The sequence below is a fragment of the Erwinia sp. 198 genome (assembly GCF_003937915.1).
Lineage (GTDB): Bacteria > Pseudomonadota > Gammaproteobacteria > Enterobacterales > Enterobacteriaceae > Erwinia > Erwinia aeris.
The window spans coordinates 112751-215427 of the sequence record NZ_RHUM01000009.1 but is presented as its reverse complement, the minus strand read 5'-3'; the positions used below and the strand labels follow the sequence as shown (position 1 = coordinate 215427).

Annotated in this window: 96 protein-coding genes, 4 tRNA genes, 2 pseudogenes and 1 other annotated feature (1 of these 103 cut by a window edge); of the genes and pseudogenes, 48 read left to right on the top strand and 54 right to left on the bottom strand. The window is 55.6% G+C overall.

Features of this window, described 5'->3' with window-relative positions; translation table 11 throughout:
- Positions 1 to 101 precede the first annotated feature (101 nt).
- The 4 genes from EGK14_RS14590 to EGK14_RS14575 all read right to left on the bottom strand — a co-directional run bounded on the left by EGK14_RS14590 (position 102) and on the right by EGK14_RS14575 (position 3540).
- Complete coding sequence (locus EGK14_RS14590; RefSeq protein ID WP_125289813.1) at positions 102 to 539, bottom strand: VOC family protein; 438 nt, start codon at positions 537 to 539, stop codon at positions 102 to 104.
- Between the two features lie 211 nt (positions 540 to 750).
- Positions 751 to 1503 (bottom strand): NAD(P)-dependent oxidoreductase, encoded by a 753-nt coding sequence (locus EGK14_RS14585; RefSeq protein WP_125289812.1) that lies wholly within the window; start codon positions 1501 to 1503, stop codon positions 751 to 753.
- 669 nt (positions 1504 to 2172) lie between these two features.
- On the bottom strand, positions 2173 to 2775 hold the full coding sequence (locus EGK14_RS14580; protein WP_125289811.1) for a LysE family translocator: 603 nt from the start codon (positions 2773 to 2775) through the stop codon (positions 2173 to 2175).
- A gap of 258 nt (positions 2776 to 3033) precedes the next feature.
- A complete protein-coding gene (locus tag EGK14_RS14575) occupies positions 3034 to 3540 on the bottom strand; it encodes an ATP-binding protein (RefSeq protein WP_125289810.1) in 507 nt (168 codons plus the stop codon).
- Positions 3541 to 3983: 443 nt separating this feature from the next.
- On the opposite strand from EGK14_RS14575, the gene EGK14_RS14570 reads away from it, so the two are divergent.
- A complete protein-coding gene (locus EGK14_RS14570) occupies positions 3984 to 4835 on the top strand; it encodes a LysR family transcriptional regulator (protein WP_125289809.1) in 852 nt (283 codons plus the stop codon).
- Positions 4836 to 4991: 156 nt separating this feature from the next.
- Positions 4992 to 5732: an SDR family oxidoreductase gene (locus EGK14_RS14565; protein WP_125289808.1), complete on the top strand. Its 741-nt coding sequence runs from the start codon at positions 4992 to 4994 to the stop codon at positions 5730 to 5732.
- A gap of 199 nt (positions 5733 to 5931) precedes the next feature.
- Here EGK14_RS14565 and EGK14_RS14560 read toward each other — a convergent pair.
- Both EGK14_RS14560 and EGK14_RS14555 read right to left on the bottom strand, forming a co-directional pair.
- Positions 5932 to 6375 (bottom strand): annotated as a pseudogene (locus EGK14_RS14560) (SDR family oxidoreductase); the annotation flags it as partial.
- Between the two features lie 105 nt (positions 6376 to 6480).
- Positions 6481 to 7932, bottom strand: coding sequence for a flagellin (locus EGK14_RS14555; RefSeq protein ID WP_125289807.1), 1452 nt, complete (start codon positions 7930 to 7932; stop codon positions 6481 to 6483).
- Between the two features lie 606 nt (positions 7933 to 8538).
- Between EGK14_RS14555 and dtpA the strand changes: the two genes are divergently transcribed.
- Positions 8539 to 10002 carry a dipeptide/tripeptide permease DtpA gene (dtpA, locus tag EGK14_RS14550; RefSeq protein ID WP_125289806.1) on the top strand — a complete coding sequence of 488 codons (1464 nt, stop codon included), beginning with the start codon at positions 8539 to 8541 and terminating at the stop codon, positions 10000 to 10002.
- A 234-nt stretch (positions 10003 to 10236) separates the two neighbouring features.
- On the opposite strand, the gene EGK14_RS14545 is transcribed toward dtpA, so the two are convergent.
- Positions 10237 to 10854, bottom strand: a complete 618-nt coding sequence (locus EGK14_RS14545; protein ID WP_125289805.1) for a glutathione S-transferase family protein — start codon at positions 10852 to 10854, stop codon at positions 10237 to 10239.
- A gap of 425 nt (positions 10855 to 11279) precedes the next feature.
- Here EGK14_RS14545 and gstA point away from each other — a divergent pair, with 425 nt between their 5' ends.
- The gene (gstA, locus tag EGK14_RS14540) at positions 11280 to 11885 is read left to right on the top strand and encodes a glutathione transferase GstA (protein ID WP_125289804.1); all 606 of its coding nucleotides are present in this window, start codon (positions 11280 to 11282) and stop codon (positions 11883 to 11885) included.
- Between the two features lie 86 nt (positions 11886 to 11971).
- Positions 11972 to 12712 (top strand): NADPH-dependent oxidoreductase, encoded by a 741-nt coding sequence (locus tag EGK14_RS14535; protein WP_125289803.1) that lies wholly within the window; start codon positions 11972 to 11974, stop codon positions 12710 to 12712.
- Between the two features lie 32 nt (positions 12713 to 12744).
- Here the strand turns inward: EGK14_RS14535 and pdxY are convergent, their stop codons facing one another.
- The 5 genes from pdxY to anmK form a co-directional block, all read right to left on the bottom strand.
- A complete protein-coding gene (gene pdxY, locus EGK14_RS14530) occupies positions 12745 to 13605 on the bottom strand; it encodes a pyridoxal kinase PdxY (protein WP_125289802.1) in 861 nt (286 codons plus the stop codon).
- A gap of 93 nt (positions 13606 to 13698) precedes the next feature.
- Entirely contained in the window at positions 13699 to 14973 is a 1275-nt protein-coding gene (gene tyrS / locus EGK14_RS14525) for a tyrosine--tRNA ligase (protein ID WP_125289801.1), read from the bottom strand.
- A gap of 134 nt (positions 14974 to 15107) precedes the next feature.
- On the bottom strand, positions 15108 to 15761 hold the full coding sequence (gene pdxH, locus EGK14_RS14520) for a pyridoxamine 5'-phosphate oxidase (protein WP_125289800.1): 654 nt from the start codon (positions 15759 to 15761) through the stop codon (positions 15108 to 15110).
- A gap of 60 nt (positions 15762 to 15821) precedes the next feature.
- On the bottom strand, positions 15822 to 16127 hold the full coding sequence (locus EGK14_RS14515) for an MliC family protein (protein WP_125289799.1): 306 nt from the start codon (positions 16125 to 16127) through the stop codon (positions 15822 to 15824).
- 20 nt (positions 16128 to 16147) lie between these two features.
- Positions 16148 to 17269: an anhydro-N-acetylmuramic acid kinase gene (gene anmK, locus EGK14_RS14510; protein WP_125289798.1), complete on the bottom strand. Its 1122-nt coding sequence runs from the start codon at positions 17267 to 17269 to the stop codon at positions 16148 to 16150.
- A gap of 273 nt (positions 17270 to 17542) precedes the next feature.
- Here anmK and slyB point away from each other — a divergent pair, with 273 nt between their 5' ends.
- Positions 17543 to 18010 carry an outer membrane lipoprotein SlyB gene (gene slyB / locus EGK14_RS14505; protein ID WP_125289827.1) on the top strand — a complete coding sequence of 156 codons (468 nt, stop codon included), beginning with the start codon at positions 17543 to 17545 and terminating at the stop codon, positions 18008 to 18010.
- 27 nt (positions 18011 to 18037) lie between these two features.
- Here the strand turns inward: slyB and slyA are convergent, their stop codons facing one another.
- Entirely contained in the window at positions 18038 to 18472 is a 435-nt protein-coding gene (slyA, locus tag EGK14_RS14500; RefSeq protein WP_125289797.1) for a transcriptional regulator SlyA, read from the bottom strand.
- A gap of 149 nt (positions 18473 to 18621) precedes the next feature.
- Between slyA and EGK14_RS14495 the strand changes: the two genes are divergently transcribed.
- From EGK14_RS14495 to EGK14_RS14480, 4 genes are read left to right on the top strand one after another with little or no spacing between them, the layout of a single operon-like run.
- Positions 18622 to 18861: a DUF1656 domain-containing protein gene (locus EGK14_RS14495; protein WP_125289796.1), complete on the top strand. Its 240-nt coding sequence runs from the start codon at positions 18622 to 18624 to the stop codon at positions 18859 to 18861.
- Positions 18858 to 19715, top strand: a complete 858-nt coding sequence (locus EGK14_RS14490) for an HlyD family secretion protein (RefSeq protein ID WP_125289795.1) — start codon at positions 18858 to 18860, stop codon at positions 19713 to 19715. The genes EGK14_RS14495 and EGK14_RS14490 overlap by 4 nt, the downstream gene beginning before the upstream one ends.
- Positions 19712 to 21715: an FUSC family protein gene (locus EGK14_RS14485; RefSeq protein WP_125289794.1), complete on the top strand. Its 2004-nt coding sequence runs from the start codon at positions 19712 to 19714 to the stop codon at positions 21713 to 21715. Before EGK14_RS14490 ends, EGK14_RS14485 begins: the two co-directional genes overlap by 4 nt.
- A 59-nt stretch (positions 21716 to 21774) precedes the next feature.
- Positions 21775 to 22104: a NirD/YgiW/YdeI family stress tolerance protein gene (locus tag EGK14_RS14480; RefSeq protein WP_233598505.1), complete on the top strand. Its 330-nt coding sequence runs from the start codon at positions 21775 to 21777 to the stop codon at positions 22102 to 22104.
- A gap of 39 nt (positions 22105 to 22143) precedes the next feature.
- Here EGK14_RS14480 and sodC read toward each other — a convergent pair whose 3' ends face one another.
- Positions 22144 to 22662 carry a superoxide dismutase family protein gene (gene sodC / locus EGK14_RS14475; protein ID WP_125289793.1) on the bottom strand — a complete coding sequence of 173 codons (519 nt, stop codon included), beginning with the start codon at positions 22660 to 22662 and terminating at the stop codon, positions 22144 to 22146.
- A gap of 74 nt (positions 22663 to 22736) precedes the next feature.
- Entirely contained in the window at positions 22737 to 22976 is a 240-nt protein-coding gene (locus EGK14_RS14470; protein ID WP_125289792.1) for a DUF1289 domain-containing protein, read from the bottom strand.
- Between the two features lie 131 nt (positions 22977 to 23107).
- On the opposite strand from EGK14_RS14470, the gene eptA reads away from it, so the two are divergent.
- The 4 genes from eptA to rnt all read left to right on the top strand — a co-directional run bounded on the left by eptA (position 23108) and on the right by rnt (position 27304).
- Entirely contained in the window at positions 23108 to 24775 is a 1668-nt protein-coding gene (gene eptA, locus EGK14_RS14465; RefSeq protein WP_125289791.1) for a phosphoethanolamine transferase EptA, read from the top strand.
- Between the two features lie 60 nt (positions 24776 to 24835).
- Positions 24836 to 25933 carry an alkene reductase gene (locus EGK14_RS14460; protein WP_125289790.1) on the top strand — a complete coding sequence of 366 codons (1098 nt, stop codon included), beginning with the start codon at positions 24836 to 24838 and terminating at the stop codon, positions 25931 to 25933.
- 209 nt (positions 25934 to 26142) lie between these two features.
- Positions 26143 to 26550 (top strand): lactoylglutathione lyase, encoded by a 408-nt coding sequence (gloA, locus tag EGK14_RS14455; protein ID WP_125289789.1) that lies wholly within the window; start codon positions 26143 to 26145, stop codon positions 26548 to 26550.
- A 103-nt stretch (positions 26551 to 26653) separates the two neighbouring features.
- A complete protein-coding gene (gene rnt, locus EGK14_RS14450) occupies positions 26654 to 27304 on the top strand; it encodes a ribonuclease T (RefSeq protein ID WP_125289788.1) in 651 nt (216 codons plus the stop codon).
- A gap of 57 nt (positions 27305 to 27361) precedes the next feature.
- On the opposite strand, the gene EGK14_RS14445 is transcribed toward rnt, so the two are convergent.
- Positions 27362 to 27700, bottom strand: a complete 339-nt coding sequence (locus EGK14_RS14445) for a Grx4 family monothiol glutaredoxin (protein WP_125289787.1) — start codon at positions 27698 to 27700, stop codon at positions 27362 to 27364.
- Positions 27701 to 28060: 360 nt separating this feature from the next.
- Between EGK14_RS14445 and EGK14_RS14440 the strand changes: the two genes are divergently transcribed.
- The gene (locus EGK14_RS14440; protein WP_125289825.1) at positions 28061 to 28843 is read left to right on the top strand and encodes a C40 family peptidase; all 783 of its coding nucleotides are present in this window, start codon (positions 28061 to 28063) and stop codon (positions 28841 to 28843) included.
- A 319-nt stretch (positions 28844 to 29162) separates the two neighbouring features.
- On the top strand, positions 29163 to 30188 hold the full coding sequence (gene purR / locus EGK14_RS14435; RefSeq protein ID WP_125289786.1) for an HTH-type transcriptional repressor PurR: 1026 nt from the start codon (positions 29163 to 29165) through the stop codon (positions 30186 to 30188).
- 30 nt (positions 30189 to 30218) lie between these two features.
- Here purR and punR read toward each other — a convergent pair whose 3' ends face one another.
- Positions 30219 to 31127: a DNA-binding transcriptional activator PunR gene (gene punR, locus EGK14_RS14430; protein WP_125289785.1), complete on the bottom strand. Its 909-nt coding sequence runs from the start codon at positions 31125 to 31127 to the stop codon at positions 30219 to 30221.
- Between the two features lie 114 nt (positions 31128 to 31241).
- On the opposite strand from punR, the gene punC reads away from it, so the two are divergent.
- Both punC and cfa read left to right on the top strand, forming a co-directional pair.
- Positions 31242 to 32429 (top strand): purine nucleoside transporter PunC, encoded by a 1188-nt coding sequence (gene punC / locus EGK14_RS14425; RefSeq protein ID WP_125289784.1) that lies wholly within the window; start codon positions 31242 to 31244, stop codon positions 32427 to 32429.
- A gap of 297 nt (positions 32430 to 32726) precedes the next feature.
- Complete coding sequence (cfa, locus tag EGK14_RS14420; RefSeq protein WP_125289783.1) at positions 32727 to 33875, top strand: cyclopropane fatty acyl phospholipid synthase; 1149 nt, start codon at positions 32727 to 32729, stop codon at positions 33873 to 33875.
- 34 nt (positions 33876 to 33909) lie between these two features.
- Here the strand turns inward: cfa and EGK14_RS14415 are convergent, their stop codons facing one another.
- Complete coding sequence (locus EGK14_RS14415; RefSeq protein WP_125289782.1) at positions 33910 to 34566, bottom strand: riboflavin synthase subunit alpha; 657 nt, start codon at positions 34564 to 34566, stop codon at positions 33910 to 33912.
- Between the two features lie 94 nt (positions 34567 to 34660).
- Between EGK14_RS14415 and EGK14_RS14410 the strand changes: the two genes are divergently transcribed.
- From EGK14_RS14410 to EGK14_RS14385, 6 genes are all read left to right on the top strand, one after another.
- A complete protein-coding gene (locus tag EGK14_RS14410) occupies positions 34661 to 36034 on the top strand; it encodes an MATE family efflux transporter (RefSeq protein ID WP_125289781.1) in 1374 nt (457 codons plus the stop codon).
- Positions 36035 to 36175: 141 nt separating this feature from the next.
- Positions 36176 to 36252 (top strand) — tRNA-Val (locus EGK14_RS14405).
- A gap of 4 nt (positions 36253 to 36256) precedes the next feature.
- A tRNA-Val gene (locus EGK14_RS14400) sits at positions 36257 to 36333 on the top strand.
- Between the two features lie 4 nt (positions 36334 to 36337).
- A tRNA-Val gene (locus EGK14_RS14395) sits at positions 36338 to 36414 on the top strand.
- A 524-nt stretch (positions 36415 to 36938) separates the two neighbouring features.
- Positions 36939 to 38351: a pyruvate kinase PykF gene (pykF, locus tag EGK14_RS14390; protein ID WP_125289780.1), complete on the top strand. Its 1413-nt coding sequence runs from the start codon at positions 36939 to 36941 to the stop codon at positions 38349 to 38351.
- 305 nt (positions 38352 to 38656) lie between these two features.
- The gene (locus EGK14_RS14385; protein WP_016169824.1) at positions 38657 to 38893 is read left to right on the top strand and encodes a major outer membrane lipoprotein; all 237 of its coding nucleotides are present in this window, start codon (positions 38657 to 38659) and stop codon (positions 38891 to 38893) included.
- A 131-nt stretch (positions 38894 to 39024) separates the two neighbouring features.
- Here EGK14_RS14385 and EGK14_RS14380 read toward each other — a convergent pair whose 3' ends face one another.
- From EGK14_RS14380 to sufA, 7 genes are all read right to left on the bottom strand, one after another.
- Positions 39025 to 39966 (bottom strand): L,D-transpeptidase family protein, encoded by a 942-nt coding sequence (locus EGK14_RS14380; RefSeq protein ID WP_125289779.1) that lies wholly within the window; start codon positions 39964 to 39966, stop codon positions 39025 to 39027.
- Between the two features lie 70 nt (positions 39967 to 40036).
- Positions 40037 to 40459, bottom strand: coding sequence for a cysteine desulfuration protein SufE (gene sufE, locus EGK14_RS14375; RefSeq protein WP_125289778.1), 423 nt, complete (start codon positions 40457 to 40459; stop codon positions 40037 to 40039).
- 24 nt (positions 40460 to 40483) lie between these two features.
- A complete protein-coding gene (gene sufS, locus EGK14_RS14370; RefSeq protein WP_125289777.1) occupies positions 40484 to 41704 on the bottom strand; it encodes a cysteine desulfurase SufS in 1221 nt (406 codons plus the stop codon).
- Entirely contained in the window at positions 41701 to 42978 is a 1278-nt protein-coding gene (sufD, locus tag EGK14_RS14365) for a Fe-S cluster assembly protein SufD (protein WP_125289776.1), read from the bottom strand. The genes sufS and sufD overlap by 4 nt, the downstream gene beginning before the upstream one ends.
- On the bottom strand, positions 42953 to 43699 hold the full coding sequence (gene sufC / locus EGK14_RS14360) for a Fe-S cluster assembly ATPase SufC (RefSeq protein ID WP_125289775.1): 747 nt from the start codon (positions 43697 to 43699) through the stop codon (positions 42953 to 42955). Before sufC ends, sufD begins: the two co-directional genes overlap by 26 nt.
- A 55-nt stretch (positions 43700 to 43754) precedes the next feature.
- Positions 43755 to 45248 (bottom strand): Fe-S cluster assembly protein SufB, encoded by a 1494-nt coding sequence (sufB, locus tag EGK14_RS14355; RefSeq protein ID WP_125289774.1) that lies wholly within the window; start codon positions 45246 to 45248, stop codon positions 43755 to 43757.
- Between the two features lie 5 nt (positions 45249 to 45253).
- Positions 45254 to 45628, bottom strand: coding sequence for a Fe-S cluster assembly scaffold SufA (gene sufA / locus EGK14_RS14350; RefSeq protein WP_125289773.1), 375 nt, complete (start codon positions 45626 to 45628; stop codon positions 45254 to 45256).
- Between the two features lie 392 nt (positions 45629 to 46020).
- Here sufA and EGK14_RS14345 point away from each other — a divergent pair, with 392 nt between their 5' ends.
- Positions 46021 to 46425: a hypothetical protein gene (locus EGK14_RS14345; protein ID WP_125289772.1), complete on the top strand. Its 405-nt coding sequence runs from the start codon at positions 46021 to 46023 to the stop codon at positions 46423 to 46425.
- Between the two features lie 70 nt (positions 46426 to 46495).
- On the opposite strand, the gene EGK14_RS14340 is transcribed toward EGK14_RS14345, so the two are convergent.
- Positions 46496 to 49549 (bottom strand): FAD-binding and (Fe-S)-binding domain-containing protein, encoded by a 3054-nt coding sequence (locus EGK14_RS14340; protein WP_125289771.1) that lies wholly within the window; start codon positions 49547 to 49549, stop codon positions 46496 to 46498.
- Positions 49550 to 49762: 213 nt separating this feature from the next.
- Here EGK14_RS14340 and ydiK point away from each other — a divergent pair, with 213 nt between their 5' ends.
- Complete coding sequence (gene ydiK, locus EGK14_RS14335) at positions 49763 to 50884, top strand: AI-2E family transporter YdiK (protein ID WP_125289770.1); 1122 nt, start codon at positions 49763 to 49765, stop codon at positions 50882 to 50884.
- 422 nt (positions 50885 to 51306) lie between these two features.
- Here ydiK and ppsA read toward each other — a convergent pair whose 3' ends face one another.
- Positions 51307 to 53688: a phosphoenolpyruvate synthase gene (ppsA, locus tag EGK14_RS14330; RefSeq protein ID WP_125289769.1), complete on the bottom strand. Its 2382-nt coding sequence runs from the start codon at positions 53686 to 53688 to the stop codon at positions 51307 to 51309.
- 467 nt (positions 53689 to 54155) lie between these two features.
- On the opposite strand from ppsA, the gene EGK14_RS14325 reads away from it, so the two are divergent.
- Positions 54156 to 54986, top strand: a complete 831-nt coding sequence (locus tag EGK14_RS14325; RefSeq protein ID WP_125289768.1) for a pyruvate, water dikinase regulatory protein — start codon at positions 54156 to 54158, stop codon at positions 54984 to 54986.
- 164 nt (positions 54987 to 55150) lie between these two features.
- Complete coding sequence (locus EGK14_RS14320; protein WP_125289767.1) at positions 55151 to 56197, top strand: 3-deoxy-7-phosphoheptulonate synthase; 1047 nt, start codon at positions 55151 to 55153, stop codon at positions 56195 to 56197.
- Positions 56198 to 56320: 123 nt separating this feature from the next.
- Here the strand turns inward: EGK14_RS14320 and EGK14_RS14315 are convergent, their stop codons facing one another.
- The 13 genes from EGK14_RS14315 to thrS form a co-directional block, all read right to left on the bottom strand.
- Positions 56321 to 57760, bottom strand: a complete 1440-nt coding sequence (locus tag EGK14_RS14315) for a protein adenylyltransferase SelO (protein ID WP_125289766.1) — start codon at positions 57758 to 57760, stop codon at positions 56321 to 56323.
- A 101-nt stretch (positions 57761 to 57861) separates the two neighbouring features.
- Complete coding sequence (locus tag EGK14_RS14310) at positions 57862 to 58602, bottom strand: EAL domain-containing protein (RefSeq protein WP_125289765.1); 741 nt, start codon at positions 58600 to 58602, stop codon at positions 57862 to 57864.
- A 328-nt stretch (positions 58603 to 58930) separates the two neighbouring features.
- Positions 58931 to 59389 (bottom strand): C40 family peptidase, encoded by a 459-nt coding sequence (locus tag EGK14_RS14305; RefSeq protein ID WP_125289764.1) that lies wholly within the window; start codon positions 59387 to 59389, stop codon positions 58931 to 58933.
- Positions 59390 to 59419: 30 nt separating this feature from the next.
- Positions 59420 to 60154, bottom strand: a complete 735-nt coding sequence (gene btuD, locus EGK14_RS14300) for a vitamin B12 ABC transporter ATP-binding protein BtuD (RefSeq protein ID WP_125289763.1) — start codon at positions 60152 to 60154, stop codon at positions 59420 to 59422.
- A complete protein-coding gene (locus tag EGK14_RS14295; protein ID WP_125289762.1) occupies positions 60155 to 60700 on the bottom strand; it encodes a glutathione peroxidase in 546 nt (181 codons plus the stop codon).
- Positions 60701 to 60740: 40 nt separating this feature from the next.
- Complete coding sequence (gene btuC / locus EGK14_RS14290; protein WP_125289761.1) at positions 60741 to 61724, bottom strand: vitamin B12 ABC transporter permease BtuC; 984 nt, start codon at positions 61722 to 61724, stop codon at positions 60741 to 60743.
- A gap of 90 nt (positions 61725 to 61814) precedes the next feature.
- Entirely contained in the window at positions 61815 to 62114 is a 300-nt protein-coding gene (gene ihfA / locus EGK14_RS14285) for an integration host factor subunit alpha (protein WP_004157378.1), read from the bottom strand.
- A 4-nt stretch (positions 62115 to 62118) separates the two neighbouring features.
- Positions 62119 to 64506 (bottom strand): phenylalanine--tRNA ligase subunit beta, encoded by a 2388-nt coding sequence (gene pheT, locus EGK14_RS14280; protein ID WP_125289760.1) that lies wholly within the window; start codon positions 64504 to 64506, stop codon positions 62119 to 62121.
- A 15-nt stretch (positions 64507 to 64521) separates the two neighbouring features.
- Positions 64522 to 65505, bottom strand: coding sequence for a phenylalanine--tRNA ligase subunit alpha (gene pheS / locus EGK14_RS14275; protein WP_125289759.1), 984 nt, complete (start codon positions 65503 to 65505; stop codon positions 64522 to 64524).
- Positions 65506 to 65585: 80 nt separating this feature from the next.
- Positions 65586 to 65710: a sequence feature (Phe leader region), on the bottom strand.
- A gap of 107 nt (positions 65711 to 65817) precedes the next feature.
- On the bottom strand, positions 65818 to 66174 hold the full coding sequence (gene rplT / locus EGK14_RS14265; protein ID WP_016169860.1) for a 50S ribosomal protein L20: 357 nt from the start codon (positions 66172 to 66174) through the stop codon (positions 65818 to 65820).
- A 41-nt stretch (positions 66175 to 66215) separates the two neighbouring features.
- Complete coding sequence (gene rpmI, locus EGK14_RS14260) at positions 66216 to 66413, bottom strand: 50S ribosomal protein L35 (protein WP_010275699.1); 198 nt, start codon at positions 66411 to 66413, stop codon at positions 66216 to 66218.
- Positions 66414 to 66505: 92 nt separating this feature from the next.
- A complete protein-coding gene (gene infC, locus EGK14_RS14255; RefSeq protein ID WP_125289758.1) occupies positions 66506 to 67057 on the bottom strand; it encodes a translation initiation factor IF-3 in 552 nt (183 codons plus the stop codon).
- Between the two features lie 3 nt (positions 67058 to 67060).
- Positions 67061 to 68989, bottom strand: a complete 1929-nt coding sequence (gene thrS, locus EGK14_RS14250; protein ID WP_125289757.1) for a threonine--tRNA ligase — start codon at positions 68987 to 68989, stop codon at positions 67061 to 67063.
- Between the two features lie 687 nt (positions 68990 to 69676).
- On the opposite strand from thrS, the gene EGK14_RS14245 reads away from it, so the two are divergent.
- The gene (locus tag EGK14_RS14245; protein ID WP_125289756.1) at positions 69677 to 70042 is read left to right on the top strand and encodes a DUF6404 family protein; all 366 of its coding nucleotides are present in this window, start codon (positions 69677 to 69679) and stop codon (positions 70040 to 70042) included.
- Positions 70043 to 70094: 52 nt separating this feature from the next.
- Here EGK14_RS14245 and EGK14_RS14240 read toward each other — a convergent pair whose 3' ends face one another.
- Positions 70095 to 70295 carry a hypothetical protein gene (locus tag EGK14_RS14240; protein ID WP_125289755.1) on the bottom strand — a complete coding sequence of 67 codons (201 nt, stop codon included), beginning with the start codon at positions 70293 to 70295 and terminating at the stop codon, positions 70095 to 70097.
- Positions 70296 to 71292: 997 nt separating this feature from the next.
- On the opposite strand from EGK14_RS14240, the gene ycgZ reads away from it, so the two are divergent.
- From ycgZ to EGK14_RS14225, 3 genes are all read left to right on the top strand, one after another.
- Positions 71293 to 71532, top strand: a complete 240-nt coding sequence (gene ycgZ / locus EGK14_RS14235) for a regulatory protein YcgZ (RefSeq protein ID WP_125289754.1) — start codon at positions 71293 to 71295, stop codon at positions 71530 to 71532.
- A 79-nt stretch (positions 71533 to 71611) separates the two neighbouring features.
- A complete protein-coding gene (locus EGK14_RS14230; protein ID WP_125289753.1) occupies positions 71612 to 71884 on the top strand; it encodes a hypothetical protein in 273 nt (90 codons plus the stop codon).
- A gap of 12 nt (positions 71885 to 71896) precedes the next feature.
- Entirely contained in the window at positions 71897 to 72151 is a 255-nt protein-coding gene (locus EGK14_RS14225) for a biofilm development regulator YmgB/AriR family protein (RefSeq protein WP_125289752.1), read from the top strand.
- A 182-nt stretch (positions 72152 to 72333) separates the two neighbouring features.
- Here EGK14_RS14225 and EGK14_RS21610 read toward each other — a convergent pair.
- From EGK14_RS21610 to EGK14_RS14205, 4 genes and pseudogenes are all read right to left on the bottom strand, one after another.
- A pseudogene (locus EGK14_RS21610) lies at positions 72334 to 72812 on the bottom strand (transposase); the annotation flags it as partial.
- Between the two features lie 326 nt (positions 72813 to 73138).
- Complete coding sequence (iraP, locus tag EGK14_RS14215) at positions 73139 to 73480, bottom strand: anti-adapter protein IraP (protein WP_125289750.1); 342 nt, start codon at positions 73478 to 73480, stop codon at positions 73139 to 73141.
- Between the two features lie 83 nt (positions 73481 to 73563).
- Positions 73564 to 73636: transfer RNA gene (locus EGK14_RS14210), tRNA-OTHER, on the bottom strand.
- A 588-nt stretch (positions 73637 to 74224) separates the two neighbouring features.
- Positions 74225 to 74980, bottom strand: coding sequence for a YdiY family protein (locus EGK14_RS14205; RefSeq protein ID WP_125289749.1), 756 nt, complete (start codon positions 74978 to 74980; stop codon positions 74225 to 74227).
- A gap of 430 nt (positions 74981 to 75410) precedes the next feature.
- Between EGK14_RS14205 and ghoS the strand changes: the two genes are divergently transcribed.
- Together ghoS and EGK14_RS14195 are read left to right on the top strand one after the other, a co-directional pair.
- Positions 75411 to 75704 carry a type V toxin-antitoxin system endoribonuclease antitoxin GhoS gene (gene ghoS, locus EGK14_RS14200; protein ID WP_125289748.1) on the top strand — a complete coding sequence of 98 codons (294 nt, stop codon included), beginning with the start codon at positions 75411 to 75413 and terminating at the stop codon, positions 75702 to 75704.
- A 110-nt stretch (positions 75705 to 75814) separates the two neighbouring features.
- Positions 75815 to 76708, top strand: a complete 894-nt coding sequence (locus tag EGK14_RS14195; protein WP_125289747.1) for a fructosamine kinase family protein — start codon at positions 75815 to 75817, stop codon at positions 76706 to 76708.
- A gap of 5 nt (positions 76709 to 76713) precedes the next feature.
- Here EGK14_RS14195 and EGK14_RS14190 read toward each other — a convergent pair whose 3' ends face one another.
- A complete protein-coding gene (locus EGK14_RS14190) occupies positions 76714 to 77253 on the bottom strand; it encodes a YniB family protein (protein WP_125289746.1) in 540 nt (179 codons plus the stop codon).
- A 165-nt stretch (positions 77254 to 77418) separates the two neighbouring features.
- Between EGK14_RS14190 and hxpB the strand changes: the two genes are divergently transcribed.
- From hxpB to EGK14_RS14160, 6 genes are all read left to right on the top strand, one after another.
- Positions 77419 to 78090, top strand: coding sequence for a hexitol phosphatase HxpB (gene hxpB / locus EGK14_RS14185; RefSeq protein ID WP_125289745.1), 672 nt, complete (start codon positions 77419 to 77421; stop codon positions 78088 to 78090).
- A gap of 364 nt (positions 78091 to 78454) precedes the next feature.
- A complete protein-coding gene (locus EGK14_RS14180; protein ID WP_125289744.1) occupies positions 78455 to 79045 on the top strand; it encodes a metal-dependent hydrolase in 591 nt (196 codons plus the stop codon).
- A gap of 157 nt (positions 79046 to 79202) precedes the next feature.
- Entirely contained in the window at positions 79203 to 80600 is a 1398-nt protein-coding gene (locus EGK14_RS14175) for an L-cystine transporter (protein WP_125289743.1), read from the top strand.
- A 147-nt stretch (positions 80601 to 80747) separates the two neighbouring features.
- On the top strand, positions 80748 to 83012 hold the full coding sequence (katE, locus tag EGK14_RS14170; RefSeq protein WP_125289742.1) for a catalase HPII: 2265 nt from the start codon (positions 80748 to 80750) through the stop codon (positions 83010 to 83012).
- Positions 83013 to 83187: 175 nt separating this feature from the next.
- A complete protein-coding gene (locus EGK14_RS14165) occupies positions 83188 to 84531 on the top strand; it encodes an MFS transporter (RefSeq protein WP_125289741.1) in 1344 nt (447 codons plus the stop codon).
- A gap of 93 nt (positions 84532 to 84624) precedes the next feature.
- Positions 84625 to 85044: a DUF6515 family protein gene (locus EGK14_RS14160; RefSeq protein WP_125289740.1), complete on the top strand. Its 420-nt coding sequence runs from the start codon at positions 84625 to 84627 to the stop codon at positions 85042 to 85044.
- 55 nt (positions 85045 to 85099) lie between these two features.
- Here the strand turns inward: EGK14_RS14160 and osmE are convergent, their stop codons facing one another.
- The gene (gene osmE / locus EGK14_RS14155) at positions 85100 to 85435 is read right to left on the bottom strand and encodes an osmotically-inducible lipoprotein OsmE (protein ID WP_125289739.1); all 336 of its coding nucleotides are present in this window, start codon (positions 85433 to 85435) and stop codon (positions 85100 to 85102) included.
- A 189-nt stretch (positions 85436 to 85624) separates the two neighbouring features.
- Here osmE and EGK14_RS14150 point away from each other — a divergent pair, with 189 nt between their 5' ends.
- The 4 genes from EGK14_RS14150 to cho all read left to right on the top strand — a co-directional run bounded on the left by EGK14_RS14150 (position 85625) and on the right by cho (position 89361).
- Entirely contained in the window at positions 85625 to 86206 is a 582-nt protein-coding gene (locus EGK14_RS14150; protein ID WP_125289738.1) for a TetR/AcrR family transcriptional regulator, read from the top strand.
- Positions 86203 to 87396, top strand: coding sequence for a multidrug effflux MFS transporter (locus EGK14_RS14145; RefSeq protein WP_125289737.1), 1194 nt, complete (start codon positions 86203 to 86205; stop codon positions 87394 to 87396). Before EGK14_RS14150 ends, EGK14_RS14145 begins: the two co-directional genes overlap by 4 nt.
- Positions 87397 to 87510: 114 nt before the next feature.
- Positions 87511 to 88338: an ammonia-dependent NAD(+) synthetase gene (nadE, locus tag EGK14_RS14140; RefSeq protein WP_125289736.1), complete on the top strand. Its 828-nt coding sequence runs from the start codon at positions 87511 to 87513 to the stop codon at positions 88336 to 88338.
- Positions 88339 to 88497: 159 nt separating this feature from the next.
- Entirely contained in the window at positions 88498 to 89361 is an 864-nt protein-coding gene (gene cho, locus EGK14_RS14135) for an excinuclease Cho (protein WP_125289735.1), read from the top strand.
- A gap of 110 nt (positions 89362 to 89471) precedes the next feature.
- On the opposite strand, the gene spy is transcribed toward cho, so the two are convergent.
- From spy to EGK14_RS14100, 7 genes are all read right to left on the bottom strand, one after another.
- Positions 89472 to 89957 (bottom strand): ATP-independent periplasmic protein-refolding chaperone Spy, encoded by a 486-nt coding sequence (gene spy / locus EGK14_RS14130; protein WP_125289734.1) that lies wholly within the window; start codon positions 89955 to 89957, stop codon positions 89472 to 89474.
- Between the two features lie 320 nt (positions 89958 to 90277).
- Positions 90278 to 91276 carry a succinylglutamate desuccinylase gene (astE, locus tag EGK14_RS14125; protein ID WP_125289733.1) on the bottom strand — a complete coding sequence of 333 codons (999 nt, stop codon included), beginning with the start codon at positions 91274 to 91276 and terminating at the stop codon, positions 90278 to 90280.
- A 78-nt stretch (positions 91277 to 91354) separates the two neighbouring features.
- Positions 91355 to 92680, bottom strand: a complete 1326-nt coding sequence (astB, locus tag EGK14_RS14120) for an N-succinylarginine dihydrolase (protein ID WP_125289732.1) — start codon at positions 92678 to 92680, stop codon at positions 91355 to 91357.
- Positions 92677 to 94140, bottom strand: a complete 1464-nt coding sequence (gene astD / locus EGK14_RS14115) for a succinylglutamate-semialdehyde dehydrogenase (protein ID WP_125289731.1) — start codon at positions 94138 to 94140, stop codon at positions 92677 to 92679. Before astD ends, astB begins: the two co-directional genes overlap by 4 nt.
- Positions 94137 to 95171 carry an arginine N-succinyltransferase gene (gene astA / locus EGK14_RS14110; protein ID WP_125289730.1) on the bottom strand — a complete coding sequence of 345 codons (1035 nt, stop codon included), beginning with the start codon at positions 95169 to 95171 and terminating at the stop codon, positions 94137 to 94139. Before astA ends, astD begins: the two co-directional genes overlap by 4 nt.
- A 437-nt stretch (positions 95172 to 95608) precedes the next feature.
- The gene (locus EGK14_RS14105; protein ID WP_125289729.1) at positions 95609 to 96514 is read right to left on the bottom strand and encodes a bestrophin family protein; all 906 of its coding nucleotides are present in this window, start codon (positions 96512 to 96514) and stop codon (positions 95609 to 95611) included.
- A 91-nt stretch (positions 96515 to 96605) separates the two neighbouring features.
- Complete coding sequence (locus EGK14_RS14100; protein WP_199746440.1) at positions 96606 to 98039, bottom strand: YchO/YchP family invasin; 1434 nt, start codon at positions 98037 to 98039, stop codon at positions 96606 to 96608.
- A gap of 168 nt (positions 98040 to 98207) precedes the next feature.
- On the opposite strand from EGK14_RS14100, the gene EGK14_RS14095 reads away from it, so the two are divergent.
- From EGK14_RS14095 to tssM, 4 genes are all read left to right on the top strand, one after another.
- Positions 98208 to 98753 carry a YbhB/YbcL family Raf kinase inhibitor-like protein gene (locus EGK14_RS14095; protein ID WP_125289728.1) on the top strand — a complete coding sequence of 182 codons (546 nt, stop codon included), beginning with the start codon at positions 98208 to 98210 and terminating at the stop codon, positions 98751 to 98753.
- Between the two features lie 508 nt (positions 98754 to 99261).
- Positions 99262 to 99750 (top strand): SH3 domain-containing protein, encoded by a 489-nt coding sequence (locus EGK14_RS14090; protein ID WP_125289727.1) that lies wholly within the window; start codon positions 99262 to 99264, stop codon positions 99748 to 99750.
- A gap of 78 nt (positions 99751 to 99828) precedes the next feature.
- Positions 99829 to 101046, top strand: a complete 1218-nt coding sequence (gene icmH / locus EGK14_RS14085; protein WP_125289726.1) for a type IVB secretion system protein IcmH/DotU — start codon at positions 99829 to 99831, stop codon at positions 101044 to 101046.
- A protein-coding gene (gene tssM / locus EGK14_RS14080) for a type VI secretion system membrane subunit TssM (RefSeq protein WP_125289725.1) crosses the window boundary here: on the top strand, positions 101046 to 102677 show its 5' portion. 474 nt of this gene lie beyond the right edge of the window; only the first 1632 of its 2106 coding nucleotides appear in the window; the start codon lies at positions 101046 to 101048; the stop codon falls past the right edge of the window. Before icmH ends, tssM begins: the two co-directional genes overlap by 1 nt.

Genomic DNA, 102677 nt, shown 5'->3' with positions numbered 1-102677 from the left:
ATCGACCTTTGAATGGGTTCATGTGCTTGCTCCTTCCACTAAACAATGGCATCAGTTTACCATCGCCAGATCTTTGCGACAGTGCCTATCTGAGAACACTGTTAGTCAGAAGCACGACTTCGGATTGCTTCGAGCCCAACCTGCTGTCCATAAGAAAGCTCCAGAGTATTGCCATCAGGGTCTGCGAAGAAAACGTAATAACCCACAGGTTCTCCGGCATCTTCAGGCTCTTTGCGTAACACGCCCTCAGCTCGGGCCATACCTGTTTTGCTGTCAATTTCTTCGCGGTCGGCACAGGCAACGCCCAGATGACCGAAATGACCCAACGGGGTATCAGTCACTTTGTCTGCCTGAACTAAAACCAGCGCAAATGGGCGGGTATGATCGCTTAGCCATGCAACTTTACGGGCATCTGGAACATCAGGTTCGCGCCGGTGGACAACAGACATACCGGCATAGCGCTCATAAAACGCAATACTTTTATCTAATTCTCTTACGACAAAAGCGACGTGCGTAAAACCAACGTCTATCTCTTTCATATCTCTGACTTACCTATTCAGAACCAAAAGCTTTATTCTAAAACCTGAAGTAAACTTCAGGTCAGGATATTAAACTTCCCGCTATCTACCAGATGTGAATGTCCGCTTTTCGCTCATAGCAGACATCCCCTTCATGCCAGAAGCTGATATGTTAATGTATATTGTACAAGCCAAATCAGATTATTGTTTATAAGTGACTTATTTGCGTACGCTATCTAAACAATGAGTCGTCCGGTTTAAACTCCCGGAAAGCATCATCGGCTGGCTGATAACCCAGCATTTCCCGTGTTTGAGATAGATCAAATCTCTTGAACCGGTTATTGGAAATTCCATAGCCGATAAAAAAGGTAATCTTTTCAGCTTCTATGGCACAGGTTATTAGATTTACCGCATCCTCAGGACTTAGCCAGGCGCTGTAGTCACGGGCGGTTTTAAGCGCATCCGCATTTTTATGTTCAAAAGCACCTATTCTGAGAGCTACACATGAGAGTCCGTGTTGAGTGGCATAAAAAGAGCACAGCGCCTCACCGTAACATTTAGTCACGCCATAAATATTTGCCGGGGATACCGCCATACCTGGATGTATCTGGACATCAACAGGATAACCTTCAATCGTCTGTGCACTGCTTGCAAACACAAAGCGTCTACAGGTTGTAGCTGCCGCAGCTTCCAAAAGCCATGTAACTGACAAAATGTTAGCGGGCAGTAATTTATCGAACGAAGAATCTGCATCGGGAATGCCTGCCAGATGTACTATTACATCCGGCTTTGATTCGGCTAACAGCTTTTTTGCCGCTCCTGGTATCGAGAGGTCTGTCTGAATGAACGTGTGCGGGGAACCGATCGTATAATCCGGCCTGTTCAGGTCTGTCAGGATAAAGTCATAGCTGTCGCACATTGCCCTGAAATAAGTACGTCCAATACGACCGCTGGCACCTGTAAGGAGTATCTTTGTTACTGCCATTGCATTGTGCTCCTGATTGACACTTCCAGAATAAGGTATGACGTATTGCCACTGTCTTGCATATAAAAAAGCATACTCTGCACTTCAGGCTCCCAGGTCTGGTGCCAGATGTGAGCATTTTAGATGGTTGCACGGAAGCTAATATCTGAAATCTTATGATACTTTTACGGGGAAATTCGCTTTTCCTCTTCAGCTTGTGACTCTGATCTCATGACTAAAATACTGCATCCGCCCCATTTCATCGCCTTTGTACCAGCATCAGAGGATACCCCATCAAAGAGACCATTTTCCTATATGCTGATTCCAGCCATTCCGCGGCTACGAAGAATGGCAGGCTGAACGCTGGTTAAAATGCGGAGGGAATATGAAAATATGTCTGCTTCTCGCTCATAGCAGACTATATGCCCGTACTATGTCTGCAAGTACCAGAAGTTGAGTTAGCAAATCTCGCGTCAACTAATGTGTGACCGGATTATGCTTAGGCTTTAAATGTATGTCTTGACCGGCCATCATTCACCTTAGTGCATAGCCATGCAGCCGTGCACAAATCATCAGGGGCGTTTTCAGTGTCTTGGACAGGGATCAGGCCCGCATACGCCAGAATCGTGCTGAGGACCTTTCAAAGGGGGGCAAAACTCTTATGTTAAAGCGATGCAGTGAGCCGCTTTATCAATGGACAAAAGCGTGTACGGAAAAGGCAATAAGCAGTATCCCGCCAGCAATGTTGACGTATTTTTTAAGCAATAAGGGAGCGGTTTTTTTTACTGAAACGACCAGCGTTCGGCTGACAACTAAAAGCCACACGCACATGACCACTATGTGTACTGATGCCAGCGTCAGATAGTTGCTGATGCCCCCCTCTTTTCCTGCGAACTGTGAAACAACTGTCAGGTAAAAAATGATGGCCTTAGGGTTTAAGACGTTAGCTATCCACGCCTCTCTCAGCGTTACCGAATGCTTTGTATCAGTAAGACCTCCATGGCTTGCCCTTATGCCGCTGCGAATGAGCATGGTTCCTAACCAGAGAAGATAAACGTTCCCTGAAATTTTCAACACAGCAAACGTTGCCGGAGAGGATATGATCACTGCGGTTATACCAAGCCCGATAAGAACGGCATGGGTGTATATGCCCAAAGCTGTCCCGGCAAGAGTTCTGAGCAGTCCCTTACGACCGCCAGCAATAGCACTGCTCATAACAAGAGTGAAGCTTGCTCCTGGTGACAGTGCTACAGGGAGAAGCGCTGGCATAAAGCCATGAAGGTTTATATCCATAGATTTAAGATAGTAAGTGACGCCTTGCTATGTTGCCAGTCGAAGCACTGCATAACAGGGATGTTAGGTCTAATGTGGCATAACATCTCCATCGCCATTATTTTGACGTCCGCTTTTCGCTCATAGCGGACATAGGTCTTGCGTTAGTCCGCTATGTGCCAGGAACGGACGTTAAGTTCGCTTAGGTATCCTGTATAACCGTAAGAGATGGACGATTATTAAAGCCGCCAACTGGCGGCTTTTGTGCAAAAAGGTAATTTAGCTGTATTCAATAATATCAAAACCTTCATCAGCTGTTGGCTCTTCGAAATAGCGCGTTATGGTTTCAAATTGTTGATCTGAGGCAGCAAATTCATGTCCTCCTTCTGCATTACGGGCGCGCAAGCGGGATTTACATACTTCATCAGATACTTTCAGATAATGCAGCCTGTTACTGGCACCTGACTCTTTAATGATGCTCATCATCCATTCACGATTTGTTTGTGTGTTTGCCGGAAAATCCAGAACTACGGATAAACCAGCTTTGAGTAGTGACACCAGATGAGGCTTCATAGCGTTTCTGAGTCTTGAGGAATACTGCACATAATCAGATATGGACAACATTTCATTGGCAAAGAGGGCGGCCAGCCAATGATCTTCACTGACAATTATGGTGCCGGGTAATGATCCCAACTTTGCTGACAATGTGGATTTGCCTGATGCAATTTTCCCACATAACAAGTGCAAAGAGGGTTTTTCTGACGTTGTTACTGTAGCGGTGTCCATTATTTACCTCACTGGATTGTTACCGGTAAGGCCCGCCTTACCGGCGGGAAAATGGCGAACGTTATCCCACCTGAGTCAGACAGGTGATAATAATCATTGAATGGAATTGGACAGAGTGTGCTTTCATTGTCATTCAAGTTAACAGGGCCTGAATGCAAAAACAGCAATTTTTTCACTTATACACCGAATGCCGCTCCTCGCTCATAGCGGATGTTACGCCCAAACCGGTCTGCTTTGTGCCAAAAGCGGACCTTCGTTAAGTAGAAACGGCGACTTTACGAGTTTATTGCAGACCGGTTTTTATTGTGATTGCGTGTTAAACCCGCCTGTAAGAAAAGATGCTTCAACCGCAAAAGAATGATTTGCAGGGTTGTTTGTATGTCGCGCTGCATCAGGTGTAATGTTAAAAGCTGGTAGCATCCTTACGCTGATTTAGAGGCCCTATGTTCGACTGGGAAGACCTACGCTATTTTTCAACTTTTGCGCAAACGGGTTCGCTTGCGTCAGCGGCAAAAAAACTGGGTGTGGATCATGCCACCGTTGCCAGGCGAATAGCTTCCCTTGAAGCCTCTGTGAATCTCCGTCTGGTAGACCGGAGGCCGCGCTCTTATATTCTGACCGAAGATGGCCGGCAGGTGGCCCGCTACGGTGAGAAGATGAGTGACTCTGCATACTCATTAGAGCGGTTTTCCGGGGCGGGACAGGGCGTAGTGGAAGGTGATGTAATTATCGCTGCACCTCATGTCTTCATGGGCAATCTTATTGCCCCGCACATTGGCAGCTTTTACAAACGGTATCCGCGTATTCGTTTAAGCCTGACGGGAACCAAAGAACGTCTCTCTCTTGCCCGTCGTGAAGCGGACATAACCCTTGGCCTGGTTCGTCCCGTCGAGTCAGCAGTAGTAACCAGACGGCTCGGCCAGGTAAATTTTACGCTTTACAGCAGTGCAGAGTATCTTGCATCAGAGCAGGAATTACGCGTTATCGCTTATGATGATTCAGTGGCAGATACGCCACAGCAGGCGTGGCTGAAAAAACATTGTGCAGGGTGCCCCGTCGTATTCTTCAGCAATGATCTGCGTATACAGGCTATAACAGCAGCCGGTCATGCTGGCATAGCCCTGCTGCCCGATTATCTCGCAAAAGAATATCATCTCGTTCCTGCCCGGCCCGACGGCCCCGTTCTTACTCAGGATATCTGGATGAGCGTACACAGGGATGTGCGCCATGCCAGTCACGTCTCACCCGTAATCGATTTTTTGAGCAGTTGTATTGAACCCGCCTATGGCTTGTGAATTTTTGCATAGCTGAGATGAAGCTATACTGAATATCGCACAAGCAGGCCTCAGACTATACTCGCCCCCGACTTCATATCGGATGGGCCTTAAACCCTTTTTTACCTAGCCTCATCCTTTATTTTTTTATTTTTAAGCCCATAAAGGAAATCCTCCATGACCAGTAATATCAGTGGAAAAGTGGTTGTCATCACGGGTGCCAGCAGCGGTATTGGCGAAGCCACAGCCCGCCAGTTAAGCGCAGCCGGGGCCAGTGTCGTGCTGGGCGCACGTCGCCTGGAAAAACTTAATGCCCTGGCTGAGGAAATCACCGCGACAGGAGGAAAGGTTGAGGTAGCGCAGACGGATGTGGCAAATCTTCATGACGTCGAAGCGTTGGTAAAAAAAGCGGTTGAGGTGTTTGGCCGGGTCGACGTACTTATTAATAACGCGGGCATCATGCCAAACTCGCGTCTTGATGAGCTGCAGGTTGATGACTGGAACCGGGCGATTGATATCAACCTGAAAGGGACGCTTTACGGTATCGCTGCTGCCCTTCCTTTTATGAAAGTGCAAAAAAGCGGACACATAATCAACGTGTCCTCGCTCTCTGGCCATCGCGTCCGTCCGACTACGGCGGTCTATTCCGCCACCAAGTTTGCTGTGAGGGCCCTGTCTGAAGGTCTGCGTATGGAAATGACGCCTTATAATATTCGCAGCACGATTATTTCTCCCGGGCCGGTCGATACCGACTTACCGTCCAGCGTGACGAATGCAGCGGTAGCAGAACAGGTCAGGATGATACATGAAATAGCGATCCCTGTAGAAACGCTTGCCAATACTATCGTATTTGCGATCGGCCAGCCGGAAACGGTCGACATTAATGAAATCGTTGTTCGGCCGACAGCCATGGAATAGCCCCACAGGCACACCGCAGCTCAAAAATGCCTGGTTTATTTTCCGGACCGGACAGTTAGGATTCAGAATAACCAGCCAGGCCGCAATCAGCCGTTAACGTCAGCGCCTGGCTAAGCACAAAATCGCAGTATTACCGGGCGTTAGCCCGGTTCATCCTTTATTCAGCCCTGCCCGGCATGGTGAGACTTAAACCACCTCGTCAAACTTGTGTCAGCCCACCATCCACACAAATTTCTGCTCCGGCTATATAGCTACTTTCATCACTCGCGAGAAATAATGCTACATTGGCAACTTCTTCAGGCCTGCCCATTCTTGCTAATGGAATGGCGCTGATTATCCCGTTGCGTAGCTCTTCAGAGGCTGCCTGCATCATCTCCGGATCAACAGGGCCGGAGGCAACAACATTAATTCGAATGCCCCGGTCGGAGAGTTCACGTGTCCATGTGCGGGCAAAAGAACGAAGCGCCGCTTTACTGGCGCCGTATACGCCATATCCCTGGGTGCCAGGGACATCGGCGACAGAACCTGTCAATACCACGCTGGCGCCTGTTTTCATCAGGGGAAGCGCGGCCTGGAGAGCAAACAACGGTACGCGCACGTTCAAACCGAAAGCAGTATCAAAATGCGCAGGGGTGGCTTCATCAAGGGGCGAGCAGCGTTGGCTAACCTTGCGATGGGCCGCCCGGTCTTGCGGGTTGTTGAAGGCTTTAAGGAGGTGAAAGCATCCGCTGCTTTCCGTTAAAGAGGATTAATCGCGCAGCAGCGTCAGCACGTTTTGCGCCTGCTGGTTGGCCATTTTCGTGACCGCGTTTTGCCCCTGATCTTTGATCTGCGCCATAGCCAGCTTGCTGGCTTCCTGCGCGTAGTCGGCGTCCTGAATGCGGCTCTGTGCCGCCTGCGTCGCGATACTCTGCTGTGACAGCACCGATTTATTTGACTCGTAGCGGTTGATCTTTGAGCCATAATCGGAACGGTAGCTGCTGACTTTATTCAATGCCGCATCCAGCGCGCCCATCGCCGTACGAATTGCACCATCGGTCAGCAGGCTGGTGTTGTCCAGACCCAGCGTTTTGGTATCGGACGGCGTCGGCCCCAGGGTATCCGACTGGATCGGCTGACCATAGTTGGCGCTGGTGATTACCTCTAAAGGCTGGCTCTGTTTCGGCGGCACCGCTGGCGTGGCGGTCGGCTGCGGCAACGAGCCCCACGTCAGGTTGCTGTTAAACGAGCCGTTGCCAACCACCACCACAATAAGATCTTCGCTGACGTTATCAATGCTGACCCGTTCCAGGGTGTTGCTGGTTACCGTGCCGTCGTTCGCCGCGCCCGTGGCCGCATCTTCATAGCGATCGCCGTCACCGCTATAGGTGATGCTCATCCCGTTGTAGCTGGAGGTTTCGCTGCCGTTCAACGCCCAGGCCGGGCCGCCTTCATTCAGATCTGAAGCGTCGTAGCTGGCGCCGCTGCTGAAACCGTTACCGACGCTCATCAGCTTGCTGGTCGCGGAGGCGGCATCGGTAACGCCTTTACTGGCCCAGGTAAAGTCGGGCGTGCCGCCTTCGATCGGCGTGCCGGCCAGATGCTTGCCGTCGCGCGTGAACAGCTGCACATCGTCATCCATGCTCAAGGAATCGACGGTAATGGAAATATTCGTTGTGCCGGCCGGAATATACGCCAGCGAGATCACTCCGGAGTTAAAGGAGTAGTTTTGTCCGGCTATCGGGAATTTAGTGCCGATAGGCGCAACGTTGCCCAACAGCACCGGCGGCAGCTCCGGCTTATCGGTCGCCAAAGGAAACTGTCCAAAAATTTCCGTGCCGCTGGCGATGCCGTTGATGCTTGCCAGCAGCTGCTGGTATTCCGCGTTATAGCTCTGGCGGTCGGACACTGACATAGTGCCGTTGGCCGCTCGTACCGCAAGGCTTTTTGCCTTGATCAGCATATCGCCGATATTGCCCAGCGCGCTTTCCGCCGTCTGTGCATAGCTGATAGCATCGTTAAGGCCGCGCGTTACCACGCTGTCGGCGTTGACGTTCGCCTGCATACGGTTGGCGATAGCCTGCCCCGCCGCGTCGTCGCGCGCGCCATTAATGCGTAAACCAGAGGAAAGCCGCTCAATAGATTGCGCCAGCAGCGAGCTGTTCGCCGCTCGGGCATTGCCCGTGGCCAGCGCAGTTTCATTGTTGTAAATCGTTAACATTATCACTCTGCACAATTATTGAGGTAGTGAAGTTATCGGCTGCGGCCAGAACGGCTTTAGACGGCGCGATTAATCTTTACACAACCCAAATAAATCTCGCCCTTCCCCACCACAGGCCAACATGATGCACGATCGGATAAGTTATTTTTCACTCATTAATAACTTATGACGCGCTCAACCGCGCCGTTTTAGCTCGTCGGGTCGCGTCAGGCGACGGCAGAAACGTGATAATCCTCTGTTTTTGGTAAATTAGCGTGCATAAACCACGCATAATATTGCTTAACTTTGCTGCGGTAAGAGAAGTATCCGGCTGTTACGTAGAGGTTATTAATAGGGCTTATTGCGCAACTCTTAATCTTAATACAGAGCAATATGTTTAACATTTATGTAAAAAAAGCAGTTTATAGCAGGCGCGGGCTTTTCAAATGTAATAAACACTAATAAAACTGCACTTAACCTTATTTGAAAAAAGGCTTGCCTGACAGCACGCAATCGGCGAAATTAACCGCCGATTTTCCGAATTTATAACTATGCGGCTAAAGCCCGTCCTGATGAAAACCGACTTAATTTTCGCTTCAAATCAGGCGATTGACTCCAGAGGTATCCGTGTCAACTGCAAACAAACATCCTGAGAACACCAGCCTCAACGCGTTTAAACAGCCCCGCTCCTTTTATTTAATTTTTTCGATTGAGCTTTGGGAACGCTTTGGTTACTACGGCCTACAGGGCATCATGGCGGTTTATCTCGTCAAGATGCTGGGCATGTCCGAAGAGCAGTCTATTACGCTGTTCGCCTCTTTCAGCGCGCTGGTCTACGGCCTGATCGCCGTTGGCGGCTGGCTGGGCGATAAGGTACTCGGCACCAAACGCGTTATCGTGCTGGGCACGCTGGTACTGGCGCTGGGCTACGCGCTGGTGGCCTGGTCAGGCCATGACGTCAGCATGGTCTATATCGGCATGGCAACGATTGCCGTCGGTAACGGCCTGTTTAAAGCGAACCCCTCTTCGCTGCTCTCTACCTGTTATGAAAAAGACGATCCCCGCCTGGACGGCGCCTTCACCATGTATTACATGGCGATCAATATCGGCTCCTTTTTCTCCATGCTGGCCACGCCCTGGCTGGCCGCGCACTATGGCTGGAACGTCGCCTTCTCGCTCTCTTTTGTCGGGATGCTGATAACCCTGGTGAACTTTATGATTTGCCGCCGCTGGGTTAAAGATCACGGCTCCCGGCCTGACTTCCAGCCGTTGCAGACAGGCAAGCTGCTGGCGACGATAGTGGGTATCGCGGTGCTAATCGTCATTGCGACCTGGATGCTGCACAATCAGGGCGTCGCGCGTCTGCTGCTGGCGGTGGTCGCTATCGGCATCGCGCTGCTGTTCGCTAAAGAAACTTTTGCCTTACAGGGCGCGCCACGCCGTAAGATGATCGTCGCGTTTCTGCTGATGGTGGAAGCCATCGTGTTTTTCGTGCTCTATATGCAGATGCCAACCTCGCTGAACTTCTTTGCCATCCGCAACGTCGAGCACAGCATCCTGGGCCTGACCTTCCAGCCCGAGCAGTATCAGGCGCTGAATCCTTTCTGGATCATGATTTTCAGCCCGCTGCTGGCGGCAATCTATAACAAAATGGGCGATCGCCTGCCGATGCCGCACAAGTTTGCGCTGGGCATGGTGCTTTGCTCCATCGCTTTCCTCGTGCTGCCGCTGGGCGCGAAATTCGCCAGCGATCTGGGTATTGTGTCGGTGGGCTGGCTGATCCTGAGCTATGCGCTGCAAAGCGTGGGCGAGCTGATGATCTCCGGGCTGGGCCTGGCGATGGTCGCCCAGCTGGTGCCGCAGCGCCTGATGGGCTTTATTATGGGCTCCTGGTTCCTGACCACGGCGGGCGCCGCTATGGTAGCCGGTAAAGTTGCTAACATGATGGCGGTGCCGGAAAACATCACCGATCCGCTGCAGTCGCTGCACGTTTATGGCGACGTCTTTTTGCAGATCGGCATCGTAACCGGCGTTATTGCTGTTCTGATGCTGCTGACCGCGCCTAAACTGAACCGTATGACGCAGAACTGATATTAACTTAGTGCTGAAAAGGGTGACGTAGCGTCACCCTTTTTTATTGACCGCCAACGTTGAGGCGGCAACCTCCACTGCCAGTCCGGCGGCGGGCAGCAGCTGGCGAAAGCGAACTATTTTTTCTGACGCGTTCGCCAGGCAACGTCTCCTTCCTCCTTTTATGGCCAGACAAGTTCCGCCGTTCCCTGAATATGCAGCGCCGCGCCAGAGGTTCGCCGGAGTGCAACAGGGTTACGCTTCTTGTGGATGCGGCAGCGGCGGCAGCGCAATAAATCCCGGCAGCGCCTCGACGTTTTGCAGCCATTGACGAATAGCTGGATAGTCGCGCAGTGAAATGCCGCCTTCCGGCGCGCAGGCCACATAGGCATAGCAGGCCAAATCGGCAAGCGTCGCGCTGTCGCCCACCAGCCAGCTTTTGCCGCCTAAATGTGCCTCCATCTGCGGTAAAAATTTACGCGCTGTCGCGACCGCCGAGTCATAATTTTCCGGCGTGCCGAACTGTTTAATCAGCCGCGCCGAGGCAACCCCGTAGCGAATTTCGCCTGCGGCTTTGCCCAGCCATTGCTGCACCTGAGCTTGCTGATGCAGATCCTGCGGCAGCCACTGGCTGTGCGGCGCATAGCGTTTTACCAACCAGATCAGTATCGCGTTGCTGTCGGTAATGACGTGCTCGCCATCCACCAGCACCGGCACCTGTCCCAGCGGGTTCAGTGCCAGAAAAGCGGCGCTTTTTCTGACATCGGCACCAGCCTCTTTCAGGGTGGCCGGCAGGTTCAGCATAGCCAGCAGCAGCCGGACGCGATGCGCGTGCCCCGAAAGTTCCGTTCCATAAAGCGTTAAGGCAGTCATGACGTTTCTCCTTTGTTTATTCCAGCATACTCTTGCTGAAAACGGCGTAAACCAGCAAAGATAGCAATTCATAATTTCATAAAATGAAACAGCGATGGATAAACTTGATGAGCTGTCAGTCTTTGCCGCCGTGTCTGGACGCCTGACAACAGGCGCTTTACCGCCGCTGGCTTGCAGGAGCGCGTCCGTATCATGCCCAGGCTAACCGTTAAAGAGGTGGAAACGCAGTCGATCGCCGCCCGCGTGCGGGCACTCCGGGAGCTGGCTCGCGCCGCGCTGCCCGGGCTTGCCTGATTTCAGACCAATTAGCCGCGCCACCCTGAAAAAGAGATCGATTAAGCCAGCCGCGTACGCAAAGCCGCTGACTTTTTAAGCAGACGGCACTAAGCTAAGAACATCTTTTCCTCTGAGTCAGGGAGTACGCCATGAAACTGTTCTTTAAGCCCGGTGCCTGTTCGCTTTCGCCGCATATCGTGATGCTGGAAACGGGCCTGGATTTCACGCTGGTCAGGGTCGATACCGCTGCCGGGATCACCGAGCAACAGGAAGATTACCGTCGCATAAACCCGAAAGGAAAAGTCCCCGCGCTGCAGTTTGACGACGGCACCGTACTGACCGAAGGCGTAGCGATTGTCCAGTATCTGGCGGATCTGAAGCCCGACCGGCAGCTGCTGGCGCCGACCGGCACGCTGGCGCGCTACCAGACGCTGGAATGGCTGAGCTTTATCTCATCGGAGCTGCATAAAGGCTTTTCGCCGCTGTTCAGCGACGCCGCGCCGGACGACTACAAGGCCGTATTGCGCCAGCAGCTGGAGGAAAAGTTCGCCTGGATCGACGGCGAGCTGAAAGACAAACAGTGGCTGTCGGGCCTGCATTTCAGCGCCGCTGATGCCTATCTGTTTACCGTAATGCGCTGGGCGAAATTGCTGAAGCTGAATATAGCCAGCCTGTCGGCGCTGGAAGGCTGGTTTCAGCGCGTTGCGGCACGACCATCGGTAATTGAGGCTTTAGAGGCGGAAGGACTGAGCTGAGGGCCTGCGGATGAGCCAGCGCATAAGGTGTTAAACCGCGTAGCGGCAATGCCTTATACTCTGCGGCTATTACATCTGGAGGTACTATGAGTTCCGTAATTGATATCCTTACCGCCCATAAAAGCGAGCGCAGCTTTACCGATCGTCCGATTGATGACGCTATCCTCGATCGTCTTGTTGCGTCCGCCTACCGTGCGCCAACCTCGGTGAACTCACAGCAGGTGTCGCTGGTTATTACGCGCAATCCTGAAGCTCGCGGCAAGATTTCCGCTATTGCCGGCGGCCAGCCGTGGATTGCCAAAGCGCCGCTGTTTATCACCTTTGTGCTGGATATGCATAAAAGCCAGCAGGCGATGGCGGCCATCGATAAAGAGCAGATTGCCCAGCAGAGTATTGAAAGCGTGGTGTCCGGCGCGACCGACGTCGGCATTGCGCTGGGCGCCGTGATGACGGCAGCGCGGGCTGAAGGCCTGGGCATTGTGCCGATTGGCGGCATCCGTCGCGATCCGCAGGCGATGATTGAGCTGCTGCATCTTCCCGATCTGACTTTCCCTGTAGTCGGGCTGGCGCTTGGCTATGTGGACGAGCCGGCGCATCAGAAACCCCGCCTGCCGCTGAGCACTTTCCGTCACGAAGAGCGCTACAGTACCGAAGGCCTGCAGGAAAACATCGCGGCGTATAACCAGGAAATGGTGCAGCACTGGCAGAATATCGGCCGCCAGGACGGCGAAAGCTGGAGCGAGAGCGTTTCCGGCTACTATCAAAATATCTATTTCCCGGACGTGCTGTCCGCGCTGCTTAAGCAGGGCTTCGGCAACGAGAAATAATGAGGTGCCGGGCTGCTTTCAGCCCGGCAATATCAAAGTTTTACCGCATCAAAATGCTGCTGGGGATTGGCAATACTGTCCTGAGCCGCCACCAGCTGAAGCTCGTACTCACCCATCTCATGGGTTTTCAGCATCACTTCATAGACCGCCGCCGTAATGTGCTCCAACGCCTCCTTTAGCCCCAGACCATGCAGCAGATCCACCAGCAGCAGCCCGCTGGTCAGATCGCCGACGCCTACCGGCTGACGCACGCCAAAATCCACCAGCGGACGGCTGATATGCCAGGCCTCATCCGCCGTAACCAGCAGCATTTCAAAGCGATCGCTGCGCTGGCCTGCCCGCGCCAGATGCTTCACCAGCACGATTTTCGGCCCTTTGGCGATCAGCTCGCGCGCGGTGGCGATAGCCTGCTCCACGCTGTTGACCTCATGACCGCTGAGCAGCTCCAGCTCCAGCAGGTTCGGCGCAATAATATCGCTGGCGGGCAGCGCGCTACGGGCATGAAACTCCGCGACGCCGGGCGCGACGATGCAGCCCTTTTCAGGATGACCCATCACCGGATCGCAGAAGTACCAGGCGTCGGGATTAGCCGCTTTCACCTGACGAACGATTTCGAGGATCTGCTCGCCCTGCTCTGCGGAGCCAAGATAGCCGCTGAGCACGGCATCACAGGTTTTCAGCCGGTCAATAGCCGCAATGCCGCTGACGATATCGGTCAGGTGGCTGGCAGGCATGACCACGCCGGTCCACTGGCCGTACTGGGTATGATTAGAAAACTGTACGGTATTCAGGGGCCAAACGTTTGCGCCCATGCGGCGCATGGGGAATTCCGAGGCGCTGTTGCCGGCATGGCCGAAAACGGTGTGCGACTGAACGGAAAGAATGTTTTTCATGGAAACCTTGCCGGAAAAAAGGGACGGATGCTTAAAAGCGGGCTGGCGCGCCCGAGCTTCAGGACGCGCCTTTGTCTGTTCACGCCTGAAGCATTATTTCCAGACGATCAGACAGTAGTTCTTTTTACCACGGCGCAGCAGCGTAAAGCGATTAAACAGGCGATCTGCCGGTACAAAGGCGTATTCCGCGCTGAGCTGTACGTCACCGTTGATACTTACCGCTTTCGATTCGATCAGCTTACGCGCCTGGCCGCGAGACGGCGCCAGATCGCCATCGACCATTGCCTGCTGCAGATCCTGACCCGACTCCAGCTCGACAAACGGCATCCCGTCCTGCGCCAGCTGCTCAAAGTCCGCTTCGGTCATTTCCGCCAGGCTGCCGGAAAAGAGGCTTTTGGTAATACGCTGTGCGGCGGTCAGACCTTCTTCGCCGTGCACCAGCTTCGTGACCTGCTCCGCCAGCACATACTGGGCGCGAGGCGCTTTGCCGCTGTTTTTGTCCTCTTCTTCCAGCGCATTGATTTCTTCAATGCTCATAAAGGTAAAGAACTTCAGGAAGCGGTATACGTCGGCGTCCGCGGTATTGATCCAGAACTGGTAGAATTTGTACGGGCTGGTTTTCTTCGCGTCCAGCCAGACCGCGCCACCTTCGGTTTTACCGAACTTAGTGCCGTCGGACTTGGTGATCAGCGGGACGGTCAGGCCAAACACCTGATTCTGATGCAGACGACGAGTCAGATCGATACCGGAGGTGATGTTGCCCCACTGGTCGGAGCCGCCAATCTGCAACGCCACGCCGTAGCGCTCGTTCAGGCAGGCGAAGTCGTAGCCCTGCAGCAGATTGTAGGAAAACTCGGTAAAGGAGATGCCCTGGTCGTCACGGTTCAGGCGCTGCTTCACCGCTTCTTTATTAATCATCTGATTAACGGAGAAGTGCTTGCCGATATCGCGCAGAAAAGTCAGCACGTTCATGCTGCCGAACCAGTCGTAGTTATTGGCCGCTACGGCGCTGTTGTCGCCGCAGTCGAAGTTCAGGAAAGGCGCGACCTGACCGCGGATCTTTTCCACCCATTCGTTAACGGTATCCGCGGTGTTCAGCTTGCGCTCGGCCGCCTTAAAGCTCGGATCGCCGATCAGGCCGGTCGCGCCGCCCACCAGCGCCACCGGGCGGTGGCCGGCATCCTGGAAGCGCTTCAGGCAGAGAAGCGGGACCAGATGGCCCAAATGCAAGCTGTCCGCGGTCGGATCGAAGCCGCAATAGAGCGCGATTGGCCCTTGCGCCAGCCGCTCTGCTAACGCTTCCTCATCCGTTACCTGGGCGACCAGGCCACGCTCTTGCAATTGTTTAATCAGGTTACTGCTGCCCATCTGTGACTCCGTGTAAAAAAAGTCTGCACCTTTGCTGGTACACAGCTTTCCGCTGGCTAGCGGATGAAAAAAAGGGGTATAGAATAAAGCGCCGACGGGCTCTGTGCCAGCGCTTAACGGATTATTTCGCGCAATCAGGGCGCCAGGCGATCGATTTTCCACGCCTCGCTGTCGCGCTGGTAGAAAAAGCGGTCATGCAGACGATGTTCGCCGCCCTGCCAGAACTCCATTGAGTCTATGGTAATACGGTAGCCGCCCCAAAAGCTCGGCAGCGGCACCTCGCCCTGCTGGAATTTTTGCTTCAGTTCCAGGAACTTGCCTTCCAGCACGCCGCGCGCGGAAATACGGCTCGACTGTTTCGATACCCATGCGCCTATCTGGCTTTCGCGCGGGCGGCTGTGGAAATACTTTATCACGTCGATCGTTGACAGTTTTTCAACACGGCCCAGCACCATCACCTGACGCTCCAGCATATGCCACGGAAACAGCAGGCTGATGCGCGGGTTTTTTTCCAGATGCTGTGCTTTGCGGCTGCCCAGATTGGTATAAAACACCATGCCACGCGTATCAAAATGTTTCAGCAGCACGATGCGCTGGTAAGGCTGCCCGTGCTCGTCCACGGTCGCCACGCTCATGGCAGTAGGATCCGGCAGCTGCGCGGCAACCGCCTGGCTTAGCCACTGTTCAAACAGCACCAGCGGGTCGTCAGGCAGATCCTTGCGGCGCAGGCCGCCACGAGTATATTCACGGCGCAGATGAGCAATCTGCTGTAGGCTGTCATCATTCATGGGATTTTCCGCTATCAGAGTCGAGGCATTGTGCGCCTCATCACAATCAATTTCAACGAGTTAACGGTTTTCGAGCCGGCAGTCGTCGATGATGATTTTGCCGTTGCGCTCCACAAAAGCGCCGTCGCCTTTTGACCAAAAAACGTAGTGTTCATCGGCATAGCGCGTGCCGGAAGCCGCGGGCTGCTGCTTCAGCGTCAGCGGGTTGCCATCCAGAATAAGGTTTACTTCCTCACGATCGTTATCCAGCAGCACCGACAGCGGCAGCGTGCCGCAGCGATAGTGCAGCCTGCTGATTTTTTCAGGCGGCTGATGTAGACATCCGCTCAGCAGCAGCGCGGCCATCAGCAATAAACATTTTTTCATCTTTGCTCCATTCAGATAACTCAGCGGCAGCGCTGAACATTAGCAGGAAAGATTGCACCGATCACGGAGGCTTCGCGCGCGCCGGTCACGGAAGGCAGATTGCCCGGCTGCGATGAGAGCGTACGGCAGGCCAGCCATGCGAAAGCCAGCGCTTCCATATCGTCACCGCGAATGCCGACCTCATCGGTGGCGTTGACTTCAATGCCCGGCAGCAGCGCTTTCAGCCGCGCCATCAGCAGCGGATTTTTTCCGCCGCCGCCGCACACCAGCAGCCGCTCGCAGCCGCCGCTCAGCATCACCTGCTGCGCAATAGTGGAGGCAGTCAGCTCGACCAGCGTGGTCTGCACGTCCTGCGGCAACAGACCAGGGAAGTTAACCAGCTGCCGGTCGATCCAGGCCGGATTGAAATATTCTCTGCCGGTGGACTTGGGCGCGGCCAGCGCAAACCAGGGATCCGCCAGCATTTGCTGCAATAAAGGATACACTACCTGGCCGCTGCTGCCCCAGGCGCCGTCCCGATCGTAAGGCTGCCCCTGGTGACGCCAGATCCACGCGTCCAGCAGCATATTGCCCGGCCCGGTATCGTAGCCGCCCACCGGCTGGCCGGGGAGCAGCAGCGAGAGATTGGCAATGCCGCCGATGTTCAGCACCATCCGCCGCTCTTCAGGATGCATCAACACCGCCTGATGAAAAGCGGGCACCAGCGGCGCGCCCTGGCCGCCTAACGCCATATCCCGCCGGCGAAAATCCCCCACCACCGTGATGCCGGTCAGCGCGGCTATCTGGTTATTGTCACCGATTTGTAGCGTATTAGGCGCGTCGCCCAGCGGCTCGTGCCAGACGGTCTGCCCGTGGCAGCCGATGGCAGCGATATCCTCTTTCTCCAGCCCTTCGCGCTCGATCAGCGCCTGTACCGCTTCGGCAAACAGTCGGCCCAGCCGCGTATCCAGCTGCCCCAGCCGGGAAAGCGTCAGCGGCTGCCCCTGGCTGACCGCCAGGATCTCCTGGCGCAGCGCCAGCGGCATGGGATGGCAGTAGCTGGCCTGCTGCGCCACCATCTGCGGGTCAATTGCCGCCAGCACCACGTCCACGCCGTCCAGACTGGTTCCTGACATCACGCCTATATAACGTCCCGATCTCATCAAAGTCCCTTACCCGCTGTGGGAATATCAAACCTGGGTACAGCGTCGCAAAAACGGTGCAGCAATTCTATGATTAACTGTGCATTTTTACATGATGACAGACTTTTTACCGCGCTTTCCGCGCCGCCATTGATTTCAGGTTTACCCGTACTGCGCTATGCTTAAAGCAATTTTTTGACGTAACCACACAGCAGGCATTGCCTGTACCGTATAATTAGGTTATTGATCGCTGCGCAATTGACTGCAGCACATGGAAAAGAAAGGAGTTTGATGATGTTGAAGCGCATGATGATCGTAGCACTGACCGGTGTGACTTTAGCAGGCTGCGCCAATGACAGCTCGCTTTCCGGCGACGTTTACACCGCCTCGGAAGCGAAACAGGTGCAGAGCGTTACTTACGGCACGCTGGTTGGCGTCCGTCCCGTTCAGATCCAGGGTGGCGACGACAACAATGTTATCGGCGCGCTTGGCGGCGCGGTGCTCGGCGGCTTCCTGGGCAATACCGTTGGCGGCGGCACGGGCCGTAGCCTGGCAACGGCGGCAGGCGCAATTGCCGGCGGCGTAGCGGGCCAGGGCGTTCAGGGATCGATGAACAAGACCCAGGGCGTGGAGCTGGAGATCCGTAAGGATGACGGCAACACCATTATGGTTGTGCAGAAACAGGGTAACAGCCGTTTCGCTGTAGGACAGCGCGTTGCGCTGGCTTCCAACGGCAGCCAGATCACCGTTTCACCACGCTAAGCGAGGAACCGGCAATCGCCGGTTCTTTTATTCGCGGTTTTGCAGATCCAGAATATTCTTTTCCAGCCTGGCGATTAACGTTACCAGCTTGTCGATCTCCTGCTGAGAGATACCAGCCAAAATATCATCCCGCGTGGCGTCAATAACATGCTCGACTTCGCTAATGATTGGCGCCGCTTCCTCGGTCAGCTTGATGCGCTTGGCGCGGCGATCGCTGGCGCAGGTAGTGCGGGTGATTAGCCCTTTCTCTTCCAGCTGATCCAGCGTGCGCACCAGCGAAGGCTGTTCAATGCCGATGGCTTTGGCCAGCTGGATCTGCGACTGCTCCGGCGGCAGCTGATGAATATTGTGCAGCGTGACCCAGTGCGTCTGCGTCAGCTCCAGGGGTTTCAGGCGCTGGTCGATCAGCGATCGCCAGATGCGCACCAGTCTTGCGAGATCCGTTCCTAATGGGGTATCCAATTTCCTCTCCTTATAATTAGCCTGCTAGCTATCAAGCCTCATTCCAGGCTATTCTGCGAGTTTACAGGACAGAATACAAATATCATTCACATTAAGCGTAATGCCAATCTGCAGCTATGCTGTGACCTGGGTAACAAGGAGTGCTTTAAGTGAACAATGCTTTTACAGCGGCTTTTTCGCCGCTAACCGACCTGGTTTTCGGCGCGTCGCTCTATTTTCCACCGCTGTTTAAAGCCGTGCTGGCCGGGTTTTTCCTCTGGCTGCTGATCCATCCCGTGCTGCGCGGCTGGATCTATTCCGGCGAGATTTGGCATCCCACCCTGCTCGACCTTTCCCTGTTTATTCTCTGCGTCAGCGCTTCGCTGTGGCTACTGATGGCATTCGTATGAAATTCAACTCGCTAAAATATTTTTCAACGCTGATCTTCTTCGCCGCCGCGCTTTGTGCAGGCTGGTGGCTATGGAATTTTTATATGCAGTCACCGTGGACGCGTGACGGTAAGGTGCGCGCCGAGCTGGTTAATATCACGCCGCAGGTTTCCGGACGTATTGAAACGCTACTGGTAAAAGATAACCAGTTCGTGACCAAAGGCACGCCGCTGCTGACGCTGGATGCCGGGCCTTATCGCATCGCGGTGCTGAACGCCGAGGCGCAGCTGACGAAGGCGCAGGCCGATCTGCTGAAGGCTCAGCATGAGTCGCGGCGGCGTCAGAGCCTGCCGCGCAACGCGATCTCCGCAGAAGATTTGGATGCGGCCGAGCTGAACGCGAAGTCGCTGGCGGCGGCGGCAAAGGCCGCTCAGGCGCAGCTGGAGCAGGCGCGCTGGAACCTGGCCCAGACGCAAATCGCCGCGCCAACCGACGGCTGGATCAGCAATCTGGTGGTGCGGCCCGGTAACTATGCCACCGGCGGAACGCCGGTCTTCGCGCTGGTCGACAGCCATTCTTTTTATGTGATGGGCTATTTTGAAGAGACCAAGCTGCGTCATATTCGTGACGGCTATCGCGCGACCGTGCGGCTTTACAGCGATAACCGCGTGCTGCATGGCGAGGTCGAAAGCATTGGCCGCGCTATTTACGATCAAAGCGTGGAAAGCGACAGCGCACTCATTCCCGATATCAAACCGAACGTGCCCTGGGTGCGCCTTGCGCAGCGCGTGCCGGTGCGTATTCGTCTGACTGCATGGCCGAAAGATTTGCCGCTGGTAGCGGGCACCACCTGCACTATCACCGTTGCGCCATGAATTGGCAGTGGCTGGAGTGGCAAAATCTGCCGTGGATCAAAGCGACCCGAGGCCAGTGGCGCTACGCGTTGCGCAATGCTCTCGCGATGTGTCTGGCGCTGAGCATCGCCTATGCGCTGGCGCTGGACGAGCCTTACTGGGCGATGACTTCCGCCGCCGTGGTGAGTTTTCCGACCGTCGGCGGCGTAATCAGTAAAAGCCTGGGCAGGATTGCGGGCAGCCTGCTGGGCGCGGGCGCGGCGCTGCTGATCGCCGGCTATACGCTGAACGAGCCCTGGCTGTTTGCGCTGGCTATCGCGGGCTGGCTGGCGCTCTGCACCTGGATCCAGAACCATTATCAAAATAACGTTGCCTATGCATTTTCCCTGGCGGGCTACACCGCCGCCATTATTGTGTTTACCACGGTTAATATTACGGAAATCGGCGATCTGTGGGAGATTACCCAGGCGCGCGTTTGCGAAGTGATTACCGGCATCCTGTGCGGCGGCCTGATGATGATGATCCTGCCCAGCACGTCGGACGGCGAGACGTTGATTAACTCGCTAAAAGAGATGCATTTTCGCCTGCTGGATCATGGACGACTGCTGCTGCAACGTGAAAGCACCGACAACGTGCGTAGCGCGCATGAAAACGTTATTGGGCAGATCCTCACGCTTAATCTGCTGCGTATCCAGGCGTTCTGGAGCCACTATCGCTTTCGTCGGCAAAACAATGTGCTGAACTATATCCTGCATCAGCAGCTGCGCCTCACCAGCGTGATCTCCAGCCTGCGCCGAATGCTGCTGAACTGGCCCGACGCGCCGGAAAGCCTCTATACCGTTGTGCAGCAGCTGCTGGATGAGTTGGCGAGCGCCGACTGCGATAAATATCGTCTGGCGCGACTGCTCGCCAGCGCCGCGCCGCAGGATCAAAGCGACTATCGCTATCAGGCTTTCTGGCATCGTCTGCGCTATTTCTGCTGGCTGTGGCTGAATATCCGCCGCTGGCTGCGGCTGTTTGAACAGGCCGACGACGATACCCGCCTCGCGCCGCCCGCCGCCCCGGCGCTCGCCAGACACAGCGACAGCGCGGAAGCCAGCTGGAGCGCACTGCGCACCTTTAGCGTGATCGTGTTGGGCTGCGCCTTTACCATCGCCACCCAGTGGGATGCGGGCTCGGCAGCGTTAACGCTGGCCGCCATCAGCTGTGTGCTCTACTCCTCCGTGCCTTCGCCCGTCAGCAGCGTGTCGCTGCTGTTGAAAACGCTGCTGCTGCTTTCCGTGTTCAGCTTTATCATCAAGTTCGGCCTGATGGTGCAAATCAGCGTGCTGTGGCAATTCTTGCTGCTGCTGTTTCCGCTGCTGGTCACGCTACAGCTTTTCAAGGTGCAGCAGAAAAAGCGCGCCGCGCTGTGGGGCCAGCTGATTGTGTTCGGCGGCTCGTTTCTTGCCGTTACCAATCCGCCCACCTATGACTATCAGAGCTTTATTAACAATAATATCGCCAAGGTGTGCGGCGTGCTGCTCGCCTGGCTGGCTTTCCTTGTTTTGCGGCCCAGTTCAGACAAGCGCCGCAGTCGCCGCCATATCCGGGCGCTGCGCCGCGAGTTTCTCGATCAGCTCAGCCGCAGGCCGCACCTTAGCCAGAGCCGCTTTGAGTCGCTGATTTACTATCGGGTTAACCAGCTGAACGCCAGCCGTGACGAGCCGGCCAGGCTGTGGCTGCTGCGCTGGGGCGTGGTGCTGCTGAACTGTTCGCACATTGTCTGGCAGCTGCGCGACTGGCAGTGTGATTCACCCGCGCTGCTGGCGGTGCGGGACGCCATGCTGAGCAACCTGCATCGTATTATCAGCGGTAAAGGCGTACAGCAGCGCGCGCTGGAAGAGACGCTCAAGGAACTGCAGGAAAGTCTGGCTCTGCTGGCGGCGGGAAAAACAAAAAGCGAAACGGAACTGGCGGGTATTACCTGGCGACTCTACTGCTCGCTTTCACAGCTGCAGCAGGCTGCGACATTGACATAACGCCGACTTTTTCATTTATACTGGGCCACGCTTACATGGAGTTTAATGAATGAGGGATTATGATGAAAAAAATTTTTGCAGCCGTTCTTCTGCTGGCCTGTTCTCTGCCGGCTTATGCTCATGCGGCAAAAACGGTCACGGTTAAAGAGGCGAAAACGCTGCGCGACGATACTCGCGTGGTGCTGACAGGTAAAATCACCGGACATGCAGGCGACGACGATCTTTACTGGCTGCAGGACAGCACCGGAAAAATCCGCATCGACATTGATGATGACGAGTGGGAAGACAATCACATAGCGATTGGCAAAACCGTGCGCGTGGTCGGCGACGTGGATAAAAACGACGGGCATACCGAAATCGAAGTCGATCATATTAACGTGGCGCATTAGGCAATAAACCTGCCGCCGCGACGGGCGGCGGCGGTTCGGTTAGATCACGCCGCAGGCGAAACGGCCACCTCCGCCACCCAGCGGGGCAGGATGATCGGCATGGTTATCGCCGCCGGCATGCACCATCAGCGCTTTGCCTTTAATATCCGACAGTTTTTTAATGCGCGGCGCCAGCACCGGATAGGTCGCCGTCCCGTCGGCTGCGACATAAAGCGCCGGTAAATCACCCAGGTGGCCGTCCTGCCACGGCCCCAGATGCTTGCCGGTTTTTTGCGGATCGAGATGACCGCCCGCCGCGCCTGCGGCTACCGCTTTCCCGTCGGTAGTTTTGGGATCGCAGCTGCCGTTGGCGTGCACATGGAAACCGTGAACACCCGGCGGCAAGGCTTTCAGCTGCGGCGTAAAGCTCAGGCCATAGGCCGTTTCTTCTATCGTTACCTGACCGATACTGTCGCCCGCGCCCTGCGGCGTGGCGAGTTTAATCTCGACTTTTTCGCTGGCGGCCTGGGCCAGGCCACAAAAGGCCAGCGATACCATAAGCAGGTTTATACGTCTCATTACACTTCCTCACATTTTGCCGGGGAAGCTATAAGCCTGGACGCTATTTGCAGAACTGCATAAGAATCTGTCTACTAAAACAAAGAGGGCTGTTCCGGTTCATCCGGCTCGGCGGGCTTACCGGCGCGCAACAGTCGCTGCCGCCGCAAACGGCAAAGCCGCAGCACCTCGCGTTTTTGCGCATCGCTGAACTTCATCCAGTTGAAACGCTCCTCGCGGCTACGCAGGCAGCCACGGCAGTAGCCGCGATCGTCGCTCTGACAGATCCCCCGGCACGGGCTGGGAACGGGGAAGAATTCCAGTTGTTCGGCCAACGTCGCTCCTTATGCAGGGAAAAGTTAAATGTAATATTAATGTTAGTCTTTTAAGATTGTTTAGCGTCAGTTAATGTTTAATTTTGCTAATAAAGCTATGCTCATTCACCGTTTACTGCTGATGAACCTATATGAAGCTGACTGCCTTACGCTGCAATGAAATCAGTTTTAACTTTTATGCTGCCTTGTTTTTTACGCTAATTCCAAACGCGCTGTTCTTTTTTCACGCGTGGGAGCGAATTCCTTATAGCGAGCTGAAGGATTATTTTTTTGCTGCCACCATGCCGCTGGTGCTGTTCTGTGGCTTTCTGTTTATTTTCAGCGTGGCTGCCCTGCCGTGGATCAGAAAACCCCTGTTAATTTTTCTGGCTATCGTCAGCGCGGCGGCCAATTATTTTATTTACAGCTTTGGCACCGTTATTGATACCAATATGGTTCAAAACGTGTTTGAAACGGATCTGCAGGAAGCGACCGCCCTGTTCAGCCTGCGCTATATCCTCTGGCTGATCCTGCTGGGCTTGCTACCCGCGCTGCTTATTTGGCGGGTCAGGATTGTCACGCGGCGTCCCTGGTGGATGAATATCGCTTTTCGCACCGGCACGGCCCTGGCGGCGCTGCTGGCGATCCTGCTGGTTGCCGCGCTGTTTTATAAAGATTACGCCTCGCTTATCCGTAACAATAAAGGCCTGGTGAAAATGATTACGCCGGTCAACGTCGTCAGCGGCATTGGCCACTATATTGATAATCGCTGGTTTGACGGCGATCGCACGCTGATTAGTATCGGCAAGGATGCACGCAAAGGCCCGCAGATTTTAGCGCAGCAGAAAAAAACGCTGGTGGTATTTGTGCTGGGCGAAACGGCACGGGCGGAAAATTTTTCGCTCGGCGGCTACGCTCGCGAGACCAACCCTGAACTAAAAAAAGATAACGTCATCTATTATCCCAACGCCACATCGTGCGGAACGGAAACAGCCATTTCCGTGCCCTGTATGTTTTCTAATATGCCGCGCGAACATTACGATGCCAGTCTGGCGCGCCATCAGGAAGGGCTGCTGGACGTAATGGCCCATGCGGGCGTCAGCGTACTATGGCGGGAAAACGACGGTGGTTGTAAAGGCGCCTGTGATCGCGTGCCGCATAGCGACATGACGCGCTGGCAGCTGAAAAACTTTTGCCGTGACGATTACTGCCTTGACGACGTGCTGCTGTGGCGGCTGGATCGCTATCTGGACAGCATGAAAAACGATACGGTAGTAGTGCTGCATCAGATGGGCAGCCACGGCCCGGCTTACTACCGGCGCTATCCGGCCGACAAGCGGCACTTTACCCCGACCTGCGACAGTAACCAGATCCAGGACTGTGACAGCCAGGCGCTGGTCAATACCTATGACAATACGCTCGTCTATACCGATTCAATGCTGGGTGACACTATCGGCCTGCTCAAAACCTACAGCAGCCGCTACAACGTCGCGCTGATTTATCTTTCCGATCACGGCGAATCGCTGGGTGAACGCGGGATGTATCTGCACGGCGCGCCTTATCTGATTGCCCCCACGCAGCAAACGCATATTCCCTTTCTGCTGTGGCTTTCTGACGGCTACACCAGCGCCTTTGGCATCAACAGCACCTGTCTGCGGCAGGCTTCCGGCGCGGCGGTTTCGCAGGACAACGTTTTCCATACGCTGCTGGGAATGATGAATATTGAAACCAAAGAATATCAGCCCGCGCTGGATATGATCCGATCGTGCCGTACCGTTGCGGGTAGCGGCGATTTCTCTACTACGCTCAATAGTCACTGAAAATTTTGGCTTTGCCACCGCCGTATCGGCGGTTGGCAGCCGGTGTACCAGGAGCGATAAATGCAGCTGAAAAAACTTTTTACCCCTTTAAAACTCGGCGCGATTGTCGTGCCCAACCGCATCTTTATGGCGCCGCTGACGCGCCTGCGCAGCATCGAACCGGGCGATATTCCTACGCCGCTGATGGGTGAATATTATCGCCAGCGCGCCAGCGCCGGGCTGGTGATCACCGAAGCCACGCAGATCTCCTTCCAGGCAAAAGGCTATGCCGGCGCGCCCGGCCTGCATACCGCCGAGCAGATCGCCGCGTGGAAAGCGATTAACGCCGGCATCCATCAGGAAGGCGGCCACAGTTCGGTACAGCTGTGGCATACCGGACGAATTTCCCACAGCAGCCTGCAACCGGAAGGTAAAGCGCCCGTTTCGGCTTCCGCCATCAATGCCGAAACCCGTACCTCTCTGCGCGATGGCCAGGGCCGGACGATCCGTGAAGCGACCTCCACGCCGCGCGAACTGCGTCTGGATGAGATTGACGACGTGATCAACGATTTCCGTCAGGCCACGATCAACGCGCGCGAAGCGGATTTTGACCTGGTGGAGCTGCATTCCGCGCATGGTTATCTGATGCATCAGTTTATTTCGCCCGCGTCTAACCAGCGCACGGATGCCTACGGCGGCAGCGTGGAAAATCGCACGCGCTTTGCGCTGGAAGTGGTGGATGCGGCCATTGACGGCTGGCGCGCCGACCGGATCGGCATTCGTATTTCGCCGCTCGGGCCGTTTAACGGTCTGGATAACGGCGAAGATCAGGAAGCCGCCGCGCTTTACTATATCGGCGAGCTGGCAAAGCGCAATCTGGCCTATCTGCATATTTCAGAACCGGACTGGGCGGGCGGCAAGCCTTACAGCGATGCTTTCCGCGAGGCGATCCGCGCAGCCTATCCCGGTGTGATTGTCGGTGCAGGCGGTTACAGCGCCGGGAAAGCGGAAGCGCTGATTGAACAAGGCCTGATTGATGCCGTAGCCTTTGGCCGCGACTATATCGCCAATCCGGATCTGGTCGAGCGCCTGCGGCAGAACGCGCCGCTGAACGAGCAACGCCCGGAACTCTTTTACGGCGGCGGCGCGGAAGGCTATACGGACTATCCGTTCCTGTAAGCACCTGCGGGTTTTATCGCCGTCCGACGCCCGACGGCACGAGAAAGCACGCATTTCCTGGTTTCTGCCAGGCTATAGCTGCTATTCTCTTACGCGGGTAAAACGGCCTGAAGGCCGTTTACCGCCGGGAATTCCTGCTGGTTCCCGTAACGGCAGGAATTCAGGCTATGCTTGTTATCGGATGATAACGTTTGTTCAAAGAGGATGTTATGCGCTTACTTCACACCATGCTGCGCGTTGGCGATCTGCAACGCTCCGTTGATTTTTATACTAAAGTTCTGGGCATGCGCCTGCTGCGCACCAGTGAAAACAGCGAATATAAATACACGCTGGCTTTCGTGGGCTATACCGAAGAGAGCGAAGGCGCGGTGATCGAGCTGACCTATAACTGGGGCGTGGATAAATATGATCTGGGCGATGCCTACGGCCATATCGCGCTGGGCGTGGACGACGTGGCGGCTACCTGCGACCGTATCCGCAACGAAGGCGGCAATGTAACTCGTGAAGCCGGCCCGGTTAAAGGCGGCACCACTATTATCGCCTTTGTGGAAGATCCGGACGGTTATAAAATCGAACTGATCGAAAACAAACACGCGGGCCACGGCCTGGGCGCGTAACGCGTCGGGGTGCCTTTCCGGCACCCTTCTTTCCCCTTCCCCTGCTGCAACCCATGCCGAAATTTGCCATAATACGCGCTCAATTTTCGCCTGTGAGATCCTGATGTCCGAATCGAACGAACTTAACGCCCTCAGCAGCCGTTTTCGCGGTTTTTATCCGGTAGTGATCGATGTGGAAACCGCCGGTTTCGACGCAAAAACCAATGCCTTACTGGAAGTGGCCGCCGTCACGCTGAAAATGAACGACGATGGCTGGCTGGAGAAAGACGAAACGCTCCACTTTCACGTTGAGCCGTTCGAAGGGTCTGTTCTGCAACCCGAAGCGCTGGCCTTTAACGGCATCGATCCTGCCAATCCGCTGCGCGGCGCGGTCAGCGAGTACGAAGCGCTGCACGCCATCTTTAAAGCCGTTCGCAAAGGTATCAAAGATCAGGGCTGCAATCGTGCCGTCATGGTGGCCCATAATGCCACTTTCGATCTGAATTTTATGAACGCCGCGGCGGAGAGAGCCGGGCTGAAGCGTAATCCTTTCCACCCGTTTGTCACCTTTGATACCGCCGCGCTGAGCGGCCTGGTGCTGGGGCAAACGGTGCTGGCGAAAGCCTGTACGGCCGCCGGAATGCCTTTCGACAGCTCGCAGGCGCATTCCGCGCTGTATGATACCGTGCAGACGGCCGATCTGTTCTGTGAGCTGGTCAATCGCTGGAAACGTCTGGGCGGCTGGCCGCTGCCGGAAACGGCGAACCACGACTAAAAAAACAGGCCTGACGTATTGTCAGGCCTGACCGTTATCTTTATTCGGCGCGACGTTTTACTCTGCCGCGTCGGAAGGATATTTCTGCGCCGTCTCTTTGATCAGCTGCTGCAGTTCGCCGGCCTGAAACATCTGAATAATAATGTCGCAGCCGCCGACCAGCTCGCCGTCTACCCACAGCTGTGGGAAAGTCGGCCAGTTGGCGTATTTAGGCAGCTCAGCACGAATTTCCGGATTCTGCAGGATATCGACGTAGGCGAAACGCTCGCCGCAGGCGGACAGCGCCTGTACGGCCTGCGCGGAAAAGCCGCAGCTTGGCAGCTTCGGGGAACCTTTCATATACAGCAGAATCGGGTTTTCTGCGATCTGGCGCTCAATCTTCTCAATGGTGCTCATAAATGCCTTCCTCAATCGGCTACTTCGTGTCTGTATAGTGTAGCGAGTCTGCGAGCGTGATGAAAATGTCATTTTCAGTCGCCCGCTGACGCTACGGTCGGAAAACAAAATGTTAAAATACCATTTTCGGTCCGGCTGCGCTGCGTTAACTGTAAATATCAGCGGCAAATTTGCACAGATAACCGTTTGAACAGGCTAAATTTTACAGCTTTTACCGCTTCGCGACGATTGAAACAAAAAAGGCCTTACTTTTTAGTAAAGAGTTCGATTAGAATCGTCTTAACCGACTGCCCAGGCGCAGATCTCCTTATTTAGCCATGCTCTTGCCACTGGCGGGAGCACAAACTGTTAATGGTAAAGATGCGTTTACTCATCACTTTGCTGATGCTGGCCTTTGCCCAGCTGTTTATGTCTGTGGCGCACGCATCGCCACACGCTGCCGTTAAAGCGGACCACCACAAAGCAGACAGCGCCACGCCTGCTCGTGAAGACGATCGCCGCAAACGCCGCCCGGTGAAAACCTCTACACGTAAAGTAAAAGAAGCCAGCCCTGCCAAAAACCGTCCGCCCCTTGCTAAAAAGTTTAAGCTGCGTAAAAAAGCGCAGACCGTCGCCGCTACGCTGCCGCCTAAGAAACGCTATGGCCGTCATCGTTTGCGCAACCAGGAGGCGGAAGCCTTAACCAGCGGCTCGGCCTCGGCCCCGCTTAAGCTCAGCAAAGCGCATCGCGCCCGCTATCAGAAAGCCCGCGAAACGGCGATGAGCAAGCTGATGAACCAGCTGGGCAAGCCCTATCTCTGGGGCGGAACCTCGCCCAAGACCGGTTTCGACTGTAGCGGTCTGGTCTGGTATGCCTATAAAGATCTGGTGAAGTTTAAGATCCCTCGCACCGCTAATGAAATGTACCATCTGCGGGATGCGGCTTCGATCAAGCGCAACGAGCTGGAAAAAGGCGATCTGGTGTTTTTCAGCATCAACGGCCGCGCCTCGGCGGATCACGTTGGCGTTTACCTGGGCAACGGCAAGTTTATCCAGTCGCCGCGTACCGGCAAGGATATCCAGGTGAGTATGCTTAGCGAAGATTACTGGGAGCAGCACTACGTCGGCGCTCGCCGCGTCATGACGCCGAAAACTATCCGCTAGCCCATTCCGCAGGCTGTAGGCCCGCATCGTGCAGACGATCCGGGCCGGTTTACCGTTATTTGCGCAAAATATTCGCCTGTGCCCCTAAAACCCTCGTGTTCTGCGCCTGCTCTTGTTAGAATCCACGGTTTGTTGCGCAACAGGCATTTAGCCAACATGAGGCTCTGCTCAAGTCTGTTTCGCCACCCTGAACTCCCTCCTGGTATAACCATTCCGCAACAAATTATGCGCAACTTATATCAGGATTATCATCATTCCAGGCAATCGTTTAACAAAAAGCTTTTCAGTGACTTACTGAATAGCGCAGGAGTCTTTTTCCATGGCAACCATAAAAGATGTGGCCAGGCGCGCCGGTGTCTCAACCACCACGGTGTCCCACGTCATTAATAAAACCCGCTTCGTCGCTGAAGACACGCGGGAAGCCGTCTGGGCAGCGATCAAAGCGCTGCACTATTCGCCCAGCGCCGTGGCCCGCAGCCTGAAGGTCAATAACACCAAAACCATTGGCCTGCTGGCGACCTCCAGCGAAGCGCCCTATTTCGCCGAAATTATTGAGGCGGTCGAACACAGCTGTTTTGCCAAAGGCTATACGCTGATTTTGGGCAACGCGCATAACGAACTGGAAAAGCAGCAGGCCTATCTGTCCATGATGGCGCAAAAACGCGTCGACGGCCTGCTGGTCATGTGCGCCGAGTATCCGGATGAGCTGATTAAAATGCTGGAAGATCACCGCAACATCCCGATGGTCGTTATGGACTGGGGCGAGTCGCGCGGCGATTTTACCGACACTATTCTTGATAACGCCTTTGAAGGCGGTTATCTGGCGGGCCGCTATCTGATCGATCGCGGCCACCGCGATATCGGCGTGATCCCGGGCCATATGGAGCGCAATACCGGCGGCGGTCGTCATGCCGGCTTCCTCAAGGCGCTGAGCGAAGCGGGGATTACGCTGCGCGAAGAGTGGCTGGTTCAGGGCGATTTTGAGCCGGAATCGGGCTATCGCGCCATGCAGCAGCTGTTGGCGCAAAAACAGCGTCCTACCGCGGTATTCTGCGGCGGCGACGTAATGGCGATGGGCGCGATTTGCGCCGCAGACGAGATGGGCCTGCGCGTACCGCAGGATATTTCGGTGATCGGGTATGATAACGTGCGCAACTCGCGCTACTTTACCCCCGCACTGACCACCGTTCACCAGCCGAAAGAGCGTCTGGGCGCAACGGCCTTCAATATGCTGCTCGATCGTATTACCAGCAAACGCGAAGAGCCGCAGACGATTGAAGTGCATCCTACGCTGATTGAACGTCGCTCCGTAGCGGACGGCCCTTTCCTCGACTACCGTCGCTAAGCGCACGGGCGGCCATCCGCCGCCCGTCTTTTACGTCTCCCGCAGCCACTCGCTGTTCAGCGTTTCCGTTTCGCCTAAATAATCCAGCAGCCAGCGCAGCGCCGGCGACGCCTGCTGTTCCGACCAGCTGACGCAGCAGGGGCTGTCCGGAAAAGGCGGATCCAGCTTCAGCTCGCACAGCGAGCCGTTTTGCAGCAGCGGTTGCGCAAGATGCCCCGGCACCATGCCGACACACAGCCCGGCCAGCAGGCAATCAAATGCGCTCTCCCAGTCCGGTGCGACCAGCCGTCGCTGATTATCCAGCGTCCAGGTGGTTCTTTTCGGCAGCGCGCGCGAAGTATCCTCCAGCACCAGCGAAGGCCATTCCCGGATCGCCTCCTCACTAACCTTCTCCCTGTGTTGCGCAAGTGGATGATCCGCCTTCACCACGCAGCGCCAGTTGAGCATCCCCATATTGCGAAAGGCGAAGCGTCCACCGACCGGAATAGCCTGCGTCGCGCCTATCGCCACGTCAACCCGGCCGTCGGCCAGCGCATCCCATACGCCGTTGAATACCTCCGGCGAAAGATGCAGTTCCATATCGGGAAAATGTCGGTAAAAATCCACCACCAGCTGGCGCGTACGCGCGGTTTTAACAATGCGATCGACGGCAATATTCAGCTGGCCGCGCCAGCCGTTGGCGACCTGTTGACACTGGCGTCGTGTGGCAAGCATTTTTTTGATAACACTCCGCCCTTCCTGGATAAAGACCTCGCCCGCCGCCGTTAAGACCACGTCCCGGTGGCGCCGCTCGAACAGCGGCACCGCCAGCCATTCCTCAAGCTGGCGCACGGTATAGCTGATGGCGGACGGAACGCGATGCAGCTCCGCCGCTGCGGCGGTAAAGCTGCCGGTGCGGGCGACCGCATCAATCACCTCAAGCGAGTGTTCTGACCACATATTCTTCCTGCAAAATTTTTGAACGCAAGACGCAAATATTACCGTTTCACAACCGCTATCGCACTCTTTTACACTGCCGTCCGCTATTCACCTGATAAAAAAGAGCAAAACCTCATGCCGTCGAAAGGATTTTTACTTTACCTCGCGCTGCTCAGCGTTGCGGGTTTTCTTGCCACCGATATGTATCTGCCCGCCTTTACAGCGATGCAGCAGGATTTGCAAACCGAAGCGGGCGTAATCAGCTCCAGCCTCAGCCTGTTCCTGGCCGGGTTTGCCAGCGCGCAGCTGTTCTGGGGGCCGCTTTCCGACCGCATTGGCCGTAAGCCGGTGCTGTTAATGGGGCTGGGACTGTTTGCCGTCAGCTGCGGCGCAATGTGGTGGGCGGGATCCACCACCATACTGCTGACGCTGCGCTTTTTACAGGCGGTGGGCATTTGCGCCGCCGCCGTCAGCTGGCAGGCATTGGTGATCGACCGCTATTCCGGCGCGCAGGCCAACCGTGTTTTTGCCACTATTATGCCGCTGGTGGCGCTATCGCCGGCGCTGGCCCCGCTGCTGGGCGCCTGGCTGCTGAACCACTTTGCCTGGCGGTCGATTTTCCTGGCGCTGCTGCTGCTGGCCCTGATACTGCTCATCGCCACGCTTTTTCTGTCGACTCCTGCCCCCAAAGTGCATAAGGAAGAGGCTAAGGTGGGTTTCTTTACTCTGCTGAAGTCGCCGATCTGGAGCGGTAACGTGCTGATTTATGCCGCTTGCTCCGCCAGCTTTTTCGCCTGGCTGACCGGTTCGCCATTTATTCTGGCCGAACTGGGCATGTCGCCAGGCGATATCGGCCTTAGCTATGTGCCGCAGACGCTGGCCTTTCTCGCCGGCGGCTACGGCTGTCGGGCGCTGCTGAAGCAGACTGAAGGCGCTTCGCTGCTGCCGTGGCTGCTGACGCTGTATGCTCTCAGCGTAGGCGCATTCTTTATTGCCGCGCAGGTGGAAACCCCGTCGACCTGGGCGCTGCTGCTGCCGTTTTGCGGTATGGCGTTGGCCAACGGCGCTATCTATCCGATTGTGGTTGCGAATGCGCTGCTGCCTTTTCCGCAGGCCAGCGGTAAAGCAGCCGCGCTGCAAAATACGCTGCAGCTTGGTCTCTGCTTCGTCGCCAGCATGATTGTTTCCGGTTTTATTGCTAACCCGCTGGCCACCACGTCGCTGGTCATGCTCAGTACTGTGTTTCTGACGATTATTGGCTATATTTTACAAAGGACGACGTTAGCCAACGCTCCCCTGACCCACGCTCAGAGCCGTCGTTAACTGACTGAATCTATTTAGTTAGCGTCCTAACGATAAGGCGTTGAATATTGCCTGAGGTGAGCATATACTCATTTTCAGGCAATAAATCATAACAACTTTGTATCATTTTTTGAGTCCTGACAGGGGTGTCCGGGTGTTCTCTTTTGTGGCAGGCGTCACCCCCACTCTGTAGGCTTCAGTTCAATCCTCTGTAACGCCGGATATCAGGCGCACGGCTAAGCGTGCGTTTTCTCAAACCCTGTGGAAATTGATTATTCTTTTTCTCAGGTTTCAATCACGAAGGGTGATGGAGAAGCTATGAGTTCATCGTGTATAGAAGAAGTGAGCCTGGAAGAAAATCAGTGGTATCGAATCGCCCAGGAAATGTTGCGCAACGCGGATATCGAAATTAACGGCACCCGTCCCTGGGATATTCAGGTGACCCATCCCGATTTTTTTAAGCGCGTGATGCAGGAAGGATCGCTGGGCCTGGGCGAGAGCTATATGGACGGCTGGTGGGAGTGCGAGCAGCTCGATATGTTTTTTCACCGCGTGCTGCTGGCCAGGCTGGATCAGCAGCTTCCTCGCCACTTTAAAGATACGCTGCGCATCGCCGCCGCGCGCCTCACTAATCTGCAATCCCGCAAGCGCGCCTGGATTGTCGGCAAAGAGCATTATGATCTTGGTAATGACCTTTTTATGCTGATGCTTGATCCCTACATGCAATACTCCTGCGGCTACTGGAAAGAGGCGGAAACGCTGGAGCAGGCGCAGCAGGCTAAATTAAAAATGATCTGCGAGAAACTTCAGCTGGAACCCGGCATGTCGCTGCTCGATATCGGCTGCGGCTGGGGCGGGCTGGCGGCTTATGCGGCGCGTCATTACAACGTCAGGGTGACCGGCGTGACCATCTCCGCCGAGCAGCAGAAGCTGGCACAGCAACGTGGCGAAGGGCTGGACGTCACCATCCTGCTCCAGGATTACCGCGACCTTGATCAGCAGTTTGATCGCATCGTTTCCGTTGGTATGTTTGAACACGTCGGGCCAAAAAATTACGCCACCTACTTTAACGTGGTCGATCGCAATCTGAAGCCGGACGGCATCTTCTTGCTGCATACCATTGGTGCAAACAAAACGGACGATAATGTTGATCCCTGGATCGATAAATATATTTTTCCTAACGGCTGCCTGCCTTCCGTACGCCATATTGCCGAGGCGCACGAACCGCATTTCGTGATGGAGGACTGGCATAACTTTGGGGCGGATTACGATCTGACACTGATGTCCTGGCATCAGCGCTTTTTAGCCGCGTGGCCGCAGCTGGCGGATAAATATGGCGAACGCTTTAAGCGCATGTTCAGCTACTACCTTAACGCCTGTGCGGGCGCTTTCCGCGCGCGGGATATTCAGCTCTGGCAGGTGGTCTTTACCCACGGTAAAGAGGGCGGATTGCGCGTGCCGCACTAGCGGACAAGGTCGGCCACTAAGCCGACCTTGTTTATTACTCTTCCGGCTGAATTTCCGTCGAGGCGGCCGCCAGCAGCGCCGCTTCACGCTGTGCCAGCACGCGCTCAACGGTTTCCACAATCGCCTGAGTATGCGGATCGATTTCAATATTTACCCTGTCGCCCAGCCGCTTGCCGCCCAGCGTGGTTCTTGCCAGCGTTTCCGGGATCAGATGCACGCAGAATTTGCTTTTGGTGACTTCGCCAACCGTCAGGCTGATGCCGTCAATACCAATAAAGCCTTTGTGCAGAATATATTTCATCTGCTCGCTGTCCTGCGGCTTAAACCATATTTCGCGGTTATTTTCAGACGTCAGGATTTTGCAGATTTCGGCGGTAGTCATAATATGACCGGACATTAAATGGCCGCCGATTTCGTCGCTGAATTTTGCCGCGCGCTCTACGTTAACAATATCGCCGGGCTTTAAATCCCCCAGGTTGGTAATACGCAGCGTCTCTTTTACCAGGTCAAAACTGACACGGTTGCCGTCAACCCCGGTCACCGTCAGGCAACAGCCATTGTGAGATACGGAAGCACCCAGCTCCAGTCCCGGCAGCAGCTCGTCCGGCAGGCGAACGATGTGCGTGCGAAAATTCGGTTTCTCTTCAATTGCCAACACCTCTGCGGTGCCCTGCACAATACCGGTAAACATAATTATGACCTCGGTGGATTTTTCGCTATTCTTGTCTGATCTTAAAACTATACCAAATAGTCTTTCTCCCTTCAGTTAAAAAACAGGTGTATATGTGCAGAAGTATCTGACCGAGGCGCGTCAATTGTTGGCGCTGGCAATTCCGGTAATTTTTGCGCAGGTTGCGCAAACCGCCATGGGCTTCGTGGATACGGTGATGGCCGGCGACGTCAGCGCAACGGATATGGCCGCCGTCGCGGTCGGCACATCTGTCTGGCTGCCCGCCATTCTGTTCGGCCACGGATTACTGCTTTCGCTCACGCCGGTTGTGGCGCAATACAACGGCTCGGGCCGCCGCGATCGTATTGCTTTCCAGGTTCGTCAGGGATACTGGCTGGCCGCCTTCGCTTCCCTGCTGGTTATGGTTGTGCTCTATAACGCCGGCTATGTTATCCGTTCTATGCAAAATATCGATCCCGTGATGGCGGATAAAGCCGTAGGCTATCTTCATGCGCTGCTGTGGGGAGCGCCGGGTTATCTGTTTTTCCAGACCGCGCGCAACCAGTGCGAAGGCCTCGCCAAAACCAAGCCGGGCATGGTGATGGGTTTTATTGGGCTGCTGGTGAATATTCCGGTTAACTATATTTTTATCTACGGCCATTTCGGGATGCCCGCGCTTGGCGGCGTCGGCTGCGGTGTGGCGACGGCGTCGGTATACTGGGTAATGTTTATTGCGATGAAAATATGGGTTTCGCGCGCCTCTTCCATGCGCGATATTCGCCTGGCGGATCGGTTCAGTCCGCCCGATACCAGGGCGCTTTCCCGCCTCTTTAAACTCGGACTTCCTGTCGCGCTGGCGCTGTTCTTTGAGGTGACGCTGTTTGCCGTCGTCGCCCTGCTGGTGTCGCCAATGGGCATCGTCGAGGTGGCGGGCCACCAGATAGCGCTGAACTTCAGCTCGCTGATGTTTGTGCTGCCGCTTTCTCTTGGCGCAGCCACCACTATCCGCGTGGGTTTCCGGCTTGGCCAGGGCTCGACCGAAGGCGCTCGCGTAGCGGCATGGACGGCGCAAGGCGTGGGCATGTCGCTGTCGCTGCTGACGGCGCTGTTCACGGTGGTATTTCGCGAGCAGATCGCGCTGCTTTATAATCAGAATCCGGCCGTGGTGACGCTGGCGGCTCAGCTGATGCTGCTGGCCGCGATTTATCAGTTTTCCGATTCGATCCAGGTTATCGGCAGCGGCATTCTGCGCGGCTATAAAGATACGCGCGCCATCTTTTTTATCACTTTTATCGCTTACTGGGTGCTGGGCCTGCCCAGCGGCTACATTCTGGCGTTGACGGACTGGGTGGTGGCGCCGATGGGCCCGGCGGGCTTTTGGACAGGCTTTATTATTGGCCTGACCTCCAGCGCAATTATGATGGTCTGGCGTATTCTGCGGCTGCAGCGCCAGCCTGAAGCGCAGCTGCTGGCACGCGCAGACCGCTAACATCTTCATTTAAACCGGATGTTTAAAAATGCTGCGCTTCGCACAGTTGCGCAGCAGTCGCACCGAAAATAGCGATTTCTGCTTGCAAGCCGCCAGGGCTGTCGTTAATATTCGTCCCCGCTGTCACCCAGACAGCATGATGCGTTCTTAGCTCAGTTGGTTAGAGCACCACCTTGACATGGTGGGGGTCGGAGGTTCGAGTCCTCTAGAACGCACCACAGTGCGTCCGTAGCTCAGTTGGTTAGAGCACCACCTTGACATGGTGGGGGTCGGTGGTTCGAGTCCACTCGGACGCACCATCTTGCGTTCTTAGCTCAGTTGGTTAGAGCACCACCTTGACATGGTGGGGGTCGGAGGTTCGAGTCCTCTAGAACGCACCATCTCCTGCTTTCTCGCTAACTAATTCCACGCCGCTATTTTTTCCTGATTACTTGTTTTATCACGCTATGTACCTTCCATAACGTTTCGCTTCTGTCTGCTGCTTTTTCCCCTGGTGTCTTGCTTTACGCCGCTGCCCTTTCTCGTGCCCGAACGGCTCTTTCTGCGCCCGACCACCGCTTTTTTTTTGCGCAACAATCTGATCTGGTGCAAGCTTTCCCTCATTCCGGCCTACTTTTTAATTGGTTTTCAATGGGCTGAGTAGCTATAATACGAAACGTTGTTTCACTTGAATGGTTTCAGCGTATGGTTGGCCCTTTAGCAAAAACGATAGCTGGTTGCGCAACCGATCTTTGCGCCTGCGCCAAAACCGCGTTTAAACTTCCTCTGCACGCTTTTTTTCTGTCACCTATCCTTAAGCTGTATCGCAGTTCGCCGCTCAGGCAATCATGCTTTTCCGGCACGCACCATCAATCACCGGGATTACGCTTTATTTCATCCATCACAACTTAACAGATGACTCGTCATGAAAAAGACCAAGATTGTTTGTACTATCGGTCCAAAAACCGAATCGGAAGAAATGTTGACCAACCTGCTGGACGCGGGCATGAACGTTATGCGTCTGAACTTCTCTCACGGCGATTACGATGAGCACGGTAAGCGTATCGCTAACCTGCGCGCGGTCATGAGCAAAACCGGCAAGCAGGCCGCTATTTTGCTGGACACCAAAGGGCCAGAAATCCGTACCATGAAGCTGGAAGGCGGCGCGGACGTGTCGTTGAAAGCCGGTCAGACCTTTACCTTCACCACTGATCAGTCCGTTATCGGCAACAGCGAGCGCGTGGCGGTAACCTATTCCGGCTTCACCTCCGACCTCTCTATCGGCAACACCGTGCTGGTGGACGATGGCCTGATCGGCATGGAAGTCACCGAAGTAACCGAAAACCACGTGGTATGTAAGGTACTGAACAACGGCGATCTGGGCGAAAACAAAGGCGTAAACCTGCCTGGCGTTTCTATCCAGCTGCCAGCGCTGGCTGAAAAAGACAAGCGTGACCTGATTTTTGGTTGCGAACAGGGCGTGGATTTTGTTGCCGCCTCCTTTATCCGCAAGCGTTCCGACGTGCTGGAAATTCGCGAGCACCTGAAGCAGAACGGCGGCGAGCATATTCAGATCATCTCTAAAATTGAAAATCAGGAAGGCCTGAACAATTTTGACGAAATCCTGGACGCTTCCGACGGCATCATGGTGGCGCGCGGCGACCTGGGTGTGGAAATCCCGGTTGAAGAAGTGATCTTCGCGCAGAAGATGATGATTAAAAAATGTAACCGCGCACGTAAAGTGGTTATTACCGCTACGCAGATGTTGGACTCGATGATCAAAAACCCACGCCCTACCCGTGCAGAAGCGGGCGACGTGGCTAATGCCATCCTGGACGGCACCGATGCGGTTATGCTCTCTGGCGAAAGCGCCAAGGGTAAATACCCGCTGGAATCTGTCACCATTATGGCTACCATCTGCGAACGTACCGATCGCGTGATGAAAAGCCGTATCGACTCTCAGCATGACAGCCGCAAAATGCGCATTACGGAAGCCGTGTGCCGTGGCGCAGTAGAAACTGCCGAGAAGCTGGAGGCGCCGCTGATCGTGGTGGCAACCGAAGGCGGTAAGTCAGCCAAGTCCGTACGCAAGTATTTCCCGAACGCGACTATCCTGGCGTTAACCACTAACGAACAGACCGCGCGTCAGCTGATCCTGAGTAAAGGCATCGTGGCGTCCGTGGTAAAAGAAATCGCTTCTACCGATGATTTTTACCGTATCGGGAAAGAAGCGGCCATTGCCAGCGGCTACGGTCGTAAAGGCGATGTCGTGGTGATGGTTTCTGGCGCGCTGGTGCCAAGTGGAACCACGAATACCGCGTCTGTGCACGTTCTGTAATCAAAGATTACGCCTTGTAGTGAAAAAGCGCCCTGAGTGGCGCTTTTTTTACAGCTTAGCTCAAAGGTTTTTCTAAAAATTCCAATCGAGATTAACTATTCAATTGTGCTGTAAGGCGAGATAAGTCCGATTGAAATTGTCTGTTTTCGCTAAATTTTTTGGGCTTTTTCGTAAAGACGGTGCTTCTTTGAGCGAACGATCAAATTTAAGCACGTTCTAACCAAAAATTTATTCTCATTGGAAAAAACTTTGTGTAATACTTGTAACGCTACATGGAGATTAACTCAATCTAGAGGGTATAAATAATGAATCGTACTAAACTGGTACTGGGCGCGGTAATCCTGGGTTCTACTCTGCTGGCCGGTTGCTCAAGCAACGCTAAAATCGACCAGCTGTCTACCGACGTTCAGACTCTGAACGCTAAAGTTGACCAGCTGAGCAACGACGTGAACGCAATCCGTTCTGACGTTCAGGCTGCTAAAGACGACGCAGCACGCGCTAACCAGCGTCTGGACAACCAGGCTCACTCTTACCGTAAGTAAGAGTTCTGGTTTAAAAATGGCGCACATTGTGCGCCATTTTTTTTGCCTGCTGTCTTTATGGCTGCAGAAAGCGTTCCGGGCCGTTTATGGCTTTTTCCCCTGTGGCACCCACTTCACACGTCAATAATCGCTTAAAGCGCTTCTGAGACGCTCTCAGACGCCGACGCTTCACCCTTGTTAACCAGTACCGGCAAGCCTGCACGTCTTTTTAGTGCTTCCGTAATAACCTGTCGATCGCTCAGCGCGCTGGCCACAAATTTTTTGGTTTGCGCAGTCAGCGCAATCGGCATCGTTTGCGGATCGTCCTTCTCGCTGTGGGACAGCGGCTGATGGACTTCGATATAACGCTTGCCGTCCGGCTCTGTGGCGTACTTAACGGGCTGATTGACGATCTGCACACGGGTGCCTTCGGGCACGCTATTAAACAGGTTTTCAATATCGTCAGGCCGCAGACGGATACAGCCGGAGCTGACCCGCATTCCAATGCCGAAATCCGCGTTGGTGCCGTGGATCAGGTAGTGGCCTTTGCCATAGGCCAGGCGCAGCGCATACAGTCCCATTGGATTATCAGGCCCGGCCGGTATGGTCGTCGGCAAGGTTTTACCTTCCGCCGCGTAACGTTTGCGGATATTCGGCGTGGGCGTCCAGCTGGGATTAGGGATCTTCTGGCTGATGCGCGTCACCATCGCAGGCGTGTTGGCGCCAAGCTGGCCAATGCCTATCGGGTAAACGACCACCTTATTTTCATCTTTTGGGTAATAGTAGAGTCGTAGCTCGGCCACGTTGACCACGATCCCTTCCCTTTTGGTAGCGGGCAGCAGCATCTGCCCAGGGATAACCAGCTTCGATCCCGCTTTCGGCAGCCAGGGATCGGTGCCGGGATTGGCTTCCAGCATCCCTAACAGGCCCGTCTGGAAGTGCGCGGCAATGCTTTCCAGCGAACGCCCGTCATCGGGCACGGTATAGAGCTGGTTTTCGCCAATTAAACGGCTGTCGGCGGCGGGAAGCGGATAATCGGCCGCGCGCGCCAGAGAGAAGAAAAAAAATAACGAAGAGAGGAGTAGAGTTTTCATCTTTATTTCTCGCCAGGTAAACAACACTTCCCGTCATCATGACGGGAAGTCTGTCGAGAAGTGTAGCAACTTAGCGGCTGATACTGTCCTGCGCTTTCTGGCGAATAGCACGGATCATCGCTTCCAGACCCTGCGAGCGCGACGGCGTCAGGTGTTGGGTAAGGGCCAGCTCACTGAACCATGGCCGCACGTCAAAATCGAGAATTTCCGCTGGGGTCATCTGCTGGTAAAGCACAAACACCAGAGCAATCAACCCTTTAACGATAGCGGCGTCGCTGTCGCCCTGCAGCAGCACGCGGCCCTGTTCGTCCAGATCCATCACGATCCAGACCTGGCTCTGGCAGCCGGAAATAGTATTTTCCGGCTGGTGCAGCGAGTCCGGTAGCGCAGGCAGCTTCGCGCCCAGTTCAATCACATAGAGATACTTCTCTTCCCAGTTGGCACAGCGGGAAAAGTTGCGAACCAGTCTCTCTTTATCGGGCAGTGTTGCCATGCTGTTCTCCTTTGCCTGGACGGTTTAACCGCCCAGCAGCATATGTATACGTGTCAGGCCTGCCGCCAGGCGGTCGACCTCTTCCTCATTATTATACAAAACAAAGGAGGCACGACACATTGCCGGGACGTCGTAGTGATGCATTAGCGGCATGGCGCAGTGGTGACCGGTACGGATGGCAATACCGTAGCGATCCAGGAAGCTGCCCACGTCATAGGCGTGATGCTTGCCCAGATTAAAGGCGATAACGCCTGCACGATGCTGCGGGCCGTAAATGACCAGATCCGGCACCGAGGCCAGCTTGTCCATCGCGTAGCGCATCAGCGCCTGCTCGCGCTGCGCTATGTTATCCAGCCCCAGCGCTTCCACCCATTTCAGCGCCGCGCCAAGACCCATGATGCCCCCGGTATTCGGCGAGCCTGCTTCAAAGCGCCACGGCGCGGCGGCGTAGGTGGTGCCTGCGGTCAGGCTGACGGTGGCGATCATCGATCCGCCGCCTTCCCACGGCGGCATTTGATCCAGCATGGCTTTTCGCCCGTACAGAATGCCGATGCCGGAAGGCCCGTATATTTTATGGCCGGAGAACAGATAAAAGTCGCAGTCCAGATCCTGCACGTCAACTTTTGCATGCATCACGGCCTGTGCGCCGTCAATCAGCGTGGCGACGCCTGCGGCTTTCGCCTGCGCCACCAGTTCTTTAACCGGATTAATGGTGCCCAGCACGTTGGAAACATGGGTAACGGCCAGCATACGGGTTCGGCTGTCCATCAGTTTGGGCAGCGCGGTCAGATCCAGCTCGCCGTCAGCCGTCAGAGGAATAAAGCGCACTTCTGCACCGGTGCGCTCGGCCACCATCTGCCAGGGTACGATATTGGCGTGGTGTTCCATCTCGGTGATGATAATGTTGTCACCGGGCTGCAGCTGGCTACCGCCCCAGCTGCTGGCAACGAGGTTGATCCCCTCGGTCGTGCCCTTAACAAACACGATTTCCTCTGGCGAAGCGGCGTTAAGGAAACGCGCGGCGCGCGCGCGAACCTCTTCCATCTCCGTGGTCGCTTCGGCGCTCAGGGTATGAATACCCCGATGCACCGCCGCATAGCCATGCTCGTAGAAATGGCTTTCCGCATCGATTACCGCCTGCGGTTTCTGCGCGCTGGCGGCGCTGTCAAGATAGGCCAGCGGCTGGCCATTCACTTCTCGCGCCAGAACAGGAAAATCGGCCCTGACGCGCGTCCAGATACTCATTTGATGCCTCCGGGGAAGCGCTGTGCGATACGCTGCATCACCGCCTCCTTCAGTACCTCGTCCGTGATGGCTTCGGTAAGCTCGGCGGCAAAGGCGTAGATAATCATGCGCTGAGCAGATTCTTCGCTGATGCCGCGAGCACGCAGATAGAACATCTGTTCGTCGTCGATACGGCCAATGGTCGCGCCGTGGCTGCACTTCACGTCGTCAGCATAGATTTCAAGCTGCGGCTTGGTGTCCACTTCCGCCAGGCGTCCCAACAGCAGGTTGTTGTTGGTCATCTGGCCATCGGTTTTCAGCGCATGCTTCGCCACTTCGATCTTGCCGTTGAATACCGCGCGGGCTTTGTCACGCACGATGGTTTTATGCAGCTGACGGCTCTGGCAGTAGCCTTTGTTGTGCTCCAGATAGGTTCGGCTGTCGCACACTTCTTTCTCTACCGGCAGCATCAGGCTGTTGATCGACAGCTCGGTGCCCTCGCCGTTCAGCTGGGTGCTGGTATTGTGGCGGGCCAGCCCGCTGCCCAGCAGGAAGCTGTGGCTCTGCACCCGCGCATCACGTTCGATCAACAGATCGTTATGCGCAAAATGGTTGCTGCTTGCGTGCTCGAAAGCCAGCTTGTAGTGCGTCAGTCGCGCATTGTTGCCCACGGTCGCGGTAAAGCGAGCGCCGGTAAAGTGCGTGCTTTCATTCAGGCTGACGTAATGCTCGATAATCGTCGCCTCTGCGCCGTCGTCCAGCTGCAGATGGTGACGGTAATGCGAGGTATTCATCTCGTCCTGCGCGCTGCCGCTGCTGATATGCAGCAGGTAAACGGCGCGTTCGGCCGATTTACCGCGCGGCAGATGGATAGTGGTCACCTCTTCCGCCAGGCTTTCCGTCAGGTGCAGGAAAACTTCAGGCTGGATCGGGGCGCTCAGCTCGCGGCGGCCTGCGGCAATCTGAATATCAAACAGATCCCAGCTGCTGTCGCTCAGCTGCGCGTTGAAACGGCCATCGACGAAAACCAGTTTAATCGCGTCGATATTCAGCGCCAGCGCGGCAACGTCCGCTGCGCTCAGCTCGGCGGCCGTCGGCAGCACGAAGTTGTGCGCCAGCAGGCCATCCAGCGGCGTATATTTCCAGTTCTCATGCTTGCGCGTCGGCAGCCCTAAACGCAGCACCTGCTGCCAGTGCTGCTGAGCCTGCAAAGAACGCTGCTCGCCCTGGGTCTCGAACAGGTGATGCCACTGCTGCAGGGCGTTTTCACTATTCCTGTTCGGTAAGCCAGCCATAGCCTTGCTCCTCCAGTTGTTTCACCAGCGAGAAGTCGCCTGATTTCACAATTTTCCCCTGATAGAGCACGTGTACAAAGTCAGGCTTGATGTAGTCCAGGATACGCTGATAGTGCGTGACGATGATAAAAGCGCGCTTGCCGTCACGCAGCGTGTTAACGCCGTTTGAAACGATTTTCAGCGCATCGATATCCAGACCGGAGTCCGTTTCATCAAGGATGCAAAGCTCCGGCTCCAGCGCCGCCATTTGCAGAATGTCGTTGCGTTTTTTCTCACCGCCGGAGAAGCCGACGTTGACCGACCGGGTCAGCAGATCTTCCGGCATTTTCAGCAGGTGAATTTTATCTTCGATAAAGTCCTGGAAGTCGAAACGATCCAGCGATTCCTGGTCGCGATATTTACGCACGGCGTTGACCGCCGTTTGCAGGAAAAACTGGTTACTGACGCCAGGGATTTCCACAGGGTACTGGAAAGCCATAAAGATGCCTTCGCCCGCGCGATCTTCCGGCGACAGCTCCAGCAGATCTTTTCCTTTGAACTCAATGGAGCCGCCGGTGATTTCATACTCTTCGCGGCCTGCCAGCGTTGCGGAAAGCGTACTTTTGCCCGAGCCGTTCGGCCCCATAATCGCGTGGACTTCGCCCGGCTTAACCTCAAGGTTCAGGCCGCGCAGGATCTCTTTGTCTTCGATACTTACCTGTAAATCTTTAATGCTTAACATAATCTTTCCTGGGCAATACCTCTCGGCATTGCGCAAAATGAATAAGCAGCGGGGATCAGCCCACGCTGTGTTCGAGGCTGATCGCCAGCAGTTTTTGCGCTTCCACCGCAAATTCCAGCGGCAGCTCGGAGAAAACGTCCTTGCAGAAGCCGTTGACGATCATGGAGATCGCATCGTCTTCGCTGATGCCGCGCTGCAGACAGTAGAACAGCTGATCTTCGCCAATGCGCGAGGTCGTCGCCTCATGTTCCAGCTGCGCGGTGTTGTTGCGCGCTTCCACATACGGGAAAGTATGCGCGCCGCACTCTGCGCCAATCAGCATGGAGTCGCACTGCGTAAAGTTACGGGCGTTGGTCGCCGTCGGCATAATTTTTACCAGGCCACGATAGGTGTTCTGGCTTTTACCCGCCGAAATCCCCTTGGAGATAATGGTGGATTTGGTGTTTTTGCCGATATGGATCATCTTGGTGCCGGTATCGGCCTGCTGATGTCCGCTGGTCAGCGCCACCGAGAAGAACTCGCCCACGGAGTTGTCGCCGCGCAGGATCACGCTTGGATATTTCCAGGTGATCGCCGAGCCGGTTTCCGACTGCGTCCAGGACATCTTGCTGTTTTCGCCTTCGCACAGCGCACGCTTGGTCACGAAGTTGAGGATGCCGCCTTCCGCTTCGCCGCCGGCGAACCAGTTCTGTACGGTAGAATATTTTACTTCCGCATCTTTATGGATGATGACTTCTACTACCGCCGCGTGCAGCTGATAGCTGTCGCGTACCGGTGCAGAGCAGCCCTCGATATAGCTGACGTAGCTGCCTTCATCGGCAATCAGGATGGTGCGCTCGAACTGGCCGGTTTTCGCCGCGTTGATGCGGAAATAGGTGGACAGCTCCATCGGGCAGCGCACCCCTTTCGGGATGTACACAAAGGTGCCGTCTGACGCTACCGCCGAGTTCAGCGCCGCGAAGAAGTTATCGTTTGCCGGCACCACGGTGCCCAGATACTGTTTTACCAGCTCAGGGTGATCGTGGATCGCTTCGCCAAAGGAACAGAAAATAATGCCCTGCTCCGCCAGCTTGCCGCGGTAGGTGGTTGACACCGATACGGAGTCGAAAATGGCGTCTACGGCCACTTCCTGCCCTTCACGCACCGGCACGCCCAGCTGTTTAAAGGCGTTTTCCACTTCTTCCGTCAGGTAGTTCGGCGCCGCGGCGCCGGAAGTCTGCTGGGCACCAGGCTCTGAGGCGCAGCTGTCATCGCAACTGCCGCAGGACGGTGCGGAATAGTAGCTGTAATCCTGATAGTTCAGTGACTTATAGTTAGCTTTCAGCCAGTGCGGCTCTTCCATCTCCAGCCAGGCCGCGTAGGCTTTCAGGCGAAAATCAAGCATCCACTCCGGCTCATTGCGTTTAGCAGAGATCGCACGCACTACATCCTCGTTGATGCCGTTAGCGAACTCCTCGGTTTGCAGCTGAGTGAAGAAGCCTTCCTTGTACTTCTGGCGGCTTCCTTCCCAGACCTGCACGTCGTCTGATGTATCAGTATTTCGGGACATAAAATTTACTCAACGCCAAAGCTCTCACCACAGCCACAGGCGTGTTGAGCTTTAGGATTATTAAATTTGAAAATCTGGTTCAGGCCTTCACGAACGAAATCGACTTCGGTTCCGTCGATAAAAGGCATAGCCTGCAGCGGCACATAAAGGTTCGCACCGTTATGGGTAAACACTAAATCATCTGACGCAGGCTCTTTAATCAAATCCATGGTGTAGCCGAATCCGGCGCAGCCGGATGTCTTAACGCCCAGCTTTAAACCCTTAACGTGCGGGTCGCTGGCGGACAGCGCGATGATTTGCTGTGCGGCGCTGTCGGTAAGCGTCAGTCCTTTCCAGACGAAATCGTCCGGCGAAAAAGAAGCGGTGGTTGCTGATGGCATAACATTACCTCGCGAGTCGGTAGCCCTGCGGGCTGATACCCCTATGTTAGTGATAATGATTGTCTCTTCAACCTCTTGTTTTGCAGGGATTAAGGCCAACCGGACTTTTTTGGACCTCTTTATTCAGTTTAGACCCTGTGAAGAGGTTTGCGATGTGTGTCACGCAGTGATTTAACGAAATGGTAACACATTGAAAAGCAGCCAGTAAATATCAGCCGCGCTGCGCTAAGCAGGAATAATAGTTATTTTACTCCTTTCATCCTTAACGCGTATTGTTATTACCAATTTATCTGAGAGGCAGCATAAATCGATAAAAATTCTTTGCGCCAGCGTTGAATAATGCGCCAGTTATAATATGATAATGATTATCATTAGCGTGAATGGGTCCCGGAATGAATCTGACGATGAGTGCCTGGCTGCAACATAAAATTGATGAATACAAGTTTTCCATCCGGGATATCACCGTTGATTACTATATGGCGCAGGCCAAAGTGGATCGGCCTGAATGCACCCTGGAACAGCTGCGCAAATTTAACGACACCTGTCTTGATATGGCCGAACTCTGCCAGCTAAACGGCGACGACCAAAGCTATCTGCACGCGCTCGGCAGGCTGCATCAACGTCTTTTGCAGGAATTAGGCAATACCGAGCGGGAATGTCTCTTCCGTATGCAAGCCTGGCAGCTGGCGCGCCACTCGCTTACCCGTCTGTGCCATCAGCTTGCGCTGAGCGGCGAATGGGATAAGGCGACCGCGCTGCAAAATGAGTTTATGCGCAAAGCCTCGCGAATTATGTAGCTCGCCGCCAGAGCAGACCATTATACCCTGGCGGCATGAAGATAGCTGCTCTGGCATGACCGAACGCTGCTTAAATCAGCTCCAGCAGCGCCTGCAAGGGATGCCGCATGCCGTTACCCTCGATGCGTTTCACCTGGCTGCGGCACGAATAGCCGGTTGCCAGGCAGCGTTGACGCGGCAGTTTTTGCAGCGCCTGATGCCATGACAGCTCATAAATACCCAGCGAGTTAGCCAGATTTTTGGTTTCGTGCCCGTACGTACCCGCCATACCGCAGCAGCCTACGCTGACGTTTTCCAGTTTTGCGCCAAAGCGTGCGAATATCCCTGCCCACTGCTGGCTGGACGCGGGAAGCGCAGTGACTTCCGTACAGTGGCCGAACAAATACCAGGCTTCGCCGCTTTGCGGGACGGGCTGGCGCTCCGGCAGCGCATTTTGCAGCCATTCATGCACCAGCTGCACGTGGAAGTCACCCCGTTTTTCGCCAAGGATCTCCTTGTATTCGTCGCGGTAGCAAAGCACCAGCGCCGGATCGACGCCGACCATCGGCAGCCGGAGTTTCGCCACGCGATTCAGGAAATCCGCCGTTTTTTGTGCGGTTCTGGCGAAGCGCTGTAAAAAGCCTTTGATATGCTGCGCCTTGCCGTTGGGCGAGAAAGGCAGCACCACAGGCCGATAGCCAAGCTTCGAGACCAGCATCACAAAATCGCTGACCAGCCTGGCTTCGTAATAGCTGGTAAACGGATCCTGCACGATCAGCACATGCTGCGCGCGCTGCGTTTCGCTCATCGCCTCAAGCTGCTCCAGGGTAGTGGTCACCGCCCGCTGACCGGTCAGCTGCTGCTTCAAATTGGGCGAGGAAAGCAGCGGCAGATCGACCATGCCGATATGATCCTTACTCAGTTCGCGCACCAGCGGCTGGCGTAAAAAGAAGTTAAAGAACGTGGGCGCTTTCGCCATCAGCGGCGCGTAGCTTTCCACGCCGGCGACCAAATAATCGCTCGCCGGACGCAGATAGCGGGTGTGGTAAAGCTGCAGGAAACGGGAACGGAAGCCGGGCACATCAATTTTTATCGGACACTGGGTGGAACAGGCTTTACAGGCCAGGCAGCCCGACATTGCCTCTTTCACCTCGTGCGAGAAATCATACTCGCCGCGCTTCGCGTGCCAGCTGTTGCGGGTGCGCTCGATCATGCCGCGCAGGCTGACTTTTGCCTGCGGCAGCGAGCGTTCCAGCGCCAGCGGATCGACGCCCTGCTCCGCCAGCAGCCGCAGCCATTCGCGGGTCAGCGTGGCGCGGCCTTTCGGCGAGTGAATACGATTGCCGGTGATTTTCATCGACGGACACATTGGGCTGCGCACGTCAAAATTAAAACACAGGCCGTTGCCGTTACACTCCATTGCGCCGCGCCAGTCGCTGCGCACGCTGACCGGAATTTGACGATCGAAGGTGCCGCGCTTCACCGCATCCACTTTCATCATCGGCTCGTCAACCCCCAGGGGCGCGCAAATTTTGCCCGGATTAAGCCGGTTGTCAGGATCGAAGGCCGCCTTGATGCGGCGCAGGTCGTTATATAACGCTTCGCCAAAAAAAGCCGGGCTGTATTCGGCGCGGAAGCCTTTGCCGTGTTCACCCCACAGCAGGCCGCCATAGCGCGCCGTCAGCGCCACCACCTCGTCGGAGATTTGCTTCATCAGCATTTCCTGCTGCGGATCGCACATATCCAGCGCGGGCCGCACGTGCAGCACGCCCGCATCAACATGGCCAAACATGCCGTAGCTCAGGTTGTGGCTGTCCAGCAGCTGGCGGAACTCGACGATATAGTCCGCCAGATGCTGCGGCGGCACGCAGGTATCCTCGACGAAAGGGATCGGTTTGGCGCGGCCTTTGGCGTTGCCGAGCAGCCCGACCGCTTTTTTACGCATGGCGTAGATGCGCTCTATGCCGCCAATATCGTTGCACAGCTGATAGCCGATAATGCCCGCCTCGCCGGCCGCCATCAGGCTTTCCAGCCGCTGGCACAGCGAGGCGACCTGGTCGTCGATCAGCGCCTTATCGTCTCCGGCGAACTCAACAATATTCAGCCCCAGCATCTCCTGATTCGGCACGTCGGCGATCAGCTCGCTGACCGAATGCCAGACGATATCTTCCCGAGCCAGATTCAGCACTTTTGAATCAACCGTTTCTACCGACAGCGCCTGCGCCTCCACCATAAAAGGCGCGCTGCGCAGCGCCGAATCGAAAGAATCATATTTGATATTGACCAGCCGCCGCACTTTAGGGATCGGCATGATGTTCAGGCGGGCTTCGGTAATAAAAGCCAGCGTGCCTTCTGCGCCGCAAAGCAGCCGGGTTAAATCTACCTGCTGCAAATCGTCGCTGATGGCGTGGCGCAGATCGTAGCCGGTTAAAAAGCGGTTGAGCTTGGGAAACTTCTCAACAATAAGGTCACGACGATCGCGGCAGCATTCCAGTACCGTGCGATAGATTTCGCCCTCGCGCGTTTGCTCTGCCGCCAGCTGCTCCGCCACGCCTGTCGGGATCGCCCGCGTATCCAGCAAGTCGCCGCCCAGCAGCACCGCGCGCAGCCCTGAAACGTGATCGGAGGTTTTGCCATAAACCAGCGAGCCTTGTCCTGACGCATCGGTATTGATCATGCCGCCCAGCGTGGCGCGGTTGCTGGTGGAGAGCTCCGGCGAGAAGAAGTAGCCCAGCGGCTTCAGGGCGGCGTTGAGCTGGTCTTTGATCACCCCCGCCTCCACTTTTACCCATCCCTGTTCCACATTGATGTCCAGAATGCGGTTCATATAGCGGGACATATCGACCACGATGCCCTGATTCAGCGCCTGGCCGTTGGTACCGGTGCCGCCGCCGCGCGGCGTAAAGACCAGGCTTCGATAGCGCGCCTCGCCTGCCAGACGAGCAATCAGCGCAACATCGGCCGTAGATCGAGGGAACAGCGCCGCATCCGGCAACAGCTGGTAGATGCTGTTATCGGTGGACAGGGTAAGACGATCGGCATAGCTGGTAGCGGTATCACCGGTAAAACCCTGCTGCTCTAACGCCTGCAAAAAATTCAGCACCAGTTGAACGAGGCCCGGCGCCTGAGAAATCTGTGGGATCATTATCGTGTGACCAGGTTGTGTTTGAGGTGTAACGTTTGCTCTTTCTTATGGTTTTATCACATTTTTTTATGACCTGTCGCCCTTTCAAAATTTCAGTGAAAAGAATAACGTGCCGTTTATGTGGAAAATGCGTTTAATACTTCAGGAGCGGAATGTCCGCTCCCGCTCTTCGTCCTTTCTGACGACTTTATTACTTGAGGTTAATGGTCATACATGAAGAACACGCAAAACGGATGGGATATGCTGCAAATCATCTTCTCCATCCTGTTTATTACGCTGCTGATCGTCGCCTGTCTGTGGGTGGTTCAGCCCTTTGTGCTGGGATTTGCCTGGGCGAGCATGGTGGTGATCGCCACCTGGCCTTTGATGCTGAAAATCCAGGGCTGGCTGTGGGGGCGTCGTTCACTGGCGGTGATCGCCATGACGCTGCTGCTGGTGCTGCTGTTTGTTATTCCCGTCGCGCTGCTGGTTAACAGCCTGATTGAGAACAGCGGGCCGGTAGTCGCCTGGGCGACCTCAGGGCATGTGATGCTGCCGCAGATGCTGTGGCTACACGACATTCCGCTGGTGGGCAAAAAACTCTATTCCGCCTGGCGTCATCTGGTGGCCGGCGGCGGCACGGCGATGGTGGCCAGCGTTCAGCCCTATATCGGGCGCACCAGCATCTTTTTATTCGCGCAGGCCGGGCACTTTGGTCGCTTTATGCTGCATCTGGGGCTGATGCTGCTGTTCAGCGTGCTGCTTTACTGGCGCGGCGAACAGGTGGGCAACGGCATTCGGCACTTTGCCTATCGGCTGGCCCATCGCCGCGGCGACGCGGCGGTGCTGCTTGCCGGTCAGGCAATCCGCGCCGTGGCGCTTGGCGTGGTGGTTACCGCGCTGGTGCAGGGCGTATTAGGCGGGATCGGCCTGGCCATTTCCGGCATTCCTTACGCTACGGTACTGACGGTAGTGATGATCCTCTCCTGCCTGGTGCAGCTGGGGCCGCTGGTGGTGCTGATCCCCGCTATCATCTGGCTCTACTGGAGCGGCGACACCACCTGGGGTACCGTCCTGCTGATCTGGAGCTGCGTGGTGGGCACGCTGGATAACGTGCTGCGGCCGGTACTTATCAGAATGGGTGCCGATTTGCCGATGATTTTGATCCTTTCCGGCGTGATTGGCGGGCTGGTAGCGTTCGGCATGATCGGCCTCTTTATTGGCCCGGTAGTGCTCGCAGTCTCTTATCGACTGGTATCGGTTTGGATGCATGAAGAACCCGCCCCCAGAGACGACCCTGAAGAAGTTGTTGAAGAACTTGCTGAAATAGAACAGGAAAATTCAGTTAAGCAGTAACTTTAAGGCGGTTGGCATGCCTGACCGCCTTAATGCTTTAAAACCAGCCATTACTTTAAAAGACGCATTTGTTAAGCAACTTTTACCATTATTCGTTGGTTTTTCGCCCTTCCGGTCTCACTTACCGGCAATTGATTAATATAAGTACACATATCGCCCCTTACGCCTGCAATTTCAGTGATTAAATATTATCGTCTTTAAACTAATAAGAGGATTCTTAAAGACTCACTTCAGCGGGGGGAATAGTATATCGGTTATGTTTAGCAGCAACGCGCTGATTTATAAACAACCTTTTTCCCCAAACACCCTAAAGAATTGCTGTGTGTAGTCTTTGCCCATCCCATGTGATGGGCTTTTTTTTATCCATAACACAGCAAAAAGGCCGAACAAGTCGGCCTTTCACTGCGTCTGGTAATGAATCGCTACGCTTCAGGCAATTCTGCCAGGCTTAACCAGGTCTGTACAACCGTGTCCGGATTGAGCGACAGGCTGTCAATACCCTCTTCCATCAGCCATGCGGCAAAATCTTCGTGATCGGAAGGACCCTGGCCGCAAATGCCCACGTACTTTCCGGCTTTTTTCGCCGAGCGGATCGCCATCGACAACAGCGCCTTCACCGCATCGTTACGCTCATCGAACAGTTCTGATACCACGCCGGAATCCCTGTCCAGCCCCAGCGTCAGCTGCGTCATATCATTTGAGCCGATAGAAAACCCGTCGAAGTATTGCAGAAACTCGTCCGCCAGCAGGGCGTTAGAAGGGATTTCGCACATCATGATGATTTTTAATCCGTTCTCGCCACGCTTCAGACCCTGGCGCGCCAGCTCTTCCACCACCGCTTTCGCCTGCGCTACGGTACGCACGAACGGCACCATCACTTCGACGTTGGTCAGCCCCATTTCATTGCGCACGCGTTTGACGGCCTCGCACTCAAGCGCAAAGCAGTCGCGGAAGCTGTCGGCCACGTAGCGGCCCGCGCCACGGAAGCCCAGCATGGGGTTCTCTTCTTCCGGCTCATAGTGTTCGCCGCCGACCAGATTAGCGTACTCATTGGTTTTAAAGTCCGACAGGCGCACAATCACCCTTTTTGGCGAGAAAGCAGCGCCCAGCGTGGCGATGCCTTCCGTCAGGCGGGCAATATAGAACTCTACCGGATCGTCAAAGCCTTTCATCATGCCGCGGATCTGCTGCTGCAATTCCGGCGTCTGACGGTCGAACTCAAGCAGCGCTTTAGGATGCACGCCGATCATGCGGTTAATAATAAATTCCAGCCTCGCCAGCCCTACGCCCTCATTAGGCAGACAGGCGAAGTCGAAGGCGCGATCGGGGTTGCCCACGTTCATCATGATTTTCAGCGGCAGCGCGGGCATTTCATCAACCTGAGAGCTTTTTACCTCAAAGTCGAGCAGATCGTCGTAAACATAGCCGGTATCGCCTTCTGCGCAGGAGACGGTGACCTTATGGCCGTCCTTCAGAAGCTCAGTAGCGTTGCCGCAGCCGACCACGGCAGGAATTCCCAGCTCGCGGGCAATAATAGCGGCATGGCAGGTGCGCCCGCCACGGTTGGTGACGATGGCCGACGCTTTCTTCATAATCGGCTCCCAGTCGGGATCGGTCATATCAGTGACCAGCACGTCGCCTTTGGCGATGCGGCTCATCTCGCTGATATCGTGGATTACTTTGACTTCGCCCGCGCCGATGCGGTGACCAATAGCACGCCCTTCCACTACTACAGCGCCTTTCCCCTGTAGCGTATACCGCTCCATCACCTGGCCGTTGGAGCGCACGGTTTCCGGACGCGCCTGCACGATAAACAGCTTACCGGTGTGGCCATCCTTCGCCCATTCAATATCCATTGGCCGCTGATAATGTTTTTCAATCTGCACTGCCTGCGCCGCCAGCGCTTCCACTTCTTCGCTGGTGAGGCTGAAACGGTCACGCTCCGCTTCCGGCACGTCTTCGATCTTCACCTGCTCGCCGTGCGCCTGCGAATCGGCGTAGACCATACGGATTTTTTTCGAGCCCATGTTGCGACGCACGATAGCGGGACGCCCCGCCGCCAGCGTCGGCTTATGCACATAAAATTCGTCCGGGTTAACCGCGCCCTGAACCACCATCTCGCCCAGACCATAAGCGGAGGTAATAAATACCACCTGATCGAAGCCAGATTCGGTATCAATGGTAAACATTACGCCAGCGGCGCCGGCATCGGAGCGCACCATCCGCTGTACGCCAGCCGACAGGGCAACGCCGCGGTGATCGTAACCCTGATGCACGCGATAAGAGATCGCCCTGTCGTTAAACAGCGAGGCGTAAACATGCTTCACCGCCACCAGCACGGCGTCGAAGCCCTGTACGTTCAGAAAAGTTTCCTGCTGGCCGGCGAAAGAGGCATCCGGCATATCTTCGGCCGTAGCGGATGAGCGCACGGCGAACGAAGCGTCGGCGTCGTCAGCGGATAGCTGCTGATAGGCTTCACGGATAGCCTGTTCCAGCTCTGGCTGAAAAGGCGTTTCCACAATCCACTCGCGGATCTGTTTACCCGCTTTCGCCAGCTCGTCCACGTCATCAATATCGGTTTTGTCCAACAGCGTATGGATGCGCTCACTGACGCCGCTCTGATCGAGGAACTGATTGAATGCATCGGCCGTAGTGGCAAAACCGTTGGGAACGGAAACGCCTAGCGATGACAAGTTAGTGATCATTTCACCCAGAGAGGCATTTTTGCCGCCCACCCGATCAACATCGTTCATGCCAAGCTGGTTATACCAGAGCACAAACGGCAGTGCGCCTTGATTGGACATTGAAGCAATCCTTTTGTGAATGAATTAATGGAAATAGCATCGTGCGTTTTTGAGCCTGGCACATTCCGTGTAGGGAAAGAAACTGTTGAATCGTTCAAGCTGACTAAAAGGAAATATTTAAGACTATTCCGCCAATGGAAATCTTATTTATGGCAATAAAATAATAAATAACACCATGATAAATAAACTTATTTTAATTTTATAACTTAGAGGGGAAAAGCAAGGATGCCGCAGGCTGTCTGGATTCCCTTTTAGAATGTTTTCCAGAAAAATAGCGCTTTTTACGCATGATAAACAGGAACGTTATTTCATTAATTCTCTTTTCCAGCTACGCCTTTCTTTTAAGGAAAACAAAAAGTTCATTATAATTATAAGTGAAAATTTAATTTAATTTCATCAGCTGGCACTAATAGCCATAAGACTGTAGTTTAATTTACTCAGCCACTCAGTTTCTTAGGGATCGAAAAATGGACAGCAACGAACGCAGCGTATTTTATATTTCTGACGGAACGGCCATTACCGCTGAGGTACTCGGTCACGCGGTGCTTTCGCAGTTTCCTGTCAACATTAACAGCGTGACGCTGCCCTTTGTGGAAAACGTGCAGCGGGCGCAGGCGGTCAAAGCGCAGATTAACGCTATCTGGCAAAAAAGCGGCCTGCGCCCGCTGGTGTTTATTTCCGTGGTCACGCCGGAAATCCGGGAAATTATTTTGCAAAGCGAGGGCTTTTGTCAGGACATCGTCCAGTCGCTGGTGGCGCCGCTTCAGCAGGAGCTGGGCATAGCGCCCGCGCCGGTCGCTAACCGCACGCACGGTCTGACGGCTAACAACCTGGGCAAGTACGACGCGCGCATCGCCGCCATCGACTATACCCTGGCGCACGACGATGGTATCTCGCTGCGCGGGTTGGAGGAGGCGCAGGTGATCCTGCTGGGCGTATCGCGCTGCGGCAAGACGCCGACCAGCCTCTATCTGGCCATGCAGTTTGGCATCCGCGCCGCCAATTATCCCTTTATCGCCGACGATATGGATAACCTTAAGCTGCCGCCCGCGCTGCGGCCTTTCCAGAACAAGCTGTTTGGCTTAACCATCGATCCCGAGCGGCTGGCCGCGATCCGCCAGGAGCGGGCGGAAAATACCCGTTACGCGTCCATGCGGCAATGTCGGCTGGAAGTCGGGGAGGTGGAGGCCCTGTTTCGTACCCATCAGATCCGTTACCTCAACAGTACCAATTATTCCGTTGAGGAAATTGCCACGAAAATTTTAGATATCATGGGCCTGACGCGTCGAATGTACTGAGGCGCAGACATTTTTTGATTCCGCGTCTGAAAAAGTGATATTTATCCCGTTGCGCCGTTCTGTCCGGCGTTTCGGGTTGAAATTTACGCCGCGTCGGGTTTATTGTGATCGCCATCACTTCCCGGTATTCCCGCCGCTGCGAAGAAAAAAATTTTTGGACAACTATGAACAAGACAGATGAACTGCGGACCGCGCGCATCGAGAGCCTGATTACGCCTGACGAACTGGCGCAGCGTTTCCCGATCACGCCTGATATCGCCGCGAACGTGACCGCCTCCCGTCAGCGTATTGCCCGGATTTTGTCCGGCGAAGATCGCCGCCTGCTGGTGGTGATCGGTCCCTGCTCGCTCCACGATCCCGACGCCGCGCTGGCCTATGCAGCGAAGCTTAACGCGCTGCGCCAGCGCCACGCCGCCGAGCTGGAAATCGTGATGCGCGCCTATTTTGAAAAGCCGCGCACCGTGGTGGGCTGGAAAGGCCTGATTTCCGATCCCGATCTTGACGGCAGTTTCCGGGTGAATCATGGCCTGGCCGTAGCGCGCGAGCTGCTGCTGGAGATCAACCGGCTGGGTATGCCTACGGCCACCGAATTCCTGGATATGGTGGTGGGTCAGTTCCTGGCAGATCTCATCAGCTGGGGAGCTATCGGCGCGCGTACCACAGAAAGCCAAATCCACCGCGAAATGGCTTCCGCCCTCTCCTGCCCGGTTGGCTTTAAAAACGGCACGGACGGTAATATTCAGATTGCCGTCGATGCGATACGCGCTGCCCGCGCCAGCCATATGTTCCTGTCGCCGGACAAGCACGGACAGATGACCATTTACCAGACCAGCGGCAACCCTTCCGGCCACATCATTATGCGCGGCGGTAAACGGCCGAACTATCATGCGGAAGATGTCGCCGCCGCTGCCGCCAGCCTGCGTGAACACAGGCTGCCGGAACGGCTGGTTATTGATTTCAGCCACGGCAACTGCCTGAAACAGCATCGCCTGCAAAAAGAGGTCGCCGCGTCCGTAGCGCAGCAGATCCGTGACGGTTCGTCGGCCATTGCCGGGGTAATGATTGAAAGTTTCCTGAAGGAAGGCACCCAGAAAGTGCAGACCGGCACGCCGCTGGTCTATGGCCAGTCGATTACCGACCCCTGCCTGGGCTGGGATGACAGCGAAGAGGTGTTAGCACAGCTGGCCGAGGCGGTGAAAGCAAGGCGCTAAGACAGGCCTGCAGGCAGGCAGGACGCCATGCGCATGGCGGCGCTGGCGCACCCTGCCTGCCGCTTTACTACCCTCGTTGAAGCCTGCATCAGGCCCGTTTAATCCCCCTCGGTCAAGCCTGCTTTAGCTCGAACAGCTGACCTCCAGCTTTTTACCCCAGTCTGGCGGACGCCGCATCAAATCGGCAAACTCCGGCGCATCATCAAAAGGCCTGATCAATGCCTGGTGCAGCCTGGCCAGCACGCTGACGTCATCCTGCCCGGCCCGTTCAATCGCCTGCTGGGCGAGATAGTTCCTTAATACCACGGCCGGGTTAACCTGCTTCATCTTTTGCTGGCGTAGGGCGTCGTCGCTCTCTTCCTGCAATAACCGCTGACGGTAAATGTTGTACCAGCTGTCAAAGGCTTCACGATCGATAAATTCATCCCGCAGCGGCGAACGAGACTGCTGCTGCTCGGTATCGCACAGCATGCGGAAAGTCAGCGTATAGTCGCTGCCCTCTTTGGTCATCAGCGACAGCAGCCCGGTCAGAATGTTGTTATCGTCTTTATCCTGCGTCAGCAGGCCAAGCTTCGCGCGCATCCTGTCTCCCCAGCATTGCATCAGCTCCGGCTCGTATTCCGCCAGCGCCTGCTTCAGCTGGGCGGCATCCAGCAGTCCGGAAAGCGCGTGCGCCAGCCTGTTCAGGTTCCACAGCCCCACCACCGGCTGATTATCGAAGCTGTAGCGCCCCTGATAGTCCGAATGATTGCAGATAAAATCCGGTTTGTAGTCGTCCAGGAAACCGTACGGGCCGTAGTCCAGCGTTATCCCTAATACCGACATGTTATCGGTATTCATTACGCCATGCGCAAATCCGACGCTCTGCCACTGGGCAATTAGCCTGGCCGTGCGCCTGACCACATCACGGAACCAGAGCAGGTAGCGATCCTGCTCCTCCTGCAAATGCGGCCAGTGATGACGGATTAAATAGTCAGCCAGCTGGCGGACCTTTTCCGGCTGCTGCGCGTAAAAGAAGTGCTCGAAGTGGCCAAAGCGGGCGTGGCTTTCCGCAACGCGCAGCAGCATGGCGCCGCGCTCGGTGGTTTCCCGTTGCACAGGCTCATCGCTGGTGACGACCGTCAGCGCGCGGGATGTAGGAATACCGAGGTGATGCATCGCTTCGGAGGCAAGAAATTCGCGCAGTGAAGAGCGCAGCACGGCGCGTCCGTCGCCCATACGTGAATATGGCGTCAGACCCGCGCCCTTCAGGTGCCAGTCCATTTTACGGCCGTCGTCCAGCTGCTGCTCGCCCAGCAGGATACCGCGCCCGTCGCCCAGCTGTCCTGCCCAGACGCCAAACTGGTGTCCGCTGTACACCTGCGCCAGAGGCTGCATGCCCGGTAGCAGCTGCGCGCCGCTCCAGATAGCGGTTTTATCGGCGGTGAACCAGCTTTCGTCCAGCCCCAGCTCGTGCGCGAGCGGCGCGCTATGATAAAGCAGACGTGGGTTTTTCAGCGGCGTAGGGTTGAGGGCGGTATAAAATCCCGCCAGCTCGTCATGCCAGCTATTGTTAAAATGCATACGCTCCCCTTACTGTTTACCGACGCCCTGATGCGCATTCGGTATCAGCTTTAAGTGTAAACCTCATACGCTGCGGTAAACACGGAGAGAGTAAAGGGATATTACAGCGCTTCGCCTGTCAGCTCTTTGGGCGGCACAGTCAGCGAGGAAAGCAACTCTCCCCTTACCGGCGAAAACAGCGCGCTTTGAATACCGTCGAACTGATAGCGGCTGACTTTTTCCAGGCCGCTAATATCGTCCACGCCCTGGACAATAACCTGCTGACAGTGAGGTTTAATGTGCTCCAGCAGCGTGCTGATAAAGGGCTGAAAAGAGATCCGGTTAATATTATGCTGAATAAAGCCTTTATCCAGCTTAATACGGGAAAAGAGATTGTCGTACACTGCTTTTGAAGGCGCTTTCCCTGCGCCGTAATTCGCCAGGCTTAAATCAAACCTTTCACTGAGCGCCATCAGGCCGGGATGATCTTTCCCCAGCTTTAAGTCGGTGAAGCTTTCGCTAATTTCCAGCTCCAGCCACGCAAGCGCGTCCAGCTTGCGGCTCAGAAACTCGCTATCAAGGATGGTTTGTGCCAGCAGCTCGTCTATTTTCAGCGTGACCTTGACTCTTTCCTGGCTAAAAAAATCGGCGTGCCGTTCAATGCAGTTGATCTGATTCTGTAATAAAAGAATACGCTGATCTGTATTGAGCTGTGGTAGTAAAAGTTCCTGAGGGATGGCGACGTTAGCGGTACTGTGGGAAAAATGCGTGAGCAATTCGACGGCGATAAGCTGTCCGCCGAAACGGTAGATCGGGTTAAAAGCTGTGTGACTTTTATAATCCGCTTCCAGATGGATATTCATTTTTATTCAGCCATGATGCAGCCGCTGTACGGCGCATTAATACGCCTGTCGTACATCGGCCAGGATAAAAACCCATAGCGGGTTAAGCTATCACATATTCAGCAAGAAAAATGCTTTACTATTAAATCATAGTTTCGTGCTGAGAAATCTCCGTAACGCATTTCTTTAAACTACCTTTACAAAATCCGACACGGGAAATCACTTTTAACGGACTGGTTAAGCCTGGTGCAATAAGCTGCTAAACCAACCCGCCGGGTTTATTATAGCCATAAAAGTTAACCAGCGGATAGATAAGCCTTTTCTGAAATTCATTAGCAGGCTATATTAATTAAATCCGCCTCGCCTGCCAGAAAACTTTTTTCCAGTAGACGTTATTCAGCGACGATCGGATTACGCCCTGGCTGGTAGAAGCATGGATAAACTGGTCGTCAGTATCATAAATGCCGACGTGCAAACCATTTTCCCCCGCGCCGGTTTTAAAAAACAGCAAATCGCCAGGCAACAGATCCTTTTTACCGATGCGCGTTCCCGTTTTCGTTTGCGCAAGCGTCGTACGCGGCAGCTGCAAATCAAAGCGATCGCGAAAGGTCAGATAAACGAACCCGGAGCAGTCAACGCCTCTGCGTCCCATGCCGCCGTAGCGATAGGGCGTGCCGCGCCACTCCCTGAGCTGTTCGTTCAGTCGGGCGATAACCATAATGGAATCGGAGAGATGGCCGTTCGGCGGCGGGGCATGGCTGCTACAGCCCGCCAGCAGGATAGCCAGTAATAAGACCAGGTAGCGCATAACAGATTCCCTTTATTTATTGCCGCTGGTTTAAAACAGCGTGGTCAACAGCGATTGTCCTTCTACATCTATTTTTCTGAAAGGCACGTGATACACCGCCGACAGCGTTTCCGGCTGTAACACCTCTTCCGTTGCGCCCTGCCTCAGCAAAACCCCCTCTTGCAGCAGCCAGACGCGCCGGGCGTGATGTAGCGAATGATTAATGTCGTGCCCGCTCATGATAATCGTCAGGCCTTCTGCTACCCTTTCGGCCACGCAGCGATCGAACGCGGCCTGCTGTGCCAGATCCAAACCGGTTAACGGCTCGTCCAGCAGCAGCAGCTGCCCTTCCGGCTGCGCGGTCTGACAGAGCACCGCCACCAGGCGCACCCGCTGCCATTCTCCGCCGGAAAGGCGGCTGAGCGAGCGAGCCAGTTTATCCGCCAGCTGAAAAGTTTCGCAAAGGGTTATCAGTATCCGATCGCTCTCGTCCGCCAGCTGATGCTGCTTAAGGTAGTGCCATACCGGCATACTGCCGGGCGGCCGCTGCTGCTGGGCCAGGTAAGCGCGACGGCGGGCCAGCGCATAGCCGTTCCAGCCAGACAGCGGCGTACCGCTGAAAACAATGCGCCCTTCCGCCGGCAACAATCCCGCCAGCGCCGCCAGTAAGGAGCTTTTACCCGCCCCGTTAGGGCCAAGCAAATGGATCAGCTCGCCCTTATCAACGCTGGCGGTAAAGGGCGCGAGGCGCTGCGGGACCGCAACGCCCTCACACTGCAACAGCATTTATTTTGCCAGTGCCGCTTTGATACTTTCCATCACAATAGGATCTTCCGGCGTCATATCCGGCGAGAAACGCTGTACTACCGTGCCGTCGCGCCCAACCAGGAACTTTTCGAAGTTCCATAAAATGTCGCCCGGCGCTTTTGGCGCGCGTCCTTTACTGCTCATACGCTCCAGGAAACCGCTATTTTCCGGCGCTACCGCTTCCGGCCTTGCCGCAATTAGTTGGCGATAGAGCGGATGCCGCTCCGGGCCGTTGACCTCGATTTTACTGAACATCGGGAAGGTTACGCCATAGGTGGTGCTGCAAAACGTTTTAATCTCTTCGTTGCTGCCCGGCTCCTGCTCCAGAAACGCGTTGCAGGGGAAGCCAAGTACGGCAAAACCTCGATCCTGCCAGGCTTTGTGAATATTTTCCAACTGCTCATATTGCGGCGTCAGGCCGCACTTAGAGGCGACATTAACGATCAGCAGCACTTTGCCCTGCCACTGCGCCAGCGTCGTCGGTTCGCCATCCAGCGTCACCAGTTCTGTATCATAAATACTCATTGGTTTTTCCTGTTTCAGTAGAGAAAAAGCGGGCCACGGGTCAGGCCCGGTTACGTAATAACAGCCAGATAAAAACCGGCGCGCCCAGCGTAGCCGTCACTACGCCAATCGGCAGCTCCGCTGAGGCGATGGCGATACGGGCCAGGATATCGGCCGCCAACAGTATGCCGCCGCCCGCCAGCGCGCAGGCCGGCAACAGCATACGATGATCGCTCAGGTTGTTCAGCCGCAAAATATGCGGAATGACCAGGCCAACAAAGCCGATCGCCCCGGCCAGCGCCACGCTGACGCCAATCAGCCAGCCTGACGCCAGCACCAGCATATTGCGCCACAGCAACAGCGGCAGGCCGAGCTGGCGGGCGGAAACCTCGCCCAGCGCCAGCAAATTCAGCACGCGCCACTGGCGGCATAGCCACAGCAGCACCGGCAGCAGCGCCAGCATCAGCCCGCCGTAGCGCCAGTCCACGCCGCTAAAGCCGCCCATCATCCAGTACATTAGCTGGCGCAGATCCAGGCTGGCGCTGAAATAGACCAGCCACGTCATACCCGCGCTACAGATAATGCCTAAGGCCACGCCTGCCAGCAACAGGCGGCTGGTGGAAAGCGAGCGGCGGGAAAAACGCAGCAGGATAGCGGTAATCAACAGCGCGCCTGCAATGGCGAAAAAGCTTAGCGTCCACAGCCCGGTCACGCCGCTAAAAATCCCCAGCACCAGCCCAAGGCCCGAGCCGTTGGCGACGCCAAGCAGTCCCGGCTCCGCCAGCGGATTTTCAAACAGCGCCTGCATCACCGCGCCGGTCACGGCCAGCGCCGCGCCGACCAGCAGCACCGCCAGGGAACGCGGTAGCCGCAGCTGCCAGACAAACAGCCGGTTTTCACCGCTGAACCAGCTTTGCGGAAAAAGCCAGCGATCGCCGGCGCAGAGGCTAAACAGAAAAACCAACACGCAGAAAATGCTCAGGATGCAGAGCCAGCGGCGCTGATGTCGACGGGCCAGCGCAATCCGTTGAGAAAGCAGAGTCATAAATCCAGGCCTGGCTAATGAAAACGGGCAGGGTTAGCGGAAATTCAGCGATAAAAAAGGCCGCGTAAGCGGCCTTTTGCAGAGCACTGGTCAGTCTTCTTTCGGCGTAGCGTTCTCAACCCGGCTTTTGAGCTTCTGCCCCGGCCGGAAAGTCACCACGCGACGCGCCGTAATCGGAATATCCTCGCCCGTTTTAGGATTACGTCCCGGACGTTGATTTTTGTCGCGAAGGTCGAAGTTACCAAATCCTGACAGTTTTACCTGCTCGCCGTTTTCTAAAGCGCGACGTACCTCTTCAAAAAACAGCTCTACCAGCTCTTTGGCATCCCGTTTGCTAAGCCCCAGCTTTTCAAACAGGTATTCAGACATCTCAGCTTTTGTAAGCGCCATAGGTTCAATCCCTCAAGGTTGCCTGGAATCGCTCTTTTAACGCCGCAACACATTTGGCGACGGTTGCAGCGATCTCCTCTTCTTCGAGTGTCCGGCCGGTATCTTGCAAAATCAGGCTGATAGCAAGGCTCTTAAAACCTTCATTAACACCCTTACCGCGGTACACATCAAACAAGTTTACGCCAACTACCTGATTTACGCCAACTTTCTTACATTCGGCGATAATATCTGCTGCGGGCACGTTTTCCGCCACCAGAACGGCGATATCACGACGGTTTGCCGGGAAACGTGAAATCTCGCTCGCCTCAGGCAGGACGCGGTCTGACACCTTATCCCACTCCAGTTCGAAGACCACGGTACGGCCGTTAAGATCCAGTTTCCGCTCAAGTTCCGGATGAACCACGCCCAGATAACCGATACGCTGTTCCTGCAAATAAATGCCGGCGCTCTGTCCCGGGTGCAGGGCCGGATGCGCTTCAGCCCGGAACTGGATATCGGCCAGTTTACCGGTCAAATCGAGGACGGACTCCAAATCACCTTTTAAATCATAGAAGTCAACTGCCTGACGCGCCAGATCCCAGTGTTCTTCATAACGCGCGCCGCTGATAACGCCCGCCAGCATAACGTCCTGCCGGATCCCCAGGTTTGCCTGTGTATCAGGCACAAAGCGCAGACCGCTTTCAAACAGGCGTACGCGGCTCTGCTGGCGATTCTGGTTGTAGACCACGGCAGAGAGCAGGCCCGTCCACAGCGAGAGCCGCATTGCCGACATCTCAACGGAAATCGGGCTTGGTAGTACCAGGTTTTCCTCGCCCGGATGCAGTAACGTCTGCACTTTAGGATCGACAAAGCTATAGGTAATCGCTTCCTGATAGCCTTTATCCACCAGCATCGCTTTTACCCGCTTCAGCGACAGGTTCGCTTCACGGTGCGAGGTCATTACCAGACCCGCCTGCACCGGCACGTCAGGAATATTGTTGTAGCCGTAAACGCGCGCTACTTCTTCGACCAGATCTTCCTCAATCTGCATATCGAAACGCCAGGCCGGCGCCACGGCCTGCCAGACGCCTTCGCCCTCCGTGACGTCACAGCCTAAACGACGCAGAATATCGCTGACCTCGTTGTCGGCGATGACGTGGCCAATCAGGCGATCCAGCTTCTCGCGGCGCAGCGTGATAGTCGCGCGCGCAGGCAGCGTCGCCTCGTTGGTTTGATCGATGACCGGCCCGGCCTCGCCGCCGCAGATATCAAGCAGCAGACGCGTTGCCCGCTCCAGCGCTTTATATTGCAGCTGTGGATCGACGCCGCGCTCGTAACGATGGGAAGCATCGGTGTGCAGGCCATGGCGACGCGCGCGGCCGGTGACAGAAAGCGGGCTGAAGAAAGCGCATTCGAAGAGCACGTTGGTGGTTTCTTCGTTAACGCCGGAATGTTCGCCGCCAAAGATGCCGCCCATTGCCAGCGCTTTGTGGTGATCGGCAATAACGACTGTATCCGCGTTTAGCTTAACTTCCGCACCGTCCAGCAGCGTCAGCGCTTCACCCTCTTCCGCCATGCGCACCACAATCCCGCCGTCTACGCGATCGAGATCGAAAGCGTGCATCGGCTGGCCCAGCTCAAGCAGCACATAGTTGGTGATATCCACTACCGGATCGATAGAGCGAATGCCGCAGCGCCGCAGCTTCTCTTTCATCCACAGCGGCGTGGCGGACTTGACGTTAATGCCCTTGATCACGCGTCCCAGATAGCGTGGGCAGGCGTCAACCGCATCCACGCGGATCGGGAAGGTTTCTGTAATCGTAGCGGCAACCGGTTCAATAGTCGGCTCGCTTAACGGCAGCTTGTTCAGCACGGCAACATCACGCGCAATGCCGATAATGCCCAGGCAGTCCGCACGGTTTGGCGTCACGCTGATTTCAATGGTGTTGTCGTCAAGCTTGAGATAGTCACGAATATCGGTGCCGACGGTCGCGTCCAGCGGCAGTTCGATGATGCCGTTGTGATCGTCGGAAATCCCCAGTTCGGAATAAGAGCAGAGCATCCCTTCCGAAGGCTCGCCGCGCAGTTTGGCCGCTTTGATTTTAAAATCGCCCGGCAGCACCGCGCCCACCGTCGCCACGGCCACCTTCAGGCCCTGACGGCAGTTTGGCGCGCCGCAGACGATATCCAGCAGGCGGTCGCCGCCCACGTTAATTTTGGTGACGCGCAGTTTGTCGGCGTTCGGGTGCTGTCCGCACTCTACTACTTCGCCCACCACCACGCCGTGAAAAGCACCGGCTACCGCTTCCACGCCGTCCACTTCCAGACCGGCCATGGTGATCTGTTCGCTGAGCGCTGCGCTGTCGATGGCTGGGTTAACCCACTCACGTAACCAGAGTTCGCTGAATTTCATAGGTTTTACCCGCTCTTATTTAAACTGTTTGAGGAAACGTAAATCATTTTCGAAGAAGGCGCGCAGATCGGTCACGCCATAGCGCAACATGGTCAGACGCTCCATACCCATCCCGAAGGCGAAGCCGGAATAGACTTCCGGATCGATGCCAACGTTGCGCAATACGTTCGGATGCACCATGCCGCAGCCCAGCACTTCCAGCCACTTGCCGTTTTTGCCCATCACGTCCACTTCCGCAGAAGGCTCGGTGAACGGGAAGTAGGAAGGACGGAAGCGGATCTGGAGATCTTCTTCAAAGAAGTTGCGCAGGAAATCGTGCAGCGTGCCTTTCAGATTGGTAAAGCTGATGTTTTTATCCACAATCAGGCCTTCCATCTGGTGGAACATCGGCGTATGGGTCTGGTCGTAATCGTTACGGTAGACGCGACCCGGTGCGATTACGCGGATCGGCGGCTGCTGGTTTTTCATGGTGCGGATCTGCACGCCGGAAGTCTGGGTGCGCAGCAGGCGCGTGGCGTCGAACCAGAAAGTGTCGTGATCGGCGCGCGCCGGGTGGTGTCCCGGAATATTCAATGCGTCAAAGTTATGGTAGTCGTCTTCGATCTCCGGGCCGGTTTCCACGGCAAAACCCAGCTCGCCAAAAAATGTCTCGATACGATCGATGGTGCGGGTCACCGGATGCAGACCGCCGTTTTCGATACGGCGTCCCGGCAGCGAGACATCGATGGTCTCCTGCGCCAGGCGAGCGTTCAGCTCCGCCGACTCCAGCTCGTTTTTGCGCGCGGTCAGCGCTTCCTGCACCTGCTGTTTGGCCTCGTTGATCACCGCGCCCGCTGCCGGACGATCTTCGGCAGGCAGGTCGCGCAGCGTGGTCATCTGCAGCGTCAGCTGCCCTTTTTTGCCCAGATATTCAACGCGTACCGTATCTAACGCGGCAACATCGTGTGCATTCTTAATGGCCGCTTGCGCGTTCGCCACCAGTTCTGCGAGATGTGACATGCTTTCCTCTTCTTCCAGCCGCCGTGGCCGGTCTGTTTTTTTATGGGGACGACGAGGCGCCCTGGATCTGCCGCGCCAGAAACAAAAAAGCCTCCACGAGGGAGGCTTTCAGCGCGATTTTTCGTTTCTTTTCTTTGCGCACAAGCCCCCGATGTTCAGGTGCTAAAGTAAAAAAAGAAACGGAAATTCGCGGTCATAATGCGTTGCCTGGTCGTCAAAAGAGGCTCTATTGAAAAACGCATGGACAAAAATGTCAATCTTTTGCTGCGGTTACAAAATAAAAGAGGGAGCAAGCTCCCTCTTTCACCTGACTTACGCCAGAGCTGATTTCGCTTTTTCGACCAGGGCAGTGAATGCCACTTTGTCGAATACGGCGATGTCAGCCAGGATCTTACGGTCGATTTCAATTGAAGCCTTTTTCAGGCCATTAATGAAACGGCTGTAAGAAATACCGTTAGTGCGTGCCGCTGCGTTGATACGCGCGATCCACAGCTGACGGAACTGACGCTTACGCTGACGACGGTCACGGTAAGCATACTGACCAGCTTTGATAACAGCCTGGAAAGCAACGCGGTATACACGTGAACGTGCACCGTAGTAGCCTTTAGCTTGTTTTAAGATTTTTTTGTGACGTGCGCGAGCAACTACACCACGTTTTACACGAGCCATTTAGCTCTCCTGTTTAATATTCTGAATTAAAAAAAATAGACTTATGCGTACGGCAGGCAGGCAATAACCAGACCCAGATCGCCTTTAGACACCAGGCCTTTCGGACGCAGGTGACGCTTACGCTTAGTAGATTTTTTGGTCAGAATATGACGCAGGTTTGCGTGCTTACGCTTGAAGCCGCCAGAGGCGGTCTTCTTGAAGCGCTTAGCCGCGCCACGTACAGTTTTAATCTTTGGCATTTAAAAACATCCACTTCGCATTGTTAATAAAATAAAACAGGCAGGCGAACAGCGATTGACGGCGAGCCGCCGAACCGCTGCTGCTTTATGGCCTACTGTTTCTTCTTAGGAGCGAGCACCATGATCATCTGACGACCTTCGATCTTCGAAGGGAAGGATTCGACAATCGCCAGATCCATGTCTTCACACAGATCTTTACGGACGCGGTTAAGCATTTCCATACCGATCTGCTGGTGCGCCATCTCACGACCGCGGAAACGCAGCGTGATTTTAGCTTTATCACCCTCTTCCAGAAAGCGAATCAGGTTGCGTAGTTTTACCTGATAGTCGCCATCATCGGTACCAGGACGGAATTTAATTTCCTTAACCTGGATAATTTTTTGCTTTTTCTTCTGTTCTTTAGAAGATTTGCTTTTCTCGTAAAGGAACTTGCCGTAATCCATGATACGGCAAACGGGCGGCTCGGCGTTAGGGCTGATTTCAACTAAATCAACGCCTGCTTCCTCTGCTTTTTCTAAAGCCTCATTCAGACTGACAATACCAATCTGCTCGCCATCGACGCCAGTCAGACGAACCTCGGTGGCGCGGATTTCTTTGTTAATGCGATTAGGACGCGCCGGTTGAACTCGTTTTCCGCCTTTAATACCTTATTCCTCCAGTTGATGAAGATTGCGACTGCGGATTTCATCCTGCAGCTTCGCGATCGCTTCGTTTACGTCCATGCTGCCCAGGTCTTTACCACGGCGGGTGCGAACGGCAACCTTGCCTGCTTCCACCTCTTTATCACCACAGACCAACATATAGGGGACACGACGTAACGTGTGCTCGCGGATTTTAAAGCCAATCTTCTCGTTTCTCAAGTCCGCTTTTACACGAATGCCCGCATTCTGAAGTTTTTGGGTCAATTCTGCAACATATTCGGACTGGCCATCGGTGATATTCATCACCACTACTTGTACAGGAGCCAGCCAGGTCGGGAAGAAACCGGCGTACTCTTCGGTTAAAATACCGATAAAGCGCTCCACAGAACCCAGGATAGCGCGGTGGATCATCACCGGCACCTGACGTTCATTATTTTCACCCACGTAGGAGGCGCTCAGGCGGCCCGGCAGCGAGAAGTCCAGCTGAACGGTGCCGCACTGCCATGCGCGATCCAGACAGTCATACAGGGTGAACTCAATTTTAGGGCCGTAAAATGCGCCCTCGCCCGGCTGATACTCGAACGGGATAGCGTTCTCTTTCAGCGCGGCAGCCAGATCGGCTTCTGCACGATCCCACTGTTCGTCACTACCGATGCGCTTAACCGGACGGGTTGACAGTTTCACCACGATTTTTTCAAAACCGAAGGTGCTGTACATGTCGTACACCATACGGATGCAGCTGTTCACTTCAGCGCGCACCTGTTCTTCCGTGCAGAAGATATGCGCGTCGTCCTGGGTGAAGCCGCGTACGCGCATCAGGCCATGCAGCGCGCCAGATGGTTCGTTGCGATGGCAGCTACCAAATTCCGCCATACGCAGCGGCAGGTCGCGGTAAGATTTTAGACCCTGATTGAAAATTTGCACGTGACCAGGGCAATTCATTGGCTTGATGCAGTATTCACGGTTCTCCGAAGAGGTGGTGAACATTGCTTCTTTATAGTTTTCCCAGTGGCCGGTTTTCTCCCACAGCACGCGGTCCATCATCAGCGGACCTTTCACTTCCTGGTAGTTATACTCAGTTAGTTTGCTGCGGACGAAAACTTCCAGCTCGCGGAAAATCGTCCAGCCGTCATTGTGCCAGAACACCATGCCCGGCGCTTCTTCCTGCATATGATACAGGTCAAGCTGTTTACCGATTTTACGGTGGTCGCGCCTGGCCGCTTCTTCCAGGCGTTGCAAATAAGCAGACAGCTGCTTTTTATCCGCCCAGGCAGTGCCGTAGATACGCTGCAGCATTTTGTTATTGCTGTCGCCGCGCCAGTAGGCGCCGGAGATTTTCTGCAGCTTAAAGTGATGGCAGAAGCGCATGTTAGGCACGTGCGGGCCACGACACATATCCACGTACTCTTCGTGATGATAGAGGCCCGGACGGTCGTCGTGACTGATATTTTCGTCAAGAATAGTTATCTTATAGGTTTCGCCACGGGCAGCAAAAGCGTCACGCGCCTCCTGCCAGCTCACCTTTTTCTTAACGACGTTATAATTCGTTTCGGCCAGCTGGTGCATACGCTTTTCCAGCAGCTCAATATCTTCCTGGGTCAGGGTATGATCCATATCGACATCGTAGTAAAAACCGTTGTCGATAACCGGGCCGATTGCCATTTTGGTATCTGGCCACAGCTGCTTGATCGCGTGTCCCAACAGGTGCGCACAGGAGTGGCGAATAATTTCCAGCCCGGCTTCATCTTTAGCGGTAATGATGGCGACGTTCGCGTCTTCCGCGATCGGATCGACCGCATCCACCAGCTCGCCGTTTACGCGACCTGCGATACAGGCTTTCGCCAGGCCCGGACCGATGTCCTGAGCAATCTCCATCACGCTAACGGCGTGATCGAAGGTACGCTGACTTCCATCAGGAAGTGTAATTACAGGCATGATACATCCTTAGCTGCAGTGGTAACCCATACGCAAGGCTACATACAAAAGTCATTTTTCATTTATAAATTAGTAAGTTGCATCTTATCATTAGCTCACATTTGCTAATTTGGCACACAACCTGGTATACATGTTCGAAAGTGACTAATTCGTATAAACTTCCGATGGGATAGTATCTTACACTCCATGGTAACAAATTGCACGGTAAGCTATGAAACGTTGGGTTTTCGGCCGGTCGCATCGTACCCTCAAAAAATATTCAGCACTATCTCAGGCCCGGGTCGCCTCCTCTGTCGTGCTGTGGCTCGATAAGAATCAATACCCGGTTGGCCTGAGCCTTTACTCTACAAGCTACAAAAAACAACATCCGCTACCACTTTTCCCGTAGCTTTCGGCGGGCTTTTTTTGGCTGAAAATTGCTTTTTTCCGTATGTCAGGATTTCTCCTGGTCTGACCTGTTGCCTGAAGCATGTGAGTTTCATCACATAAATATATTAATAATACTGTACCGTAGGCCACGTTCATCATAAGTGGTTCATTCACTTGCCCGCTTCCCCTGCGGGCTTTTTTCTTTCTCTATAACGAGGCCGTGGGCCAATTGTTAATGACTTTGTAATAAGTCTTAAAAAGAGAATCATTTCCCTCTCATGAACTACCCTTAAATAACCTGGGGAATTATGTGGGTTTATGACGATGAAAAAGAACCTTGCCTTTGAACGCAAAAAAAATCGCGCTTTCGCCATTATGAAACAAAAAGGGATGTGGGAATGCCTCTATGCTCCCCCGTGTCACCTGTTTTTATGGAAAATAGGCATCAATGTTGCTCCGCCTCCTCTTAGCCGTTTTTGGACGAACTTCCTGTGCATGACAAGCGTAAACACTACGTTTTGGGGCATCGTAATGTGGTTCGTCTTTTGGAAGGGAGAGCAAGAGCATCTCTTTTCGGCGTTAGTGACCATCGTCACTGTTGGGATAGCAGCTGGCCTTTTCATGTCGGCCCTGGAAGTATGGCGGGGAAAAGCCAATCATCTTCCGGCATGGAGTGAGATCTAGCCCGTGCTGCTCCTGCCAGTTACTGCTTAGCCCACTGCCTCCCGTGGGCTTTTTAATTGATACGAGCTCGGATCCAGGCGATGGCTTTTGTTATTTTTTCTATTTCACCCGGGTTATGAGAGGTGGTTAGTACGGTTAACTCTGCAAGAATATTTGTTGGAATTATTTCCGCATTACGGGCAAGCAGGCGACGTACGGCTGAGCCAATAGCCCACTCCACATCCGCCATCTCTTCAGTGTCCCTGACGTTCATTTTTAACCTTGCTGTCCTCTAAAAAACCAGGTTCCTGATAATAACTTAGTGGATTTTCGGAAGGAACACGGAATTTTATACCTTTGTGCCGGGGAAAAAATCCTCCTGAAGCCCTGTAATCAGGATTGACCAGCTGGAACGGCAATTGAGCGCCCCCCAATTTCATCACTTACAGCACCATAATTCAGCATTTCCTCCGCTATCAAGCTACCGTCTGGTAAGGCGGTTCCCAGCCAACGGTCACTCTCGTGCATGCTTAGTAAATTTCTTACGGCTGATGTTAAGTGCGGGGAATAATGATCCACAACATAAAATTAAATTGTATACAGGGATAGAATCAAACTGTACGAAAAACAAACAAATATCGATATATCTCTTACTTTTGCCCGCAGTTACCCCCCTGCGGGCCTTTTTTACAATCTATCTGCTTTCATACCCCGGTAGGTGCAGCTTTTTATATTGTTATTTTCCTGTATTGAGGAAATAAACCTGCGCTTAGTGCCATGGTCAGAAGTCTCCCTTATCAGGATTGAACAGTTGGAACGGCAATCGGTCATCCTGAATTTCATCACCTGCAGCGCCACGACGCCACGGTTCAGCATGTCATCCGGTATGGTGTCCTCCAGCCCGATCGTCGCACGCCCTATCATCTTGCCGATCCCCTGCTCGCTGAACAGCCCATAGCAAAACTCGTTGCCTGGTACTGGTTTAGGGACAGATCCACGGCGTAGCTCGGTTTATCTCATTCAACATGCAAAGCAACTGATGCCGGAGGTATCAGCGGCGTATTCAAATGTATGCGGCTTTTTACTTAGTCAGCTTCCAATAATCTCCCCCCGGAGCGTCCTTCTTTCCCCGCTGTTTCTCTAAAGCAGCAGGGGAAGCATTGAAACAGCAGGCTGACTTTTTTTGGAAAAAATAAACCTGTACAGCTTTGATCATTTTGTATAACTTAAGCGGCAACTCGCTGTTTACTTAAAATACAATGGAGTTCCTGATGCAACAGGCCCTACGCACAACCAATATGAGCACCTCTGTTTCAGCATTTTTCGCTCGTGCAGCCCTTCCTTCACAGCAAGAGACACTGGGTTCAGTCGCATTAGAGATACTCCGTTCAGGCCGTACCCTGAACCGTAAAGCCCTGTGTATGCAACTGTTGGCACGTATTGATACCGCTACTTCAGTGGAAGAAGAGATGCATCTTCAGGAGCTGATTGGACTTCTGTTTTGCGAATAGAGGCAACTTTCCGGGCTGGCTCTTTAGCAAGACGCATTGACAGGCATTACTGACGGCATACAACATTCAGGGAGCGAAAATGCAAAAAGACAAATATGAAAGGCTTAGTGAAGTAATCATTGGTGAAGCGGTACTTTCTCAATTAAGGGAGAAATCCTCTGTTTCATGGTATGCAATACTGACTAAACTTGAAATTTTTCTTCATAACGAATTAAGCAATGAAAAGATTTGCGCGGCTATGCTGGCTATTCAAAATGTAAAAAAAGAAATAAATATCAATAACATTCGCCGTTCAGGTAACAGAGAAATAATGCCAGCCGCCAACGACAGCGTTAATATAAATAAAACATAAAGGCCGGAACAGATGCAGCAAATGTTGTCAGATAACACTCTTACACTAGACTATCATCTTCAGGAATTTTGCGAAAAATATGAAGAAGAAAAATTAGTGTTTAATGAAGCGATCAGATTCGCCCTGAAAAATTCGGGTTCAGTTTCCCGCAAATCTATCCTTTTTTATCTTGTTGCTGAGATGGAAAGTGCGAATGATGTGGTAAGGACAGATATCCTTCGCAGCTGTCTGGAAATGCTTACAGGACTGAAGGATACCCCTGAGTAACCCAACGTCTGCATAAAAGTTATCTTAGTGAACCTGTGGCAGCCCTGCCGGTTGATTTTGATACCCTGTCTGTATGCCTTCCCGATATCGCCATAGCCTGCCCTGTGCCTTCCCCGCTTAGCTGTTTTTATATACAGAAATCCGGACGCAAGCAGTATGCCAACGGGCTGAATCCCTTGTCAGGCCGGCAGATTCAGGTCTGTTTCGATCGGTAAAACCTCACGATAAAAATCATCGACGACGTTGAACGAAAGCGACGACCGCAAATCAGCGCCTCATGCATAAACAGAGCAGCCCTGATTTAGCGCTTCAGATGTGGGCAGCGGCAATGCGTTACCTGCCGACAGACGCTGTTTGCCCTGGCTGGTTTCAAAGCTTTTTTCGATAATATCTTTCAGTGCCCGATCCTCAACACTGAGGACGGCAAAAATCTGCCTGAGCCGTCGGTTCTCCTCCTCGACAGCCTTTATCTTTTTAATACCAGATGCTTCCATTCCACCGTATTCAGACTCCCGGTTGTAATACCTGGCTGCAGAGAGCCGGCCTGGTCGCAGACAGCTTTCACTGTTTGTCCGGCTTCAACTAACTTAATTACCGTGATGATTTGATGCTTACTAAAACGAACTTTGCGCGTTCTCCTTCGTTGGCAAAATAAATGCAGGAAGAACTCTAAATGTGGATGGCACGATTATGCGGATACTTACACAGGCATCTACTGCCGACCTGGAAAGCATACTGTCCATTTGTTCTCAAATCACTGTAGCGGTAATTTAAGGATACAAGGGATCTCGCTGTAGAGATATGGTGGGCGCACCTCGCCTGAAGTGGCTAAAAGCAGGCGCTTAATAATCCCAGGCTGTGCATACGGGCTTTTTTACGCCTGTATATCATTGCTGGTTTGCAAGCCGGTACAGATATGTGACCCGCCCAATAAGGAAATCGCCCATGCAAACTACTATGGCAGAAGCGATTTCGGTATGGGCTGGTTTAAGAAGTTGTGGAAAGACCAGTAATTTCGTTGAGTCCTTCGTGATTTATTTCAGGTTCGGCCCGATCTACAGCTCTTGATATGGTGAGTAACTCTTGCAGTTCCGTCAGCAGGATGGCCGCATCAGATTTGAGAACATCATCGGAGTCAGCGGACTCAATCACTGTGTTGATAGCTTTGTTCGCGCTTTCGATCATCTCTGTTACGCCACCCTGTTTACTGACGGCCAATACAAGAGCGCTAATCAATAGCGACTGCGCTTCCACGCGGGCCGTAAGCTGCTTGGTTTCAGCGTCTATTTTTGAAATTTTAGCCAGCATGCTTAGAACAACATTTTTCATACCTACCCCCTTGCAAAAGAGGGATTTTACGCTACTGGCCTGCTGTCGCAAGATAAAATAATCTTAAAACAGGAGTATAAGAATGGAACGGGCAGCAGGACTTGAACCTGCATCAACAGCCTGTTGGCTGGCGTAATACCGTTATACCACGCCCGTTTTGTTATGGGTAAGACGTCGCCAGGCCACATGATATTATTTATTAAACAGCGCGTTGAGGCTGACTTTTGAGGAGGACGCAACGGGGAGTTGCCCGCCTCCCACAGCCGCAGCAAATAGCCCCATGACCAGTATTTTCCTTTTTACTGTTGGTGGTAAAAATAAATTTTTTTGCCCCACAGTAAGGGCATTTAAATTCTATACGGCACATAAATATTCCCGTTTTGGCCGTGCAAATTTGCATGAGTGTCAATCATGGCAGCTCCTGAAATAACGGCAAGCGTAAGCGGTAGTTAACGCAAATTTTCATGAGCAGGTCAGACCACGCCAACATTCTGGGGAAAAAACGCCTGAGCCGTTGCTAAAACTTACAGCTGCATTTTCTCATCTAAAACGCACCGCCCCGGCCTGACCATCGGGACATTTTTTTACCAGAGTTCAGGAGTCAGCTACCGCGGCTGCCTGCAGAGCGGCTGGCGTGGGCAGCAAGCCAGCGGAGAGTTGCTTAATGGATGTACTCTTTCTGCAAACGTGACGAGCCGGAAGCAGCGGCTAAGCGGGCCACAGAAACGTGGCCCGGCAGGCTTTTTACATAGCGTAAGAAAGCTGGATAGTGGTTTTGGTATCGGTTTTATCCGGCGCGGATGACGGCGGGTTCTGGTTCCAGGTCACGTTATAGGCCATCTTCAGCGAGAAGTGGGAGTTAATCGCCACCTGCAAACCGGTTTCGGAGTTCACCGTGGTGTCATCGCTACCCAGTACGGAAACGCCCTGGATAAACTTAGTGGTGTCGGTCAGCTGCCACTGGTAGCTGGCCGCGCCGTAAGCCAGCGCCTGGGTTTCATGACCGCCATCGTGGTAATCGTCATAGCGTACGCCTGGACCGGCTTCCAGACGCAGCGAATGCACCGGGCCGTTCAGGATCTGACGACCGTAACCGGCAGCCAGAATAGAGCGGCCATCGTAGCCGTTGAAACGATCGCTTAACCAGCTGGCCTGGCCAAACAGGTAATCGGACGGATTCAGGTTATAACGCGAACGGCCGCCAACCTGGTAGGTTTCAGAAGAACGCTCATCGTTGGAAGAAGTGTTGCTGGCGTTGCCCCACAGGCTGTAGGCCATTTGGTTCTGATACCAGGTCATATTGGTGCTGGCCGTCAGCGAGGAGCTGGTAGTGTTACCGGTCTGAGCAAGGTAACCCGCCGCCGCATTGCCTTCAAAGTTCTTTTTGGCCGTAGAGGGATCGTCCATGACGGTAAAAACATTGTTGTCCGCCAGTGCCTGATGACAAAATACTCCGCCGGAAAGTAAAAGAACTGCCGACAACTTGTTAAGCGCTTTCATTAAATAAGATCCATACCACTGAGAATTGAAAAGAGATGAGTCTGAAGAGTTTTACCGGGCGTTCAATCTCTTTTATTGAAAGAATAGTAACATTTTGTTAAACCCTTTCGAATGCTTATGGATCAGGCTCCCCCGACGCTAAATGGGAGTATTCTTACCAGCGTCTCCCTGCGTAGCCCGCTTTTCCTTGCATGTACTTTGCCAGCCTGACTTTCGGTAGACATAAATATGTCAAATCATTGCATGTTACGTAGTAATGTAACCTCGCTGTTTTATTGCTGAATATGAACGTCCTGTCAGGATTTTTCGGCCGCCTGAAGCTTTATCTGCTCGCTAAAACAGCTTCCACAAGCGTTAAGCCCGATAGCGGGCTGATAAAAAGCGATGATGAACTATGCTAAAAAGAAGAAGATAAACAAAGGAGTTCATCATGGTTTCGTCTGATATTGAGCAATATGTCGTCACTTTCCGTTTTAAAGATGAAGGGCTTAGCGATGTCCTGGAACTGAACAGCGCTCTCGCCAACGGCGGTTTTACCACCTCACTGCACGACAAGGAAGGCCACCCGCACGAGCTGGGCACAAACAGTTTCGGCATCGTCAGCGCGCTGAACGCAGAGCAGATACGCGAACAGGCAATCAACCTGGGTGAAATCGTGCTGGGCGAAAAGCCGGAGGTGGAAGTGCAGCGCTGGGAAGCGTTTCAGCAGAAAAGCGGAAACTAGCGTTTTGTAAAAATACGTTGTTCATTACGTAAACACTGGTTTTGTCTATTATTTAAGCGTTAGTATCAGCATGTCCCGCAGCAAGTCACAGCGAAAAAGAGGAAACCGCTATGTGGTCAGCCATTGGTCGTCTGTTGAGTGAGCAGTCAGGTGATGCTGAAATCAGCCAGCGTACAGCGTTGCCAGGAGGCGATGTGCATCCGGCGTGGCGCATCCGCTACGGCGATCGCGACGTTTTTGTTAAATGTAACGGCCGTGAGATGCTCGATCTTTTTACCTGGGAAGCCGATCAGCTTCAGCTTTTGAAGCGTACCGGCGCCATCCGCGTGCCGGATGTCTACGGCGTAGGTTGCGATCGGGACGTCAGCTTTTTACTGCTGGAGTATCTTCCCCTTTCGCCGCTCCATGCGCAAAGCGCCCATCAGCTTGGCCAACAGCTGGCGCGCCTTCACCAGTGGAGCGATCAGCCGCAGTTCGGTCTGGATTTCGATAACAATATCAAAACGTCGCCGCAGCCTAACAGCTGGCTCAAACGCTGGTCGGTCTTTTTTGCCGAGCAGCGTATCGGCTGGCAGCTTCAGCTCGCGGAGGAAAAAGGCGTGCAGTATGGCGATATCGATCTGATCGTGCGCTGCGCCAGAGAGGTGCTCGACTCGCATCATCCTCAGCCTTCGTTGCTGCATGGCGATCTCTGGCCGGCAAACTGCGCGACGGCGGCTGAAGGGCCCTGCGTGTTCGATCCGGCCTGTTACTGGGGCGACAGAGAGTGCGATCTGGCGATGCTGCCCTGGTTTCCGGAGCTGCCGCAGGAGATTATGGCGGGCTATGAGTCGGTATGGCCGCTACCTCGCGATTACCAGCAGCGTCAACCGGTTTATCAGCTCTACTATCTGCTTAATCGGGCAAACGTTTTCGGCGGCGAATGGCTGAAGGAAGCCCAGCGGGCGGTTGGCACCCTGCTGGACCAGGCGGAGGCGGGCAAACAGTTTGCCCGGCCGGCGTAGAGCCGTCAGCTGATAAAGCCTGCCAGCTTAAGCACAAAATAGCCCGCGACAGCTATCAGGATGGGCAACACGTACAGCGGAAAAAACTGCAGAAGAATGGTGTGTCGCGGCACCACGATTTTTTCTTCCAGCTGCTGGCGGCTGCGCCCTTCTTCACCTTTTGCCTTTTCCAGGATCATCTGATCCTCAATGCCTTCACGCAGATGCCGGGACTGTCGCCACATTCTGGCGCCGGAGGCCTGTAGCGCCAGCCCGACGAAAATCAGTATATAGATCAGCCAGAACAGCCAGTTGCCGCCCTGATTAAAATCCGGCACCGGTGAATTATGCCAAAAGGCGTTTAAAAAGCCGGTATTGAAGCGGATCATATCGATCATCACGTGAGAAAAATCCTGCATTACCGCATTGATCCCTTCGCGCTTTTCACGACTCACTTCAAGAAAACGCATCAGTGAAACCAGCGTGGAAATCAGCGCGGGAATAAAGATAATCCAGCCGGCGATCCGCTTCAATATCGCGACTCTTCCAGCCTGTTGATAAGTCATGCTTTCTCCTGTCCTTATGCTGTGAGGGCTGTAAGTTTACCCTCGCCTGGCAAAATCTGCCTGAAAAAAGTGTTGCCGGTAAGAGGAAAGGCAAATTAACGTCCGCGATGCTCTGGCTGTTAACTTCATGTTAAGGTGTCAGAAAACTGCTGACGGAGCCGCATTATGTCTTATTCACGCCCAGTGCTAGCCGCAATTTTTGATATGGATGGGTTACTAATTGATTCTGAACCGCTATGGGAACGTGCGGAGCTGGACGTTTTCGCTACGCTGGATGTCGATCTTTCCCGCAGAAGCGAGATGCCGGATACGGTAGGCCTGCGCATCGATCAGGTTGTGCGCATGTGGTATGAAACGCTACCCTGGATCGGGCCGTCGCAGGAGGAAGTAACGCAGCGTATTCTTACCCGCGCGCTGACGTTGATCGAGGAGGCGCGGCCGCTGCTGCCCGGCGTGGAGCTGGCGCTGAAACTGTGCCAGGCGGAAGGGCTGAAAATTGGGCTGGCTTCCGCCTCGCCGCTTTTTATGCAGGAAAAGGTGCTGGCGATGTTCGGCCTGCGCCACTATTTCGAAGTGCTGGCCTCGGCAGAATCGCTGCCGTACAGCAAACCGCATCCGCAGGTCTATCTGGACGCGGCCGCCCGTCTTGGCATCGATCCGCTTAACTGCGTTACGCTGGAAGACTCCGTGAACGGTATGATTGCGACTAAAGCCGCGAGGATGCGCTCAATCGTGGTGCCTGCGGCTATCTATGCCGATGATGCGCGCTGGGCGCTGGCCGACGCCAAACTGACCTCGCTCACCGGGCTGGGCAGCAAGCATCTGCTTGGCAAGTAACATGAGTGCACGCTTTCCGCCCTGCCGTAAACTGGCCGGGCGGTACGGCTTCTTTGCGCAGAATGAAATGTTAACCCTGCGGTTTCCCGGCCGCTGAATGTTAATAAACAGATACAGCCTGATGCTATTTTTCACCCGGCAATAAAATGGAGGCCTTTGCACGTTCAGCCTCTCAATCAACAGTACTGATGCCATTACGTCGCCTGCCAGCTTATACTAGCGGCGACCGCTACGTTTATTCACCGGTGGTTAACGCACAGACGTAAAGAAAATATTAACCTTTCGTTACAGCGTCACATATTTATTCTACTGTATATATCCCCTATACTGGATGCATTGACAGTTCAGTTACCGAGCGTTTTCCATGACGGCCGAAGGCCACGTTATTTTTGCTATCGCCAGCGCGATTTTTGCCAAGCGCGCCGACCTGACGCCCGTTCTTGGTGATGGCGACTGGTGGCACGTTATTCCCGCCACGCTGCTTACCTGCCTGCTGCCGGATATCGATCACCCGCGCTCTACCCTTGGTCAGCGTTTTCGCTGGCTGTCGCAGCCCATTGCGCGCGCCTTTGGGCATCGGGGCTTTACCCACAGCCTGCTGGCCGTCATCGGTGGCGTGGCGCTGCTTCAGCTAAAACTGCCGCAGGAATGGGTACTGCCCGCCGATGTCTTTCAGGGCATGGTGCTGGGCTACCTCAGCCATATTGTTGCGGATATGCTTACGCCTGCCGGCGTACCGCTGCTGTGGCCCTGCCGCTGGCGTTTTCGCCTGCCGCTGCTGCACAGCCGCAACGGCAATCAGATGGAGCGTATGCTCTGCCTGACGCTGGTTGCACTGGCGTTATGGTTCCCGGCCGGATCGCCCTCTTTTGGTGCGGCAAGCTGGCCCCTGGAGACGATCGATCGGGTGCAAAACAGCGTCACGCGTTTTATAAACCACCAGATAGCGCAATAAGCCACCGATTTTATTCAATAAATTATAAACTATTCCTTTTGATTATATGGGCGTCTCTCCGCGAGCTGCTACCATCGCCCCAACGCGTATCCGATACGCAATAAAAATAGCTTACTGACGAGGCCGCTGATGCCTCGTCAAAAAAGGAGATCTGGGGATGAATTTTCCATTAATTGCAAACCTGGCGGCGTTTATTCTGCTGCTGGGGCTACTGGCTAAAAGCGGCAATGCCAGCTGGAGCCTGGCGAAAAAAGTGCTGCTGGGCCTGGTCGTAGGCGTGCTGTTTGGGTTGATCCTGCACACTATTTACGGTGCGGATAACCCGGTATTGAAAGAATCCATTAACTGGTTCAACGTTGTCGGCAACGGCTATGTACAGCTGTTGCAGATGATCGTCATGCCGCTGGTGTTCGCTTCGATTCTTAGCGCCGTCGCCCGTTTGCATAACGCATCGTCGCTGGGCAAAATCAGCGTGCTGACTATCGGCGTGCTGCTGTTCACTACGGCGATTTCCGCGCTGGTGGGCGTTTTTGTTACCTGGCTGTTTGGGCTTAACGCCAGCGGCCTGGTACAGGGCGTGCAGGAAACCGCGCGCCTGTCCGCGCTTCAGTCTAACTATATCGGTAAAGTGGCTGACCTTTCCGCGCCGCAGCTGCTGCTCTCTTTCGTGCCGAAAAATCCTTTCGCCGATCTGACCGGGGCCAATCCAACCTCTATTATCAGCGTAGTGATTTTTGCCGCTTTCCTGGGCGTCGCCGCCCTGCATTTACTGCGTGACGACAAACCGAAAGGCGAACGCGTACTGGCTGCCATCGACGTGCTTCAGGCATGGGTAATGAAGCTGGTGCGTCTGATTATGAAGCTGACGCCTTACGGCGTAATGGCGTTGATGACCAAAGTAGTCGCCAGCTCTAACCTGGCGGATATCGTCAAGCTGGGCAGTTTTGTCATTGCTTCTTATCTGGGTCTGGCGATTATGTTTGCGGTGCACGCGCTGCTGCTTTCTGTTAACGGCGTTAATCCTAAGCGTTTTTTCCGCAAGGTCTGGCCGGTTATCACTTTTGCTTTTACCAGCCGCTCCAGCGCGGCGACCATTCCGCTGAGCGTGGAAGCGCAAACCCGCCGCCTTGGCATCCCGGAATCGATCGCCAGCTTTTCAGCCTCTTTCGGCGCTACTATCGGTCAGAACGGCTGTGCCGGGCTGTACCCCACCATGCTGGCGGTGATGGTTGCACCAACGGTAGGCATCAACCCGTTCGATCCAGTCTGGATCGCCACGCTGGTCGGCATTGTTACGCTAAGCTCTGCTGGCGTAGCGGGCGTGGGCGGCGGCGCGACCTTTGCCGCGCTGATCGTTCTGCCAACGCTGGGTCTGCCGGTCACGCTGGTGGCGCTGCTGATTTCGATCGAACCGCTGATCGATATGGGCCGCACCGCGCTTAACGTTAATGGTTCGATGACGGCAGGAATGCTGACCAGTCAGTGGCTGAAGCAGACCGATAAATCTCTGCTGGACGCGGAAGCGGACAACGAAGCCGAACTGGCGCATCGTTAAGCAAAATGTTGCTTATGTAACCTGTTCAGGGGCCGCTCAGCGGCCCTTTTTATTGTCTGCTAAACATAACCCTTCGGTTTCCGGGCGTACCTCGCGCACTGTTCTATAGTTAATGGTTAGAAACACACATCACAGGAGCAAGTGAGCATGTCGAAAGAAACCGATAACAAGGAAATCACCCATAATGCCCCGTTAACCGGGCCAGATTCCGCAAAGCCGGGAATGGATTCGCTGGCACCCGCCGATGGCTCGCATAAGCCGCTTTCTGAGCCAACGCCGCCCGGCAAGCAGCCTACTGCGCCCGGCAGCCTGAAAGCGCCCGAGACAAGTAATGCCAAGCTGGACGCGCTGGAAACCTTCCGTAAAGGCGGCGAGAATTTCCCGCTGACTACCAATCAGGGTACGCGTATCGCTGACGACCAAAACTCGCTGCGTGCCGGTACCCGTGGCCCGACGCTGCTGGAAGATTTTATCCTGCGCGAAAAGATCACCCATTTTGACCACGAACGAATTCCTGAACGTATCGTCCATGCCCGTGGTTCAGCGGCGCACGGCTATTTCCAGCCCTATCGTGATATGAGCGATATCACCAAGGCCGATTTCCTGCGCGATCCTGAGAAGCAGACGCCGGTTTTCGTGCGTTTCTCTACCGTTCAGGGCGGCGCAGGCTCGGCGGATACCGTACGCGATATTCGCGGCTGGGCCACCAAGTTCTATACCGACGAAGGCGTTTTCGATTTAGTCGGCAACAATACGCCGGTGTTCTTTATTCAGGACGCGCATAAATTCCCGGACTTCGTGCATGCGGTAAAACCCGAGCCGCACAATGAAATTCCGCAGGGCCAGAGCGCGCACGATACCTTCTGGGATTACGTCTCGCTACAGCCGGAAACGCTGCACAATGTGATTTGGGCAATGTCCGATCGCGGCATACCGCGCAGCTACCGCACGATGGAAGGCTTCGGCATTCACACCTTCCGGTTTATCAACGCCGAGGGAAAAGCGACTTTTGTGCGCTTCCACTGGAAACCGGTAGCGGGCAAAGCTTCGCTGCTGTGGGACGAATCACAAAAGCTCACCGGCCGCGATCCCGATTTCCATCGCCGCGATCTGTGGGAAGCCATTGAGGCGGGCGACTATCCGGAATATGAGCTGGGCGTACAGCTGATCCCGGAAGAGGATGAATTCAAATTCGATTTCGATCTGCTGGACGCGACCAAGCTGATCCCGGAAGAGCTGGTGCCGGTGCAGCTGGTCGGTAAGATGGTGCTGAACCGTAATCCGGACAACTTCTTCGCCGAGACCGAGCAGGTTGCTTTTCATCCCGGCCACATCGTGCCCGGTCTGGATTTCACCAACGATCCGCTGTTGCAGGGCCGCCTGTTCTCCTATACCGATACGCAGATCAGCCGTCTTGGCGGCCCTAACTTCCATGAAATTCCGATTAACCGTCCGACCTGCCCTTATCACAATTTCCAGCGTCAGGGGATGCACCGCACGGATATCGATACTAACCCGGCCAACTACGAGCCGAACTCCATCAACGATAACTGGCCGCGTGAAACGCCGCCGGCACCGCATCGCGGCGGATTTGAAAGCTATCAGGAGCGGATCGAAGGGCATAAAGTGCGCGAGCGCAGCCCTTCTTTCGGCGAATACTACTCGCAGCCGCGCCTGTTCTGGAACAGCCAGACGCCCGTTGAGCAGCAGCACATTATTGATGCCTTCTCTTTTGAGCTGAGTAAGGTGGCCCGTGCCTATATCCGCGAGCGCGTTGTGGATCATCTGGTGCGTATCGACGTTTCGCTGGCTAACGGCGTGGCGGAGAACCTGGGCATCGCGCTGTCCGATGAGCAGATGCACACCGCGCCGCCGAAAGACGTTAACGGCCTGAAAAAAGATGCCAGCCTGAGCCTTTATGCCGTACCGAGCGGCTCAATCAAAGGCCGCCAGGTGGCGCTGCTGGTAAGCGACGGCGTAGTGGCGGCAGACGTGCTGGCTATTTTGCAGGAGCTGAAGGCGCAGGGCGTGCACGCCAAGCTGCTGGCGCGCCATATGGGCCAGGTGCGAGCCGACGACGGTTCTAATCTGCCGATTGACGCCACCTTTAGCGGCCTGCCGTCGTTGACCTTTGATGCGGTTATCGTGCCGGATGGTAACATTGACGCGCTGCTGCTCAGCGGCGATGCCCGTTACTTCCTGCTGGAAGCCTACAAGCATCTGAAAGTCATTGGCCTGAGCGGCGACGCCCGTCGCTTCAAATCGCAGTTCGGTTTGGGCGACAGCGAGCGCGAGGAAGGCGTAATCGAAGATGATAAAGCTGAAGGCGTGCTGATGAGCGAATTCCTGGCCGCGATGGCCGCGCACCGCGTCTGGTCGCGCAGCCAGAAGGCGCTAAGCGTTCCGGCTTAATCCACCGGGCGTTTGTTCACTGAAGGTGCAGCCGGTAGCGGCTGCGCCTTTTTATTTGGCATCTTCTGCCGATTAGCGGGCATAAAGCGCCTTTCGCCCGCGCCTTATCCGATCTTTACACTGTGGCACTGAACTTGCTTCTTCCTGATACCACTCGTTGTTCAGGAGAAGATCCATGAGAGTCGACACCCGCTATCGCTACCGCATTTTCGCCATGCTGTTTTTTATCGCGCTGATCAATTATATCGATCGCGGCGCGCTCTCCTTCGCGGCAAACGCCATTTCTGCGGAATTTCATTTCAGCAAAACGGAGCTGGGCGTGGTGCTGAGCTATTTCGGCTTTGGCTATCTGTTCGGCTCGCTCTGCGGCGGATTTCTGGCCGATCGGCTGGGCACAAAAAAAGTCTGGCTGCTGGCGGGTGTGCTCTGGTCGCTGTTGGAGATCGCCACCGCCTGGGCGGGAGAGCTGGGCGTGGCGCTGTTTGGCGGCTCGGCCATTATGGGCTTTGCCGTAATGCGTATCCTGTTCGGCTTTGCCGAAGGCCCGGCCTATGCGCTGATGAACAAAGCTATCGCGCACTGGGCGCCCGATAACGAGCGCGGCATGGCGCTGGGCATCGGCTTACTCAGCACCCAGGTAGGCGCGCTGCTGACGGCGCCGATTGCCGTGGGCCTGCTGCTGTTGACCAACGACTGGCGGCTGATGTTTATCCTGCTCGGCGTTTTCTCGCTGATCGCTATGGTGATTTTCGCGCGGATTTTCACCGACAGCCCGATGCAGCAGCCGCGCACCGGCCAGGCGGAGCGCGAGTTGATTATGCAGGGCCAGCAACAAAGTGCCGCCGGGCCGCGCCTGCCGTGGTGGCGCTTTTTCACCAGCCGCACGCTGGTCTGCAACGCGCTGGGCTATTTTTCTTTCCTGTATGTCACCTTTACCCTGGTCACCTGGGGGCCAAAATATTTACAGGACAGCTTTCACTACGATCTGCACTCGCTCTGGTATGTGGCGATGATCCCGTGGAGCGGCGCCTGTATTACCGTGCTGCTGGGCGGCAAGATCGCCGATACGCTGCTGAAACGCTCCGGTAACCTGCGGCTGGCGCGCAATCTCTTTGCCGCCGTCGGGCTGTTTTGCACCGGGCTCTGCTTTATGGCCATCCCGTGGATGACTTCCGCCGCCGGGATTATCCTGCTGATGACGCTGGGCAACGCCCTGAACGCGCTGGTAAATAACGTTTACTGGTCGGTGGTGATTGACGTCACGCCGAAATCCACGGTCGGCACCTATAGCGGGATGACGCTGGCCATCGCCAACCTGGCGTCGATCCTGTCGCCAATGCTGAGCGGCTGGCTGGCGGAGCATTTCGGCTACAACGCGATGTTCAGCGCGACGGCGGCCATTGCCTTCGGCAGCATGCTGGCGATGACGCTGCTGCAACCGGCGAAAAAGCTGACGGCAACGCCGCCCGTCAGTCCCGATCTGGCAGCTAACATGGAGGCAGAGTTAAGAATACGTTAAGCAGTGTAAGCAACCCGCAACAGGCGCAGCCGCCGCTTGCGTTTTCACCGCCCCGGAGTAATGTTAGCGGCAGTGAAGACCAGGAGAAACTGTATGAAAAAGGTGATAAGCGCTTTGTTCGCCTTAACGCTGTTGTCGCCGACGCTGGTGGCTGCGCATCCTGGCGGCTGGGGACCAGGCTGGGATCGCGGTCACGGTTGGGATCGCGGACACGGTTGGGATCGTGGTCACGGCTGGGATCGCGGCCCTGGGCCGGGCAGGCTTTCTTTTTTACCGGGAGCCGCGGCGGCGGTGATTATCGGCGGCCTGACTTACTATGCGCTCAACGGCAACTACTACCAGCGCCAGCACGATAACACCTATGTGGTGGTGCAGCCGCCGGTAGAGCGCTTCAGCAGCGATATGCGCGCGCTTGATTATAACGGTGAACGCTTCTACGTGCAGGAAGGCCACTTCTATCGCCGCGATATCGACGGACGCTATCTGGAAGTGCCGCGACCGTCAGGCCTGTAGGCAACGCCCATAAAAAAACCGGCAAGGCCGGTTTTTTCTTTACTTCGTCAGGCGATTACTGATTAACCTGCGGATCGGTATCGTACTCTTTGCAGCTCTGGAAGCCGTAGTTCATTACGCGGCCTGTGTCGCTGTAGCTGACAAAGTAGGTCTGCTGTTTGCCGTCACGCTGGCCCAGCACGTAGGTCTGGCAGGTGCCGCGAGCGTGAACCATGGTGATTTCAGTCGAAGGCGGACCGGCAATATCGCGAACCTGCTGGCGGGTCATGCCTTTTTTCACGTCCTGTACCACAGGCTTGGTGACATAGCTTTCCGCGCGGTCATAAGCTGAACAGCCGGATAATACAGCAAGCGCCACTGCCGCACCGATAAGTCCTGTTACCTTGTTCATGTTTTTTATTCCTCATTTATTGTCCATGTCGCTTTAATCCTGGAACAGAAATGCAGAGTTATCAACTTTATGGCAGAAAAAAAGACCTTACCCCGGCCGGATAAAGACGCTTATAATGCCGCTATTGAGAATGAACGTTCATTCTCAAAAGGCGCCTGCGCCTTTTGCCATTGCCCAGCGTGAGGGATTATGAGCCAACCCAATCCAACCCGCGACGCCCGCCATCGGCAGCGTCAGGACGAAATTATCGCCGCCGGTCGGCGCTGCTTCCGCCAGTCCGGCTTTCACGGGGCCAGCATGGCGCAGCTGGCCGCCGAGGCGCAGCTTAGCGTCGGCCAAATCTATCGCTATTTCGCCAGCAAAGACGCGATTATCGAGGAGATGGTCAGGCGTATTATCGATGCCCGCCTGCACCATATCAAAGAGACCGCTACCGCCGATCTGCCTCGCCTGCTTGCCTGGCGTCACGCGCTTAACGAAGACGACGAGGCGCTGATGAAGGAAGTTGCGGCGGAAGCGACGCGCAATCCGATCGTGGCCCGCATGATGGCGGAGGCCGACCACCGCATGTTTACCCAGGCCTGCCTTAACGTAAAGCGCGACCATCCCGCTATGAGCGATGAACAGGTGCGTGCCTGCGTAGAGGTCATGGCCGTCCTGACGGAAGGCACGGCCTGGCGACGCCTGACGCCGCAGAAAGCGTCGGCGGAGCGCCTTTACCAGCTTTACCAACACATCAACGCACTACTTTTCACAACAGAGGATCCATGACATCTGCACACCCCAACCGGTTTGGCTATGCCATTACGCTCGGTCTGCTGGCAGCACTCGGGCCGCTTTGCATCGACCTGTATTTACCTGCCCTGCCTGCGCTTGCCCGCGACCTGGCCGCGCCTACCGCCACCGCCCAGCTTAGTCTTACCGCCGGCCTGATCGGCCTCGGTGCCGGCCAGCTGATTTTCGGCCCGATGAGCGATAAATATGGCCGCATCAAGCCGCTGCTGCTGTCGCTGGCGCTGCTGCTGATCGCCTCGGTCGGCTGCGCGATGGCGCAGACTATCCACCAGCTGCTGCTGGCGCGCCTGTTTGAAGGACTTTCCGGCGCAGGCGGCGCGGTGCTCTCCCGCGCTATCGCCAGAGATATGTACAGCGGCCACGACCTGACGCGTTTCTTTGCTTTGCTGATGCTGGTCAACGGCCTGGCACCCGTCGCCGCGCCGGTGCTGGGCGGCGCGCTGATGACGCTGCTGAGCTGGCGCGGCCTGTTTATGGTGATTGCCGTTATCGCGCTGCTGCTGTTTATCCTGGCGCGCGTAAAACTGCGTGAAACCCTGACGCCGGAACGCCGTAGCCAGGGCAGCCTGCTTTCCGCGTGGGCCGCGCTGGGTCAGGTGGTTATCCACCGTCCCTTTATGGGTTTTTGCCTGACCCAGGGCTTTATGATGGCCGGGATGTTTGCCTATATCGGCGCTTCGCCTTTTGTTCTGCAGCAGATTTATGGCCTTTCGCCGCAGGCGTTCAGCTTTTGCTTCGCCGCCAACGGTATTGGCCTGATTATCGCTTCGCAAACCAGCGCGCGCCTCAGCCCGCTGTGGGGTGAATATCGCGTGGTGAAAGGCGCGCTGGTGCTGGCCTTTGTCTCCTCCGCCAGCCTGCTGCTGGCCGGTCTGAGCGGCGCGGCGCTGCCTTTCGTACTGGTCGCCCTGTTCTTTAGCGTGGCGAGCAACGGCGCGGTCGGCGTGGCTGCCGCCTCGCTGGCGATGCAGAGTCAGGGCCATCGCGCCGGCAGCGCTTCCGCCGTGCTGGGCGTAGTGATGTTTACCCTGGGCGGCATCGCCGTGCCGGTGACGGGTATCGGCGGCACCTCGGTGTTGACCATGACCGCCACCATCTTCGGCTGCTATATGCTGGCCATCGCCATGTTCGTTTTGGTGGCGCAAAAACCGAAAAAGCCTGATTAATCAATAAAAGGCGCGTAAATAGCGGGTTCAACCTTGTTGTTTCGCGCCTGGCACGTTAATTTTAAGACAGAGGTTTTCGGCAACTGCCCTGACACTAAATCTGAGGAGAGGTAAATGGCTCTGCAACAGGAAATTATCGAAGCGCTGGGGGTTAAACCCACCATTGATGCACAGCAGGAAATTCGCACCAGCGTCGACTTTCTGAAAGCGTACCTGAAGGCTTACCCGTTTATTAAGTCGCTGGTACTGGGTATCAGCGGCGGTCAGGACTCCACGCTGGCCGGCAAGCTCAGTCAGCTCGCCATCAGTGAGCTGCGTGAAGAGACCGGCAATCAGGACTATCAGTTTATCGCCGTGCGTCTGCCCTATGGCAACCAGGCGGACGAACAGGACTGCCAGGATGCGCTGCAGTTTATTCAGGCCGATCGCGTACTGACGGTTAACATCAAGGAAGCGGTGCTGGCCAGCGAAAAAGCGCTGCGCGATACGGGTATCAACCTCTCTGATTTCGTGCGTGGTAATGAAAAAGCGCGTGAAAGGATGAAGGCGCAGTACAGCATCGCCGGCATGACCTCTGGCGTAGTGGTGGGAACGGATCACGCGGCGGAAGCGGTGACCGGCTTCTTTACCAAGTACGGCGACGGCGGCACGGATATTAACCCGCTGTTCCGCCTGAACAAAGGCCAGGGCAAACAGCTGCTGAAAGCGCTGGGCTGCCCGGAGCACCTCTACCTTAAACAGCCGACCGCCGATCTGGAGGACGATCGTCCCGGTTTGCAGGATGAAGTGGCGCTGGGCGTGACCTATGAGATGATCGACCAGTATCTGGAAGGCAAGAAGATTGCCGACGACGCGGCGAAGATCATTGAGGGCTGGTATCTGAAAACCGAGCACAAACGCCGTCCGCCGATTACCGTATTTGATGACTTCTGGAAGAAATAAGCCCGCCGGGCGGCTTTGCGGCCGCCCGCTTTTTTACGTTATTTTCCCTCTTTTCGTTGCTTGCCGTCAGCGGCGTGTTGATTACCAGCGCGATCCGACTCTTTTTTATCCAGCAAACGCCTGATACACTGTATAAGCAAACAGTAAGCGGAGTGCAATGTGGTCAGACGTCAAGCCAGCCATCGCCTGTCTTTTGAACCGGCGGCAATTTATCAGTATCCCGAACACCTGCGGCCTTCGCTTGAAGGTCTGCCTTCTCTGCCCGGCGTGTATACCTTTCATGGCGACAGCGAATCCCTGCCGCTTTATATCGGTAAAAGCGTCAATTTGCGCAGCCGGGTGATGTCCCATTTCCGTACGCCGGACGAGGCGAAAATGCTGCGCCAGGCGCGTTACGTCAGCTATATCACCACGGCTGGCGAACTGGGTGCGCTGCTGCTGGAAGCGCAGATGATCAAGGTGCAGCAGCCTTTGTTCAATAAGCGCCTGCGCAAAAACCGCCAGCTTTGCTCGCTGCTGATAAGCGACCTGAAGCCCAGCGTGGTCTACGCCAAAGAAGTCGATTTTTCCCATACTTCCGATCTGTTCGGCCTTTACTCCAGCCGTCGCTCGGCGCTGGAAACGCTACAGAAAATTGCCGACGAGCAGCGGCTCTGCCTGGGCCTGCTGGGGCTGGAGAACGTCAGCAAAGGGCGCGCCTGTTTTCGCGCCAGCCTGGGCCGCTGTGCGGGCGCCTGCTGCGGTAAAGAGACGCCGGAAGCCCATCACGAGAGGCTGCTGGCCGCGCTGGAACGCGTGCGCGTGCAGTGCTGGCCCTGGGAGGGCGCGGTCGGCGTGGTGGAGGAAGGCCCGCTGAAAACGCAGATCCATGTGATCAATAACTGGTTTTACCTGGGATCGGTGGATGATCTCAGCGAGGCGGGCAAACTGACCTCCACGCCGCAGGGTTTCGACAGCGATGGCTATAAAATCCTCTGCAAGCCCATCGTCAGCGGCAAGTTCCCCATCGTTCCGCTTGGCTGACGCGGCGTCAGCCAGATAAACGAAACCGCCGACGCTGCTCCCTGGTTCAGGAAACAACGTCGGCGGTCTCAGGCGTGGCCTGCCGGACGAACACGCCCGGCGGCTAAGGCTTATTCAGCGGCTGGCGCAGGCTCGCCGTGGTGCGGTTTCTCGGTCAGACGTTTTTCAAAGTTCGCATTGAACTGTTTTTTCTGCTCCGGCGTCAGCACGTTATACATTTTGTTCTGCGTTTCCAGCATGGAAAGCGCACGGGCTTTGCCGTTAGCCGACATTTTCTCCGCCTGCGCTTCCGCTTTGGCCTTGTCGAAGCTGTCGGCCGCGATAATGCTGTGCAGCGTGCGGCGCTCTTCCAGAGAAGGACGCGGCATCTCTTTATGCGCCTCTTTCATGATGCTGCGCATCTGCTCTTTCTGCGCGTCGGTCAGGTTCAGGCCTTTGAACATCTCGTGCGGCCCACCGTGGCGAGGCGGCTTGTGCATCATGGGTTTATCTGCGCCAGCCGGTGCCGGGGTGATGTTATCTGCTGCGGCATGAACAATATTCGCCGCGCCCATTGCCAGTGTCATAGCTACAACCAGAGAAGTTAATTTACGCATACTATTTTCCTTTTGCATTTCTGTTTTGCATTTCTGTGACGACAGCGTTGTCGTAATGTCGGGATTCAGTTTATTGCGCTGAACGTCAAGTAGTCGGAACGTGGGTAAAGCCTTGAAAGCATAAAAGATAAAAAAGCAGCAATCATGGAGAGAATGCGAAGATTAGGGTGAGGAATTGCAAAAGGATATGTATTTAGCGCGTTTAATGCAGAAATTATGGAGGAGTGTAATACAGCCGACAGGAACGAGAAAGGAAAAAGTAAGCAGGGACGACCGCCGACGGGCTGGCGTGAAGCGTTCCGGTCGGCGTCGTTGCGTTATCAGCTGCTGCCGCTGGTTTCATTATGGGCGTTATCTTCCACCAGCATCAGGCCAGCGCGCTGCCCCTTCGCCACGTCGGGATTGGGAAAAAGCACATACTCCCGCGCCTGCTGCACGTAGCAGCGTTTGTCACCATCCTCCGCCAGCAGCGTGCCCTGCGGGAAAGCGGTAAAGTTCAGCGTTTCGGCGTTCATATGCAGCACGAAAGCCTCGGTAAAACGAGTAATCTGCTGCGATACCCGGTAGCGCTGCGGCGGCTCGCCCACGGGCGGTAAAGGCTCGCCGGAGAGCAAGGCGGCCAGCGCATCTTGCGCGGCGCTAAAAAGCGTTAAATCGTTGCGGCCAAAAGGCAGCGCTTTGCCTAGCTCCAGCGTGCAGCTGGCCGCGTTAAAGTGCTGCGAACTGTAGTGGGTGAAGGTGCCGCCCGGCGAGCGATGGAACACCAGCGCCTCAAGTCCGGCCGCGCTCAGCCAGTGCAGGAAGGCGTCCGGCCAGGGCGTTTCACGCAGCGGCATGACGCCGAAGCGGCTGTGCCAGGAGCCGCGAATGGCGGTATGCAAATCCAGATGCCAGCGGCTTTCTTCGGTGCAGCTGACCTGCCAGAACGTCTCCAGCGCCTGCTCCAGACGCCAGGCGCGGCGCGCTTCAGGATGGTCGTCGTACTGCTGCCAACGGCCGCCAAACAGCCGGTTGAGATCGCAATGGCGATAGCGTTTGCCGCTGGCGATCGCTTCCGGATTGCCCAGGATAACCAGCACGCGCGCTTTGAGCGGCCGTTTGCCCGCCAACAGCTCGCTAACCAGCTGGTTGAGGATTTCAACGGGCGCGGTTTCGTTGCCGTGGATCCCGGCGGAGATCACCAGCGCCTGCGTACAGGGCCGATGCGGATTAAGTTCAAGAATGCCGTGATCCAGCCACTGCCAGCTTAGCTGGTCGTTGCGGCCGGAAACTTGTGCAGGCGGCTCTGTGCTTAACGTCTGCTGAAGAAAGTCCTGCATAGGTTCTCCTTATTATAGTTCTCCCTGCGACTGCCAGCGCGCGCCCGGGGTCAGCCGACGCGCCCTGTTCCTCCCTGATTAGCGTTGGAAAGAGTAGATACTTCCTAAGTCTAGCATCTTAGTCAGCTCATCCAGCGCTTCGCGGTTTTCCGTGAGCAGCTGCGGGTCAGCCAGATCCGCCTGGCAAAGCCTGTCGCGGTAGTGGCGATCCACCCATGCATTGAGCAAGGTAAACAGCGTCTCGGTCAGCATCACCGCCGGATTGACCGCCGCCAGCTCCGCCTCGTTCATCACCACGCGCAGCCGCAGGCAGGCCGGGCCGCCGCCGTTGCCCATGCTTTCCCGCAGGTCGAATACGTGCAGCTCGTCGATCGCGCCGCCTTCCGTGAGTTCATTCAGCCAGCGCCAGACGCCGTCGTGCCGTCGTGCCTCTTCCGGCAGCGCCAGCATCATTTTGCCGTCCGGCTTGCTTAACAGCTGGCTGTTAAACAGATAGGTGGCGACGGCGTCGCTGACGCTGACCCGGGCATCCGGCACCACCACCGGCGTAAAGCCCGGCAGCCTTTCACGCAGCCGATCGAACAGCGCCTGCTGCTCCAGAAAAGCCAGCTCGTGGCATAACAGCACCTGCTGATTGCTGACGGCGATCACATCGTTGTGGAATACGCCCTGGTCAATCACCGCCGGATTCTGCTGCGCAAACAGCGTCCGGTTCGGATCAAGCTGATGCAGCCGCGCCACCGCCTGGCTTGCCTCCAGCGTTTGCCGCGCCGGATAGCGTGCCGGGATTAGGCCGCCGCCGCCCTCTTCGCGTCCATAAACAAACAGCTGTACGCCCGGCTCGCCGTAGCCCGCACTAAAACGGTTATGGTTAGCCGCGCCTTCATCGCCAAACATCGCCACCTGCGGCAAAGCGTCATGGACGCAGAAGTGGCGGACGTCGCGGAACATCGCGCGCAGTATCGCGCTCGTGGTGGGCGCCTCCAGCGAGCGGTGAAATTTGTTGTTCAGGTTCGCCACGGTCAGGTGCACGCGGCTGTCGGCGCTGTCGGCGGAAGGCGAGACGGTAGCGGCGTTAGCGACCCACATTGCCGAAGCGGAACTGACCGCCGACAGCAGCATCGGCGTTTGTGCAGCCGCTTTGGCCAGCACCTGCGGCTCGGTGCCGCTGAAGCCCAGCTGGCGGAGTGCCGCCATGTTCGGCCTTTCATGCGGTGGGATTACGCCCTGTGCAAAGCCCCTGTCGGCCAGCGTCTTCATCTTCAACAGCCCCTGCTTTGCCGCCAGTTTGGGGTTAGAGAGCTGATGCTGATGGCGGGAGGACGCCTCGTTGCCGAACGACAGCCCGGCATAGTGATGGGTTAAACCGGGCAGGCCGTCAAAATTGACTTCGCGGGCGCTCATGATGCTTCTCCTGTGGGGCTGAAATCCAGGCCGGGCGACAGCGCAGCGGGCAGCGAAAGATCGGCCGAGGCCAGCGAAGCCAGCGGCCATGCGCAGTAGTCCGCCGCGTAAAACGCGCCGGGACGATGGTTGCCGGACGCGCCGATGCCGCCGAAAGGCGCGGTGCTGGCCGCGCCGGTCAGCGGTTTGTTCCAGTTGACGATCCCTGCTCGCGCCTCGATCAGCAGCCGATCAAACAGCTCGCGACGCGGCGAGATCAGCCCGCAGGAAAGACCGTAGCGGGTGGCATTGGCGATGCGGATCGCCTGGCTGAAGTCGTCATAACGGATCACCGCCAGCAGCGGGCCAAATACTTCTTCGTCCGGCAGCGTCAGCGCGGTCACGTCGATGATGCCCGGCGTCAGGATAGCGCTCGTTTTCGACGGCCAGCGCATTGGCAACAGGACCTCGCCGCCCGCCGCCACGCGCAATTGCCATTCACCGTAAATGTGCTCTGCCGCCTGCGGCGAAATCACGCTGCCCATAAAAGGCTGCGGATCGGCGTCCCAGCGTCCCGGCTCGATTTTTGCCGCAACCGCCGCCAGGCGGGCAAGAAACGAATCGCCCTGCGCGCCACGCTTCACCAGCAGCCGACGCGCGCAGGTGCAGCGCTGCCCCGCCGTGATAAAAGCCGATTGAATAGCAAGATGAACAGCGGCATCGATCGACTGCGGATCCTCGACGATCAGCGCGTTGTTGCCGCCCATCTCCAGCGCCAGCATTTTTTCCGGCTGGCCGGCGAACTGCCTGTGCAGCTGATAGCCGGTTGCCGCGCTGCCGGTAAAAAGCACGCCGTCCAGCGATGACTGCGTCAGCCTCCTGCCACAGTCGCCGCCGCCCTGCAGCAGATTCAGCACGCCGTCCGGCAGCCCCGCCTGCTGCCAAAGCCTGACCGTCTGCTCGGCGGTCATCGGCGTCAGCTCGCTGGGTTTAAACACCAGCGTATTTCCGGCCAGCAGCGCGGGCACGATATGCCCGTTCGGCAGATGGCCGGGGAAGTTATACGGGCCCAGAACCGCCAGCACGCCGTGCGGCCGGTGCCGCAGCTCGCTGTCGCCCTGCTGCGCTTCCCCGGTGCGGGCGTGATAAGCGCTGACGGAGATGGCAATTTTATTGATCATCGCCTGTACTTCCGTGGCGGCCTCCCAGCGCGGCTTGCCGGTTTCCTGAGCGATAGTGGCGGCCAGCTCCGCCTGATGTTGCAAAAGCAGCGTGGCAAAGCGCTCCGCCAGCGCTACGCGTTCCGCAAAGGGACGTTTTGCCCAGCCGGGAAAAGCGGCGCGGGCCGCTTCGACCGCTGTCGTTATTTGTGCCGGACTGGCAGCCCGACCCTGCCACAGCGGCCGCGCGTCAATCGGATCCTGCTTGCTGAGCGCGTCTCCGTCGCCGGTCAACCACGCTCCGTTAATAAAATGGGTCATGCTTTTTTCTCCTCGCAGCCCAGAGTGACCACGCGCAGGCTGTCGCCCTGCCCGCAACGTAAAACAGCCGCCTGTTCCGGCGTCAGCGCCAGCGTGTCTGCATGTGGGTCGGCGTTGAGCAACACGACGCGAAAATCTTCGTAGCGCTCGTTGCCCACCAGGCAGAGCGGCAGCCTGTCGCTCCCCGCCGGCCCGATCGCCGCGCGCACCCGCCGACTTTTGCGGATTGCCCGCACGCGATCGATATCGCATTCCAGCGTTGGGCCACCGTCAAAAATATCCACATAGTTTTGATAGCGAAACCCTTCCGCCTCGAGCACCGCGCGAGCCGGTGCAGTTTGCGGATGGGTCTGCCCAATGGTGGCCTGCGCTTCGGCAGAGAGATAGTCGATATAAAGCGGATGCTTGGGCATCAGCTCGGCGATAAAGGTTTTTTTGCCGGTGCCGCTCAGGTAGTCGGCGGTAGTAAAAGAGATGGAAAAAAAGCGGCTGCCCACGCTCTCCCAGAAAGGCGAATGGCCGTTTTCGTCGCTGACGCCGCGCATCTCCGCCACGACTTTTTGCATAAAGCGGTGGCGGAAGGCGGCCATAAACAGAAAGCGGGATTTCGAGAGCAGATAGCCGTTTTTGCCGCTGCGGTAATCGGGATCGAGAAACAGCGTGCAGAGTTCGCTGCTGCCGGTGTGATCGTTACTGAGCGACAGCGTCGGCAGCACTTTGTAGACGTTTAGCTCGCGCGAGGCGTGCACCTGGGTACCGACGCGAAAGTTATACCAGGGATCCTGCATACCAACCGCCACCTCGATGGCGCAAATCCCGATCGCCCGGCGCGTCGCCAGCTCTTCCAGCACAAAGACATAACCCTGATCGGCCTGCGGTAGCTGGCCGCGCCAGGTTTGCATTGAGCGCTCAATCCTTGCGCTCAGCGTGGCGCTGTCGGCAGGCAGCGACGTCAGCCCGCCGCCGGTTTTACCGGCCAGCGTCATAAGCTGCGCCAGGTCGTCGTGCTCTACGGGACGGATGACCATCATGATAACGCTCCTCGCACACGGCAGGTAAACTAAAAGTTTCAATTATGTTAATTTGGTGTACCACACTGTATGTTGCAGGCTTTATGCCAGCCAGTACAAAAGTGAATAAAAAAAGTGATAAAAAGAAAAATCAAACAGATAGGATGTGTCACTATTCACTTTAATTGCATATAAAGTGAATAGTGCGCAGGCGGCGCGGGCTGACGAGACGGTAAAACAGCACGGTTATGCAACGGGACCAGTAAATAATGTTTTTGTGATCGCGAACGTCAATTACCAGGCGCTTGCAACAGGTAGTGCACCTAAGGCGTGCAGCATGCGCCAGAAAATAGCGTGGGCCGGGCACCCGCGTCAGGTCTGTATCAGGTAACAGAAAATAGCACGGGCCGGCTACCCGGCATCAGACAGGCAGTACGCATGAAAAATCACGCTGGTGCCTATGTCAGGCGGTAGTACCTGTCCGGAACCGGCGCTTCGGGGAGTTCGCGCTGGTTGTTCATCTCCAGCAGATTGATTTCTATATTGGTGCACATCGCATCCATCGGCAGATGGTTGTTGGCGTAGCCGAAAGGCATTTCCAGCTCTTCTGCCAGCGTATCCAGCGAAAGAAAGCTATAGGCGATAAAAACCGATACCAGCGGCGTCATATAGTGCAGATCCGGCACCAGCGCGAAAGGCAGCAGCGTACAGAACAGGTAAACGGTGCGGTGTAGCAGCAGACCGTAGGCGAACGGCACCGGCACGCTGGCCAGCCGCTCACAGCCGCCCAGCACCAGCGAAAGTTGATGAATGCTGTTATCCAGCTGCGCGTAAACGATATCCGAAATCGCTCCGCTGCGACGCTGGTCGGCCAGCCACTGGGATATTTCCAGTTCAATCGCATTGGTACGCGCGCGTCGCCGCAGGATAGCTTCGGCTTCATCGCCCAGAAAACGGTTGAGATCCTCCCGCGCATCGGTACGCCTGAGCTGGTGTTTAAGGCTATAGCAAAAAGCCATCAGTAAAGCGGCGATACGCGGCGCATCGGTCGGCGAGATCGCCAGCACCTGGCGCTGAATATCCCGGCAGGTAATCAGCAGGCTGCCCCAGAGCTGTCGCGCTTCTGAAAAGCGCGCGTAGCAGACGCTGTTTCGAAACCCCAGGAAGATAGCGATGGAGACGCCAAGCAGGCTGAAGGGCGCCAGCGTCAGCTTGACGCCCAGGGTTTCGTACCAGTCCAGGCAGAAAATGGCGATGATTGACATCAGCAGATTCAGGCCAAGCCGGAACAGGATCCCGGGCAGCACGGAGCCGTGCCAGGAAAAAAGGCGAACAAACCAGTGACGATGAGGACGGACGATCATAATAAGCAGCCGTAAATTTTTTTAGAAAGAGTGGCAAATTCCGGCCGCCCTGCCCAGCTATTTCCGTGATAACCGACACATCAGGTGCTGGTCAGGGCGCCATCAGATTGAACGAGTCCGCGCCGGAAGACTGTAAGGTTACTGGCGGCGTCAGCTTCAGGGTGATCCAGTTCGAGGTCACCCGCTGCTGCCTGCTGTCCTCGACGGTCACCGACAGATGGTACTCGTTAGTTGCTTCCGGCGAGCTATCCCAGGCCGGAATAATAATGCTCCAGCCGTCCGGGCTGACGTTGTTGGCAGGCGGCGTCAGGCTCAGCGCCTGGGTATCGCCCTGCCAGCTAATCGCCTTCAGCGGATTCGCCTGGCGAATTTGTAGCTTCAGGGGCAGCGTTTCGCCCGGCTGCACCTGCCACGGCGGCGTCGCCAGGAACACCGACAGCGTTTTGCGCTGGCGGAACTCCATCACCGGCAGATTACTGCGCGTTACCGCGTCGTAGCGGCTGCCGCTGAGCGAACGCGCGGCGGCCACGTTATCCGCCGACAGCTGCTTGCTCAGCGCCACACCGATCTGATAGTTCATTTTTAGCCCGAGCTGATCCTGCGTTTCGCCGCTGTCCGCTGTCTTATGCGAGGCAGTCAACGTAAACAGCGGCACCGGCGTATAGCTAACGCCCACTTTGATCGCGGCAGGATTGCTGCTCTGCGTACCGCTGTTGAACAGATCGACATTGTCGCCCAGATAGCGCTCGTAGCTGAGCGAGACGCCGAGCTGCTGATAGAAAGGCAAATAGCCCTGCGTGGTGATGTCATAGCCGCGCGCCATCCGCATCTCCTGCGTTGCCGAACGCTGCCGCCAGCCGGAAAGCGGCTGATAGTAGTTGGCAGAAAAGCGCAGATAGTGGCTCCAGGCCTCTGCGCCCAGCGATCCGCGCCGCTGGTTTTCGGTAAACAGCTCGTCGACAAAGGCGTTATAGCCCAGCCGCCAGCTACCGGTCAGCCAGCGCTGGCCAAGCCCCGCATTGCCGACCAGCCCGTCATCCGTCTGCTCAACGCCCAGCTGGCTGAACGTCAGATACTGATAGTTATCCTGCCACGGCGTAAGCAGCTGCGCGGACGAGCCGTCGAAATTGCCGTTGCTGTCCACCAGCAGCGATAAGTTGGCCTGGCCGTAAGGAGAAAGAAGCTGCTGCCCCTCGTTTTCGACGCGCCGTGCCGCCTCGTCGCGGAAATGATTAAAGGCCCAGGCGCCCGCCTCGCTGCTCAGCGATTTATCTTCATCGCTGTTCATACTGGCCTCGCCGATGCTTTTCATCGCCTGCGCAATACGCTTTTCCAGCGCCTGATCCGAACCGGTGCTGCTGCTGCCGAGATCGGGCAGCTCACGGGCGAAGCGGGCAGGATCGGCAAAAGACGCGTCGGCGACGCGGGTCTCCGTCATCAGCGCCTGAGCAATCGGCGACAGGGCCAGCAGCCCGGCTGAAACCAGCGCTCTGGCGGGAATGGGGAAGGCAGTTATTTTTTTCATCACGTTATCAGCGGTCGTAAAGCCTTTTTCTGAATAAGAAACCTGGATGTAGATCACAAAAAAATAGCTTAACACTTTTATTTTGTCAGCGGCACCCGCCATGCCTGCTGGCAGAGCGGCGATTTATCAACCAGACTTTGCGCTGGCCTCTTAACCCGGAAACCTCTGATGAAAAAAAGTCTGCTCGCAGCGCTGCTGCTGACGGCCGCGTCCGCGTCTGCCGCCCCGGTTTTTACGCTCAGTTCCCCCGACTTTAATGATAACGCGCTGATGGCAAAAAAATTCGCCGGCGCCGCCAAAGGCAACGCCAGCTGTACGGGAGAGAACATTTCGCCAGCGCTGAGCTGGAATAACCCGCCTGAAGGCACCAAAAGCTTTGCGCTGGTGGTGACCGATCCTGTAGGCGCTAAGGGGCTGGGCGTCGATCATCTGGTGGCCTACAACATTCCTTTTCAGCGCACCAGCTTTGCTCAGGGCGAGCTGACCCGCGGCAAAGGCTACACGGGCGGGAAAAATTCGCCGGGCACCCTGCGCTATCACGGCCCGTGCCCGCCGGTAGGCAGCGGCGAGCATCACTATAACTTCACCCTAATCGCCACCGATTTACCGGCAAACGGACTGGAGCAGGGTTTAACGCGCGAGGCGCTGTTTGACCGGCTGAAGGGCCATACGCTGGGGGCCGCTGGCCTGATTGGACGTTTCGGCAACGGTTGACCAGCAACGTCGCGCGCCTACGCCCCGGTACGCTTTATTCCGTCAGGATAGCCATCACGCGCCGGCAACCCCGGTGTGGTTAGTTTATGCGCCAGCCCTGCCGGCACGGTCAGCCACCGCTGTGCCGACAGGATAAAAAGTGACGGTGTCACTTATAATCTGCGGATCGGCAGCCTTTAACGCCCTGACCGGGCAGGAGAGATTTAGCGAGATGGGAAAGGAACAGAGGCGTCGCTAACGCGCATTCGGCTCCCCTCTCCTTCTACATCTGAAAAAGAGAGGCGGGCAATATTCGGCACTTTATTCCGCTAAACGGGTCAATATCGCCGGGCGGCTGTCAATAACATGTTACGTCCCCGTTCGCAATTGTTCCCATTCTCAAAAGCGTCATGTAGACTAAATACAAATTTATCTTTCTGTAAAACAGAATGATTTTCACGGGGCGGCCCTGCCGTCCGTGAAGAGTGGATTGTAGCCGTAACCACTGACGATATTCACGAGGATCAATGTGAAAATAAGCATCGCGTTAACTTTGCTGGCAGCGTTAGCCCTGTCGGCCTGTAAGGCTCCTGCTCCTGCCGTCACGGACGATACGCTGGTCACTTCCAGCGTCGACGGCGTGACCCTGACGCATCGTCACGCGATTCAGGCTCCTCAATCCTTTACGCCAGTCAATGAAACCTATCGGGCGCTGTATAACGCTTCCGTTATGAATCGTCCTGATTTCGGTGGCAGCCTTGTCCGCTACCTGGAAAACGGCAAGCCTTTCACCGTGCTGGGCGAAGTGGAAAACCACTGGCTGGCTATCGCCGAGCCTGACCAGCAGGAGCTGATCGGCTATGTGCCCTTTAAAGCCGGCGTGAAAAGCGAACTTTACGACGCCACGCTGCGTAGCGATCGGCCACGCCCGCGCAAAACCAAAAAGGTGTGCGTTGACGTCGGCGGACAAAGCAAAGCCTGTCGCAATAACGACACGGCCACCTGGATCCTGGAATAGGCGCGGTCCGCAGGGATCGCCCACTCAGAGAAAGCAAAAGGCGCCTTGCCCGCCACCTGGATGAGAAAGTAAAGCCTGATGACCCCGGAACACCATGCTGACGCGCCTGCCACCGTCAGCCAGGAAAACCCGCTACTCGCCGCCGCCGCGCCTTTGCTGAACGCAATTGTGCAGATCCGCCTGGCGGCAACCCATGACGATCCCGCTGGCCTGCGCCAACAGCTGGTGGATGAGATCCGCCAGTTTGAGACGCGCTGTAAACAGGCCAGCCTGCCGTTCGATATGATTATCGGCGCCCGCTACTGCCTGTGCAGCGCGCTGGACGAGGCCGCAGCCCAGACGCCCTGGGGCACGCGCGGCGTCTGGTCGGGAAACGGCCTGCTGGTGACGTTTCATAATGAAAGCTGGGGCGGCGAAAAAGTGTTTCAGCTGCTGTCCCGCATCTCGCAGACCCCGGCGCAGCACCTGTGGCTGCTTGAAACCATCCATTATTGCCTGCTGCTGGGCTATGAAGGCCGCTACCGTGCGGTAGAGCAAGGCCGGTTACAGCGCGACGCTATCCGCACCCGTCTGGCCCAGCTGATTGCCGACACGCGCGGCGCGCTGCCGCCGCCCATGCAGCCACAGCCGCAGCAACCCGTCGGGCAAAATACGCTGTGGCGTCCGCCGGTTCCGCTTTGGGCCAGCGTGGCGCTGGCCGCTTTTCTCGCCGGTCTGATTTACTCGGGGCTTAACTGGCGGCTGGGCAATGCCGCTGAACCGCTGCTGCGCGCCATTTGGGAAACGCCGCTGCCGACTAACGAAATAGCCCGTAGCAGTTCCGCTCAGGCGCTGCTGGATCTGCGGCAACGGCTGGACGACCTGATTGCGGCACGGCAGCTCGACGTGGCCGATGGCACTAACGGCAGCAAGGTTATTATCGCCTCTGACAGGCTTTTCCGCCCGGCGGGCAGCGATCTGCTGCCTGAAGGCCGCGCGCTGATCACGCGCGTTTCGGCCGCAATGGACAATATCAAAGGTACCGTGCTGGTCAGCGTCTATACCGATAATCAGCCCGTGCACTCCGCCCACTACGCCTCTAACTATGAATATTCGCTTGCCCAGGCCCGCACCGTCAGCGCGCTGATGCGTCAGCAGATGCTGGAGCCGAATCATCTTATCCGCAGCGAAGGCCGTGGCGACAGCAATCCGCTGCTGCCCAACGACAGTAGCGAAAACCGGGCGCGCAATCGTCGGGTAGAAATCGTGCTGTTACCGGCACCTGAAGTCCAATCCAGTCAGGCGGAGAAATACTGATGCCTTCCCTCCTCTTTTCTCTTTTGACCAGCCGCTTGCTGTGGGGCTTTTTCGGCATTACGGCACTTTGCGCGCTTATCTGGATGACCGGGCCGTTGCTGTCGCTGAACGATATTCACTGGCTGGAAAGCAGCGTTAACCGCCAGATAGCCATCGGCCTGTGCTATTTTTTGTGGATCCTTTTTCAGCTGATCCCCCAGCTCTATCGCGCCTGGTTTAACAGCAAGCTACTGAACAATCTGCAAAAATATAATGTTGACCATGCCGAGCAGGCGGCGGCGGAAGAGCTGCTCAGCGCGCTGTTCAGCGAGGCGGCGACCCTGCTCAAGAAAAAGCATTTTCCCGGACGCAATCGTCATCGCGGCTGGCTGCAACGGTTTAGCGCGCAGTATCTCTATCAGCTGCCCTGGTACATCATCGTCGGCGCGCCGGGCGCGGGTAAGACCACGGCGCTGCTCAATTCCGGGCTGGAGTTTCCGCTGGGCGACACGCTGGGCAGAAGCGCGCTGCGCGGCGTAGGCGGCACCCGCCACTGCGACTGGTGGTTTACCGAAGAAGCCGTGCTGCTGGATACCGCCGGGCGCTATACGCTACAGGAGAGTCAACGAGCCAGAGACGCCAGCGAATGGCAAACCTTTATCTCGCTGCTGAAGCGCTACCGTGCCCGCCAGCCTATTAACGGCGTGATCATGACCATCAGCGTGGCGGATCTGCTTAGCGATTCGGCAGACGCGCGCTACGTGCAGGCGACCGCGCTGCGCAGCCGCATGAAGGAGCTGCACCAGCAGACCGGTATTCACTTTCCGGTGTATGTCATGGTAACCAAAACCGATCTGCTGAAAGGATTTATGAGCTACAACGGCTCGCTGGATAAAAGTCAGCGCGACGGGATCTGGGGCTTTACCTTCCCTTGGGAGCCCGATCGCATCAGCGAACCGACCATTGGCACCCAGTTTGACCGGCAGTTCCGCGAGCTGACGGCACGGCTTCAGGCCGATCTGGCCGGAAAAATGGCAAAAGAGAGCGATTTGACCCAGCGCGCGGACTGCTTTTTGTTTCCACAAGAGTTTGCCTCGCTGCGGCCCCTGCTGGCGGAGTATCTGGAAATCGTCTTTGCGCCGGAGAAAGAGGGTCTGCCCTGGGCGCCGCGCGGCCTGTTCTTCACCAGCGGCACGCAGGAGGGTCTGCCTTTCGACCGCATTATGGGCGAGCTGACGCGCAAGCTACAGCTGCCGCAGGCCACCAGCCACTCCATCGCCAGCTGGGATACGGTGCACCGCAACGCGCCGATCCCGGCTAATAAAGGACAAAGCTATTTTATCCATTCCCTGCTCAGGGATCTGATTTTCCAGGAGAACAGCCTTGCCGGCAGCGATCGCACCTGGGAACACCGTAATCGTCTGCTGCATTGGGCCAGCTATGCCTCGCTGGCGCTGGCGCTGCTGATCGCTACGCTGTTCTGGACCACCAGTTATTATAAAAATCAGCGCTATTTGCAGCAGGTGGAGGCCCGTCTTGAGCCGGTTGATAAACAGGCGCAGCGGCTGGTGAACAATAACAACGGCGATATCCTGGATCTGCTACCCTTCTTAAATAGCCTGGTTGCCCTGCCGCAAAGCGACAGCTTCTCG

Coding starts and splice junctions, on each gene's coding strand:
- EGK14_RS14590 (WP_125289813.1), bottom strand. CDS start 539: ATGAAAGAGATAGACGTTGGTTTTACGCACGTCGCTTTTGTCGTAAGA.
- EGK14_RS14585 (WP_125289812.1), bottom strand. CDS start 1,503: ATGGCAGTAACAAAGATACTCCTTACAGGTGCCAGCGGTCGTATTGGA.
- EGK14_RS14580 (WP_125289811.1), bottom strand. CDS start 2,775: ATGGATATAAACCTTCATGGCTTTATGCCAGCGCTTCTCCCTGTAGCA.
- EGK14_RS14575 (WP_125289810.1), bottom strand. CDS start 3,540: ATGGACACCGCTACAGTAACAACGTCAGAAAAACCCTCTTTGCACTTG.
- EGK14_RS14570 (WP_125289809.1), top strand. CDS start 3,984: ATGTTCGACTGGGAAGACCTACGCTATTTTTCAACTTTTGCGCAAACG.
- EGK14_RS14565 (WP_125289808.1), top strand. CDS start 4,992: ATGACCAGTAATATCAGTGGAAAAGTGGTTGTCATCACGGGTGCCAGC.
- EGK14_RS14555 (WP_125289807.1), bottom strand. CDS start 7,932: ATGTTAACGATTTACAACAATGAAACTGCGCTGGCCACGGGCAATGCC.
- EGK14_RS14545 (WP_125289805.1), bottom strand. CDS start 10,854: ATGACTGCCTTAACGCTTTATGGAACGGAACTTTCGGGGCACGCGCAT.
- gstA (WP_125289804.1), top strand. CDS start 11,280: ATGAAACTGTTCTTTAAGCCCGGTGCCTGTTCGCTTTCGCCGCATATC.
- EGK14_RS14535 (WP_125289803.1), top strand. CDS start 11,972: ATGAGTTCCGTAATTGATATCCTTACCGCCCATAAAAGCGAGCGCAGC.
- pdxY (WP_125289802.1), bottom strand. CDS start 13,605: ATGAAAAACATTCTTTCCGTTCAGTCGCACACCGTTTTCGGCCATGCC.
- tyrS (WP_125289801.1), bottom strand. CDS start 14,973: ATGGGCAGCAGTAACCTGATTAAACAATTGCAAGAGCGTGGCCTGGTC.
- pdxH (WP_125289800.1), bottom strand. CDS start 15,761: ATGAATGATGACAGCCTACAGCAGATTGCTCATCTGCGCCGTGAATAT.
- EGK14_RS14515 (WP_125289799.1), bottom strand. CDS start 16,127: ATGAAAAAATGTTTATTGCTGATGGCCGCGCTGCTGCTGAGCGGATGT.
- anmK (WP_125289798.1), bottom strand. CDS start 17,269: ATGAGATCGGGACGTTATATAGGCGTGATGTCAGGAACCAGTCTGGAC.
- slyB (WP_125289827.1), top strand. CDS start 17,543: ATGTTGAAGCGCATGATGATCGTAGCACTGACCGGTGTGACTTTAGCA.
- EGK14_RS14490 (WP_125289795.1), top strand. CDS start 18,858: ATGAAATTCAACTCGCTAAAATATTTTTCAACGCTGATCTTCTTCGCC.
- EGK14_RS14485 (WP_125289794.1), top strand. CDS start 19,712: ATGAATTGGCAGTGGCTGGAGTGGCAAAATCTGCCGTGGATCAAAGCG.
- EGK14_RS14480 (WP_233598505.1), top strand. CDS start 21,775: ATGATGAAAAAAATTTTTGCAGCCGTTCTTCTGCTGGCCTGTTCTCTG.
- sodC (WP_125289793.1), bottom strand. CDS start 22,662: ATGAGACGTATAAACCTGCTTATGGTATCGCTGGCCTTTTGTGGCCTG.
- eptA (WP_125289791.1), top strand. CDS start 23,108: ATGAAGCTGACTGCCTTACGCTGCAATGAAATCAGTTTTAACTTTTAT.
- EGK14_RS14460 (WP_125289790.1), top strand. CDS start 24,836: ATGCAGCTGAAAAAACTTTTTACCCCTTTAAAACTCGGCGCGATTGTC.
- gloA (WP_125289789.1), top strand. CDS start 26,143: ATGCGCTTACTTCACACCATGCTGCGCGTTGGCGATCTGCAACGCTCC.
- rnt (WP_125289788.1), top strand. CDS start 26,654: ATGTCCGAATCGAACGAACTTAACGCCCTCAGCAGCCGTTTTCGCGGT.
- EGK14_RS14445 (WP_125289787.1), bottom strand. CDS start 27,700: ATGAGCACCATTGAGAAGATTGAGCGCCAGATCGCAGAAAACCCGATT.
- EGK14_RS14440 (WP_125289825.1), top strand. CDS start 28,061: ATGCGTTTACTCATCACTTTGCTGATGCTGGCCTTTGCCCAGCTGTTT.
- purR (WP_125289786.1), top strand. CDS start 29,163: ATGGCAACCATAAAAGATGTGGCCAGGCGCGCCGGTGTCTCAACCACC.
- punR (WP_125289785.1), bottom strand. CDS start 31,127: ATGTGGTCAGAACACTCGCTTGAGGTGATTGATGCGGTCGCCCGCACC.
- punC (WP_125289784.1), top strand. CDS start 31,242: ATGCCGTCGAAAGGATTTTTACTTTACCTCGCGCTGCTCAGCGTTGCG.
- cfa (WP_125289783.1), top strand. CDS start 32,727: ATGAGTTCATCGTGTATAGAAGAAGTGAGCCTGGAAGAAAATCAGTGG.
- EGK14_RS14415 (WP_125289782.1), bottom strand. CDS start 34,566: ATGTTTACCGGTATTGTGCAGGGCACCGCAGAGGTGTTGGCAATTGAA.
- pykF (WP_125289780.1), top strand. CDS start 36,939: ATGAAAAAGACCAAGATTGTTTGTACTATCGGTCCAAAAACCGAATCG.
- EGK14_RS14385 (WP_016169824.1), top strand. CDS start 38,657: ATGAATCGTACTAAACTGGTACTGGGCGCGGTAATCCTGGGTTCTACT.
- EGK14_RS14380 (WP_125289779.1), bottom strand. CDS start 39,966: ATGAAAACTCTACTCCTCTCTTCGTTATTTTTTTTCTTCTCTCTGGCG.
- sufE (WP_125289778.1), bottom strand. CDS start 40,459: ATGGCAACACTGCCCGATAAAGAGAGACTGGTTCGCAACTTTTCCCGC.
- sufS (WP_125289777.1), bottom strand. CDS start 41,704: ATGAGTATCTGGACGCGCGTCAGGGCCGATTTTCCTGTTCTGGCGCGA.
- sufD (WP_125289776.1), bottom strand. CDS start 42,978: ATGGCTGGCTTACCGAACAGGAATAGTGAAAACGCCCTGCAGCAGTGG.
- sufC (WP_125289775.1), bottom strand. CDS start 43,699: ATGTTAAGCATTAAAGATTTACAGGTAAGTATCGAAGACAAAGAGATC.
- sufB (WP_125289774.1), bottom strand. CDS start 45,248: ATGTCCCGAAATACTGATACATCAGACGACGTGCAGGTCTGGGAAGGA.
- sufA (WP_125289773.1), bottom strand. CDS start 45,628: ATGCCATCAGCAACCACCGCTTCTTTTTCGCCGGACGATTTCGTCTGG.
- EGK14_RS14345 (WP_125289772.1), top strand. CDS start 46,021: ATGAATCTGACGATGAGTGCCTGGCTGCAACATAAAATTGATGAATAC.
- EGK14_RS14340 (WP_125289771.1), bottom strand. CDS start 49,549: ATGATCCCACAGATTTCTCAGGCGCCGGGCCTCGTTCAACTGGTGCTG.
- ydiK (WP_125289770.1), top strand. CDS start 49,763: ATGAAGAACACGCAAAACGGATGGGATATGCTGCAAATCATCTTCTCC.
- ppsA (WP_125289769.1), bottom strand. CDS start 53,688: ATGTCCAATCAAGGCGCACTGCCGTTTGTGCTCTGGTATAACCAGCTT.
- EGK14_RS14325 (WP_125289768.1), top strand. CDS start 54,156: ATGGACAGCAACGAACGCAGCGTATTTTATATTTCTGACGGAACGGCC.
- EGK14_RS14320 (WP_125289767.1), top strand. CDS start 55,151: ATGAACAAGACAGATGAACTGCGGACCGCGCGCATCGAGAGCCTGATT.
- EGK14_RS14315 (WP_125289766.1), bottom strand. CDS start 57,760: ATGCATTTTAACAATAGCTGGCATGACGAGCTGGCGGGATTTTATACC.
- EGK14_RS14310 (WP_125289765.1), bottom strand. CDS start 58,602: ATGAATATCCATCTGGAAGCGGATTATAAAAGTCACACAGCTTTTAAC.
- EGK14_RS14305 (WP_125289764.1), bottom strand. CDS start 59,389: ATGCGCTACCTGGTCTTATTACTGGCTATCCTGCTGGCGGGCTGTAGC.
- btuD (WP_125289763.1), bottom strand. CDS start 60,154: ATGCTGTTGCAGTGTGAGGGCGTTGCGGTCCCGCAGCGCCTCGCGCCC.
- EGK14_RS14295 (WP_125289762.1), bottom strand. CDS start 60,700: ATGAGTATTTATGATACAGAACTGGTGACGCTGGATGGCGAACCGACG.
- btuC (WP_125289761.1), bottom strand. CDS start 61,724: ATGACTCTGCTTTCTCAACGGATTGCGCTGGCCCGTCGACATCAGCGC.
- ihfA (WP_004157378.1), bottom strand. CDS start 62,114: ATGGCGCTTACAAAAGCTGAGATGTCTGAATACCTGTTTGAAAAGCTG.
- pheT (WP_125289760.1), bottom strand. CDS start 64,506: ATGAAATTCAGCGAACTCTGGTTACGTGAGTGGGTTAACCCAGCCATC.
- pheS (WP_125289759.1), bottom strand. CDS start 65,505: ATGTCACATCTCGCAGAACTGGTGGCGAACGCGCAAGCGGCCATTAAG.
- rplT (WP_016169860.1), bottom strand. CDS start 66,174: ATGGCTCGTGTAAAACGTGGTGTAGTTGCTCGCGCACGTCACAAAAAA.
- rpmI (WP_010275699.1), bottom strand. CDS start 66,413: ATGCCAAAGATTAAAACTGTACGTGGCGCGGCTAAGCGCTTCAAGAAG.
- thrS (WP_125289757.1), bottom strand. CDS start 68,989: ATGCCTGTAATTACACTTCCTGATGGAAGTCAGCGTACCTTCGATCAC.
- EGK14_RS14245 (WP_125289756.1), top strand. CDS start 69,677: ATGACGATGAAAAAGAACCTTGCCTTTGAACGCAAAAAAAATCGCGCT.
- EGK14_RS14240 (WP_125289755.1), bottom strand. CDS start 70,295: ATGAACGTCAGGGACACTGAAGAGATGGCGGATGTGGAGTGGGCTATT.
- ycgZ (WP_125289754.1), top strand. CDS start 71,293: ATGCAACAGGCCCTACGCACAACCAATATGAGCACCTCTGTTTCAGCA.
- EGK14_RS14230 (WP_125289753.1), top strand. CDS start 71,612: ATGCAAAAAGACAAATATGAAAGGCTTAGTGAAGTAATCATTGGTGAA.
- EGK14_RS14225 (WP_125289752.1), top strand. CDS start 71,897: ATGCAGCAAATGTTGTCAGATAACACTCTTACACTAGACTATCATCTT.
- iraP (WP_125289750.1), bottom strand. CDS start 73,480: ATGAAAAATGTTGTTCTAAGCATGCTGGCTAAAATTTCAAAAATAGAC.
- EGK14_RS14205 (WP_125289749.1), bottom strand. CDS start 74,980: ATGAAAGCGCTTAACAAGTTGTCGGCAGTTCTTTTACTTTCCGGCGGA.
- ghoS (WP_125289748.1), top strand. CDS start 75,411: ATGGTTTCGTCTGATATTGAGCAATATGTCGTCACTTTCCGTTTTAAA.
- EGK14_RS14195 (WP_125289747.1), top strand. CDS start 75,815: ATGTGGTCAGCCATTGGTCGTCTGTTGAGTGAGCAGTCAGGTGATGCT.
- EGK14_RS14190 (WP_125289746.1), bottom strand. CDS start 77,253: ATGACTTATCAACAGGCTGGAAGAGTCGCGATATTGAAGCGGATCGCC.
- hxpB (WP_125289745.1), top strand. CDS start 77,419: ATGTCTTATTCACGCCCAGTGCTAGCCGCAATTTTTGATATGGATGGG.
- EGK14_RS14180 (WP_125289744.1), top strand. CDS start 78,455: ATGACGGCCGAAGGCCACGTTATTTTTGCTATCGCCAGCGCGATTTTT.
- EGK14_RS14175 (WP_125289743.1), top strand. CDS start 79,203: ATGAATTTTCCATTAATTGCAAACCTGGCGGCGTTTATTCTGCTGCTG.
- katE (WP_125289742.1), top strand. CDS start 80,748: ATGTCGAAAGAAACCGATAACAAGGAAATCACCCATAATGCCCCGTTA.
- EGK14_RS14165 (WP_125289741.1), top strand. CDS start 83,188: ATGAGAGTCGACACCCGCTATCGCTACCGCATTTTCGCCATGCTGTTT.
- EGK14_RS14160 (WP_125289740.1), top strand. CDS start 84,625: ATGAAAAAGGTGATAAGCGCTTTGTTCGCCTTAACGCTGTTGTCGCCG.
- osmE (WP_125289739.1), bottom strand. CDS start 85,435: ATGAACAAGGTAACAGGACTTATCGGTGCGGCAGTGGCGCTTGCTGTA.
- EGK14_RS14150 (WP_125289738.1), top strand. CDS start 85,625: ATGAGCCAACCCAATCCAACCCGCGACGCCCGCCATCGGCAGCGTCAG.
- EGK14_RS14145 (WP_125289737.1), top strand. CDS start 86,203: ATGACATCTGCACACCCCAACCGGTTTGGCTATGCCATTACGCTCGGT.
- nadE (WP_125289736.1), top strand. CDS start 87,511: ATGGCTCTGCAACAGGAAATTATCGAAGCGCTGGGGGTTAAACCCACC.
- spy (WP_125289734.1), bottom strand. CDS start 89,957: ATGCGTAAATTAACTTCTCTGGTTGTAGCTATGACACTGGCAATGGGC.
- astE (WP_125289733.1), bottom strand. CDS start 91,276: ATGCAGGACTTTCTTCAGCAGACGTTAAGCACAGAGCCGCCTGCACAA.
- astB (WP_125289732.1), bottom strand. CDS start 92,680: ATGAGCGCCCGCGAAGTCAATTTTGACGGCCTGCCCGGTTTAACCCAT.
- astD (WP_125289731.1), bottom strand. CDS start 94,140: ATGACCCATTTTATTAACGGAGCGTGGTTGACCGGCGACGGAGACGCG.
- astA (WP_125289730.1), bottom strand. CDS start 95,171: ATGATGGTCATCCGTCCCGTAGAGCACGACGACCTGGCGCAGCTTATG.
- EGK14_RS14105 (WP_125289729.1), bottom strand. CDS start 96,514: ATGATCGTCCGTCCTCATCGTCACTGGTTTGTTCGCCTTTTTTCCTGG.
- EGK14_RS14100 (WP_199746440.1), bottom strand. CDS start 98,039: ATGAAAAAAATAACTGCCTTCCCCATTCCCGCCAGAGCGCTGGTTTCA.
- EGK14_RS14095 (WP_125289728.1), top strand. CDS start 98,208: ATGAAAAAAAGTCTGCTCGCAGCGCTGCTGCTGACGGCCGCGTCCGCG.
- icmH (WP_125289726.1), top strand. CDS start 99,829: ATGACCCCGGAACACCATGCTGACGCGCCTGCCACCGTCAGCCAGGAA.